This window comes from Colwellia sp. E150_009 (assembly GCF_053543955.1).
The window spans coordinates 1-115,343 of the sequence record NZ_JBHFOM010000003.1; the positions used below are offsets into that span (position 1 = coordinate 1).

General features: G+C 36.5%; 106 protein-coding genes and 2 pseudogenes (1 of these 108 running past the window's edge). 79 read left to right on the forward strand and 29 right to left on the reverse strand.

What is annotated here, in order from left to right; translation table 11 throughout:
* Positions 1 to 216: 216 nt before the first annotated feature.
* The 17 genes and pseudogenes from ACE1OF_RS02040 (at position 217) to ACE1OF_RS02120 (ending at position 21,320) form a co-directional block, all read left to right on the forward strand.
* A complete protein-coding gene (locus ACE1OF_RS02040) occupies positions 217 to 990 on the forward strand; it encodes a flagellar basal body rod protein FlgF (RefSeq protein WP_448892356.1) in 774 nt (257 codons plus the stop codon).
* Positions 991 to 1,036: 46 nt separating this feature from the next.
* A complete protein-coding gene (gene flgG / locus ACE1OF_RS02045) occupies positions 1,037 to 1,825 on the forward strand; it encodes a flagellar basal-body rod protein FlgG (protein ID WP_448892357.1) in 789 nt (262 codons plus the stop codon).
* A 149-nt stretch (positions 1,826 to 1,974) separates the two neighbouring features.
* Positions 1,975 to 2,682 carry a flagellar basal body L-ring protein FlgH gene (gene flgH / locus ACE1OF_RS02050; RefSeq protein WP_448892358.1) on the forward strand — a complete coding sequence of 236 codons (708 nt, stop codon included), beginning with the start codon at positions 1,975 to 1,977 and terminating at the stop codon, positions 2,680 to 2,682.
* 74 nt (positions 2,683 to 2,756) lie between these two features.
* Positions 2,757 to 3,839 (forward strand): flagellar basal body P-ring protein FlgI, encoded by a 1,083-nt coding sequence (locus tag ACE1OF_RS02055; RefSeq protein ID WP_448892360.1) that lies wholly within the window; start codon positions 2,757 to 2,759, stop codon positions 3,837 to 3,839.
* Between the two features lie 25 nt (positions 3,840 to 3,864).
* Positions 3,865 to 4,953, forward strand: a complete 1,089-nt coding sequence (gene flgJ / locus ACE1OF_RS02060) for a flagellar assembly peptidoglycan hydrolase FlgJ (protein WP_448892361.1) — start codon at positions 3,865 to 3,867, stop codon at positions 4,951 to 4,953.
* A 42-nt stretch (positions 4,954 to 4,995) separates the two neighbouring features.
* Positions 4,996 to 6,990 (forward strand): flagellar hook-associated protein FlgK, encoded by a 1,995-nt coding sequence (gene flgK, locus ACE1OF_RS02065; protein WP_448892362.1) that lies wholly within the window; start codon positions 4,996 to 4,998, stop codon positions 6,988 to 6,990.
* An 11-nt stretch (positions 6,991 to 7,001) separates the two neighbouring features.
* Positions 7,002 to 8,210 carry a flagellar hook-associated protein FlgL gene (gene flgL / locus ACE1OF_RS02070; RefSeq protein ID WP_448892363.1) on the forward strand — a complete coding sequence of 403 codons (1,209 nt, stop codon included), beginning with the start codon at positions 7,002 to 7,004 and terminating at the stop codon, positions 8,208 to 8,210.
* 174 nt (positions 8,211 to 8,384) lie between these two features.
* Positions 8,385 to 8,795, forward strand: a pseudogene (locus ACE1OF_RS02075) (flagellin N-terminal helical domain-containing protein); the annotation flags it as partial.
* 507 nt (positions 8,796 to 9,302) lie between these two features.
* Entirely contained in the window at positions 9,303 to 9,824 is a 522-nt protein-coding gene (locus tag ACE1OF_RS02080; protein ID WP_448892599.1) for a flagellin, read from the forward strand.
* A 297-nt stretch (positions 9,825 to 10,121) separates the two neighbouring features.
* Positions 10,122 to 11,591 (forward strand): flagellin, encoded by a 1,470-nt coding sequence (locus ACE1OF_RS02085; RefSeq protein WP_448892364.1) that lies wholly within the window; start codon positions 10,122 to 10,124, stop codon positions 11,589 to 11,591.
* A gap of 388 nt (positions 11,592 to 11,979) precedes the next feature.
* Positions 11,980 to 13,422, forward strand: coding sequence for a flagellin N-terminal helical domain-containing protein (locus ACE1OF_RS02090; RefSeq protein ID WP_448892365.1), 1,443 nt, complete (start codon positions 11,980 to 11,982; stop codon positions 13,420 to 13,422).
* Positions 13,423 to 13,581: 159 nt separating this feature from the next.
* Positions 13,582 to 13,989, forward strand: a complete 408-nt coding sequence (locus ACE1OF_RS02095; RefSeq protein ID WP_448892366.1) for a flagellar protein FlaG — start codon at positions 13,582 to 13,584, stop codon at positions 13,987 to 13,989.
* A 67-nt stretch (positions 13,990 to 14,056) separates the two neighbouring features.
* Positions 14,057 to 16,141 carry a flagellar filament capping protein FliD gene (gene fliD / locus ACE1OF_RS02100; RefSeq protein WP_448892367.1) on the forward strand — a complete coding sequence of 695 codons (2,085 nt, stop codon included), beginning with the start codon at positions 14,057 to 14,059 and terminating at the stop codon, positions 16,139 to 16,141.
* Positions 16,142 to 16,516: 375 nt separating this feature from the next.
* Entirely contained in the window at positions 16,517 to 18,526 is a 2,010-nt protein-coding gene (locus tag ACE1OF_RS02105; RefSeq protein ID WP_448892368.1) for a motility associated factor glycosyltransferase family protein, read from the forward strand.
* Positions 18,527 to 18,667: 141 nt separating this feature from the next.
* Positions 18,668 to 19,387, forward strand: coding sequence for a hypothetical protein (locus tag ACE1OF_RS02110; protein ID WP_448892370.1), 720 nt, complete (start codon positions 18,668 to 18,670; stop codon positions 19,385 to 19,387).
* Complete coding sequence (locus ACE1OF_RS02115) at positions 19,387 to 20,289, forward strand: hypothetical protein (protein WP_448892371.1); 903 nt, start codon at positions 19,387 to 19,389, stop codon at positions 20,287 to 20,289. Before ACE1OF_RS02110 ends, ACE1OF_RS02115 begins: the two co-directional genes overlap by 1 nt.
* An 8-nt stretch (positions 20,290 to 20,297) precedes the next feature.
* Positions 20,298 to 21,320 (forward strand): hypothetical protein, encoded by a 1,023-nt coding sequence (locus ACE1OF_RS02120; RefSeq protein WP_448892372.1) that lies wholly within the window; start codon positions 20,298 to 20,300, stop codon positions 21,318 to 21,320.
* 72 nt (positions 21,321 to 21,392) lie between these two features.
* Here the strand turns inward: ACE1OF_RS02120 and ACE1OF_RS02125 are convergent, their stop codons facing one another.
* The 14 genes from ACE1OF_RS02125 to ACE1OF_RS02190 form a co-directional block, all read right to left on the reverse strand.
* Positions 21,393 to 22,547, reverse strand: coding sequence for a class I SAM-dependent methyltransferase (locus ACE1OF_RS02125; protein WP_448892374.1), 1,155 nt, complete (start codon positions 22,545 to 22,547; stop codon positions 21,393 to 21,395).
* 14 nt (positions 22,548 to 22,561) lie between these two features.
* Entirely contained in the window at positions 22,562 to 23,233 is a 672-nt protein-coding gene (locus ACE1OF_RS02130; RefSeq protein WP_448892376.1) for a PIG-L deacetylase family protein, read from the reverse strand.
* Positions 23,226 to 24,260: a pseudaminic acid synthase gene (pseI, locus tag ACE1OF_RS02135; protein WP_448892378.1), complete on the reverse strand. Its 1,035-nt coding sequence runs from the start codon at positions 24,258 to 24,260 to the stop codon at positions 23,226 to 23,228. Before pseI ends, ACE1OF_RS02130 begins: the two co-directional genes overlap by 8 nt.
* The gene (locus tag ACE1OF_RS02140) at positions 24,257 to 24,880 is read right to left on the reverse strand and encodes an HAD family hydrolase (RefSeq protein WP_448892379.1); all 624 of its coding nucleotides are present in this window, start codon (positions 24,878 to 24,880) and stop codon (positions 24,257 to 24,259) included. The genes pseI and ACE1OF_RS02140 overlap by 4 nt, the downstream gene beginning before the upstream one ends.
* Positions 24,874 to 25,776 (reverse strand): ATP-grasp domain-containing protein, encoded by a 903-nt coding sequence (locus tag ACE1OF_RS02145; protein ID WP_448892380.1) that lies wholly within the window; start codon positions 25,774 to 25,776, stop codon positions 24,874 to 24,876. Before ACE1OF_RS02145 ends, ACE1OF_RS02140 begins: the two co-directional genes overlap by 7 nt.
* A 21-nt stretch (positions 25,777 to 25,797) precedes the next feature.
* On the reverse strand, positions 25,798 to 27,486 hold the full coding sequence (gene pseG, locus ACE1OF_RS02150) for a UDP-2,4-diacetamido-2,4,6-trideoxy-beta-L-altropyranose hydrolase (RefSeq protein ID WP_448892382.1): 1,689 nt from the start codon (positions 27,484 to 27,486) through the stop codon (positions 25,798 to 25,800).
* Between the two features lie 74 nt (positions 27,487 to 27,560).
* A complete protein-coding gene (locus tag ACE1OF_RS02155; RefSeq protein ID WP_448892383.1) occupies positions 27,561 to 28,850 on the reverse strand; it encodes an aminotransferase class III-fold pyridoxal phosphate-dependent enzyme in 1,290 nt (429 codons plus the stop codon).
* Complete coding sequence (locus ACE1OF_RS02160) at positions 28,847 to 29,671, reverse strand: cytidylyltransferase domain-containing protein (RefSeq protein ID WP_448892384.1); 825 nt, start codon at positions 29,669 to 29,671, stop codon at positions 28,847 to 28,849. The genes ACE1OF_RS02155 and ACE1OF_RS02160 overlap by 4 nt, the downstream gene beginning before the upstream one ends.
* A gap of 45 nt (positions 29,672 to 29,716) precedes the next feature.
* Entirely contained in the window at positions 29,717 to 30,616 is a 900-nt protein-coding gene (locus ACE1OF_RS02165) for an aldo/keto reductase (RefSeq protein ID WP_448892386.1), read from the reverse strand.
* 2 nt (positions 30,617 to 30,618) lie between these two features.
* Positions 30,619 to 31,806, reverse strand: a complete 1,188-nt coding sequence (gene pseC, locus ACE1OF_RS02170) for a UDP-4-amino-4,6-dideoxy-N-acetyl-beta-L-altrosamine transaminase (protein ID WP_448892601.1) — start codon at positions 31,804 to 31,806, stop codon at positions 30,619 to 30,621.
* 8 nt (positions 31,807 to 31,814) lie between these two features.
* Positions 31,815 to 32,816, reverse strand: a complete 1,002-nt coding sequence (gene pseB / locus ACE1OF_RS02175) for a UDP-N-acetylglucosamine 4,6-dehydratase (inverting) (RefSeq protein ID WP_448892387.1) — start codon at positions 32,814 to 32,816, stop codon at positions 31,815 to 31,817.
* Positions 32,817 to 33,122: 306 nt separating this feature from the next.
* On the reverse strand, positions 33,123 to 33,503 hold the full coding sequence (locus ACE1OF_RS02180; RefSeq protein WP_448892389.1) for a hypothetical protein: 381 nt from the start codon (positions 33,501 to 33,503) through the stop codon (positions 33,123 to 33,125).
* Entirely contained in the window at positions 33,503 to 33,901 is a 399-nt protein-coding gene (gene fliS / locus ACE1OF_RS02185) for a flagellar export chaperone FliS (protein ID WP_448892390.1), read from the reverse strand. The genes ACE1OF_RS02180 and fliS overlap by 1 nt, the downstream gene beginning before the upstream one ends.
* 111 nt (positions 33,902 to 34,012) lie before the next feature.
* Positions 34,013 to 34,303, reverse strand: coding sequence for a hypothetical protein (locus tag ACE1OF_RS02190; RefSeq protein WP_448892392.1), 291 nt, complete (start codon positions 34,301 to 34,303; stop codon positions 34,013 to 34,015).
* A gap of 366 nt (positions 34,304 to 34,669) precedes the next feature.
* Between ACE1OF_RS02190 and ACE1OF_RS02195 the strand changes: the two genes are divergently transcribed.
* From ACE1OF_RS02195 to thiI, 21 genes are all read left to right on the forward strand, one after another.
* The gene (locus ACE1OF_RS02195; RefSeq protein ID WP_448892393.1) at positions 34,670 to 36,181 is read left to right on the forward strand and encodes a sigma-54 dependent transcriptional regulator; all 1,512 of its coding nucleotides are present in this window, start codon (positions 34,670 to 34,672) and stop codon (positions 36,179 to 36,181) included.
* A 191-nt stretch (positions 36,182 to 36,372) separates the two neighbouring features.
* Positions 36,373 to 37,638, forward strand: coding sequence for a sensor histidine kinase (locus tag ACE1OF_RS02200; RefSeq protein WP_448892394.1), 1,266 nt, complete (start codon positions 36,373 to 36,375; stop codon positions 37,636 to 37,638).
* The gene (locus ACE1OF_RS02205; protein ID WP_448892396.1) at positions 37,625 to 38,965 is read left to right on the forward strand and encodes a sigma-54-dependent transcriptional regulator; all 1,341 of its coding nucleotides are present in this window, start codon (positions 37,625 to 37,627) and stop codon (positions 38,963 to 38,965) included. Before ACE1OF_RS02200 ends, ACE1OF_RS02205 begins: the two co-directional genes overlap by 14 nt.
* 231 nt (positions 38,966 to 39,196) lie before the next feature.
* Positions 39,197 to 39,559 (forward strand): flagellar hook-basal body complex protein FliE, encoded by a 363-nt coding sequence (gene fliE / locus ACE1OF_RS02210; RefSeq protein WP_448892398.1) that lies wholly within the window; start codon positions 39,197 to 39,199, stop codon positions 39,557 to 39,559.
* Positions 39,560 to 39,709: 150 nt separating this feature from the next.
* A complete protein-coding gene (fliF, locus tag ACE1OF_RS02215; RefSeq protein ID WP_448892399.1) occupies positions 39,710 to 41,470 on the forward strand; it encodes a flagellar basal-body MS-ring/collar protein FliF in 1,761 nt (586 codons plus the stop codon).
* Entirely contained in the window at positions 41,463 to 42,518 is a 1,056-nt protein-coding gene (fliG, locus tag ACE1OF_RS02220) for a flagellar motor switch protein FliG (protein WP_448892401.1), read from the forward strand. Before fliF ends, fliG begins: the two co-directional genes overlap by 8 nt.
* 43 nt (positions 42,519 to 42,561) lie before the next feature.
* Complete coding sequence (fliH, locus tag ACE1OF_RS02225; RefSeq protein WP_448892403.1) at positions 42,562 to 43,347, forward strand: flagellar assembly protein FliH; 786 nt, start codon at positions 42,562 to 42,564, stop codon at positions 43,345 to 43,347.
* Positions 43,348 to 43,405: 58 nt separating this feature from the next.
* Complete coding sequence (gene fliI, locus ACE1OF_RS02230) at positions 43,406 to 44,770, forward strand: flagellar protein export ATPase FliI (RefSeq protein ID WP_448892405.1); 1,365 nt, start codon at positions 43,406 to 43,408, stop codon at positions 44,768 to 44,770.
* 49 nt (positions 44,771 to 44,819) lie between these two features.
* Positions 44,820 to 45,272 (forward strand): flagellar export protein FliJ, encoded by a 453-nt coding sequence (fliJ, locus tag ACE1OF_RS02235; RefSeq protein WP_448892406.1) that lies wholly within the window; start codon positions 44,820 to 44,822, stop codon positions 45,270 to 45,272.
* A gap of 188 nt (positions 45,273 to 45,460) precedes the next feature.
* On the forward strand, positions 45,461 to 47,428 hold the full coding sequence (locus ACE1OF_RS02240; RefSeq protein ID WP_448892407.1) for a flagellar hook-length control protein FliK: 1,968 nt from the start codon (positions 45,461 to 45,463) through the stop codon (positions 47,426 to 47,428).
* A 142-nt stretch (positions 47,429 to 47,570) separates the two neighbouring features.
* Positions 47,571 to 48,131 (forward strand): flagellar basal body-associated protein FliL, encoded by a 561-nt coding sequence (fliL, locus tag ACE1OF_RS02245; protein WP_448892408.1) that lies wholly within the window; start codon positions 47,571 to 47,573, stop codon positions 48,129 to 48,131.
* Between the two features lie 168 nt (positions 48,132 to 48,299).
* A complete protein-coding gene (fliM, locus tag ACE1OF_RS02250; protein ID WP_448892409.1) occupies positions 48,300 to 49,364 on the forward strand; it encodes a flagellar motor switch protein FliM in 1,065 nt (354 codons plus the stop codon).
* Positions 49,365 to 49,419: 55 nt separating this feature from the next.
* On the forward strand, positions 49,420 to 49,845 hold the full coding sequence (gene fliN, locus ACE1OF_RS02255; RefSeq protein WP_448892410.1) for a flagellar motor switch protein FliN: 426 nt from the start codon (positions 49,420 to 49,422) through the stop codon (positions 49,843 to 49,845).
* On the forward strand, positions 49,845 to 50,351 hold the full coding sequence (gene fliO, locus ACE1OF_RS02260; protein ID WP_448892411.1) for a flagellar biosynthetic protein FliO: 507 nt from the start codon (positions 49,845 to 49,847) through the stop codon (positions 50,349 to 50,351). Before fliN ends, fliO begins: the two co-directional genes overlap by 1 nt.
* On the forward strand, positions 50,352 to 51,119 hold the full coding sequence (gene fliP, locus ACE1OF_RS02265) for a flagellar type III secretion system pore protein FliP (protein ID WP_448892413.1): 768 nt from the start codon (positions 50,352 to 50,354) through the stop codon (positions 51,117 to 51,119).
* 39 nt (positions 51,120 to 51,158) lie between these two features.
* Positions 51,159 to 51,428, forward strand: a complete 270-nt coding sequence (fliQ, locus tag ACE1OF_RS02270; protein ID WP_448892414.1) for a flagellar biosynthesis protein FliQ — start codon at positions 51,159 to 51,161, stop codon at positions 51,426 to 51,428.
* On the forward strand, positions 51,428 to 52,210 hold the full coding sequence (fliR, locus tag ACE1OF_RS02275) for a flagellar biosynthetic protein FliR (protein ID WP_448892415.1): 783 nt from the start codon (positions 51,428 to 51,430) through the stop codon (positions 52,208 to 52,210). Before fliQ ends, fliR begins: the two co-directional genes overlap by 1 nt.
* Positions 52,211 to 52,246: 36 nt before the next feature.
* Positions 52,247 to 53,377, forward strand: a complete 1,131-nt coding sequence (flhB, locus tag ACE1OF_RS02280) for a flagellar biosynthesis protein FlhB (RefSeq protein ID WP_448892417.1) — start codon at positions 52,247 to 52,249, stop codon at positions 53,375 to 53,377.
* A gap of 133 nt (positions 53,378 to 53,510) precedes the next feature.
* Complete coding sequence (locus ACE1OF_RS02285; protein ID WP_448892418.1) at positions 53,511 to 55,571, forward strand: TonB-dependent receptor plug domain-containing protein; 2,061 nt, start codon at positions 53,511 to 53,513, stop codon at positions 55,569 to 55,571.
* 47 nt (positions 55,572 to 55,618) lie between these two features.
* A complete protein-coding gene (locus tag ACE1OF_RS02290; RefSeq protein WP_448892420.1) occupies positions 55,619 to 56,080 on the forward strand; it encodes a c-type cytochrome biogenesis protein CcmI/CycH in 462 nt (153 codons plus the stop codon).
* A gap of 154 nt (positions 56,081 to 56,234) precedes the next feature.
* Positions 56,235 to 57,689: a tRNA uracil 4-sulfurtransferase ThiI gene (gene thiI / locus ACE1OF_RS02295; RefSeq protein ID WP_448892421.1), complete on the forward strand. Its 1,455-nt coding sequence runs from the start codon at positions 56,235 to 56,237 to the stop codon at positions 57,687 to 57,689.
* A 43-nt stretch (positions 57,690 to 57,732) separates the two neighbouring features.
* Here the strand turns inward: thiI and ACE1OF_RS02300 are convergent, their stop codons facing one another.
* A complete protein-coding gene (locus ACE1OF_RS02300; protein ID WP_448892423.1) occupies positions 57,733 to 58,716 on the reverse strand; it encodes a ketopantoate reductase family protein in 984 nt (327 codons plus the stop codon).
* Positions 58,716 to 59,024: a VanZ family protein gene (locus ACE1OF_RS02305; protein ID WP_448892603.1), complete on the reverse strand. Its 309-nt coding sequence runs from the start codon at positions 59,022 to 59,024 to the stop codon at positions 58,716 to 58,718. The genes ACE1OF_RS02300 and ACE1OF_RS02305 overlap by 1 nt, the downstream gene beginning before the upstream one ends.
* Between ACE1OF_RS02305 and ACE1OF_RS02310 the strand changes: the two genes are divergently transcribed.
* Together ACE1OF_RS02310 and ACE1OF_RS02315 are read left to right on the forward strand one after the other, a co-directional pair.
* The gene (locus ACE1OF_RS02310) at positions 58,924 to 59,139 is read left to right on the forward strand and encodes a hypothetical protein (RefSeq protein ID WP_448892613.1); all 216 of its coding nucleotides are present in this window, start codon (positions 58,924 to 58,926) and stop codon (positions 59,137 to 59,139) included. The two genes, ACE1OF_RS02305 and ACE1OF_RS02310, sit on opposite strands and share 101 nt — an antisense overlap.
* A gap of 137 nt (positions 59,140 to 59,276) precedes the next feature.
* Positions 59,277 to 59,759, forward strand: coding sequence for a YajQ family cyclic di-GMP-binding protein (locus ACE1OF_RS02315; protein WP_448892424.1), 483 nt, complete (start codon positions 59,277 to 59,279; stop codon positions 59,757 to 59,759).
* Positions 59,760 to 59,847: 88 nt separating this feature from the next.
* Here ACE1OF_RS02315 and ACE1OF_RS02320 read toward each other — a convergent pair.
* Positions 59,848 to 59,931: pseudogene (locus tag ACE1OF_RS02320) on the reverse strand (50S ribosomal protein L36); the annotation flags it as partial.
* A gap of 37 nt (positions 59,932 to 59,968) precedes the next feature.
* Between ACE1OF_RS02320 and ACE1OF_RS02325 the strand changes: the two are divergent.
* On the forward strand, positions 59,969 to 60,115 hold the full coding sequence (locus ACE1OF_RS02325; RefSeq protein WP_448892425.1) for a hypothetical protein: 147 nt from the start codon (positions 59,969 to 59,971) through the stop codon (positions 60,113 to 60,115).
* An 83-nt stretch (positions 60,116 to 60,198) separates the two neighbouring features.
* Positions 60,199 to 60,549: a VOC family protein gene (locus ACE1OF_RS02330; RefSeq protein ID WP_448892427.1), complete on the forward strand. Its 351-nt coding sequence runs from the start codon at positions 60,199 to 60,201 to the stop codon at positions 60,547 to 60,549.
* Positions 60,550 to 60,643: 94 nt separating this feature from the next.
* Here ACE1OF_RS02330 and ACE1OF_RS02335 read toward each other — a convergent pair whose 3' ends face one another.
* Both ACE1OF_RS02335 and ACE1OF_RS02340 read right to left on the reverse strand, forming a co-directional pair.
* Positions 60,644 to 60,790: a hypothetical protein gene (locus tag ACE1OF_RS02335; protein WP_448892429.1), complete on the reverse strand. Its 147-nt coding sequence runs from the start codon at positions 60,788 to 60,790 to the stop codon at positions 60,644 to 60,646.
* 103 nt (positions 60,791 to 60,893) lie between these two features.
* Positions 60,894 to 61,802: a LysR substrate-binding domain-containing protein gene (locus tag ACE1OF_RS02340; RefSeq protein WP_448892431.1), complete on the reverse strand. Its 909-nt coding sequence runs from the start codon at positions 61,800 to 61,802 to the stop codon at positions 60,894 to 60,896.
* A gap of 509 nt (positions 61,803 to 62,311) precedes the next feature.
* Between ACE1OF_RS02340 and ahpC the strand changes: the two genes are divergently transcribed.
* Together ahpC and ahpF are read left to right on the forward strand one after the other, a co-directional pair.
* Positions 62,312 to 62,875, forward strand: coding sequence for an alkyl hydroperoxide reductase subunit C (ahpC, locus tag ACE1OF_RS02345; RefSeq protein WP_448892433.1), 564 nt, complete (start codon positions 62,312 to 62,314; stop codon positions 62,873 to 62,875).
* 207 nt (positions 62,876 to 63,082) lie between these two features.
* Positions 63,083 to 64,645, forward strand: coding sequence for an alkyl hydroperoxide reductase subunit F (gene ahpF, locus ACE1OF_RS02350; RefSeq protein ID WP_448892435.1), 1,563 nt, complete (start codon positions 63,083 to 63,085; stop codon positions 64,643 to 64,645).
* Positions 64,646 to 64,847: 202 nt separating this feature from the next.
* Here the strand turns inward: ahpF and ACE1OF_RS02355 are convergent, their stop codons facing one another.
* Together ACE1OF_RS02355 and ygfZ are read right to left on the reverse strand one after the other, a co-directional pair.
* Positions 64,848 to 65,414, reverse strand: a complete 567-nt coding sequence (locus tag ACE1OF_RS02355; RefSeq protein WP_448892437.1) for an FKBP-type peptidyl-prolyl cis-trans isomerase — start codon at positions 65,412 to 65,414, stop codon at positions 64,848 to 64,850.
* Positions 65,415 to 65,438: 24 nt separating this feature from the next.
* Positions 65,439 to 66,416, reverse strand: a complete 978-nt coding sequence (ygfZ, locus tag ACE1OF_RS02360) for a tRNA-modifying protein YgfZ (protein WP_448892439.1) — start codon at positions 66,414 to 66,416, stop codon at positions 65,439 to 65,441.
* Positions 66,417 to 66,588: 172 nt separating this feature from the next.
* Here ygfZ and ACE1OF_RS02365 point away from each other — a divergent pair, with 172 nt between their 5' ends.
* The gene (locus ACE1OF_RS02365; RefSeq protein WP_448892441.1) at positions 66,589 to 66,873 is read left to right on the forward strand and encodes an FAD assembly factor SdhE; all 285 of its coding nucleotides are present in this window, start codon (positions 66,589 to 66,591) and stop codon (positions 66,871 to 66,873) included.
* 398 nt (positions 66,874 to 67,271) lie between these two features.
* Here the strand turns inward: ACE1OF_RS02365 and nadB are convergent, their stop codons facing one another.
* Positions 67,272 to 68,921 (reverse strand): L-aspartate oxidase, encoded by a 1,650-nt coding sequence (gene nadB, locus ACE1OF_RS02370; RefSeq protein ID WP_448892443.1) that lies wholly within the window; start codon positions 68,919 to 68,921, stop codon positions 67,272 to 67,274.
* A gap of 230 nt (positions 68,922 to 69,151) precedes the next feature.
* Between nadB and rpoE the strand changes: the two genes are divergently transcribed.
* The 12 genes from rpoE to ACE1OF_RS02430 all read left to right on the forward strand — a co-directional run bounded on the left by rpoE (position 69,152) and on the right by ACE1OF_RS02430 (position 79,174).
* Positions 69,152 to 69,730 carry an RNA polymerase sigma factor RpoE gene (rpoE, locus tag ACE1OF_RS02375; protein ID WP_448892445.1) on the forward strand — a complete coding sequence of 193 codons (579 nt, stop codon included), beginning with the start codon at positions 69,152 to 69,154 and terminating at the stop codon, positions 69,728 to 69,730.
* Between the two features lie 90 nt (positions 69,731 to 69,820).
* Positions 69,821 to 70,450, forward strand: coding sequence for a sigma-E factor negative regulatory protein (locus ACE1OF_RS02380; protein WP_448892447.1), 630 nt, complete (start codon positions 69,821 to 69,823; stop codon positions 70,448 to 70,450).
* A 126-nt stretch (positions 70,451 to 70,576) separates the two neighbouring features.
* The gene (locus ACE1OF_RS02385) at positions 70,577 to 71,596 is read left to right on the forward strand and encodes a MucB/RseB C-terminal domain-containing protein (protein ID WP_448892449.1); all 1,020 of its coding nucleotides are present in this window, start codon (positions 70,577 to 70,579) and stop codon (positions 71,594 to 71,596) included.
* On the forward strand, positions 71,596 to 72,087 hold the full coding sequence (locus tag ACE1OF_RS02390) for a SoxR reducing system RseC family protein (protein ID WP_448892451.1): 492 nt from the start codon (positions 71,596 to 71,598) through the stop codon (positions 72,085 to 72,087). The genes ACE1OF_RS02385 and ACE1OF_RS02390 overlap by 1 nt, the downstream gene beginning before the upstream one ends.
* Positions 72,088 to 72,189: 102 nt before the next feature.
* Positions 72,190 to 73,980, forward strand: a complete 1,791-nt coding sequence (gene lepA / locus ACE1OF_RS02395) for a translation elongation factor 4 (protein ID WP_448892453.1) — start codon at positions 72,190 to 72,192, stop codon at positions 73,978 to 73,980.
* Positions 73,981 to 74,078: 98 nt separating this feature from the next.
* Complete coding sequence (gene lepB, locus ACE1OF_RS02400) at positions 74,079 to 75,011, forward strand: signal peptidase I (RefSeq protein ID WP_448892455.1); 933 nt, start codon at positions 74,079 to 74,081, stop codon at positions 75,009 to 75,011.
* On the forward strand, positions 75,011 to 75,736 hold the full coding sequence (gene rnc / locus ACE1OF_RS02405) for a ribonuclease III (RefSeq protein ID WP_448892457.1): 726 nt from the start codon (positions 75,011 to 75,013) through the stop codon (positions 75,734 to 75,736). The genes lepB and rnc overlap by 1 nt, the downstream gene beginning before the upstream one ends.
* A 4-nt stretch (positions 75,737 to 75,740) precedes the next feature.
* Complete coding sequence (gene era / locus ACE1OF_RS02410; protein ID WP_448892459.1) at positions 75,741 to 76,652, forward strand: GTPase Era; 912 nt, start codon at positions 75,741 to 75,743, stop codon at positions 76,650 to 76,652.
* 70 nt (positions 76,653 to 76,722) lie between these two features.
* Positions 76,723 to 77,454 carry a DNA repair protein RecO gene (recO, locus tag ACE1OF_RS02415; protein ID WP_448892461.1) on the forward strand — a complete coding sequence of 244 codons (732 nt, stop codon included), beginning with the start codon at positions 76,723 to 76,725 and terminating at the stop codon, positions 77,452 to 77,454.
* A gap of 65 nt (positions 77,455 to 77,519) precedes the next feature.
* Entirely contained in the window at positions 77,520 to 78,251 is a 732-nt protein-coding gene (pdxJ, locus tag ACE1OF_RS02420; protein WP_448892463.1) for a pyridoxine 5'-phosphate synthase, read from the forward strand.
* A 90-nt stretch (positions 78,252 to 78,341) separates the two neighbouring features.
* Entirely contained in the window at positions 78,342 to 78,743 is a 402-nt protein-coding gene (gene acpS / locus ACE1OF_RS02425; protein WP_448892465.1) for a holo-ACP synthase, read from the forward strand.
* Positions 78,744 to 78,925: 182 nt separating this feature from the next.
* Complete coding sequence (locus ACE1OF_RS02430) at positions 78,926 to 79,174, forward strand: hypothetical protein (protein WP_448892466.1); 249 nt, start codon at positions 78,926 to 78,928, stop codon at positions 79,172 to 79,174.
* A 35-nt stretch (positions 79,175 to 79,209) separates the two neighbouring features.
* Here ACE1OF_RS02430 and barA read toward each other — a convergent pair whose 3' ends face one another.
* A complete protein-coding gene (gene barA / locus ACE1OF_RS02435) occupies positions 79,210 to 82,038 on the reverse strand; it encodes a two-component sensor histidine kinase BarA (RefSeq protein ID WP_448892468.1) in 2,829 nt (942 codons plus the stop codon).
* A 207-nt stretch (positions 82,039 to 82,245) separates the two neighbouring features.
* Here barA and rlmD point away from each other — a divergent pair, with 207 nt between their 5' ends.
* The 5 genes from rlmD (at position 82,246) to ACE1OF_RS02460 (ending at position 87,884) form a co-directional block, all read left to right on the forward strand.
* Entirely contained in the window at positions 82,246 to 83,664 is a 1,419-nt protein-coding gene (gene rlmD, locus ACE1OF_RS02440; protein WP_448892470.1) for a 23S rRNA (uracil(1939)-C(5))-methyltransferase RlmD, read from the forward strand.
* 79 nt (positions 83,665 to 83,743) lie between these two features.
* Positions 83,744 to 85,936 (forward strand): GTP diphosphokinase, encoded by a 2,193-nt coding sequence (gene relA / locus ACE1OF_RS02445; RefSeq protein ID WP_448892472.1) that lies wholly within the window; start codon positions 83,744 to 83,746, stop codon positions 85,934 to 85,936.
* Between the two features lie 42 nt (positions 85,937 to 85,978).
* Positions 85,979 to 86,791, forward strand: a complete 813-nt coding sequence (gene mazG / locus ACE1OF_RS02450; RefSeq protein WP_448892474.1) for a nucleoside triphosphate pyrophosphohydrolase — start codon at positions 85,979 to 85,981, stop codon at positions 86,789 to 86,791.
* A gap of 44 nt (positions 86,792 to 86,835) precedes the next feature.
* A complete protein-coding gene (locus tag ACE1OF_RS02455; protein WP_448892605.1) occupies positions 86,836 to 87,417 on the forward strand; it encodes an RNA methyltransferase in 582 nt (193 codons plus the stop codon).
* A gap of 11 nt (positions 87,418 to 87,428) precedes the next feature.
* Positions 87,429 to 87,884, forward strand: a complete 456-nt coding sequence (locus tag ACE1OF_RS02460) for a YbaN family protein (protein ID WP_448892476.1) — start codon at positions 87,429 to 87,431, stop codon at positions 87,882 to 87,884.
* A gap of 154 nt (positions 87,885 to 88,038) precedes the next feature.
* On the opposite strand, the gene ACE1OF_RS02465 is transcribed toward ACE1OF_RS02460, so the two are convergent.
* A complete protein-coding gene (locus tag ACE1OF_RS02465; protein ID WP_448892478.1) occupies positions 88,039 to 88,650 on the reverse strand; it encodes a DUF4202 domain-containing protein in 612 nt (203 codons plus the stop codon).
* Positions 88,651 to 88,928: 278 nt separating this feature from the next.
* Between ACE1OF_RS02465 and ACE1OF_RS02470 the strand changes: the two genes are divergently transcribed.
* From ACE1OF_RS02470 to rpoS, 12 genes are all read left to right on the forward strand, one after another.
* Positions 88,929 to 90,566, forward strand: coding sequence for a CTP synthase (locus ACE1OF_RS02470; RefSeq protein ID WP_448892480.1), 1,638 nt, complete (start codon positions 88,929 to 88,931; stop codon positions 90,564 to 90,566).
* 66 nt (positions 90,567 to 90,632) lie between these two features.
* A complete protein-coding gene (gene eno / locus ACE1OF_RS02475) occupies positions 90,633 to 91,931 on the forward strand; it encodes a phosphopyruvate hydratase (RefSeq protein ID WP_448892482.1) in 1,299 nt (432 codons plus the stop codon).
* 162 nt (positions 91,932 to 92,093) lie between these two features.
* Entirely contained in the window at positions 92,094 to 92,774 is a 681-nt protein-coding gene (locus tag ACE1OF_RS02480; protein WP_448892483.1) for a hypothetical protein, read from the forward strand.
* 69 nt (positions 92,775 to 92,843) lie between these two features.
* On the forward strand, positions 92,844 to 93,158 hold the full coding sequence (ftsB, locus tag ACE1OF_RS02485; protein WP_448892485.1) for a cell division protein FtsB: 315 nt from the start codon (positions 92,844 to 92,846) through the stop codon (positions 93,156 to 93,158).
* Positions 93,159 to 93,160: 2 nt separating this feature from the next.
* Positions 93,161 to 93,937 carry a 2-C-methyl-D-erythritol 4-phosphate cytidylyltransferase gene (gene ispD, locus ACE1OF_RS02490; protein WP_448892487.1) on the forward strand — a complete coding sequence of 259 codons (777 nt, stop codon included), beginning with the start codon at positions 93,161 to 93,163 and terminating at the stop codon, positions 93,935 to 93,937.
* Positions 93,938 to 93,947: 10 nt separating this feature from the next.
* Entirely contained in the window at positions 93,948 to 94,427 is a 480-nt protein-coding gene (gene ispF / locus ACE1OF_RS02495) for a 2-C-methyl-D-erythritol 2,4-cyclodiphosphate synthase (RefSeq protein WP_448892489.1), read from the forward strand.
* Positions 94,428 to 94,509: 82 nt separating this feature from the next.
* Positions 94,510 to 95,613, forward strand: a complete 1,104-nt coding sequence (gene truD / locus ACE1OF_RS02500) for a tRNA pseudouridine(13) synthase TruD (protein WP_448892491.1) — start codon at positions 94,510 to 94,512, stop codon at positions 95,611 to 95,613.
* Between the two features lie 13 nt (positions 95,614 to 95,626).
* Positions 95,627 to 96,379 (forward strand): 5'/3'-nucleotidase SurE, encoded by a 753-nt coding sequence (surE, locus tag ACE1OF_RS02505; RefSeq protein ID WP_448892493.1) that lies wholly within the window; start codon positions 95,627 to 95,629, stop codon positions 96,377 to 96,379.
* Positions 96,379 to 97,041 carry a protein-L-isoaspartate(D-aspartate) O-methyltransferase gene (locus ACE1OF_RS02510; protein ID WP_448892607.1) on the forward strand — a complete coding sequence of 221 codons (663 nt, stop codon included), beginning with the start codon at positions 96,379 to 96,381 and terminating at the stop codon, positions 97,039 to 97,041. Before surE ends, ACE1OF_RS02510 begins: the two co-directional genes overlap by 1 nt.
* Positions 97,041 to 97,619, forward strand: coding sequence for a YqaA family protein (locus ACE1OF_RS02515; protein WP_448892495.1), 579 nt, complete (start codon positions 97,041 to 97,043; stop codon positions 97,617 to 97,619). The genes ACE1OF_RS02510 and ACE1OF_RS02515 overlap by 1 nt, the downstream gene beginning before the upstream one ends.
* 19 nt (positions 97,620 to 97,638) lie before the next feature.
* Positions 97,639 to 98,529 carry a peptidoglycan DD-metalloendopeptidase family protein gene (locus ACE1OF_RS02520; protein WP_448892496.1) on the forward strand — a complete coding sequence of 297 codons (891 nt, stop codon included), beginning with the start codon at positions 97,639 to 97,641 and terminating at the stop codon, positions 98,527 to 98,529.
* Positions 98,530 to 98,657: 128 nt separating this feature from the next.
* Positions 98,658 to 99,551, forward strand: coding sequence for an RNA polymerase sigma factor RpoS (rpoS, locus tag ACE1OF_RS02525; RefSeq protein ID WP_448892498.1), 894 nt, complete (start codon positions 98,658 to 98,660; stop codon positions 99,549 to 99,551).
* Positions 99,552 to 99,727: 176 nt separating this feature from the next.
* Here rpoS and mutS read toward each other — a convergent pair whose 3' ends face one another.
* The gene (gene mutS / locus ACE1OF_RS02530) at positions 99,728 to 102,316 is read right to left on the reverse strand and encodes a DNA mismatch repair protein MutS (RefSeq protein WP_448892499.1); all 2,589 of its coding nucleotides are present in this window, start codon (positions 102,314 to 102,316) and stop codon (positions 99,728 to 99,730) included.
* A gap of 256 nt (positions 102,317 to 102,572) precedes the next feature.
* Here mutS and ACE1OF_RS02535 point away from each other — a divergent pair, with 256 nt between their 5' ends.
* The gene (locus ACE1OF_RS02535; RefSeq protein WP_448892500.1) at positions 102,573 to 103,289 is read left to right on the forward strand and encodes a PEP-CTERM sorting domain-containing protein; all 717 of its coding nucleotides are present in this window, start codon (positions 102,573 to 102,575) and stop codon (positions 103,287 to 103,289) included.
* A gap of 295 nt (positions 103,290 to 103,584) precedes the next feature.
* On the forward strand, positions 103,585 to 104,628 hold the full coding sequence (gene recA, locus ACE1OF_RS02540) for a recombinase RecA (RefSeq protein ID WP_448892501.1): 1,044 nt from the start codon (positions 103,585 to 103,587) through the stop codon (positions 104,626 to 104,628).
* Between the two features lie 356 nt (positions 104,629 to 104,984).
* Here the strand turns inward: recA and ACE1OF_RS02545 are convergent, their stop codons facing one another.
* From ACE1OF_RS02545 to ACE1OF_RS02560, 4 genes are all read right to left on the reverse strand, one after another.
* Positions 104,985 to 107,318: a TonB-dependent receptor gene (locus ACE1OF_RS02545; RefSeq protein ID WP_448892502.1), complete on the reverse strand. Its 2,334-nt coding sequence runs from the start codon at positions 107,316 to 107,318 to the stop codon at positions 104,985 to 104,987.
* Positions 107,319 to 107,460: 142 nt separating this feature from the next.
* Positions 107,461 to 108,654 (reverse strand): MFS transporter, encoded by a 1,194-nt coding sequence (locus ACE1OF_RS02550; RefSeq protein WP_448892504.1) that lies wholly within the window; start codon positions 108,652 to 108,654, stop codon positions 107,461 to 107,463.
* Positions 108,655 to 108,792: 138 nt separating this feature from the next.
* Positions 108,793 to 109,980, reverse strand: a complete 1,188-nt coding sequence (locus tag ACE1OF_RS02555) for an acetyl-CoA C-acyltransferase (protein ID WP_448892505.1) — start codon at positions 109,978 to 109,980, stop codon at positions 108,793 to 108,795.
* Positions 109,981 to 110,023: 43 nt separating this feature from the next.
* Positions 110,024 to 112,117, reverse strand: a complete 2,094-nt coding sequence (locus ACE1OF_RS02560) for a 3-hydroxyacyl-CoA dehydrogenase NAD-binding domain-containing protein (RefSeq protein WP_448892507.1) — start codon at positions 112,115 to 112,117, stop codon at positions 110,024 to 110,026.
* Between the two features lie 236 nt (positions 112,118 to 112,353).
* Between ACE1OF_RS02560 and ACE1OF_RS02565 the strand changes: the two genes are divergently transcribed.
* The 3 genes in view from ACE1OF_RS02565 to ACE1OF_RS02575 are tightly spaced (at most 57 nt apart) and all read left to right on the forward strand, a layout consistent with a single transcriptional unit that may run on beyond the window.
* Positions 112,354 to 114,156 (forward strand): acyl-CoA dehydrogenase, encoded by a 1,803-nt coding sequence (locus tag ACE1OF_RS02565; RefSeq protein WP_448892508.1) that lies wholly within the window; start codon positions 112,354 to 112,356, stop codon positions 114,154 to 114,156.
* A 57-nt stretch (positions 114,157 to 114,213) separates the two neighbouring features.
* Positions 114,214 to 115,275: an alcohol dehydrogenase gene (locus tag ACE1OF_RS02570; protein ID WP_448892509.1), complete on the forward strand. Its 1,062-nt coding sequence runs from the start codon at positions 114,214 to 114,216 to the stop codon at positions 115,273 to 115,275.
* A gap of 36 nt (positions 115,276 to 115,311) precedes the next feature.
* Positions 115,312 to 115,343, forward strand: the start of a protein-coding gene (locus ACE1OF_RS02575; protein ID WP_448892510.1) for an NADPH:quinone oxidoreductase family protein. Its footprint extends 946 nt past the window's final position; the window shows 32 of its 978 coding nt (coding positions 1–32); the start codon lies at positions 115,312 to 115,314; its stop codon lies off the right edge, out of view.

A 115,343-nucleotide genomic window follows, 5' to 3' on the forward strand; every position in this document is an offset into this window, starting at 1 on the left:
TTATTGATTTTGACAAGGGAATGACCATTCTCTTCAATCAATGCCTTGCCTCTAAGCCTTTTAATTCTCGCTGAGTGGGAAAGAACTTAATCAACTTGGTATTATTTCCTCTCTTTTTTACCAGAATACCAAACAACGCATCATATACGTCTAGTCAACTTTTGGCATTTTACTTGCATTCAATAAAGTAACGATTTTTATTTTATGGAAACCATTATGGATAAGATGCTTTATGTCGCCATGAGCGGTGCCAAACAAAATATGCAGGCGCTAGCGATTAACGCTAATAACCTCGCCAATGCCAAAACAACTGGTTTTAAGGCTGATTTAGCACAGGCGCGTACTATGCAAGCATTTGGTGAAGGTCAACCTACACGTGTTTTTGCCATGACCGAACGTGCAAGCCAAAATTTTGACTCGGGTTCTTTATTAACAACTGGGCGTTCTCTTGACATCGCTGTGAAAGGTGATGGTTGGTTTGCTGTGCAAACACCTGAATTATTTAATGCCGATACTTTAGGTTTTGGTCAAGGTGAAGCATACAGCAGACAAGGGCATTTGCGTTTAACAGAAGATGGCACATTAGAAACATCCAATGGCGAACTGGTACTAGGTGACAATGGACCGATTATTTTGCCTTTACCTGTAAGTAATATTCAAATTTCTCCTGACGGCACAATTATGGTTCAACCTGAAGGAGCACCAAATAATGCCCTAGAAGAAGTTGGCCGTATTAAATTAGTTAACCCTGATGTTCGCCTAATTGAAAAGGGTGAAGATGGCTTATTTAGACGCAAAGATGGTCAAGTAGAGCTTAGTGATGTGAGCGTGAAAATACAAGGTGGCGCGCTTGAATCAAGCAATGTTAACCCTTTGTCTGAAATGACAGACATGATTGCGTTGCAAAGACAATTTGAAATGCATTTGAAACTGATGAAAACCGCAGAAGAAATTGATGCAAGTAGCTCTTCATTATTAAGGGCATTCTAATGTTTACTTATAGTGACGAAAGCAATCTAAAATTTAGAGGTGATGTATGAACCCAGCATTATGGATCAGTAAAACAGGCTTAGATGCACAAACCAAAGACATTGCAGTTATTTCAAATAATCTCGCGAATGCTAGTACGGTTGGCTTTAAGAAAAGTAGAGCTGTTTTTGAAGATTTACTGTACCAAAACATTAACCAGCCAGGTGGACGTACCGCAGATGATAGTGAAGCACCGTCAGGTTTGATGCTAGGTGCAGGTACAAAAGTTGTTGCCACGCAAAAAATTCATACGCAAGGGGATATGTTAACAACAGATAACTCTCTTGATTTGATGATTCAAGGTGAGGGTTTTTTTGAAATTCTAATGCCAGACGGAACGTCAGCGTACAGTCGCAATGGTCAATTCACTACAGATGATGAAGGAAACATTGTTACACCAGGTGCGGGTTATTTATTACAACCCCAAGTCACTATACCTGAAGATGCTATAAGTATTGTTGTGTCACAAGACGGTGAAGTTTCTGTAACGGTTCAAGGGCAAGCAGAACCTGCTGTTATTGGACAAATTAATACCGTTAACTTTGTTAACCCAACAGGACTTGAACCCATTGGACAAAATTTATTCACTGAAACTGGTGTAAGTGGTGCGCCTCAAGAAGGCGTTCCAGGTTTAGAAGGCTATGGCATGATAGTGCAAGGGGCTTTAGAAACGTCGAATGTTAATACCACAGAAGAATTGGTTAACTTAATTGAGTCTCAACGGGTATATGAGATGAATTCAAAAGTGATTTCAGCTGTTGATGAAATGTTAAGTTATATCAATCAACAATTATAATTAATGCTTATATAAATAGTACAAAATTGGCCGTTTGTGTTTTAAAACTAAGCACTTAATCAGTTAGTTAGATTGTACTTGATTCAGGTAAAAGGCAGTGAATTGCCTGAATAACAGATTAAATAAAAGCATAAAGGTTGGAGGCAATTATGAAAAATACGTGGAATAAAATTAGTTTAAATTTAGTTGTAGTTTTATTTGTTGCTCAACTTAGTGCGTGTAGTAATACGGTTGAATTAAGTAAGGCATTGCCTAACGATCCTGACTTTGCTCCGATTTTACCTGAAGTTGAAGAAGCGTCGATTATTCCAACAGGCTCTTTATTTAAAGAGAACTATGTCAATAATATTTATTCAGACTCAAAAGCACACCGAACTGGCGATATTATTTCCGTTATATTGAGTGAAAGCACTCAAGCAAATAAAAATGCAAAAACTGAGTTGAAAAAAGAAAATAATGCGGTTTTAGACCCTATTATTGGTTTGGGTGGAGTTCCTGCATCCATAAGTGGTAAGTCGTTACAGTTTGGTGTTAATCAAAATAATAGCTTCAAAGGAGATTCAAAGTCCGATCAAGGTAACAGCTTAAGTGGTGACATATCTGTGCATGTATTGAAAGTACTCCCTAACGGTAATTTAATGATCCGAGGTGAAAAATGGATCACATTAAATAATGGTGATGAATATATTCGTTTAACAGGCATTATTCGTCCAAAAGATATTAATTCAAATAACACCATTTTATCAACAAAAGTTGCTAACGCGCGTATTCAATATTCGGGAACGGGAAGCTTTGCTGATGCGAACGAGCAAGGTTGGCTAACTAAATTTTTCAGTAGTTCGTGGTGGCCATTATAGGTTTTGGTTTTTATAGCTAATACGTATTATTTTCAAACACACAAATACAAATTTCGCCTATACAGAGTAATATTATGAAAGCAGTCTTAGCAATTATCTTTATTTTACTGACCTTTAACAGTCAGGCTCAGCGTATCAAAGACTTAACTGATGTGGCAGGGGTGCGTTCAAACCAGTTGATTGGTTATGGTCTTGTTGTTGGTTTACCTGGAACAGGTGAGCAAAGTCCGTTTACCGAGCAAAGCTTTAAAACCATGTTAAGTAACTTTGGTATTACCATGCCTGAGAATTTAAAACCTAAAATTAAAAATGTAGCTGCTGTTGCTGTGCATGCAGAGTTAAATGCTTTTGCAAAACCTGGGCAAACAATTGATGTTACTGTATCTAGCATGGGTAGTGCACAAAGCTTACGTGGTGGTACCTTGTTACAAACTATGTTGATAGGCCTTGATGGCAATGTTTATGCTGTTGCACAGGGTAGTTTAGTGGTTAGTGGTTTAGGCGCGGGGGGGCTTGATGGCTCTAAAATACTTGTAAATACGCCTACGGTAGGACGCATTGCCAATGGCGCTACTGTTGAACGTGAAATTAAGTCTCCTTTTTCACTGGGCGACTCTATCACATTTAACTTACACAATTCTGATTTTACCACAGCAAAACGTTTAGCAGACACGATTAACAGCCTTATTGCTGGTTCGGCTAAAGCAATTGACGCAACGTCAGTAAAAGTAACGGCACCAAGAGATATTAATGACCGTGTTGGCTTTTTATCAGTATTAGAAAACTTAGAGTTTGAACCCGCATTACCTTCTGCAAAAATCATTGTTAACTCGCGTACTGGTACCATTGTTATTGGTTCAGAAGTACAACTACTTGCTGCTGCAATTACACACGGTGGTATTACGGTAACCATAAATGAAACTCAAAAAGTGTCTCAGCCAGGTGCTTTTGCCGAAGGTGAAACCGTGGTGACCAATGAATCTAGCGTTAATATGACACAAGAAGATGCGCGTATGTTTGTGTTTGAACCAGGCGTATCTTTAGACACACTTGTCAGAGCCATTAACGAAGTAGGTGCTGGCCCAGGTGATGTAATGGCTATTTTAGAAGCACTCGATCAGGCGGGTGCAATTCGTGGCGAATTGATTGTTATTTAGAGTAAAAATTTAACGGTATAAACTGATGGCTGATAATTTACTTAACACCTCAAATTTTGAACAAGCACGTAATTCATTAGAATTAACGGGGTTGAATTCTATTCGCCAACAATCTAAAGAATCGGATGGTGAAAGTAAAAAAGCAGCATTACAAGAAGCTGCGCAGCAGTTTGAAGCTATTTTTATGCAAATGCTATTAAAAAGCATGCGTAAAGCCGAAGATGTATTAGAGTCAGATAGTCCATTTAATTCAGAATCAACCAAATTTTATCGTGATATGCATGATCAACAAATGGCGATTGAATTATCTTCTAATGGCTCATTAGGTTTAACTGATCTTATTGTCAGGCAACTTGGTGGTGACAGTGACAACTTTACCCCAAGTTCAGTGCTACGAAGTGATGGAAACATTGGCAAAATAAATAATAAACCTTCAGGCGTTAGCTCGAATCAAGAAACATTATCGCCAGATAACAGTCAGATTACTCCATCTAATCCATTTGCCGTTTTTTCAAAAACTACTACTGCATCAGCGTCAAGTCAACGAGATGAAACGTTTACGCAAATTCCTTTTGTACCGCCAAGGAAAGCAACATTAGAAACAGATGCTAATAAACAGGGTGTCAATTTTTCAGCGCCGTCATTTGCTGAACCAAAAGACTTTGTTAGTGCGCTTACTGAGCCTGCAAAAGTTGTTCAAGAAAAAATAGGGGTTCCCTTTCAAGTTGTTATCGCACAAGCCGCACTAGAAACAGGGTGGGGAGCAAAAATAATTAAAGATAAACAAGGTACTAGTTCGCATAATTTGTTCAATATAAAAGCTGATAATCGCTGGGAAGGCGAGCATATTCAAAAGGATACCCTAGAATTTGAACAAGGAGCAATGGTAAAAAAATCAGCACCATTTCGTGCTTATCAATCATTAGACGAAAGTTTTAATGACTACGTTAACTTTCTTACTGATAACGACAGGTATCAAGACGCACTTCAAAATTCTGATAATGTGGAGCGATTTTTGCAAGGTTTACAAAAAGCAGGCTATGCGACCGATCCACAATATGCCGACAAAATAATGGCAACACTTCGTACAGTCTCAAATTTAATCATTAAATAAAACAAATCGTAGCATGCTGCGATAAATGTTGAGGCAATCATTATGTCAGTAAGTTTATACCAAAGCGGCGTGAGTGGCTTGTTAGCAGCGCAACAACAGTTGGCTACTACTGGTAATAACATTGCCAATGTTAATACTGAAGGTTACAACCGACAACGTGCAGAACAAAATGCATCAATGGGGTTAACCAGTGGTAATAATTTCATTGGCTCTGGTACTTACATTCAAGACATTACACGAATATATGATGAATTTTCATATAAAGAGCAAACACTCAGTCAAAGTAATTTAGGCAATGCGGATTTATTAGATACCCGCTTATCACAGCTTGATCAAATCATGAGCACTGCAGGTGGTGCGGTTGTGAATTCTTTAGAGAATTTTTATCAAGCCGTCAATAGTATTGCAGACAACCCCAATGATTCAGGCTTACGTAGCATAGTGCTTAATCAAGCAAATATTTTAAGTAGTGACTTTAATGAGTTAACCAATTCTTTTGGCCAAATGACTGACGCCGTAAACGGTGAAATTACCCAAGTAGCCACGAGAATTTCTGAAATTTCGATTGAATTAGCAAAGTTGAATGAAACAATTTCACATTCTCAAGGCTTAACCGTATCAGGTCAACCTAATGATTTACTTGATAAACGAGATCAACTAATTACTGAGCTAAGTGGTTATACGCGAGTGACTACGGTGGAAGATCAACACGGTGTTCAAACGGTCATGATAGGTCAAGGCACCACGTTAGTGGCAGGAATTACCCCCCTTACCCTGCAAGTTAATGCCGGTGACCCCGATGCAAAAAAGACACAGTTAAGTTTAGTTAGTGGTAGCAGCAGTGTTGCAATTAAAGGGGAAGACTTAGGCGGATCTTTAGGTGCCAATTTTCAATTTAGAGATGATGATTTAAAACAAATACGTACAGAGATTGATCGCTTAGCAATGGCAATTTCGTCAACATTGAATGACACGCAAGCGAGTGGTTTAGATCTCAACGGTTTACAAGGTGCTAATATTTTTACTGATATAAATACTAATCAGTTACAACAAGGTAGGGTGTCATCTCTTTCTGATAATACTGGCACAACGAGTGCTCAAGTTACTATTAATGATGTGTCATTAGTGCCTACAGATGAATTTGAAGTACGTTTCGATGGTACTGATTTTACACTATACAATTTAACGACAGGCAGTAACGAAAACTTAGGTCCTCCAGGTGGCGGCTCTCCTGCAGGTACACATACACCTACTAATCCAGATTATGGTTTCTCATTTGTTGAAACAGGGGTTCCTGCTAATGGAGACAGGTTTATAGTAGAGCCTACAAAGAACAGTGCTGCATTAATGAAAACAACATTAACTGATGGTAACGCCATTGCTGCTAGCACGGCTATTGCTGTCACACCAAGTACAAGTAATGTTAGCGATGGCACAATAAATGTTACTAATGTGATTGATCCTGAAGCGGCCAGAACTTATGACATAACGGTTGATGTATATGAAAGTGTTCCAGGTACTTTTAGTTATCGGGTATATAACAGCACTACACCACCACCTGCGCCGACTATTGCGTCAGGTACTTATGCTGCTGGGGCTAGTGCCACTATTGACATTCCTGCTGGCTCACCCGATTTTCAAATTGAAATTGCAGGAGATCTGGCTGGTGAAGGTGCTAATGCGCGTGAAACATTTACGCTAAATGATGCCTTTGGTGTTGGTAACGGTAACCATGCGGTGGTGATGGCCAAAACACAAGAAAAAGGGGTTACTGACGGAGGTGAAAAAACATTTAGCCAAAGTTTAGCCACTTCAACTGCCGTTGTTGGTGCTAAAGCGAGTAATGCATCATTAGTGGCAGACACAGCTCAGGCCTTATATACACAAGCTTATAACCGAAACCAAGCAACATCTGGCGTTAACCTTGATGAAGAAGCTGCCAATCTTTTGAAATTTCAACAAGCTTATCAAGCGGCATCACAAATAATTTCTACGGCAAATACTATTTTTGACACTATTTTAGCTGCCGTAAGGTAAGGAGTTTTTTCATGCGCGTATCAACAGCTCAATTTTACTTTCAAAGTGCTCAAATGATGAGTAATAAATCGTCAGATGTTAATGACCAAATGGCGCATATATCAAGTGGTTTGCGCATACATACGGCTAAAGATGATGCGGTTTCTTATGGCACTTTATCAGGTTTGAAAGATGATTTAGCCAATATTGAGAAATATAAACGCAATATTACTATGGCTGAAAGTGATAACAATTTACAAGAAGTTGTGTTTGCTGATGCGGAACTGGTTTTAAACCGTATTACAGAAGATTTATTGCAAGCCAATAATGGTCGTATGTCTACGGAAGATTTGCAAACGCTAGCAAATCAAGTGAGAGACAGTTTTGACCAATTACTTGATATTTCTAACACGCAAAATGAAAATGGTGATTATATTTTTGCTGGTTTTCAAACTAATTTGCAGCCATTTAGCCAAAAAACTGACGGTTCAGTTGTTTACAGTGGCGATACAGGCATTAACCAATTGCAAATTTCTAAAAACATTACCATACCTACCAACCAAACAGGTGATGCGGCTTTTTTAAAGGTTGACAATGCAATTGGTGATTTTGTCGCTGATTATACAACTAATACTTCTGGGGTCGCGGTTGAAAGTGCCAAAGTTGCTGATCGTAATGTATACAATACAGCGGTTACACCGCATGAATATACCTTCTCATTTGACGCAGTGACTAATGACTTAACCGTAACCGATAGTGGTGGTGGTATTGTTTTTCCTGCTGCTCCTTATACAGTGGGGCAAACAATTACCTTTGACGGTGTTGATGTAACCTTAAGCGGCAATCCGCTGCCGGGTGACAGCTTTGTTATCAGTGAAAAAGAAGAAATTAGTATTTTTGAAACAGTGAGTAGTGCCATTGAATGGATGGAACGCGGCGTTGTGTCAGTTGATCAAGAGCAACATCAAGTAGATTACAGCACCATACTTACTCAGCTTAAATCCTCTTTAAATCATGTCACCTCTAGACGAGTAGATGCAGGTGTTCGTTTGCAAGTTCTTGAAACACAAAAGAATAGACATTTAGATACTGAATTGGCGACAACGACAAACCGTGGACAAATAGAAGATTTAGATTACGCCAAAGCAATATCAGAATTTGAACAGTCTCAAATAGCGCTACAAGCTTCGCAACAAACCTTTACCAAGGTACAGGGTTTAACTTTATTCAATTATATTTAAAAAAATGGTGTCATTCATAAAAATGGCATTGTTTATGCTTTTCAATAACAAGTAATACAGGATAACAAATAATTGTCGGCACATTAATAACCGCTGTTATTTGTTATCAGTACAAGTAAAGAGGCTTGCAGCACAAGCTTCTAATAAATAATATTAAAACATTAGGAGTTTATTATGGCTTTATCAGTAGTAACCAATACTGCGTCAATAAATGCACAGCGTAATTTAACGAAATCTGGTGACGGCTTAGCTACGTCAATGCAACGTTTATCTTCCGGTATGCGTATTAACAGCGCTAAAGATGATGCGGCAGGTATGCAAATTGCCAACCGGTTAACCTCACAAGTGAATGGTTTAGGGGTAGCACAACGAAATGCTAATGATGGTATTTCAATGGCACAAACCGCTGAAGGTGCAATGCAAGAATCTTCTGCTATTTTACAACGTATGCGTGATTTATCATTGCAATCAGCTAACGGTTCAAATGGCGCTGATGATAGAGCAGCACTACAAAAAGAAATGGGTGCTTTACAGCAAGAGCTAACCCGTATTTCTGAAACCACTAAGTTTGGTGCTACCAGTTTACTTGACGGTACTTTTGGTACTAAGCAATTTCAGGTGGGTGCTAATGCGAATGAAACCATTAATGTTAGCTTGGGTAATATGGCAGCAGATGCTATTGGTGTTCATGAAATAAAAGGTGCGGGGAACGCATCAAATAACTTAGGTGATGTTCAAACGGTTGCACTAGCAACTAATATGGCGATAGATAGTGATGTTATTAATATTAACGGTGGCGATGTTACCGTTGGTGCAGGACATGGTGCTGCAACTATTGCTGACAGTATTAATGCTGAAGCGTTAGGGGTTGTTGCAGAGGCAAAATTATCTACAACAATTTCAGGTATTGGCGCTGATAGTATTTCAACTCTGAATATTTCAAAAGGTGGTTCTGTTGTTGATTCTTACAATTTATCAACCTTTGGTGGTGACTCAGAGCGTTTAGCAGAAGAAATGCAAGCTGATGGTTATGATGCTGTTTATGATGAAAGTACTGATACTATTACCTTTAAGGCCACAGATGTTGATGGAATGGAAGCAACAGGTGCTAACGATACAAGTGGCTTTACTATTGGTGGTCAGGCTGTAGCTAGTACAACGGGTTCATTAAGTGTTTCGTCTGAGCTTAATTTATCATCAGCAAACAAAATAGGGGTTAGTGGTACTACGGCTAATCAAATTTTTGGCACGGGAACTGCTGCTATTGCTTCTACAGGTGGGGCTAGCGCATTAACCAGTATTGAATCACTTGATATTTCAGGTGTAGACTCATCGGGTGCGCAAGATGCTATTAAAGCAATTGATGCGGCACTTGCTCAAATAGACTCGTCTCGAGCGTCTTTGGGTGCTGTTCAAAATCGTTTTTCTCATACAATTAGCAATTTAGCTAACGTTCAAGAGAATGTGTCAGCATCACGTAGTCGAATTCAAGATACTGACTTTGCGGCCGAAACAGCAACTATGACCAAAAACCAAATACTACAGCAAGCAGGTACTACAATATTGTCACAGGCAAACCAAATACCTCAAGCAGCCGTGAGCTTATTAGGTTAGTTTATTTCGTCATCATCATGAACAACTAATTCTGTTCAGCGATAATAAAAAAGGAAACCCGAAAAGGTTTCCTTTTTTTATGTTTTTCTATTGCGCCAATCCTTTGACTAAAAAAGTAAATCACATAAAAACTAGCTTTAATGCTGACTTGTTTACCATGAATTTACATAGCGTCTTTGGTTTAACTTATTGTTTTTTATAATTATTTTAGTTTTGGCTTGTTTCTTGATTATAAAATACTCAAGAGGGGCTTCTTTATGTTAATAAGCTTCTAAAGATAACTATTAGGAGATTATTATGGCTTTATCAGTAGTAACTAACATTTCATCGCTTAACGCTCAACGAAATTTAACAAAATCTGGTGATGGTTTAGCAACATCTATGCAACGTTTATCGTCAGGTATGCGTATTAACAGCGCGAAAGACGATGCTGCTGGTATGCAAATAGCCAACCGTTTAACCTCACAAGTAAATGGTTTAGGTGTGGCGCAACGAAATGCTAATGATGGTATTTCAATGGCGCAAACCGCTGAAGGTGCGATGCAAGAATCGTCAAATATATTGCAACGTATGCGTGACTTAGCATTGCAATCAGCGAATGGATCAAATTCTGCTGATGATAGGGAGTCACTACAAAAAGAAATTGGGGCTTTACAGCAAGAGTTGACCCGTATTGCGGAGACCACAAAATTTGGCGCGACTAGTTTGCTTGATGGTAGCTTTGGTACTAAGCAATTTCAAGTAGGGGCTAATGCAAACGAAACCATTAATGTTACTTTAGGTAATATGGCAGCAGATGCCATTGGTGCTCATCAAATTAAGGGCGCGGGTACTGCAGCTGCAGCCAATAGTGTTGGCGATATTGAAGCGTCGCTGTTAGCTGCTAATATGGGAACAACGGGAGATACCTGGAATATAAACGGTACCGATGTTACTTTTTCAAGTGGTAGTGGTGCTTCTCAAATAGCGGCCAATATCAATGATGAGTCTACAGGTGTCACTGCTGAGGCCGTACTAACTACACGTATACAGGGTTTATCAGCTTCTGATGCAGGAATTTTTAATATTTATAAAGAAGGCAGTATTGAAGATACTTTCGACCTTGCTTCTTACGGTGGCGATATGGAGCGCTTAACTGAAGATCTACAAGCAGCAGGGTATAATGCCGTTTTTGATCAAGATTTAAACTCAGGTGCGGGTGGTATAGATGTTACTGCAACGGATATTGATGGTTTTGAAGTAACAGCTTCTGCTGCGGGTACTATACAAATGGGGCCAGCTGGAGGGTTACTCACTTCGGGCGCAGGTGCTTTGTCTCATTCAGCAGAGTTACATTTATCTTCAGCAGAAAAAGTTGGTATTTCAGGTAACACTGTTAATGAAATATTAGGACAAGGTTTTAACGGCAATAATATTGCTTCTGCTGGTGGCACAAGTGCTTTAAACTCTGTTGAAGATATTGATATATCAGGTGTTACAGCGGCTAACTCGCAAGCTGCTATTGAAGTTATAGATGCGGCGTTATCACAAATAGACGAGAATCGTGCCGATTTAGGTGCAGTGCAAAATCGATTTACGCATACCATAAGTAATTTAGCCAACGTACAAGAAAATGTATCGGCCTCTAGAAGCCGAATTCAAGACACTGATTTTGCAAAAGAAACTGCTGAAATGACAAAAAATCAAATTCTACAGCAAGCAGGAACCAGCATATTGTCGCAAGCGAACCAGATACCACAAGCCGCTATCAGCTTATTGGGCGGATAATTTAGATAAATTTAACCATTGTCATGTTTTATTGGGCTAATCTGTTATGGTTTAGCCCTTTTTTGTGCCTAGTGATATTGTCTTGAGCTTGTATGATCGGCATCTTTTATTTGTATTTAGAAATAAAAATAAATTTATTAAGAGTAACCTGTAATTTTATTTTTATGATAAATACTTATTAAACAATGAGTTCTGTTGCTTGTTGTTCGAGAAAGGTGTTTTTTTTAATCTTTTTTATAAAAAAGATTAAAGTTAATTTTTAAGCTGCCGTTAAGGTGTTTAGTGCAGGGCTGCTTTGATTAATTTGTTGGAAATATTATCGATTAATTAACGGCTTCTGGTTAAAACAGCTAACTAAATAATTACATTACGTAATCAGGAGTTTACCATGGCTTTATCAGTAATAACTAATACCTCATCAATTAATGCGCAACGCAACTTAGGCAAATCAAGCGAAGGGTTACAAACGTCAATGCAACGCTTATCTTCTGGTATGCGTATTAACAGTGCAAAAGATGATGCTGCGGGTATGCAAATTGCTAACCGTTTGTCTTCACAAATCAATGGTTTAGGCGTAGCACAACGAAATGCTAATGACGGTATTTCAATGGCACAAACTGCTGAGGGTGCTATGCAAGAATCGTCAGCTATCTTACAACGTATGCGTGATTTAGCATTACAATCAGCTAACGGTTCAAATGGTGCAGACGACCGTGCAGCTCTTCAAAAAGAAGTAGGTGCTTTGCAACAAGAGCTAACCCGTATTTCTGAAACTACAAAGTTTGGTGCTACAGCATTACTTGATGGCAGCTTTGGTACTAAACAATTCCAAATTGGTGCTAATGCTAATGAAACCATTAATGTGACTTTAGGTGATATGGCGGCTGATGCTATTGGCGTTAATGAAATCAAAGGTGAAGGTGCTTTATCATCTACAGGTATTGGTGATATGCAAACCGTCGCACTGGCAGCTAATATGGATACAACGGCAGATGTTTTAAATATTAATGGTAAGGATGTTACTGTTAATAATAAAGATGGCGCTGCAACAATCGCGGACAGTATTAATGCTGTTGCTGCAGGTGTTACTGCGGTAGCAAGCTTAGAGACAACTATTTCGGGAATTAAAGCGGCTAGTTCATCTACTATTGAAATATCTAAAGGTGGCGCAGCGGTTGACACCTATGACTTAGGTACTTTTGGTGGTGACTCTGCTCGTTTAGCTGAAGAAATGCAAGCTGATGGTTACGATGCCGTATATGATGAAGATACAGACACCATTACTTTTAAAGCAACTGATGTTGATGGTATTGAAGCAACAGGTGCTAACGATACAAGTGCTTTTACTATTGGTGGTCAAGCAGTTGCCTCTACAACAGGTTCACTAAGTGTTTCTGCAGAGCTTAACTTGTCATCGGCAGATAAAATTGGTGTGACAGGTGCTACAGTGAGTGAAATTCTAGGTACAGGGTCAGCCGCTATTGCTTCTACGGGTGGTTCAAGTGCATTAACAAGTATTGAGTCAATTGATATTTCAGGTGTAGATTCATCAGGCGCTCAAAGTGCAATTTTAGCGATTGATGCGGCATTGGCTCAAATCGATTCAAGCCGAGCTGATTTAGGTGCGGTACAAAACCGTTTTTCTCATACTATTAGTAACTTAGCTAACGTTCAAGAGAATGTGTCAGCATCGCGTAGTCGAATTGAAGATACTGATTTTGCTACAGAAACGGCACAAATGACTAAAAACCAAATATTGCAACAAGCAGGTACGTCAATTTTGGCGCAGTCTAACCAATTACCACAAGCTGCATTAAGCCTTATTGGTTAATACAGTATAGGTTCAGGTTCAACCTAAGTATGAAAAAGGAAGGAGCCAAAACTCCTTCCTTTTTGTGTTTTGATAAAGTAGCCACGATAATTTATACTGATTATTGGTGTATATATCTATTATAAAAGCCGTGGTGTAATGTAAAACAAGGAGCATGCAATGAATGTTATCCAAAATGTTAATGAGCTAGGGTCATCAGGCTTAGCGTCTGAATATAAGCGTACTAGTGATACCATTACACACAGTAATGCGGCTGATAACCAAGCTGAAGAAGTCATTACAGAAGATCAGCAAGTTAAAGTTATTCAAAGTTCAGCAGAAGGTGCAGCTGATCAACCATTAACAGCTGAACAGTTAGATAAAGTGGCGCAACAATTGCAGGATTTTGTTGGGGATTTAAATCGAAACATAGAGTTTTCAGTTGATGAAGATTCAGGTCGAGACGTTATTAAAGTAATAGACAAAGACTCGGGTGATTTACTTAAACAATATCCCTCAGAAGAAGTACTAACTTTAGTGTCTAAATTATCAGACATGGTTGGTGGTTTTATTGATGCGAAAGTCTAGTTTTTAGTGAAGTTTAACTATTAAATCCAGTACTTTATTAATGTTATAAATTAAAAGAGAGGTTAACATGGCAGGTATTTCATTTACAGGGATAGGCTCTGGCCTCGAAGTGTCTACAATAGTTGATGCCATTGTTAATTCTGAAAAAGTACCTTATGAATCTCGAATAGCTAGTTTACAAGGCGCGTATACTACAGATATTTCAGCTGTTGGTGCATTAAAATCAGCATTAGAAGCAGTTACTACTTCATTTGAAAGTCTTGGTGATATTGATAAATATCAAAATCGTACTGCAAGTGGTAGGGATGATTTTGTTAGCCTTAGTTCAGATAAAGATGCTGAAGTTGGTCAATATTCGGTTCAAGTTGAAGCGCTAGCGACCCAGCATAAATTAATGTCTTCTGCTATTGATGGCGATGAAGCGGTAGGAGAAGGTACGCTTTCTATAACCTCTGGTGATAATTCGTTTGATGTATTAGTGTCTGATACTGCAACGTTAAGTGATATTCGTGATGCGATAAACGACAGCGCAGAAAACTCTTCCGTTAGTGCCACTATTATTACCGATAGCTCAGGTCAACACTTAGTTTTAAATAGTAAAAATACAGGCCTAGATAACGCTATTACTATTACCGCTTCAGAAGAGAGTAATCAATTAAAGTCAACCGCAGGTTTTGCTTCATCAGACACGTTTGGCTCAGGTACGTTATCTTTTGGGTCTGATGGCAATAACTTTGACATTGCTATAGGTGCTACAGATACTTTGTCAGATATAGTAACGGCTATTAATGAAAGTGAAGATAATACCTCTGTTGTTGCCAGAGTAGTTACTGATGCTACAGGGCAGCATTTAGTTTTTAACTCTATTGAGCCAGGCAGTGCCAATGCTGTTACGGTTACTGCGGCTGATGACGATGGTAATAATGCCGATGCAGCAGGAATTTCTCAGTTTGCCTCTGCCAATATGGACACCCCGAGTGTAACTAACGATGATAATTCGGGCTTGTCTCGTTTGACCGCTGCAGCTAATAATAAGTTAACCTCTGTTAATGGTTTTACTTCAACCGACACCGTTGGCTCAGGCACATTATCATTTAGTTCTGATGGGAATAGCTTTGATGTAGCAATTGGTACGTATGATACGTTAAAAGATATTATGTCAGCGATTAATGAGAACAGTGAAAACACTTCTATTAAAGCTAGCATCGTCAATGATGCTTCAGGCGACCACTTGGTATTCAGTAGTAGGCAGTCAGGTGATGCTCATGCCATTACGGTAACCGCACTAGATGATGATGGTAATGATAATGATATGACGGGTATCTCACAGTTTAACTCTGTTAATCAAACCGCCACCACTAATATTGAAAACATGTCAGAAATTGACAAAGCTACCGATGCTAAAATTACAATTGATGGCACAATCTCTGTTACCAGTAGTTCTAATACGTTTGACTCTGTTATCGACGGTATCACTATTACAGCAAACAAAGTACATGATGTTGACGATGACATTAGTAATATAGCGATTAAAGAAGATAACAGTAATATAGCCGCAGGCATTAATACTTTTATTGAAAGTTTTAATGCGTTGGTTGATTTAAGTGCACAGCTCGGCAAGTCGGGGTTAAATGAGAATGGAGAATTTGAAAATGCAGGGGTTTTAGCTGGTGACTCTATGCTTCGTGGTGTTATGACTAAAATACGTAGCCAATTTAACAAAGCATTTGACTCAGGTAATGATACAACGTTAACGCTATCTCAGTTAGGTATTCGTACCGAACGTGACGGAAAGTTGTCTTTTGAAAAAGAAACCTTAAATGATTTATTGGAAGAATCACCCGATAGAGTGCAAACTTTTTTCCTAGGTGCCGATGGTGATAATGGTTTTGTTAATGACATGGATACTTTTGTCGGTTTTTATACTGATTCTGGTGGTGCAATTGATCAACGAATTACAGGTAAAAATAACCAAATAGACAACTTAACGAGCGATCTTGAAAGTTTTCAATTAAAAATGGCATCGCTAGAAGCTAGGTTACTTTCACAATACAATGCGATGGATCTTATGGTCTCTCAAATGAACTCAACCAGTTCATATTTGTTATCTCAGTTAGAGAATATGCCCGGTGTAGTGAAAAAAGATAGTTAATTTAATAAGCGATTAAAAAAATATGTTGCAGGGGCGAGTACAGCTTTATTTAAGAAGAATTGCACTCGCCCCTGTTTATTCTTAATTCCATAGAAATAGTCCCTCTATTTTTATTAATATGTTCTTCCTCATGAATAAAACCCTTATTAAGTTCAGTAGTGTAGCCCTGTGTAGCGAGTAAATAGAATAAAACTGTATTATACTTGGCGTTGTTATTGCTTGGTATATTATTTAGAACTATGTAAAACTGTCATATAAATTCTAACTCTCAGCAATAACTTGATTTTATTTTATTGTGGCGATCTATTCTCCCAATTATTGAGTCATTAAAAATAATAACTAGTAATGCTTGAAACTTATAAATTGGAGATGTTAATGGAAGACCAATTAATTACCATTCAAAAAATGCTAATGGAAGCAACGTTAGTTGCTAATCTTGATGCGTTAAAAGTGTATATACCTGAAATATATAAAGAATTTAAGGGTTATCAGCCAAAAAATGCAGGTGTCGCTATTGATGAAAATGGACAGATTAATTTATTTAATAATGACTCATTTGTTTACGATGATGCTAAGGAATTTGCAAAACAACAAGTTGATTTATTTATAAAAGACCCCGCTATGATGACTTATACTTTAGATCATCAAGAAGATAAGGATATATTGTTTGAACATGGTCATGTTTTAAAGAAAATATTACATAAACGGCAAAGTGACGTAAAAGAAACATTAAAAAGACCAATAGATGAAGATAAAATAGACTGTATTTGTATGATTGGTTCAGGTTTAGGGTTTCAAATAGAAGCGCTATTTAGTCAAAAAAATGTCATTAATTTCTTCCTTTGTGAGCCTTCTAAAGATGTTTTTTATGCCATGCTACATTGTATTGAACTAAGACCTATTATTGAAAAGTGTATTTCTCTTGGTGGCACGTTTACCGTTCGAGTTGGAGGTTCACCTGCTGGTATCGTTAATGCTATTTCTAATATGCTTCATCAACAAGGGCATTTTAACTTAAGTAGAATGTTCTTTTTTCGCCACTATTTAAGTGACACAACTGCTGACACGGTAAAACTTATTCGTAAAATAGGCCATCGTTGGGGAGCGGGTTGGGGGTTTATGGAAGATGAAATTATTAGCATTTCTCATACGCTCACTAATATTCAAGCAGGTTATAAAATTTGTAAAAAACAAGACTTAAATAATAATGAAATAGCCACAAGGCCTGTTTTTATTGTTGCCAATGGACCATCGTTTGATGAGTCTGTTGATTTTTTACAAAAAAACGCAGATAACATTATTATTGTTAGTTGTGGTACAGGGTTAAAAGCATTACTAAAAAATAATATTAAGCCTGATATTCATATTGAAATGGAGCGTACTGCTGCATTATTACCTTATATAGATGTTATTGAAAAGCAGCAAGAAAACTCAGATATAAAGTTGAAAGATATTCAGATTATTGCGCTTAATACCGTTTACACTGAATTATTAAATCGCTTTAAAAATCCCTTACTTTTAACCAAGCTAAATGATGCTGGTGGTAAACTTATTCAGCAATATGATAAGTTAAATATGTATGCAGCACCTGATTACAGTAATCCAACCGTGAGTAATACCGCGTTAGCGGTTGTTTCATCTCTTGGGTTTAAAAATGTTTATCTTGTTGGCGTTGATTTAGGCTACAAAAGCAGTGAACATCATCATTCAAAAGACAGTATTTATTATGATGAAGCATTTGATAACTTTAATGAGTCTGTGATTGCGAATGAAAATATGCAAGTTGAAGGTAATTTTTGTGAATCTGTTTATACCACCGACATTTTAGATATGTCTCGTGCTAATATTGAGATGCTGTTACAAAGTAATACTGACATAACTGTGTATAACTGTTCTGACGGAGCAAAAATTAAAGGATGCGCGCCTCAGCCTTTATCTGAGCTTAATGAGTTTTCTGACTTTGAAAATAAAGCGTTGGCATTAGAACCACTTTTAAACTCTTCTTTTGATAATAAACAATTTACAGTTAAAAAATTAGATCGCGCTATATCAACGTCATTTAAAGAAGTGAAGGTGATACTTGAACAGTTGATGAAATTTGTTAATGGAAAAATTGAGAACAGAAATGATTTATCAGAAGCTTTCCATTTACAAAATAAATTATTAATGACTCTTAAAGCGCGTGATGAATATAAAGTTAGTTATTGGTTGATGCAAGGTACCTTCAGGTATTTTCAAGCGTACATTATGACTAATTGTTATTATTATGATGATCCCACAGAGCAAAAAGACTTTATAACCTTTAGTTTGAAAGAGCTTCGCAGACACATTAATGCTTTATATCAAGAGTTGGTTTCTTCTTATAACAAACCTTCAAAGGCGTAATTTAAAAGTAGTTAACATAACCATATTATGATGAATTGTATTTTTATACTCTTCATCATAAGCCATTATTAAAGTGTTTTTATAAGCTTTTTGGTGTGATTCATCCCTTACATTTTTAACAAAAGTGAAATGATAAAAATTATGAAATATTTTGATTATTATAAAGAAAAAGCGACCGATGAGAGTTTAACAACAACAGAAAAATGTGGTCGTTATTTAAAACAAAGTGATGATGAGCTCAATATTTTTGATGATGTTTGTTCCAAGCTACCTGCGTTGACTCAAGAAGGTACTCTTATTATTGATATTGGTTGCGGTTGTTCTGACCCAGTAAAAAAGCTCATTAATAATAGTCATACTTACAAAAATAACTTGGTATTGGTTGATAGTTTAGAAATGCTATCGTTATTGCCCGATGCTGATAATATAACTAAAGTTGATATTAAATTTCCCGATAAGTCTTTTGTGGAAACATATCAAAGTAAAGCCGATGCGATTATTGTTTACAGTGTGTTTCATTGTGTGTATCTGGAAAATGATTTTATTATGTTTGTCGACTCTTTAGTCAAACTTTTAAAAAGTGGCGGTACCTTATTACTGGCAGATCTACCCAATGCGACGAAAAAGAAACGTTTTTTGTCGTCAGAGCAAGGAAAATCATTTCATCAAAATTGGAATGGTGGAGAGGAACTTCCCGAGGTTAATTGGAATCAATTTGAAGCAGGCTGTTTAGATGATTCTTTAGTGATGATGTTATTGATGCGTTATCGTCAAATGGGTTATGAAACCTATCTTGTACCACAAAATAAACAGTTGCCTTTTTCTAATACGCGTGAAGATATACTGGTTAGGAAGTGGTAATGAATGACGTTTGGATGTGGCCTAAAACTGAAATTAATAATACAACGGTTACAGATAACAATGCGGTATTAACAGAAATTGAACAATATTTTTCAGCTTTATATGCGCCTTATAAAGTCGTTTACTTTTCACGAGCGAGAGTTGCTATTATGGCTATATCTGCAGTTCGGGAATTATCAAGACCCCAGCTAACTTTTGTTCAACCATTTTCTTCTCATTGTGTACTTTCTGCCATATCCTACCAAAGCACGCCAACAACCGTTAGTTTGGAACAATCTACTCAGCAAGTTATTTATCATCAGTGGGGTAATAAAACGCAAATTAATCAGCAGGTTTACCAAAATGTATTAATTGAAGATATGGTAGATTCGTTAATTTTAACAAATGACAAGAGTGAGTTGTTTCCAAATGATGCGCCTTTTTGTGTTATTTCTTTACCTAAAATTTTACCTGTCTCTGTAGGTTCTATTGTTATTTGTCAACAGGATGATGATTATCAACAGCTAATCAAGCAACGGTTGATTATGGCGCAAGACATTGGCTCGTTTATAAGTCATATTGATATTTCAGCATTTAAAGAAGCTACACTACAAGCAAAGCCAACGCTAGTTCCCGTGATTGATACAGGTATTCAAACATTAGTTGAGAATACTTCAAATAAAATACAGTCAAACTTACTTAGTATTAAAATGATATTTCCAGAGCTATCAATAACGATTACTGATTCGGCAAAAAGGCTACCTTCTAACGTAATTATTTCAACATCAAAATATAAAGAAGAAGAGTTATATAAGCGAGCACCGTTTAATGTTATAGAAAAACAGCGAACCTATTATAATTATCAAGAACAATGTTGTGAAAAAGTTTGGTTATTACCTTGTCATTGCCAAGCTGGCTGGTAAGGATACTTATGTTGAATAATGCAACGTTATTTAAAAGTTTAGTTGGAAGTGTGTTTTCACAAGCGGCATATTTAGACGATAATATGGCAGATTGGCAACGAGTGCTTTCCTTAAGTGAAAACGCTTCTACAGAATATTTAACTTCAACAATTTCTTACCATACCGCTTACCTTGTAACGGCAGAAAATCACTCTTTTGTGATTTACGAAAATCAAGTACCTGTAGCAATTTGGCCTTTAACTTTATATCAAAGAGATAATATTGTTACTTTGCAAAGTTGTTGTAAAAATATTATTCCGCCATTATTTGTTGAAGGAACGAGTAAGAAAATAATTAAAAAGATCTATCAACAGTGTTTTCAATTATTAAAATCTTTTAGTTTGAACAGTCAGAACAATATAGCATTATCTTATAGTCCTATTGATGATATTTTATGGCAACGTATCTTTTCACCTGTTATCAAAGAAATTAATTATCAACAATATTTAATTGCAGATATTAGCGGTCAAATTACCGAGATTAAAAAAATGTTCAGAAAAAGTTACCGCTCGTTAATTAATAAAGGTGAGAAATTGTGGAATGCTCAACTTCATACAACCATGTCTGATAATTTATTAAATCAATTCAGAGCATTTCATATTAAAACTTCAGGTAAAGACACCCGACCATTAACTACTTGGAAAATTCAGCAAGCTATGGTGAATGATGGTGAAGCATTTTGTATTACGCTGCATGATAAAGATGATTATTTAGTTGGCATAGCACTATTTAATCTCAGTCCTTTACAAGCTTCATACAGTGTTGGCGTTTATGAGCGAAGTTTATTTGATTTGCCTCTGGGTCATGTAATTCAGTTTAAAGCTATTGAATATATGAAAGCACTTGGAATTACGCGATATTTCTTAGGTAATCGCCATCATTTATTTGATAAAAATAGGCCGACAGAAAAAGAAAATTCTATCGGTTTTTTTAAAGAGGGCTTTAGTAATAGTATTTATATTGAAGCTAATGCACGTTTGATTTTTAGTTGAATCATGTAAGTACCTACACTCAACAAAATAGAAGTGCTGCTTTTAGCCATTTTTGTATAAAATACTGGTTATTTAGAATATTTCAGGAATATATATTTCACCTCGCCAGCCTAGTTCGTGTAAATTAGCTTTTATTTCTTGATAAAATGAGGATGAAATAATGATTAACATATCTCTATCCTGATTATTCTTTACTAATTTTTTTATCACTGTCGGTGCAAATTCAACCGCTTTGTCAAAACCACAATAAAATTTTCCAGCTTTGTCTGCATTACCGTCTACAATATTTACTGGTTTTATTTTGGCGCTTGATATTAACGATATACCACAAGTGCCTGCACCCCATAAAATAGTTTTTTTCTGTTTGGTTATCGTATTAATATATTTAAATATCGTTTCGTTATTTTTTTGCATATCGGCCATGTTATTCGGTAAAGAAGGCTGTTCTGCGACATTTGAATACTTTGTAAATGCAGTTATTAAATTACCAGCACTGGTGGCAGTGCTTGCTTTTTTATGCCAACCGTACAGCTTTGCTAATTTTACTAAAGAGAATTCTGAAAAAACATGAATGTGTTCTATATGAAAAGCTATGGTTGAATTATTTTCTATGGCCCAATCTAAGCTGGGTGTTTCAATAATCAGTTGTGTTTTGTTAGAGCTGATTAAATTTGTTGCCTTAAAAAAATCTTCAAAATCAAATATATGCTCGATTACATGACGTGAATATATAAGATCGAATGTTTTATTGAATGATTCAATCGCATTAACAGTAAAAAACTCAGTATAAATGTTTAAGCCTTTATCTCTTGCTTCATTGGCAGCATCAATATTTGGTTCAAACCCGACGGCATTATTAACTGAAAACATATTTTTTAGAGCGGCTAACATTTCACCACTTGAAGAGCCCACTTCTAATATTGAAGAAGTGATTTGAGTAGTCAGCGTTAGTTGGTTAATAAAATGCAGGAAATCATCTCTAAAGGTTGTGCCAATATTACTGGGTGGCGGTGTGTAATAATGATGAGAATAGATGTTTTCTAATATACGTTGATTGTCTCCTAGCTGGTAAACATGCGAACAATCACTACACCTTTGGTAATATAAATCAACAGTATAAGGTGGTGGGATAATTGTCGGATCAGGTACAGGATGCTGGTAAATAGGACTATTTTCTAATGTTAAGCATGGTTTTGTATTTTTTGAATGACAAACAGGGCAATTCATAGGTAACCTTTAAATTAATTAAGTTCACGAATAAGCATAAATGCTTCAGCATAATTTACACCAACACTTGAGCCTCTAACTGCTGCTAATGCTGTTATGGCTTCTTTTGAACGTGAATGAGGATAAGGTCTCATTTCTTTAGCATATATATCGAGTAAATTATTTTTATCGACCATGTATTCCGTAATATCTATAAAACAGGAAGGTAAGAAGTAATTTGCTGAACTTTGTATGCCCCATTCAGTGCTTGAGTTTACTTCAAATGTGTAAATACTCGCAATATGACGATTAGGTTGTGGCCTATTCGCAGTCATAACGGCTTGATGAACAATTTGATGATCTATATTTAAATCGCCATAGTGATGAGTATAAATAATATCAGGGGATAATTGACTTAAGACTGATTCAATGGCTTGTACAATGTCAATTAGCGGAATTTTATCCATACTATTGTCAGGAAAGTTGAAAAAATATTGTTTGGCAGACAAATACTTGCCTGCTGCATGTGCCATTTTATTTCGCTCGTTTGCATCAATGTCCTCCGAGTTTTTTCTTGCCGAAACACCGTCAGTCATATAAATAATATGAATTTTATCATTGTCAGCTTTATGTTTTGCCAAGGTGCCCCCGCAACCTATTGCTTCATCATCAGGGTGTGCGACAATCACAAGTATATTTTTATTCATCAATATGCTCCCAGGCTAATGCCGTACCAAATTCAATATTGCAACGCACTTTTTTACCTAAAATTTCATTATAATAGTTTGGTGACAAACCAAAACCGGGTCTAATAATGCGGGTGTTTTTGTCAGATAAAATGTCACCAGCCTGCATGGCTTTTGTAACGTAAATAGATCTACCGTGATGTTTTCCAGGCCTGTTAACATTATTGAAAATATCTTTATTACCTAAGGCCAACCAAGTTGATTTAGTGTCGGCTACGAGTGAGCTTAACTCTTTCGGTATGAGTGAAAAGTCCGCATCAGGCCCACCTAATGCTCTGTCTAAGGTGAAGTGTTTTTCTATGATACTAGCGCCCATTGCTACTGCTGTAATAGCGGGGATGTTGGTTAAACTATGATCGGATAAGCCATAGGGTATACCAAGGGAAGCAAGCTCATTTATAGCTAATAAGTTCATTTGTTCGAAACTTGAAGGATAAGCGCTCACACAATGAAGAATAGCAATGTCAGTACTGCCATGCTCTTTTAAAAAAGCGATACTTTGCTTTATTTCATCTAATGTTGCAATACCTGTTGACATTATTACGGGTTTTTTCGTTTGTGCAACCGCTTTTAATAGAGCAAAATCTTGAATTTCAAAAGACGCTATTTTATATAGAGGGCAATTAAATGTTTCTAATAATTGCACTGATGTTTCATCAAATGGCGAGCTAAATATCATAATGTTATGTTTTTTAGCATGTTCAAATAGCATGCCTGTCCACTCTATGGGCATCGCAATATCTTTATACAATTGATAATAACTTTGTCCTTTCCATAACTCGTCTTGAATAATAAATTCTGGTTTATCACACTCAATTGTTAGTGAGTCAGCAGTATATGTTTGAATTTTTATAGCATCAGCGCCGCATTCTGCTGCTTTTTCAATTATTTTTTTAGCGATTGAAAGGTCACACAAGTGATTATTTGACATTTCGGCAATGATAAAAGGCTTTGTTTTCGATGAAATATTAATGTTATTTAAGTTCATTTGTGAGCGTGTCTTATATCAAAGTGAATAAAAGGTATATTAACCTTGTCGGCAAATAGGCCATCAGTTGTATGATCATCACCAACCATAACAGGTTTGCTACAAGGGTGTTGTTTAGTTATTTTATCAAAAGCATAACGATTAGGTTTTAATTGCTCAGGTATTTTCGATGAACAGATCACAAAAGTTACCCAATCAGGTAATCCTAAACGTTTAAGTTTAGTTGTTTGCACTTGCACTGGTCCATTGGTTACAACAAATACTTTTTTACTTTTTAAGTGTTTTTTTATCAAAGGTACTAAACTATCTGCTTGTTTTATATAGCGACCATCATGGGCAGAATAACTTGCTAACATAACAGGGAGTAAAGTGTTTGGTAACTGGTATTTTGCTAAAGCATCATTAAATAATTTGTTGTATTTATTACCTTTTATTTCTTTTAGATATGATAAATAATCTGCAAAACCAGTGATAGGTAATGAGCATTCTTCTTTTAATGCCGTGGTAATATCTTCAAAAGCACCACGATCAAAGTCTTGCTGTGAGTATATGGTGTTGTCTAAATCAAAAATAACTTCACTAAATGGAGTTAATTGTTCAAATAGTTGCTCTACTAACATGAGTAGTGTTGCCAATAGCGAATGAATTTTTTATTTGTTATAGCGTCAGGCTGTGGCAGCTTTATGGTTTCTTTTGCCCATGATTTTAGGGTTAAATCAATAATATCAAAACCTGCTAATGTTGAGAATATTAAGCTTCCTGAAAAACGAGGATTAATCTCTATTAGATGAGGTATGTTATTTGTGTCTAACATTATTTGGATATTAATAGCGCCTGTAAAGCTGAAAACTTCACAGCATTTTCTAGCCAGCGTTAGTACCGTTTTATTTTGATCTATTTCTCCTATGCGTGATACTCCTGCGGTTTCAAGTCGCTTTCTGGCTACCCCAAACAACCACTGTGATTTATTATCAGTGAGCACATCGACAGTATACTCTACTCCTTGAATCACTTTTTGTATTACCCCTTCTTTTCTAGAAAAATAAGGTATTAATTCATCATCTTCAATATAAAAAATTCCTTTGCTACCTCGACCATAATCAGGTTTAAATATTGCGGGGGCATGTTGAGTTAACGGTGCTACAGGAAGCCCGTTTTTTTGACAATAGTTTTGAAAATTTACTTTACTTGTACAAGTTACTATTGCTTCTTTTGGGCTCAATATAAGTTTATCAGCGACACTGTTGAGCAATTCAGCGTGTTGACATAACAATATTAATTCTTCATCTATAAAAGGAATATAGCAATCAAATTTATTATTGAGTTTATTAATAAAGGGAATGAATTCAATTGAATTGCAAAGCGGCGACAAATAAAATTCATCACAAACACTATTGGCGAGCGCATAACTATGTTCATTTGCATCGATGCCAATGACATAATGTCCTAAGCTTCTAATGTGTTTAATAATTTCGGTTGCTGCGGATGAACCGGCAGCACTTATTAATATTCTCATTTAATTTCTCACAGAATGTTTTTACTCATGCTTTATACAGGTATTAGTTGATGTTGCCTGAACAGGAAAGGATTGAAAATTTTGCACGTTTAATTGGTAAGTAGTCGCTGATGTTTTATGAAAACCTGCGAGTGAAAAAACTTTATGAGATGGAAAATTTTCAGTTGCTACCGTAGCTAAATAAAGTGCCGATTTTTTTAAGGTGCTTAGCTGTTTTAATGCGTTTACGGCATACCCAAACCCCTGACTTTTAGGCGCTATGAGAATAGATATTTCGTATGTATCTACACCGTCGTTAGTTTTGTTCATTTTATCGAGTCGTAATAAACCGACTGTTTGACCAATATTATTATCAAGTAAATATAACTTTCTATTTGAGTCAAGCATACAAGCTTTATACCACTGACTATGTTCTTCCCATGTCGGTGTGTTTGGGTTAATAAAATATTTTCTTATCTCTTTGTTTGACTGCCAATTATAGATTAATTGGCAGTCGTTACTTGTCGCTATTCTAAATGTTATAAGTGCAGTGTTGAGGCGGGACGTTGTTAAAAGATCTGCTACTATTTTATTAGCGATACGATTTGCTCCTTTAGCATCACACACGTTAATACAAGCATCTGACATTTTTTTATAAAGTTTTTTATCGTTAAGTAAAGCATGAAGCGCTGTGTTTATAACATCAATGGTAATCTTTTCATGCCAACCTAAGTTAATTATTGCGTTAGCCTTTGATAAATTATTCGCAATAACTTGCTGGTTGTGAGCATTTATTGTTGTTAAACAAGGTAAGCCTAAACAGCAACGCTCCCACGCCGTGCCGCCACAAGCACCAATTGCTATATCTGCAACTAACATTAAATCAGCCATGTTTTGGCTGTTGACAATTATATTTATCCAAGGACGTTGACGACAAAAGGTCGTTAGCAATGGTAAATGTTTGGATTGACCAGAAATAACAAGCGTTGCGGAAATATTTGGAGATATTACTTTTATTTGTTCAATGGCAAGAAGTGCTAATTGAGATAAATTATTAGGATCTGTGCCACCCATAGAAACAAGAATGTTGGTTTTATTGTTGGCTAATGTATTTATATATGCTTGTCGCTGTTGTAGTGCTTTTGATTGTAATATGGCGAATTCTTCTCTGAGTAGAATATACTTCTCCCCTAGAAATAAATGGCAGTTTGCAGGGACTAATAGGGTATAAGCTTGATGATTAATATTAAATGTTTGATCAAGTAAAAAGTCACAGACATGTTTACGGTTAGCTAGATCATCGATAACGAGGAGTTTTTGATAATAAGGTTTTAATAATTGTTGCCATTGATGATCTATGGCGTAGTGATCAATAACGAGTAGATCTATGTTCGGTAAATCCCTGAGGTGTTCAATACACCCCTGAGCGTCTTGTTCAAAGCTAGCACCTAACCATGTATTCGTTTGTTCAGTAACCAACGCTTGTTCAAGCATTGGTAAAATAAATAATTTAAAATTAGTTTCAGATATTAGGTGATTGATGTTTCCTTCGTGATCGCGACATAGAAAAGTGATTAGCAGGTGTTCATCATTTCTCGGCTTTACTTTAGATGATAACGAGCTTTGCTGTTTGGAATGTGCTTGCGCAAAAGCATGCGCTAAGGTTAAGCACCTCATCACATGACCATAACCAATAATCGTAGAGCTATCTACACGAAAGGCGATATGCATAAATTAACTTTTACTTTGTTTGTGGATTTTTTCATTTTAATTTTTAACTCTCAGCAGATTAACAGAAGTAATAATTAACGTACCTTAAATACAGGCTCTAATAATTCGCCTTTAAAAATAGAATCAAAATTTTTGTTGTTAATGGTGTTAGCTAACAAGGGGAGGACTTCTCCATAAGCTGATAATAATGCATCAATATCCGTTGATTTATGTGCATAGCTTAAATTATGCCCACCACCGATTAAAAACCCTCTTGCTGCCATTTCTTGTAAAAATAATGACTTTAACTGTATGGCGCTATAATCACCTTGTGCACCAATATTTAAGAATGACCAAGCTGCATGGCCAGACAAACTTAACCATGAATTAGCATTTAAGGTGCTTATTTGTTCTGCTAAACCCGTTTGCAGTTTTTCTCCCATGGCGGACAAGTGGGCAACAACATCATTTTGTTCCATAAATTCAATGGTTGCTTTGGCAGCGGCAAGAGATAAGGTTTCACCTGCAAAGGTGCCAGAAAAGAATATATCTTCCATTAGCATCATAATATCTTTGCGCCCAACAACTGCGGATATGGGGTAACCATTTGCCATACCTTTACCAAACGTGGCTAAATCAGGTGTAACACCAAATAATTTTTGTGCACCACCTAAGTGGTAACGAAAGCCTGTTATCGTTTCATCAAAAATTAATACAGCACCATTTTTTTTGCAGAGGGTTTGAACTTCAAGTAAAAAATTATGTTCGGGAAAATTAATATTCATGGGTTCTAGAATAACGGCCGCAACTTTATTACGTTGTTGTTCAAATATTTGCTTTAATGAGGCAATGTCATTGTATTTAAATGTATGGGTTAATGACTTAGTACTTTCTGGAACACCTAAGTCTCGAGTGGTTGAGCCAATATACCAATCTTGCCAGCCGTGATATCCGCATACAGCCACATGTTCTTTTTTAGTGTAGGCACGGGCAAGGCGAATAGCGGCTGAAGTGGCATCACTGCCATTTTTACCAAAGCGAACCATGTCGGCACAAGGGATTAATTCAACAAGCTTTTCTGCTACGTCCATTTCTAGTTTGTGTGGTAGAGAAAAGGTAACACCTGACTTTATTTGTTCAATCACAGCTTTATCTACTGCTGGATTACAATAACCTAAAGAAACCGATAATAACCCACTAACAAAATCAGTATATTGATTGTCGTCAGCATCCCATACTTGGCAACCTTGTCCGCGTTTAATAAATAAAGGAGAAACATGTTTGGGGTAAGCAATACGGCTTTTACTAAAGGTTTGGGAGCCTAAAGGTATTGTTTTTTCAGCACGTTTAAGCCATTGTGATGATTGATGATAAGAACGTGTCATAGTGTTTTTCCTACATGGCTTTGGTTATGGGGTGCTTGATTATCTATTTTTTGATCTGCCAACTCTGATTTTTTAAATCCTTCGTTACGCATAATGTGTTGATTTATTTCTGATAATTCAGGCTGTTTTGTTATTAAGGCTAATATGTCGGTTAGTGTAAAGTTTGAATTACTTGGATATAATGCTTGATATATTTTAGTGACAAAACTGAAGTCTTTTGGCTCATCTACCGTCCAACGGTAATGAGATAGGTCTGGTTGGTGAATATAGTTTGCTTGAGTAAATGAGTGCACGTTATTGCGAATATATGGAGTTACATGTTCACGTTCTGATGGTTTTCTTGCATTATGATGTGCAATTTCTAGAGCCGATAAGCTGAAAACTTCTACATCTAACCCGTCTGGTAATGTTGCTGGCGAGCAGTTTGAGCAATAATCGACTTGCTCTTTTAAATAAAGAGAAATGACGTTGTCGATGATATTAGCGTCAATCAGCGGACAGTCGCCAGTGACTCTTACAATGTGTTTAATTTTACCTTGTGTTTTAGTATTAGCATCCATAGCCGCGAAGTAATATCTAGCCAAAACATCATTGAGCGAACCTCGATAACAAGCAACGTTAAGTTGTTTGCATAGCAAGGCAATAGCCTCGTCATCTTTCTCGACACTTGTTGCAACAATTAATTGATGAGGCGTTTGAACTTGCGCTAATCGCTGTATTTGATGCTCAAGCATAGGTTTACCTAGTATCTTTTTTAATACTTTTCCTGGGAGTCTTGATGAAGATACCCGTGCTTGTAAAATAATTAAAATATCAATCATTATTTAACTTAACCTATGTTCATGCCTATTTTTATTGTTGGGGTATTAAACTGACCATAAGCTTGGATTAATAAAACCAAGGCGCGAATCAGCCAATGAAGATAACTCATTACGTGTTACCGTTAATTCTTTTGCTTGTTGATAAGCATTCACTATTTCTGTTAACTGTTGAACATTGCACACGCCAACGACTATTTTTTCAATAATAGGGCTATCTGTTTTTATTATATGAGGCAACTCTTGTGCCAATAATGCTAAGGCTAAAACCAGTTTAGAGCATGATAGATGCTGGGCTAAATCACTAAACGCGTGCAATTTTTCTTTATAGGGGGCAAAGTAGGAGGGTAAGTGTGCTTGTTCAATAAAAAGTAACCCTTGTAAAAATAGAGAACGCGCATGGATTTTTATTTTTTTATTCGTACAAAGCTGCAAAATATCGGTGGTGATAAATCGTTGGTCAAAAATATTAATAGGCACTTGAACTTTATCAATATCATAAGCTTTTGTAATAGCGATTAATTGCTCTGGATTATAGAGGGACACGCCTATATTGTTGACCAAGTGTTGCGCTTTTAATGATAATAACTGAGAAAAAAAATGCTTACTTTTATTGTGAGTAAGTAAATTGTCTACCTGATGAAATAATAAGGTATCTATGCTATTACATTGTAAATTAGCTAAACTTTGTTCAAAAAAAGGAATAATTGAGTCTTGGTCTTTGCTTAAAGCAGAAATTTTACTAATCAAAGAAAAATGTTCATTTGCCTGAAGTTCACCTAGTATTTGTTCACTGTTACCATAAGCACCAGCGCAGTCTAAGGTATCAATACCTAAAGCAGTGGCTTGCGTTAAAATATCTTTAACTTGGCTTTTAGAGACTTGACCTTGTTGATTACTGATACCGTAATTTAAACCAAATTGTACTGTGCCTAAAGCCAACTTCATTATTATTCACCTGTTAACGTCTGCTTATCATTTAATACATTAATCTCAGATAATAAGGTTTTAATAATATATTGTTGTTCTTTTGCGCTTAAATTTGGATATAACGGTAATGATATTGCCCGTTGATAATAGTTTTCTGCCATAGGAAAATCGTGATTTTTAAATCCTAAATTTTGATAATATGGCTGTAAATGAATGGGAATGTAATGCACATGCGCGTAAATATTTTGTGCTCTTAAGTTGCTTATAATATTTTTATGTGAATTTTTATGCTGCTCTGCTAGTAATACAATATATAAATGATAGCTTGAATAAACACTGCTGGGAGGCGTTAAACAGGTTAATGAACTATTTTCAAAGGCTTGGTCATATATGTGTGCTAGCGCATTTCTTTTAGTTACAAACGTTTCTAATCGGGTAATTTGACTAAGCCCTAATGCTGCTTGTAATTCTGTCATGCGGTAATTAAAACCTAATTCAATCTGTTGGTAGTACCAAGGGCCGTGAGACTTTTCAGTCATATTTTCTTGATCGGAAACTATGCCATGACTACGCAACTGCTGCATTGTTTTAGCTAAATTTTGGTTATTGGTGACAGCTATACCACCTTCAGCGGTAGTAATTATTTTTACTGGGTGAAAGCTAAAAATAGTAATGTCAGAGTATTGGCAACAACCCACAGGCGCGCCTTGATATTTCGCTCCAATTGCATGAGAGGCATCTTCAATTATTTTGAACTGATATTTGATTGATAAAGCATGAATTTCAGCCATGTCACATGACTGACCTGCCAAGTGAACAGGAATAACGACTTTAGGTAAACAATTATTTTTTTTGGCTAAAATGAGTTTTTTTTCTAGGGCGTTTACACACATATTTCCTGTAGATGAATTAATATCAACAAAATCAATGTTAGCGCCACAATAAAGAGCGCTGTTTGCTGTAGCAACAAAAGTAATAGGGCTTGTCCATACTGTGTCTTGTTTACCTACCCCTAAGGCTAAGTTGGCAATATGTAATGCCGATGTAGCACTGTTGACCGCAACCCCATATTTGGCTTGGCAGCAATGATTAATTGCCTGTTCGAATAAAGGAACTTTAGAACCTTGCGTTAAAAAATTTGACTGTAAAACCTCCACAACGGCATCAATATCATCTTGATTAATATCTTGTCTACCATAAGGGATCATTGAAGTCATTATTGTTCAGCGATTTTGTTAAAATTAAGTAGCTCTTGTATAGACAAAAAACATTCATTATTTAACGAGTTATACTCATAACCATGCGCTACTTGTTTTCCTGTTTCATTAAGTCCATTAATTGTAAAGTCGTTACTTCTACTTGAAAAAATTATAGCGGGCGCTATAACAAAATGATCATCATATTCAAATGTGTGGTACGAATCGTCAGAGGGGCACATTATTTCGTGCAATTTTTCACCTGGCCTAATACCGATAATTTTAATTGGAAGATCTGGTGCCATAGCTTTGGCTAAATCAACAATACGCATTGAAGGGATTTTAGGAACGAATATTTCACCACCAAGCATGCGTTCAAAGTTTTTTAAAACAAAATTAACCCCGTCTTGTAAGGTAATCCAAAACCGTGTCATGTCTTCATGAGTAACGGGGATTTCAGTTGCACCGTCATTGAGTATTTTTTTGAAAAAAGGGACAACCGAGCCTCTTGAACCAACAACATTGCCATAACGAACAACTGAAAATAATGTACGATGGCCGCCTGACATATTATTGGCAGCCACAAATAATTTGTCAGATACCAGCTTGGTTGCACCATAAAGGTTTACTGGGTTTGCTGCTTTATCGGTAGAAAGCGCAATAACCTTCTCAACGTTATTAGCAAGTGCGGCAGCAATAACATTTTCAGCACCTTTAATATTGGTTTTAATGCATTCTGTTGGGTTGTACTCAGCAGCGGGTACTTGTTTTAACGCAGCGGCATGAATGATGTAATCTACGCCATTCATTGCTTGAGTTAAACGTTCTTTGTCTCGTACATCGCCAATAAAATAACGCATACAAGGTAGATTAAAATCCTGTTGCATTTCAAATTGTTTTAATTCATCACGTGAGTAAATAATTATTTTTTTAGGAGAATAACGCTCAAGCAGTGTTTTGACATACTTTTGTCCAAAAGACCCCGTGCCACCAGTGATGAGAATGTTTTTATTGTTGAACATTACTTTAGATACCTTTCAGGGTTATTTTATAGTGTATTTACTACATCGTTTTTTGAAATAATTAATTTAGTTTAAATGTTTTTATTATCAGCCATTATTTTAGTTATATAGTTTTGCTTAACTGTATTTTTAAACATACTAAAATTGACCTATAGAATAGGCATATAATATACCAATTAACTTTTTAAGTGAATATAGCTTTTATGGATTACATTGTAAGTATATGAAAAATAATTAGGAAGGTAATACCAAGTTGATTAAGTTCTTTCCCACTCAGCGAGAATTAAAAGGCTTAGATGCATCGACCTAATATTTTTTATAAAGGTCTCTAACTTTATTACTATTTTTTAACTTACTCATTTGTTGAGCCAATACTTGCTTATTATTTTTTGATAATAAAGAAAGTTGCTCATCTAAGGTAACTATTTCATTAACCATAGTTAACTCAACACTGAGTTGTTTTTGTGAATAGGTTTCAAATAACTGGCTGATCAGAGAGTGACGAACATTTGACAAGCTAAGTAATTGTTCATCATTGAGTTGTTCTGTATTAATGGACAAATTATTGTTGTACACATTTTCATTGTTAGTCGCAATAGCGTTTGCCATTTTTATATCAAGTTGCGACAGTAACTGCCGCGATACTTTGATAATGGCTTCAAGATTTTTGGTGAGTTTACTGGGCACTAAAAGCTTACCTTGCCTTGCTCGGCTGGTGGAATTGAATCCCAGCCTGATTTGATTGGAATAATGATAAGTGCAATTTCATTAAGCAAGTCTATGTCATTATTGGCATTTGCCTCGAACAATTTTTGAGAGCAAAAACTATATAATGCCGATAGGTTATCTGAAATCTCTCCGCCTTTTTCATGATCTAAAGAGGCTTCTAATACACCCACAATAGCAATTGCATTTGATAATTGAGCCCCTTTTTTGGCATAATCTTTTTGAACAATAGCGCCTTTTGCCGTTGCAATATTATCTAATAATTTTTGAAATAATAGAGCAACTAATTGATAAGGAGAAGCTTCTCCAGCATTACTCAGCGTTGTTTGTTGATACTTTTTTAACGATAAATGAGCCATTACACCCTCCAAAAATAATAACACGGACAATGTGTTATAAAGTCAATGTATGTTTTTGTCATTTTAACCAAGATTTTTCACATGGTTCATACATTTTAGCGCTCATAAAAACTAGTTATTGTCCATTGCATTGTTGTTTATGACTACTGAAAGCCCTTCGCTTTGTGCTTTTTTGAAAGCTTCAATAAGCACAGCATGATTTATACCTTCAATATTCTCTATAAGACCATTATCGGTGATTTCAATATTATCCCAACCTCTATCAACCAGATATTTTTCTATGTCGGCTAGTTGTTCGTTTAAATCATCGTGCTTTACAAACATATTAAAGCCGTGTCTATTACCTTTTACTTGTTCGCCTTCAGTTAGCATGTATTCGGCGCTGCCATTTAATATTAGCATTTTTTTCCCCGTTTAGTTGGTAGATTTATAATGTAATATACATAAAATGTGCCATTATTTTTTGACATATATATTTTATCATCACTTTAATTTGTCACTTTTTGGCTAAGTGCCGCTTTATTTGTATTTAGTAAGGCAGCATAAATTGCTTTGTACACTAAACATTATAACTGTGCTGCTAAATAGGTAATTCATTTTATGTAATACCTATATCGACAGAGATTCTTTTTTCTTTATATTTTTACTTTATATTTTTATAGTAGCCAAAAAAATGACGATGTAGTGTCAATTTCTTGTTGCCTATTTCTAACTAATTGTTAGAATAATTAACAGCGTTAACCTAATGTATATAATTAACAGTTGCTTATGAAATCAACCTCGCATCTTCAAGGACATAAAAAAACACTTATTATTGATGATGATGCAAGTAGATCTCATCAAATGGCAACAGTGTTGTCATTTATTGGTGAATATTTTTTACAATCTTCACAAACGCAAGCAGCAAGTAGTATAAATGAAAGTGAGCATATACTAACTATTATTCTTTCAGGAATTCTATCACCTGAAACCGTCGCGTTAGTTGAAAAATACCCAAAAATTCCTTTTCTTTTGCATGACGTAGCAGATGCTAACATTTTAGATGGATATGTTAATGTTATTGGGAGTTTAACTACGCCTTTGAATTATGCGCAGTTAACAGAACTTATTCACCATTGTCATCAATATCACAATAAGTTGCCTCGTACTGGGCAATATCTTAATTCTAGTACATTATTTCGTTCGTTAGTGGGTACAAGTAAATTAATGAATGATGTGCGCTTTTTAATTGAGCAAGTAGCAAAAAATCCTGCCAGTGTGTTAGTGCTTGGTGAATCGGGCACAGGTAAAGAAGTGGTTGCCCGAAATATTCATAACTTATCTGATCGTGCAGAATGTGCTTTTGTGCCTGTTAATTGTGGTGCTATTCCCGCAGAATTACTTGAAAGTGAGTTGTTTGGTCATGAGAAAGGAGCTTTTACAGGTGCTATTTCAGCACGCAAAGGGCGATTTGAATTAGCAGAGGGCGGCACTTTATTTTTAGATGAAATTGGTGATATGCCACAGCCCATGCAAGTTAAGTTGTTACGCGTGTTACAAGAGCGTACTTTTGAGCGAGTGGGTGGTAGTAAAAGCTTAAAGGCTGATGTACGTATTATTGCGGCAACTCATCAAAACTTAGAAGATATGATTAAAACAGGGGATTTTCGTGAAGATTTATTTTATCGCCTAAATGTTTTTCCGATTGAGACACCAGCATTGCGAGAGCGAAAAGAAGATATCCCGTTATTATTAAAAGAGCTGCTCTCTCGTTTTGAATACGAACAAAAGAGAACCGTTCGTTTTACAGATAAAGCAGTAGAGTCATTGATGGAACATTCATGGCAAGGTAATGTTCGTGAATTATCTAACCTAATAGAGCGCATGTTAATTATGTATGGAGATCAAATTGTTGACGTAGCCGAATTACCGCATAAATATCAGCATATTGAAGTAGAAGAATATACACCGCAATACCCAGAAGAGTTACAAGAAAAAGAAGCTATTAATGAATTGTTTGGTGGTTTTGATTTTGATGATGATGACAATGATGACAGCACAGACGATGTTCAAAACGACGATAATAACCATGAAATAAGTACTGCTTCAAATAATGCCAATGTTTTACCCGCAGGTGGATTAAATTTGAAAGAGTATTTGGCAGAGTTAGAAGTATCTCTTATTACTCAATCATTAACTAAACATGACTATGTCGTTGCTAGGGCTGCAGAAACACTTGGTATGCGTAGAACCACGTTAGTTGAGAAAATGCGTAAATATAACTTACAAAAACCTGGATAAACTTAAGCAAAGTTATTGTTTACGTAACGAAAGTCAGTAAATTAGTACTTGGTTTGTTGGCTCTATGCCAATAGTTTGACAGCAAAACCCCTGCTTTAAATGCTTTAACTATTTGAAATTTAAATATAAAAACCATGGCATGTAAAATGCATTAATCAGCATGAACTAAATTTTATTTGGATGTTGGTTTTATGGCACTTGCACAGCACTTTATCGCTAATAATGGTTTTAACCCTGTAAACTTACCTTTAGCTAACAATGTATTAGCAGAAGATACATTGTTAGAAAAAGAAGCCTTTCCTGGTGAGCTGGCGTCATTGCGTGCGCAGCTGTCTAAAAGTCACGTAACACAGCAAAAGTTGTTTGATGCTAATCTTCAACACGAACAAAACCAACAGGCAAAAGATACACAAATGGCTGATCAGCTAATAGAAATGATGCCTACAGGTCTGGTTATGCTTGATGGTAATGGCGTTGTTGTTAAAATCAATAAAGTGGCGAGCGCTTTACTCGATGAACCTATTTTAGGGCAAGCTTGGTTTGATGTGATAGCACGTTCATTTAAACCCAGAGCAGATGATTGGCATGAAGTTTCGTTAAAAGATGGTCGCCGGGTGAAGTTAGAAATAGCAAGTTTAGGTACGCAACCAGGCCAATTGATCATGATTACCGATCTAACAGAAACAAGATTACTACAAGATAAAGTAGGTCAAATGCAACGACTTTCATCGTTGGGTCGTATGGTGTCAACATTAGCACATCAAATTCGTACGCCACTGTCTGCAGCTATGTTATATAGCGCCAACTTATCAAATAGAAATTTATCTGACGTTGCACGAAGTAACTTTCAAGAAAAGCTAAGTTCAAGGTTACGTGATCTAGAGCAGCAAGTGAATGATATGTTGCTGTTCTCTAAAAGTGGTCATGAGCAAGTCGTTAGATCATTATCAGTGAATGAATTAATTAATGAGAGTGTTCAAGCAATGGATGCGTTAATTAGCAAAGCAAATGCACGTGTTAATATACATTTATCAAATAAAGATCATTATATTCTAGCCAATAAAAATGCGCTAACAGGTGCATTACAAAATATATTACATAATGCCTTACAGGCAACTGACAGTAACCTAATTAACGCGGTTATTAATATTCAGGTCTATAGTCAATCGGATGCCGTTTTTATAAGCGTTAAAGATAATGGTCCAGGTATTGTAAACAAAAACATTGATAAAATATTTGAACCTTTTTACACCTCGAGCAGCAAAGGTACAGGGCTTGGCCTAGCGGTTGTTAAATCGGTTGTTGAAGCACATCAAGGTATAGTGAAGTATTTAAGTAAACCCGGAGAGGGCGCACATTTTTGCCTAAAATTACCTCTGTTGGTATCAGACAACTTCACACCATCAAATGCAAGCCACAACATCAATAAACAGGAGAAGTCACATGAGTCATCATAAAGTACTGGTTGTTGAAGATGATGCTGGTTTACGAGAGGCCTTAATTGATACGCTTTCGTTGGCAAATTATCAATGTGTTGAAGCTGACTCTGGCGAAAACGCCATAATGTTATTAAAAAACCACAGTGTTGATATTGTGGTGAGTGATGTGCAAATGGGCGGTATGTCAGGGCTGTCTTTATTAAAAAACATTAAAAACCTTTATCCTAATTTACCCGTATTATTGATGACCGCTTACGGTACAATTGATGATGCTGTACAGGCTATGCAAGATGGAGCATGTAATTATATTGCCAAGCCTTTTTCTCCTGAAGTATTGTTGAATACGGTTAGTCAATATATCCCTCTGTCAAACGTTAATAATAATACGCCGATAGTGGCAGATAAAAACAGCATTGAATTATTGAGTTTAGCACGTAAAGTTGCAACAACTGAAGCCTCTGTTATGGTGCTTGGCCCGAGTGGTTCTGGTAAAGAAGTATTAGCGCAGTATGTTCACAATAATTCTCCAAGAGCACAACAACCTTTTATTGCCATTAACTGTGCTGCAATTCCCGAAAATATGCTTGAAGCAACCCTATTCGGCTATGAAAAAGGCGCATTTACGGGCGCAATTCAAGCTTGCCCTGGGAAATTTGAACAAGCACAAGGAGGTACTATTTTACTTGATGAAATAACTGAAATGGATTTGGGGTTACAGGCCAAAATTTTACGAGTATTACAAGAGCGCGAAGTAGAGCGTTTAGGTGGACGAAAAACCATTAAACTAGATGTACGCGTTATTGCAACCAGCAACCGTAATCTTAAAGAAGCGGTGAGCAAAGGTGATTTTAGGGAAGATCTTTATTATCGCTTAAATGTGTTTCCATTAACTTGGCTCCCTTTAGCTGAACGCCCTGATGATATTTTGCCATTAGCACAACACATGGTGGCGAGTTATTGTCAAAAAAATGGTGACCAAGTTGCAACCTTTAATCCCGCAGCACGTAGTAAACTTAACGCATACCACTGGCCAGGTAATGTTCGTGAACTAGATAATGTGATTCAGAGAGCTTTGATACTGCATACGAATCAAGTTATTGATGCGGCTGATTTGATGATTGAAAATTTTGAAACGGCTAAGGTGAATGACACTGAGAAAGTTGCTACCCCAGACGATAAATTAGGCAGTGAGTTAAAACTGCAAGAACATCAAATAATACTTGATACGTTACAAGCGTGCCATGGTAGTAGAAAAGCAGTGGCTGAACGTTTAGGTATTAGTCCACGTACATTACGGTATAAAATTGCAAGAATGCGTGATTCAGGCATTAAAATACCAGCCTAGAAGTACACAACCTAAAGGTGGGCGACAATCTATTCATACCGTTTGTTAGTGTGATTAGATTCCGTTCACTAATTTTTCTTTTTCTTTGTAATTCTAATTTTTTCTTACCCGAGACCTCATTACTCGACACTTCCACTATTCTAAACTTTCTTGGCACCATGCTTGCAGTATCAATAAATAGAGATATTTTTCATTGCTTAATAGCAAAAAATTGACACGAGTGAGAAGACTATGGATATCAAAACAAATTCATTATTTGCCCAAATGCAGAGTATGTCATTACAAGCATCAGGTAATAAATTACCTGCCGTAGGTGGTGATATGCAGGGAATGTCAGGTGTTAATGCCATTAATAGCACTAACTCATCTAGTAGTAATTTTGGCAATTTATTAACGGATGCATTAAAAACGGTTAATGAACTTCAACAAGATACAGGTGCTAAAAAAACAGCATTTGAAATGGGTGATCCTAATGTAACGTTAGGCGAAGTAATGATTGCATCATCTAAGTCGGGTGTTGCCTTAGATGCAACAGTGCAAGTGCGTAATAAATTTGTTGAAGCATATAAAGAAATAATGAGTATGCCTGTCTAGTTTATATAACCTAAATTTATTTTAACATCGTTGCCTTTTATTGTGATGGGCATGTTATTCCTCGATAAGCGTCTTGTTAAAATGATTTATTCTTATCTAAACGTGCGTTGTTAATTAAAAGACACATTAAGTTGTAAGCGGAGAAGTTCAGTGGCAGATACAAATTCAATGGTAGCAGCAGATGGTGGTAATTCAATGATTGCCAGTGACTCTGATGACGATAATGCTATAGAAGAAAAAAAGTCAGGCTTTGCTGCTGCTTTAGGTAATGCAGAGACCTTACGCCAAATAACCTTAGTTGTGGCTTTGTCAATTTGTTTGGCTATTGCTATCTTCGTTATTATTCTTGCTAATGAACCAGAATATCGATTTTTAGCTAAACAGCCTACCGAACAACTGATTAAAACAATGGATTTTCTTGACGCAAACAAAGTGGATTACCGTCAAGAAAATAACACCTTGTCTGTCCCTGTTGACGAATATCAAACAATAAAGTTATTGTTAGCACGTGAAGGGTTATCAACTGAGCCTTCGCAAGGTGAAGACATGGTCATGAAAGACATGGGCTTTGGTGTAAGTCAGCGTGTAGAGCGTGAACGCTTAAAATATGGCAGAGAACAACGTATTGCAAAAACTATTGAGCAATTACAAAGCATTTCACGCGCTAAGGTTTTACTTGCCATTCCTCCAGAAAATATTTTTGCTCGTAGAGAAAAAAATCCTTCAGCAACTATAGTGCTGACTCTGCAACGTGGACGATTACTTTCTGCTGAAGAGGTGGATGCTGTTGTTGATATCGTTGCATCTGCTGTACAAGGAATGAGTCCAAATCGTGTCACAGTTACTGATCAAAATGGGCGACTATTGAACTCAGGCAGCCAAAACTCAATTTCTGCCCGTTCACGTAATGAGCTTGATATTGAACAAAAGCGTGAACAAGAATACATGGATAAAATTGATAATATTCTTATTCCTGTTGTTGGTTTAGGAAATTACACAGCACAAGTTGATGTAACGATGGATTTTACCAATGTAGAAGAAACAGCGCGTCGTTATAATTCAGATTTACCTGCACTACGCAGTGAAATGAAAGTAGAAAATAGTAGCATTGGTGGTGCGTTAGGCGGTATTCCAGGTGCATTAACTAATCAACCACCGCTTGAGTCTAGCATTCCAGAAGATGCATTAGGACAACAACAAAAGGCCATACCCAGTAGAAAGCATAGCGAATCAACTAAAAACTATGAACTTGATGAAGCAATTAGTCATACCAAGCAGCAAGCAGGCGTTATTCGAAGAATTAGTGTTTCTGTGGCGCTTGACTATGTTGATGGTGCAGCGCCAACACCTGTGACCCCATCTGACGCTGAGTCAACAGAAGAAACTCAAACGGCAATGGCAGCTAAAGAGCCTAGAAGTGTTGCTGAAATAGCTTCTATTCGTCGTTTACTACAAGGTAGTATTGGTTTTGATTTACAGCGAGGCGATGTATTAGAAGTTATTACAATACCTTTTAATCGTGCGGATCTTGGTATAGATGATACGGTACCAATATGGGAACAACTATGGTTCTTAAAGATGTTAAAGCTTGTTATGGCGGCATTAGTTATTATTGTATTAATTATGGCTGTAGTTCGTCCTATGTTAAAACGTTTAATCTATCCAGATAGTACGCCACAAGATTACGGTGATAAATCACTTGATAGTCATATAGATTTGGGCGATGAAACGATGGATATGTTAACGTCAGAATTTGATGCAGGCAATGTAGGTTTTGCACCTGATGGTAGTTTACAATTACCTGATCTTCACCGAGATGAAGATATATTAAAAGCGGTTCGCGCGTTAGTCGCAAATGAACCAGAATTATCGTCGCAAGTAGTTAAAAGTTGGTTGAACGAAGATGAGTGATGAAACACAAGTAAGCGGAGAACTTGCCGCAACGTCAGCAGGCTTTGATGTTAACAAACTAGAAGGGGCAGAAAAGGCCGCTATTCTACTGTTAAGTTTATCTGAAGAAGATGCCGCACAAATATTAAAACACTTAGAACCAAAACAAGTACAGCAAGTCGGTACTGTAATGGCAGCGATGGAAGATTTTACTCAAGAAAAAATTACCGCTGTTCATAAATTATTTATCCATGAGATACAAAATTTCTCAACTATTGGTTTTCAAAGTGAAGATTTTGTTCGTAAAGCCTTAACCGCTGCTTTAGGTGAAGATAAAGCTGGCAATTTAATCGACCAAATTGTAATGGGGGGCGCTTCAAAAGGATTAGACTCGTTGAAGTGGATGGACTCTAAACAAGTTGCCAATATTATTCGAAATGAGCATCCACAAATTCAAACTATCGTTCTTTCTTATTTAGCACCAGAACAATCGGCTGAAATCATGAGCCAATTTACGGACAAAACGCGTTTAGATCTAATGATGCGTATTGCAAACTTAGAAGAAGTACAACCAGCCGCATTGCAAGAATTAAATGAAATAATGGAAAAACAATTTGCAGGACAAGCTGGAGCTCAAGCAGCTAAAATGGGGGGCTTGAAAGCTGCTGCCGACATCATGAACTACTTTGATACTAATGTTGAAGGTATATTGATGGACTCTATGCGTGAAAGTGATGAGGAAATGAGTCAGCAAATTCAAGACTTAATGTTTGTGTTTGAAAACTTAGTTGATGTTGATGACCGTGGTATGCAATCGATTCTGCGCGAAGTTGAACAAGACGCACTAATGAAAGCAATAAAAGGGGCTGACGAAGCACTTAAAGATAAATTCTTAAGTAATATGTCTAAACGTGCAGCAGATATGTTGATAGATGATCTTGAAGCCATGGGGCCTGTGCGAGTGAGTGAAGTAGAAACCGCACAAAAAGAAATTCTTGCCGTTGCCCGTCGATTATCTGACGCGGGTGAAATTATGCTTGGCGGTGGCGGTGGCGATGAGTTCTTATAATTTGTCATAACATTTAAGCAAACGGGTTAAGCAAGGTAAACATATGAGTCAAACACCCTCACATATTATAAAAGCAAACCAAACAGAAGACTTAGATGTTTGGTCGCTGCCGAATGTGCAAGAGAGTACAAATAAGGAACAAGAGAACCAAACCAATGCCTATGGTAAAAAGCGCACTTGGCAATACGAACCGCCAGAAGAAGAGGTCGTAGAACCTGAGCCACTTACTGCACAAGAAATTGAAGAAATAAGACAAGCAGCTCACGAGGAAGGCTTTAGCCAAGGTAAAGAAGAAGGTTTTGCAAAAGGCTATGAAGAAGGCAAAGCGCAAGGTGTAGAAGAAGGTACCGCCCAAGGAATTAAAGACGGCACTGAGCAAGGTTTAGCACAAGGTAAAGAAGCGGTTGATGCGTTAAGTGAAAGTTGGCAGCAGTTAATTGAGCAACTTAACAACCCCTTAGCAAGTATTGAAAAAAACGTTGAAGAACAGTTATTGAATTTGGTTGTACAATTGACCGAAGCTGTTGTGCTGCAAGAAGCAAAAACCAATCCTGATATTTTAATGGCGGCTATTAATGCTGGTATTAAAGCGTTACCGAGTAATGAGCCGACGACTCAAATTTATCTACATCCTGATGATATTAAGCTAGTCGAAGATCAATTTGGTGAACAGCATATTAAAGAGAGTGGTTGGAAATTATTACCAGCACCACAATTAACGGTTGGTAGCTGCCAAATTGAAAACAGCACTTCTAATATTGATTTGCAAATGAAATCACGATTAAAACAAGTTTTGGAGTCTTTCTTGCAAGATGCATTACATCAGTGATTTTTTTGACTTTTAGGCGGAAATTTATTTCACGCTTTATTTAATGTGTAGGGCAGAAATGGTCGATAGCAAGCGTATTAGCGATAGATTAAAGAAAAGCCAAGACTTTATTCACCCCTTTAAAGAGCCTGTTGCTGGGCGTTTAGTGCGTGTAGTAGGATTAACGCTTGAAGCTGTTGGCGTTAAAGCACACATTGGTAGCCAATGTTTAGTCGAAACCAATCAAGGCGACTTACTTGCAGAGGTTGTTGGTTTTTCTCAGGAAGTAACGTATTTAATGCCTGAAGAAAGTTTGCGCGGCGTATTACCTGGCGCACGAGTTATGCCCATTTCAACTAAATTACATTTACCTTTATCTATGGGGCTACTTGGGCGAGTCATTAACGGCGTTGGTAAACCGTTAGACGGTAAAGGGCCAATTAAAACAGATGAAAACTACAAAATAAATAGCAGCCCAATAAATCCATTGTCGCGTAGAGCGATAACCGAGCCGTTAGATGTAGGCGTTCGTTCAATTAATAGTTTTAACACCGTGGGTAAAGGCCAACGCATGGGACTATTTGCTGGTTCAGGTGTAGGGAAAAGTGTTCTTATGGGCATGATGACTCGAGGCACAACTGCCGATGTTATTGTGGTTGGCTTAGTAGGGGAACGTGGGCGAGAAGTAAAAGAGTTTATTGAAGAAATTTTAGGAGAAGAAGGGCGAGCTCGCTCTGTTGTTGTTGCCGCGCCTGCTGATAATTCACCTTTAATGCGTTTAAAAGGGTGTGAAACCGCAGTACAGATCAGCGAATATTTTCGTGACCAAGGCTTGGACGTATTACTGTTACTTGACTCATTAACTCGCTATGCGCAAGCACAACGAGAAATAGCACTAGCGGTAGGTGAACCACCAGCAACAAAAGGTTATCCACCGTCAGTGTTCTCTAAATTACCACAATTGGTTGAACGTGCTGGTAACGGTGGAGAGGGACAGGGATCGATTACCGCTTTTTATACCGTACTTACAGAGGGAGATGATCTACAAGATCCTATTGCTGATGCGTCACGGGCTATTCTAGATGGGCACATTGTATTATCACGAGAACTTGCCGATGCTGGGCATTATCCAGCGGTTGATATTGAAGGGTCAATTTCAAGGGTTATGCCAATGGTAACCAGCATGGAACATCAAACACTTGCTCGACAATTAAAACAAATATATTCACTTTATCAACAAAATAAAGACCTCATTGCAATTGGTGCTTACACCAAAGGCAATGATCCTAGAATTGATCAAGCAATCAATGTGCACCCAGTTATTAATTTCTTTTTACAACAGCAAATTCAAGAAGTTATACCTTATGAACAAAGTATTCAACAAATGCAAGAAATTATTGCTGCGGCGACAGCCCATAGTCAAAATCAAGCCGCTTCAGCATAGAAAACTAGAAGATTGTCAGAACGGGTAAGTACATTAAGGAAATATTATTATGGCTGCTAATCATAACAACCAGCTTGAAACGTTATTAAAGTTTGAACAAAAAAAAGAAGAACAAGCAGAAAATATGCTACGAAATGCTGAAAATGATTATCAGCAGAATATTACTCGTTTGCAAAGTGTTGCAGATTATCGTCTTGAATACATGAACAGGTTAAGCCAACGATCTCTTCAAGGTGTTGATAGCGCCACATATAATCATTATCACGCGTTTATTAAAAAACTTGATTATGCATCAGAACAAGTAAAAATTGCGATGCATCAGGCCAAAGCTTTAGTTGAACAGAGTAAACAACGTTGGATAAAGCAAAGACAGAAGGTGCAAGCGGTAGAAATGCTAACAGCTAAACGCAATAGTGTTTTAATAAAAAAAGAAAGTAAGAAAGAGCAAAGCATGTTTGATGAAATATCTACACAACAATTTTTACGACGAAGATCACAATAGCCACCGTTTGTTATCACCATTTATTTTTTAAGGTGAAGATTTCGTATTTTTGTATATATACAGGTTATTAAACTGAAAACGGAATGATTATTGCAGTACTGTTGTGCTTTAGTACGTTAAGTACAAGAGAAGAATATTCTTCACAGTTATATTTATACTATTATTTATTTTTGGCGATTGGGATTATTATGCAACAACTCAATATTTTACCTATTAATACTGGAAAACATGTCGATACTAAAGATAATGTTTCGGCTATATCTTCTTTGTCAAACGATGATTTTTCACAACATATAGAGTCGCAACTAGCTAAAAACAAAGATATTAGTAATAAAACATCCGAAGAGGAAGTTAGTAACGCTGATACTAAAAAAGATGAAACCCAAACAGAATACAAAACCAATGTAGCTGATCAACCAATTCAAACTGAAGAATCTGTCAGTATAGAGAATGCCTCAACTGGTGAACAAAACTTGGCAACTGATACGCAAGAAGTTGCCGCTATCGGCAATAGTAGCGAAATAAAGTCAAATAAAACTAAAACCGATGAAGTAACTCAGAGTATTGATGATCCAGAGTCATTGATGTCTTTTTTGACCAAGGCAGATAATACATTAGTTGATAAAGGGTCAGTTGATAAAAATACGGTTGATAGCGAAGTTGTTAAAATAAATTCAGGAAATACAACTAATACAGCAAAGCTTAATGAGTTATCGGAAGAACAAAGAATAAAAAATGAGATGCAGCAATTATTGAAAGCTAACAACTTAACATCTGACTTATCGGGTGTGGCAAAGGCAATAGCATCAAGCTCAGAAACTGAATCAGAATACCTGTTTGAGCAAGAAAAATCAGAAAATGTAACGGAAGAATCTTTTAAAGAAAGAAAAGAAGGGAAAGAAAGCACCGATACTAATCAACCCCTAACAACTAAATCAGTTGTTGATGCTAATAGCTTGTCTACAACGACTTTAGATGAAAAATCTATTAATAATAGTAAAAATGGGGAACAAGCGTCGATTGAGCAGGCTAAAACTAAAGCTGCTGCATCTGCAGGTAGTCAAGAGATAATAACCAACGCACCTACGCCTATAGAAGCTAATGATGAAAACGTGATTAGTCAGCAAAAATTTACGTCAGAGAATGTTGATATTGACGCCAATGATAATCAGGATGCCGTAAAATCATTAAAAGGGAATAAAGAAAAAACTCAAACAGATGTAACTCAAACAAGTGGTAACGATAAAAATGCACTTGAAAATGAATCGGTTATTGATGAGCAAGTAGCATTAATGCAACAAAATGAAAACGTTCAGCGTGATAAGGGTGTAACTAAAGTAGTAGACAATACAATCTCGGTTAATGCTCGTGGGCAGCAGCCTAGTGCTCAATCACCAATATTCAAAGATACCCCTAAAAACACCTCATCAGAAAGTTTAGAGCAATCCACGTCAGAATCTGACATTGATTCCCAATTAAGTAGTAAAGCATCTGAACAGTTTGTTAGACACAGTGAAGAGGGAATAACAGGGGGCAATAAAGAGGCGAGTGCAAAAGTTATCGCTAAACCCAACACCGATTTTTCGTATAATGCGAATGCAGCAGAGGCAATAAACAGAGAAGCACAGGCTTCATATGATAGAATAGATGAACACGCTATAGAAATAGTTAACCCAACGGGGAGCGTGGAAGTATCACAAAGTCAAAAAACGAATATACAATTGCATCATGAAACCATTTCTATTTTCAGAAAAGATTTCTCTGATGCTGTAAAAGATAAAGTGATGTTGATTATCTCACAAAAATTACAACAATTTGATATTACGCTTGATCCCCCAGAATTAGGCAACATGCAAGTGAGAGTTAACTTGCAAGGAGAGCAAGCATCAGTTAATTTTATTGTACAAAATCAGCAAGCTAAAGAGGCGCTTGATCAAAACATGAATAAACTAAAAGACATGTTAGCAGAGCAAGGTGTTGATGTTGGTGATACAAATGTTGAACAGCAGTCTCAGCAATCTGATAACAGTTCAACGAACGATGATAAAAATCATCATATAAATACTAATACTGCTGATGCAGGTGATGTAGTGGAGCATAATTTGTCAGTAAAAATAAATGACACTTCAACACAAGGTGTCGATTATTATGCTTAGAAAAAGACAGAAATAAAAATATACTGGGCAAATTGCAGATAAATTAAGCTAAATACTATTTAGTTGATGAAAACACATTGGCTAGTGTGCTATTCAAGGATATAGTTTAGAAATATTTTTCAAGATAAATATAAGGAAACTCATGGCAGACGAAAAGGGTAAAGCGGCAGGAAATGGTGCTGACCTAGAATTAGAAGCTGGCAACAAAAAGAAAAAAATGCTCATTATTATTATCGCTATTGTTGTTTTACTTGCTGGCGGCGGCGGTGCATATTTTTTCTTGATGGGAGATGACAGTAGCACAACTGCAGAACAAACATCTGTCGATGGTGCTTCTGCTGAACAAAGCAATGAAGACGGAGAAGAAGAAAAAGCGAAAGTAGGCTCAGCACTATATGTACCAATGCCTAGACCGTTTCGTTTTAATGTGCCAGGGGCTGCTCGTGATCGTTTTGTCGAAATTCGTGTACAATTATTAGTACGTGGAGGCGACAACGAAGAAAACGCTAAGATGAATATACCGTTAATTGAAAGCACATTGTTAAATATTTTTTCACAGGCTAATGCGGATGATTTATCAACAAGTGTTGGTAAAGAAGCATTGAAGCAGCAATCTTTGACAGCAGTACAATTAGTAATGAAAGAGCTTGAAGGCAATGATACTGTTGAAAAAGTATTGTTCACAGGCTTTGTAATGCAATAAACTTTTTATAAATAGCTATGTATAGACTAACTATGTATAGAATACGAGTAAATAGTTTCAAAAATTGTAAGCAGTGTAAATGAGCTTTGGAACAGTTTAAGTCAAGTTAAATTAACTCAGGCTAGACTAAAAGATTCAAATAAAATTAAGCTATAAAGAGAATAATGCGTGAGTGATTTATTATCCCAAGACGAAATTGACGCGCTTTTGCATGGCGTTGATGATGTTGAAGAAGAAGAAATAGTTGAGAATACTTCCGAATCAAAGGACGGTAGTGCTGATTATGATTTTTCTTCACAAGATCGTATCGTCCGTGGCCGTATGCCAACCTTGGAGATGGTAAACGAACGATTTGCTCGGCATATGCGTATCAGCTTATTTAATATGATGCGTAGAACCGCCGAAGTATCAATAAACGGTATTCAAATGATCAAATTTGGTGAATATATTCATACCTTATTTGTTCCAACTAGCTTGAATATGGTGCGCTTTAGACCATTAAAAGGCACTGGCCTTATTACTATGGAAGCGCGTTTGGTCTTCATTTTAGTTGATAACTTCTTTGGTGGTGATGGGCGATACCATGCCAAAATAGAAGGTAGAGAATTTACACCAACAGAACGTCGAATTATTCAAATGTTGTTAAAGTTAATATTTGAAGACTATAAAGAGTCTTGGTCTCCCGTTATGGATGTTTCATTTGAATACCTAGATTCTGAAGTGAACCCATCGATGGCTAATATTGTTAGTCCAACGGAAGTGGTTGTTATTAGCTCTTTTCACATAGAGCTTGATGGAGGTGGTGGTGATTTTCATATCGCCTTACCTTATTCAATGTTAGAGCCTATTCGCGAGTTACTTGATGCAGGTGTCCAAAGTGACAAAGAAGATACTGATATGCGCTGGTCTAAGGCGCTTCGCGATGAAATTATGGACGTATCAGTTTCACTTAATACCAAGTTTTTAGATGTGCAATTACCGTTAAGTCAGGTAATGGAACTACAGGCAGGAGATATTATACCAATTGAAATGCCTGAACACATTACAGTATTAATTGAAGATTTACCTACTTTTAGAGCAAAACTAGGGCGTAGTAGAGAAAATGTAGCATTGAAAATTCAAGAAAAAATCAAGCGTCCAGAATCCGTAAAATCAGAACTAACTATTTTAACTAAAGGCGGTAAGCGTCTTGATAATGACACAGAGCTTGAGTTGTTAGAAGACGACTTATAACACCTAACGACTATAAAACATTAATCGTAAAGAATTGAAAATTGAGGCAAGCGGTATGAGTAATGACAATGATGAAGATTTAAGCATGTGGGATGAGGCACTAGATGAACAAGCTGAAGCCTCAGCCGAGGGTGCTAGTAAGGATGAAGGTGCTAGTAAAGCTGAAGCCGTTGAATTAGAGGAGCTAACAGAAGATGATGCGCCTATTACGGGAGAAGAAAAACGTAAACTAGATGCAATATTAGATATTCCCGTTACCATCTCAATGGAGGTAGGTCGTAGTAATATTAGCATAAGAAATTTATTGCAACTTAATCAAGGATCCGTTGTTGAATTGGATCGTGTTGCGGGTGAAGCATTAGATGTTTTAGTTAATGGCACACTTATCGCCCATGGTGAAGTAGTGGTAGTTAATGATAAATTTGGTATTCGCTTAACCGATGTTATTAGTCAAATTGAACGAATTAAAAAATTAAAATAATGGCTAAAATTTCCGCGTTTATCGCCTGTTGTTTTTTTGGTTTATTAATGCCGTATGGGGTTGCTCAATCAAGTCATACTTTAGTAACAGAGCAAACGCCACAAGTAACAGAGCAAGCCCCGCAAGTAGGCAAGCACGTTATGGCAAATATGAATGCCAGTAGTATGATTTTGTCTTTATTGATGGTATTAGGGTTAATTATTATTTGTGCACTAGTACTAAAACGCTTCAATTTTACTCAGCAAAACTCAGCTCAATTAAAAGTCATTGCTAGTTTATCTTTAGGTGCAAAAGAGCGTATTATTGTTGTACAGGTAGGTGAAGAACAATTGGTTTTAGGTGTAAGCCCACAAAAAATTTCGTTATTGAAAAACTTAGAAACACCTATTGATGTTCAATTAGATAAGCCAATGGCATTATCAAAAAATGTGTTATCTTTTTTGCAGAAAAATAGTAAAACCCAAATAGATAACAACACAACAAGTAAAACAACAAAAAATACATAAATGACTATGAAAAAAATTCTCTGGTTGGTTTTATTCACACTGTTTGCCTCGGTTATGAGTGCAGGAGTTTTTGCTGCTGACGACCTGTCAATGTCGGCATTAAAATTGACCACAAATCCTGATGGCTCGCAAGAGTATTCAGTAACATTACAAATTTTAATGTTCATGACAGCGCTCAGTTTCATACCTGCCGCTGTGATAATGATGACCTCTTTTACTCGTATAGTTGTCGTTATGGCCATATTGCGCCAAGCTTTTGGTTTGCAGCAAACCCCTTCAAATCAGGTCATCATTGGTTTAACCCTTTTTATGACCTTGTTTATTATGACACCCGTTTATAATCAAATTAATGAAGTGGCTATTCAGCCTTACTTATCTGATCAATTAACCTCAGTAGAAGCTTTTGATAAAGGTAAAGTACCATTACGTGCATTTATGCTTGAGCAAACGAGGTTAAAAGACCTAGACACTTTAGCTGCAATGGCCGATCTTGACGCAGTTGATAAACCAACAGATCTACCCATGACTGTTATTATACCTGCTTTCATTATTAGTGAATTAAAAACGGCTTTTCAAATTGGCTTTATATTATTTATTCCTTTTTTAATTATTGATTTAGTTGTGGCGAGTATTTTAATGGCAATGGGGATGATGATGTTATCACCGATGATTGTTTCGCTACCCTTTAAGCTCATGTTATTTGTATTGGTTGATGGTTGGAACTTGGTCATAGGTACTATTGCCACGAGTTATGGTTTAGGTACTTAGCTTTTTACTCACTTAAAAAAGTAAACAAGAGAACGTAAGATGGGACCAGAAGTTTTTGTAGACATACTAAGAGATGCATTACTACTAGTAATTCTGCTAGTGAGTGCCGTTATCTTACCGAGTTTATTTGTTGGCTTGCTTGTTGCCATTTTTCAGGCGGCAACGTCAATTAATGAGCAAACCTTAAGCTTCTTACCCCGCCTTATTGTTACGTTACTGGCGCTTGTTTATGGTGGACATTGGGGGGTGCAAAAACTAATGGATTACACTTTTAGGTTAGTTGCTAGTATTCCGAGTGTTGTTAGCTAATGGAATTTACCGAGTCAGTTGTAAATCAGTACCTAGCTGATTTTATGCTGCCCTTTACCCGTATTTCTGCATTAATAATGACCATGATAGGGTTTGGCGCGCGGACTATTCCTACACGTATTAAACTTTTTCTATGTGTTACCTTAACATTGGCTATTATGCCAGCCATTCCGCCAACAAGTGTTGAACAATTATTCTCTTTTACTACCTTTTTAATGATTGCTCAGCAAACATTAATTGGTATTAGCTTAGGTTTTATTACCGTGATGGTGATTAATACTTTCACTCTAGCTGGTCAAATTATTGCCATGCAATCGGGGTTAGGTTTTGCTTCATTAGTTGACCCCGCAAGTGGCATGAATGTGCCCGCAGTAGGACAGTTTTTCTTAATATTATCTACTTTGCTTTTTTGGACAATGGATGGTCATTTAGCATACATTCAGTTTGTTGTTGCCAGTTTTGATACGTTACCTGTTGGTAATGAACAGTTTGCTAGTATTAAGTACAAAGATATTGTTTTATGGGGAAGCTGGATGTTTGCAACGGCTTTGTCACTTGCTTTAGCTCCTTTAACGGCGATGTTATTAATTAATTTTTCTTTTGGTGTGATGACAAGAGCAGCACCACAACTTAATATATTTGCGATAGGCTTTCCTATTACGATGATGGCTGGTTTATTAATTATGTGGCTAACTTTTGGAAACTTTCTAACTCACTTTGAACTACAGTGGCAACGAGCGCTTGATTTTAGTTGTTATTTAATTGATTGCGCAGCAACTTAACGTAGTTTTAGCATAACGTTTTAAAGGAAATTATTGATGGCTGAGTCAGACAGTGGTGAAAAAACAGAAGAACCCACGGCAAAAAAACTCTCTGACGCCCGTAAAAAAGGGCAAATAGCGCGCTCTAAAGACTTAGGCACTATGTTTGTTCTCGTAGGCAGTGCTTTTGCTATGATGGTTATGGGTAATGCTTTAGTCAATGCAATGTCGACTACAATGAAACGCATGTTTTCAATAAGTAGAAAAGAGGCTATGGATGTGCATGCACTTGTAAACGTTATTTCTAGCGGCATAGGGCATGTTGTATTTCCGATGTTAGCAATTTTTTTTATTATTCTAATTGCCGCTTTTATTGGTAACACTATGTTAGGGGGAATGGCTTTCTCTTGGGAAGCTATGGCGCCAAAAGCAAGTCGATTGTCGCCACTTGCAGGTTTTAAACGAATGTTTGGAGTGCAAGCGGCTGTAGAGTTATTAAAATCAATTTTAAAGTTTTTTGTTGTTTTTATTGTCGCGTTTTTATTGCTTAATGGACTTTTTGATCAAATTTTAGGGTTAAGCTTGGAAGCGATCCCCTTAAACTTTGATCATGCAGTTAACATGTTATTATGGATGTTTTTAGCGTTAGCATTATCAATTGGTATTATTGTAGCAATTGATGCGCCATACCAAGTATGGAATCACACGCGTCAGTTAAAAATGACCAAGCAAGAAATTAAAGATGAATTTAAAAGTACTGAAGGTAACCCTGAAATTAAAGGGCGTATAAAGCAAACACAATATGAAATGTCTCAACGACGAATGATGGGCGAAGTGCCTAATTCGGATGTGGTGATTACCAACCCTACTCATTATAGTATTGCGTTAAAATATGATCCAAATGTTGGTGGTGCGCCAATACTTGTTGCAAAAGGTATTGATGAAATGGCGATACATATTCGTACCATTGCCAAAGAACATAACGTAGAAATTATTCAATCGCCAGCATTAGCACGGTCACTATATTATACCGCAGAGGTTGACCAAGACATTCCAGAAGAATTATATGCTGCAGTAGCACAGGTTCTCGCTTTTATTTTTCAACTTAATGAGCACAGAAAAGGGCGTGCGAAAAAACCTATTCCTGTTGCAAAAAACTTACCTATTCCTGAAGAATTTAAATATTAAGATCAACAGTTCCTGTATTTTAACCAATAGAAAGAAAGTTACTTTTAAAATGATGATCTAGATCATATAAGATATAAATAATAACCATTATCATTCGCATTAATAAGTAGGTATAACTATTGCGAGTATCAGTATGTACAATCGATCTATAATCACCACTCTTATCAGCAGTATGTTGTTATCAACGACATTGCATGCTGAAATTAATACTGTAGATGAAAAAATTACAGTAACTGCCACTAAAACATCGCGTTATCTAATAGAGAGCCCCGCATCGATAGCGATAGTAAATGCTAAAGATATTCAGCGATCGTCTGCTGACTCTATTGCAAGTACTTTAAAAGATATACCAGGTATACAGGTTGCAGATGCGGCAACATCAGGAATGAAACGCATTACTTTACGTGGAGAAAGTTCTTTAAGGGTTGCAATATTAATAGATGGTCAAGAAATTACAGATCACTCAACCTATGGTGCACCTTTATTGCTTGATACGTCTATGGTTGAGCGAATAGAAGTTATTCGTGGAACAAGCTCCGTATTGTACGGCGGTAAGGCACTTGGTGGGGTTGTTAATATTATTACGAAAAAGGGAGGTTCAGAGCCAATACAAGCAAGTTTTTCTGCAGGTTTTAACTCAGCTACAAAGGGGAAACAATATGCTGCAACGCTTTTTGGTCATGTCGAAGGTTTTGATTATCGACTAGCCGTTTCTGATAATGATCATGATAATCGTTATACACCAAAGGGAGCTCTTGACGAGACTCGTTTTTCAAATAATAGTCAAATGCTATATTTAGCAAAGGAAGTTGATGATCATTTAATCGGGGTTAATTATGAAAATTATGAACTTAGTAGTGAAATTGCTACAGGAATGCCTAATTTTTCATTAAATATGCCTCAACGAGATAGAGAAAAGTTTTCAGTTTTTTATCAATATGATAGTGATAATAACTATTTTAAGAAATTTAACTTAAATGCGTATAGCCAAACCGTTGACCGAAATTTTACCCAAAATATTAGTACCTCTGTTACTCAACCTCCTATGTCTATTGAGGTAATAGTAGATACTAATATTCAAGAACAACTCGATACTATGGGTATAAATAGTCAACTAGATTTTTCACTTTCAGATAACCACTATACTATTTTAGGTATGCAATTTGCCGAAGATGATCTTAATAAAGCCACGGATAATTCTACGTCAAAAACAATTATCATGCCTAATATGCCAGCCACACCAGTGTTAACAAGCAATAATAGTGTAGAAGCGGCAACGTTAAAGACCAAAGCTGTCTATATTCAAGACGAATGGCGAGTGTCTGATAAGTTAATTGTTACAGCTGGGGCTAGACACTATTGGGTTGATGCAAACCTGAATGAAACTAGTCGTGAGGGGTTAACACCAACTAAAAATGAAGATACAAAAGTAATAGCTTCTTTGGCTGCTAATTATGCACTAGGGAAAGAGAGTAATTTACGTATGGCTTTTAGTCAAGGTTATCACTATCCTACATTATTACAGGTTGCTACTGGCGCAACTGCGGCAGGTAGTTTTATTAACCCTAACCCTGAATTAAAAGCTGAAACATCTGATAATATTGAGCTTGGTTATAGAATGTTTACAAAACAGTGGCAAATAGATACAACAGTATTTTATACGGATGCCGCGCACTATATTACCACAAGAGACTGCCAAGAAAATGGCGTGTATTGTATTACGCCGCCTGAGGATAAAGTGTTTATTAACGCAGATACAGCTAAAACCAAAGGGATTGAATTAAGCACTACTTATCATTTTAATGAGCAAGTTTCACCTTACTTAAATATTACTTGGTTATCACGCGAAGAAGTTTATGGTACTTTTAAAACAGAAGATACAGGTACCCCAGCTGTGTATGGACGCATTGGTATTAAATATGAAGATGAAGGCAATATTTTTAAATCTTATTATTTGGATAGCTTTGTGCGAGCATCATCAAGTGCAAAGGTTGCTTATGAGAGTGGTACCAGCGAAAATTATGATAGTTGGAAAACATTTAATGTTGCATTTGGCAGTTCATTTGGACAGCAAAGTAACTACCAGCTAAACATTGAATTGAGTAATTTATTTAATGAATCGTATACTCCAGCAACAGACTCTTTGATGGCACCAGGCCGTTCAGCGATGATAAAGTTAACCGCTAATTTTTAAATGAGTAGTTTTAATATTCATTAGATACTATAAATGAAGGATTTTATATGAAAAAAATGATTACGTTTTGTCTTTTTCTTTTACCGCTTTTATCTGTTACAGCAAATACAGTAACTAAGGCTAAAGCAGAGGCTCATAATGAGCGTAAAATTACCGTGGAAGTAAAGATAGCTGAAGACTTTGTACCTAAAAACATTGAAGAGTGGACTTTGTATGTTTATGCCGCTATGCCTAACAGTAGAGTACCTCTTGCAAATTTTAAGGGTAAACTGTCTGAGTTACCTAAAAAAGTAGAGTTACTAGAAAGCATGTATTTACTACCTCATATGACATTACAACAAGCAGATAAAGTGGTTGTTATTGCCAAGGCAACAACCAGTACTGACCCACATAAAAAATTAGCTGAAGATATTATTGGTTATTCACAACCCATTAACTTTAGTACTGGGGCTCACCAAAAAAGTCAGGTGATAATTTCTCAATTTGATTTAGCCAAAAGTGATAAATAAGCAATAATTTCAGATTGAGCTTTATTTTAGCTTAATAAGTTATGGGGATTTTGGCGTATTATACGTCTATTTTGTTAACCATAACTTTTCCACTATTTGTTATAAAACCTGCTATAATCCGCGCCATTATTTTTGTATGTTAGGTCTATTATCGATGAAATTTATCGTAAAGCTGCAAGCTGAAATCACCATTAAATCTCGCCCTGTTCGTAAACGTTTCACGAAAATTTTAGAGTCGAACATTAAAAACGTATTACGACGTGTGGATGAACAAGTTACCACACGCATGAATTGGGATAATGTTGAAGTTAATACCAAAGATAATAGCCCTGAAAATTGTGAGCGTTTGGTAGAAGCACTTAAGTGTATTCCTGGTGTACCAATGTTTTTAGAAGTTCAACAAAGTGAGTTTGTTGATGTGCATGATATTTATGAAAAAACGTTAGCCGTTCATGCAAAAACCATTGAAAATAAAACTTTTTGTGTGCGTACAAAACGCACAGGAACACATGACTTTAATTCGTTAAAAGTAGAGCAATATGTTGGTGGTGGCTTAAATCAAGCAGTAGAAAGTGCCAAAGTTAAGTTAAGCAAGCCCGATGTCACTATTCGCTTAGAAATTAAAAACAAAGACCTCTTTATTGTGACTCAGCGCCATATTGGGTTAGGTGGTTTTCCAATAGCTACGCAAGAAGATGTATTATCACTTATGTCTGGTGGTTTTGATTCAGGTGTTGCTAGCTATCAAATGATCAAAAAAGGTGCTCGTACTCATTATTGTTTCTTTAATTTGGGCGGTTCGGCACATGAAGTTGGCGTAAAGCAAGTTAGTTATTACTTATGGAATAAATTTGGTGCCTCTCATAAAGTAAAATTCTTTGCCGTTGATTTTGAACCAGTCGTTGCTGAAATTTTAGAACAGGTTGAGAATAGCCAGATGGGGGTGGTGCTTAAACGTATGATGATGCGTGCTGCCACTAAAATTGCTGAAAAAGGTAAAATTCAAGCGCTAGTCACTGGTGAAAGTTTAGGGCAAGTATCAAGTCAAACGTTAACTAACTTAAATGTGATTAATCGCGTAACAGATACGCTGATTTTACGTCCGTTAGCGGCTTATGATAAACAAGATATTATTGATATTGCTCGTAAAATTGGCACGGAAGATTTTGCCAAAACAATTCCTGAATATTGTGGCGTTATTTCTAAAAAGCCTACGGTTAAAGCCGTGTTATCTAAAGTTGAAGAAGAAGAAAGCAACTTTAATTTTGATATTTTAGATAAAGTTGTTAGCGAAACCCGTGTTTTTGATATTCGTGATATAGGCAAAGAAACAGAAGAAGAAATTCATGCGGTAGATCTTGTTGAAAATATTCCTGCTAATGCGGTTGTCGTTGATATACGTAGCCCAGAAGAGGAAGAGGATAAACCATTAGCACTTGATAACGTAGAAGTGAAGCATATTCCATTTTATAAATTAGCGACGCAATTTGGCGATTTAGATAGGAGTAAAGAATATTTACTTTACTGTGACCATGGTGTAATGAGTAAGCTGCAAGCGTTGTATTTAATCGACAATGGCTTTAACAATGTGAAAGTTTACCGACCATAACTTAACTAACTAATACAGCTAACTTTAAGGTTACAGCCTAGTTTCAATTTTTGTATTCTAGGTTTGTTACGGTTTGCCACATTTTAGTGTTTTCTGGTGTGGCAATATTATGCTTTGTTCCTAAGCGATATATAAAACCATTAATGTAATCAATTTCTGTTCTACGCTTTGCTAATACATCACAACGCATAGAAGAACAGTTTTTAGCGGTTGCATAAGCAACATCTTCTACTGTTTTTTTGAGTTCTTGTAAATCAAATTGCACCCCTTCAGCACTTGCCACAGCAATAATCTCTTTTAATAAAATATTAATACTGTCTTGATATGCTGTGTGGTTTATTTGGCCATTATCAACATTATTTATTGCGGTTAGAGGATTAATTACACAGTTAATAGCCAACTTTAACCATTGTTTCTGTTTGATTTGTTTGTGGTAATTTACGTGGGGCAATGCAGCATTTAATAATTGCGTAAGAGATTGTTGTTGTGTTGAATTGTTCTCACCTAAAAGTAACCCTATGTCTGAAGAACCAACACCAGTATGAGTTATACAAAAGGGGGCAGAGCGTAAACATCCATGGGTCGTTAGTAAAGTATATATAGCGTGATTTTTTTCTATTCCTGTGGGTAATTCGGATAATATTCCCATACCGTTGTGTGCAAGAATAATAGCGCTATTATTTTTTAAGTTATCAACAATTTTAATCAAAGCTGATAATATTTGAAATGACTTTACGCAGAAAAAAATAACATCAGCTTGTTCAATATCTTCCGCCTTTGCAAAATATATATTATCGTTATATGTATTGTTTCTATGATCGGTAAAACAATATTGCTGTATTGTGTCGTCTGCCTCAGTACTATTTACCGCTTGATGTGTAACAGGTAAATTGGTTGAAAGGGAATGTGTAGATGATAAAAGGTGCAGTTGCGACTTATTGTAGGCAACATCACTTTTTATGTGTTGTAAAATATGATGATACCAAAGTAATCCTATTGCACCTTGACCAACGATAATAATGTTCATTAAGTTGCCTGTACTTTTGCCGACTCTCTTATTTTCAATAGTCGTTTCAATGTGAACAATTTATATAAGGAATAACTATATTTAAGTAAAAGGTAACAACTAATGCCAGCAACATCGGCACCAAAGTCACTAAATTCACCGTTGCGAAACCCTAAATAGTATTGTCCTAATTCACTCAATGCAGCGTAAAAGCAGAGAGAATAAAAAGTGTTTGATAGAGAAAAATGTAATATTGAGGAAACTAAGCAAGTTAATACAAAAAAACCAATAAAATGGCCAATACTATCAATTTCAGGAGATCGGAATATTAATTTTTTAACTGACTCTGGTAATAATAGTTCACTAGAAAAAAACAGCAGGCAAGCCCCACATAGAATTAATATAAAAAAAGTTAAATGGTGGTGTGCTTTCACAAGTATTTAAATGTTAAAAGATGATGTGTAGATATTATCATGCATAGGCAGCTTTTGAAGTAAAAATTCTGCCACAGCTAACTTGTTTGGCACTTTTTGCTAGGTATAATAGTCAGTATTAACCTATTTTTAAAAAAGAGAAGAATTATGCCATCAATGGATATCGTTTCTGAAACGAATTTAGAAGAAGTACGAAACGCGGTAGAAAACGCCAATCGTGAAATTTCTACTCGCTTTGATTTTCGAGGTGTAGAAGCTAGTTTTGAGTGGAAAAAACCTGTAGTCACCGTAAGAGCAGAAGGCGATTTTCAATTAAAGCAACTTTGTGACATGTTACGTAGTCAATTAACTAAACGTAATGTTGATGCTAAAGCAATGACTATTGGCAATGCTTCTGCTACAGGAAAAAACTGGAGTCAGCAAGTTACCTTTAAAGAAGGTATTGAACAAGACGTAGCTAAGCAAGTTGTTAAATTAATTAAAGCCGAAAAGCTTAAAGTACAAGCCGCTATTCAAGGCGAACAAGTACGGGTAACAGGAAAAAAACGTGATGATTTACAAGCGGTAATGCGTTTAGTACGAGAGTCAGATCTAGAGCAATCTTTCCAATTTACTAATTTTAAAGATTAATAGACTGAAAAGCAGTAAACCTAGCATTGCGAAGACGGTCTTAATTGACCAGTACTTTGCAATGCTCAGTTAATTAATGAATCTGGTATTATTTTTTCTTTTTTCCTCGTACTGCTTTGAACCTCGGGTTTGATTTACAAATTACATAAGTACGACCACGGCGCTTTACAATATAAGTCTATTTAGCAATAATGTTGCTGTAAAGTAGTATGGAATTTGAACAGTTCATACCGTTGGATAAAGTTAAATTACGTTCAGAAATAGTTACCAAAGAATGTTCAACACTACCTAATGTTTCTGAAGGCGAATATCTAGCTATTCAATTTCAAAATAAGAAACCTGCTACTGAACATTAACGCTTAGTAAAAGTAGTGGGTATTGGCTTCTACTTGGTTACTTGTTGAATGACTTAGGTGAAATTAAGGATAGAAGCATCGAGATGACTAAAAATAACAAAATTAATTATATTGAAATCCCAGCGAAAAATATTGAAGCCACTAAAGCCTTCTTTAGTGATGTTTTCGACTGGTCTTTTGTAGACTACGGACCAGATTACTGTAGCTTTTTTGCTCAAGGTGTCGATGGAGGCTTTTTTAAATCAGATTTAGTTGTTTCCACAAAAGAAGGAAGCCCATTAATAGTTCTGTACAGTAGTTTATTAGAGACTATACAGGAAAAAATTGAGGCATTTGGTGGAAAAATAATTAAACCTATTTTCTCATTTCCTGGTGGAAGAAGGTTTCATTTTAGCGATCCTAATGGAAACGAATTTGCAGTTTGGTCAGAGTGATAACAAACAAATAAAAATAGGTGTCGTGAAGCCGACACCTATTTTTATTGCGATAAGTTTACCTTAAACCTCCATGGTAATGCTTAATCAATACTCAATTAATGTTTTTGTCGTTTAAACAATGCTGTGGTTGGCAATATTGATCACCATAATAGTTATCTGAATAGTTGCAGCTTAATTGCTCTGTGCTTTGAGTTTCAATGTGTAAAATTGATTTTATAGTTTCTATAAGTTTTTTCATGGTATTCACCTTGTTTGTTTAAGATGATTCCATTTTTATCTAAAAATGAATCAGGGTAAATTTCATTAAATAGATAACATTATTCGATAAAACAAATTAAAGATTAAGTATTCGCTAAACTCAAAGAGAGTTGCTCAGTAAAAATCTTTTTTAGTAATGTTAATTCATTAGTTCTTACATAGTTTGGTCTGATCACTAATGCGATGGTTCTATGTGGGCCAGGTTCATTTAAATGAATAGCACGTAGTTCTGAGGCATTATGTATCAATTGATCTAGCGCCATCTGTGGCACTAACGTTGTACCTAACTTACCAGCAACCATTTGAACTAAGGTATGCAAGCTAGCTGAGTCGAAATCTGAATCTTCTTTTTGCTTTTGTAACTTACAAGCAGCTAAAGCGTGTTCTTTTAAGCAGTGCCCATCTTTTAACAGCATTAACTTTTCAATTTCTAATTCGGCACTGGTTATTTCTTGTACCTTATTAGGTGATTCATCTTTATGGCAGACCCAATAAAAATCTTCTTGCCAAAAGTCAAAGCTCATTAAGCCGTCTATAGGAAAGGGTAAGGCAAGAATAGCGGCATCGATATCGCCTATTCTAACTTTATCAACTAACACATGGGATTGTTCTTCAATAATTTTTAATTTAAACGCAGGGTATTGTTTTCTTACTTCAGGTAACACTTTTGGTAAAAGGTAAGGGCCTATGGTGGGAATAACGCCAATCGTCATGGGGGATGAAAAAGGCTGCTGATTTGCCTGTGATATTTGCATCAGTTCATCTACTTCAAGTTTAATTTTTTTTGCTTTGTCGAGTATCTTTTTGCCATTGTTCGTGACCAACACTTGTTTATTGTTACGTTCAAAAATAAGTGTACCTAGGTGTTTTTCTAGCTCGTTAATAGCTGTGCTTAATGCTGACTGAGATACATTACAAAGCTCGGCTGCTTTTTTAAAATGCAGTGTTTTTTCAACGGCTAATGCATAGTGAAGTTGCTTTAATGAAATCATATTTTTGTTATTAATTATATAGAACGTTATCTCTATTTTAATTGATTATATAAAATTATCTACAACTTATTACTTAACCTGAGCTCGGTTTAAGATATTGTTAACCTGTTGAAAAATAGATATTAAATTTTTGGTTCACTTCTAGCTTGATAGTTTTACTTAATTCAAGGCAAATTTACGCGTCAATAGCTGGCCTATTGCAAGTGAATTTAACGCCGAAGTTAGTAAAAATAGCTGCTAGAAGAACATTTATTAAGCCGAGCTCCGGTTACTTAACCATAATCATCTTAAACTAAGCTCGTATGTATATATGATCGAAGTGTCTTTAAATTTTCTTAGTGTGTTTTAATATTTATGTTCTAAAAAATGGAATATAAAAATCAATTTATTCAATTATATTAATTAATCTCTCTAATCTATTATTACTACATCGAAAGCAAACATGCTTTTTGAATTAAACGAAAACAAATTTTAATTTACCATTTTATAAGATAAGCGAGGAAATACTCATGGCTCAAATAGGCAAATCAATTCCAGAATTTAACGCACAAGCATTCCATAATGGCGAGTTTGTAGAAGTATCAACCGAAAACGTAAAAGGTAAGTGGGCAATCTTTTTATTCTACCCAGCAGATTTTACTTTTGTTTGTCCAACAGAACTTGAAGATATGGCAAACCAATATGAAGAGTTACAAAAATTAGGTGTTGAAGTTTATGCTGTATCAACAGACACACATTTCTCACATAAAGCATGGCACGACTCTTCAGATGCCATTGGTAAAATTAATTTTCCAATGATTGGTGACCAAACGGGCAATATTACCCGCGGATTTGACGTAATGATTGAGGAAGATCACATGGCACACCGTGGAACCTTTTTAGTAGACCCAGACGGCATTATACAAGTTGCTCACATTCATGCTGGTGGTATTGGCCGAAGTGCAAAAGATATGGTTCGTAACGTAAAAGCGGCACAGTATGTTCGTGAAAATGATGGTGAAGTATGTCCTGCAGCGTGGGAGCAAGGTCAAGCAACGCTAACACCTAGCTTGGATTTAGTTGGAAAAATCTAACGTTTTCTCAAGCTAAGCTGAAAAATAAGTTGTTTAATAAACACTCTTAAAGCTTATTTTTAAAAATACACTTATTGGCGGATATTGTTTTAAAACGTTCCGCCATTTTTATACCCAGTGAGCCGTTATTTAGCTCATTAGCTCATTAGCTCATTAGCTCATTAGCTCATTAGCTCATCATTAATTCGTAATATTTAAGGTAGTATCATGTTAAGTAAAGATATTTTAAACGCAGTAAAAACGTATACTGCAAATATGAAAAAAAGCGTGTCATTTGTTTTACAAACAGGGGAACACGAAAAGCGCTCAGAATTAAAAGAGTTTTTGAGCCAATTGGCATCCGTGTCTGAAAATTTAACGTTAGTTGAACGCGATGAAAACTTAAGAAGTCCAATTACATTTTATTTAGAGGTTGAAGGAAAAAATAACGGCATCTATTTCTCAGGTATTCCCAGTGGTCACGAGTTTAATTCACTTATTTTAGCAGTGTTACACTCCTCAGGTACTGAGCATAAACTTGATAAAACTTTAACGACAATGGTTAAGAAAATTAACGAACCATTACACTTTGAAGTGTTCATTTCCTTAAGTTGTCACAACTGTCCTGATGTAGTGCAGTCACTTAATCAATTTGCGTTAATTAATAATAACATTAACACCGAAATGATTGATGGTGGCTTATATCCATCATTAATTGAAGATCGCAATATTCAGGGTGTACCAAGTGTTTACTTAAATGGTGAGCTATTTGCCAATGGTAAAATTGACACGGCGCAATTGGTCGATAAATTAATTGAACGCTTTCCATATATTGTTGGCGTTGATGATGATACGCAATTGCCTTTACAAGACGTTACCGTCATTGGGGCTGGTCCCGCGGGTGTGGCGTCAGCGATTTATGCTGCACGAAAAGGCTTAAATGTTACCCTGATAGCAGATCGCATTGGTGGACAAGTAAAAGACACCGTTGGTATTGAAAATTTAATCTCAGTACCAAAAACAACTGGCACAGAATTAACAGGGAACATGCAAGCACATTTAAGTGACTATGATATTAATATTAAAGAATTTTTACGTGTTGATAAGATTGAAAGCAATACCACCGATTCACCTTGGAAAACACTATACTTATCTAGCGGTGAAGTGATTGAGTCTAAAACTGTTATTGTAGCCACTGGCGCCAAATGGAGGGAGTTAGGTGTACCAGGTGAAAAAGAAAACGTTGGTTCAGGCGTTGCTTATTGTCCGCACTGTGACGGACCTTTCTTTAAAGGCAAAGATGTAGCTGTAGTTGGTGGTGGTAATTCTGGTATTGAGGCCGCATTAGATTTAGCGGGTATGGTGAATCATGTAACAGTATTTGAATTTTTACCCGAATTAAAGGCAGATAAAGTATTAGTAGACAAAGCTGAAGCAAGCGACAAAATTACTATCATTAAAAACGTAGCAACAAAAGAAGTTGTTGCGGAAGGAGGCAAAGTTGTTGCTTTAACCTATGAAGACAGAATAACTGGCGAAGTCAAACAACAAGCTTTAGCAGGCGTTTTTGTGCAAATTGGGTTAGTTCCTAACAGTGCTTTCTTAGACGGTGTTGTTGACAGAACTAAACATGGCGAAGTGGTTATTGATGAGCGATGTAACACAAGTGAACCTGGTATCTTTGCAGCAGGAGACGTATCAACTGTTCCTTATAAGCAAATAGTGATTGCTATGGGCGAAGGCGCAAAAGCATCGTTGTCAGCCTTTGATTATATTATTAGAGAAAGTTGATAGTAAACAAGGGCGAGACTAACGGGTACATTAAAATGTTAATTAACTTTTTATCAGCGCAGTGTTATAAATAATCGCTTTAGTGTTAGTCAAAATTAAAGGCAGTCATTGGTTTATTAGTGGCTGCCATATCTGGTATTAATTACTTAAGTTTACAAGTTTTAGTTCAAGTTGTACTTCAAAACACGATGCTAAAACCACTTTAGTGGCTTGAGCTACAGTTACCGCCTCCGCAGCAATCTGACTTTTCTTCACTTGTTTGTTGAGTTTCATCATCGTCATGAGCGCCACCGCAAGATTCACCTTCACCATGAATATGGCCATGGGCTAGTTCTTCTTCTGTTGCTTCACGTACTTCTAAAATTTCCACATCAAAACTTAAATCAATACCTGCTAATGGATGATTACCATCAACGGTTACTTCATCGTCAGTGACATCAATAACAATCACGGTTTGTTCACCATCATCAGTCGTTGCACGAAGTTGTGTACCAACGGTTAGATCTTCAACGCCTTGCAATACTTCCTTAGGTACCGTTTGAACATATTCGTCATGACGATCACCGTAAGCTTCTGCTGCGCTTACTGCCACTTCAAATTTATCACCCGTTTTATGGTCGATTAAAGCGTCTTCAAGGCCTTGAATTAAATAGCCCGATCCTTGAATAATAGCCATAGGTTTATGATCATAAGAGCTATCAATTAACGTACCTTCGCTATCTGATACCGCGTAGTGCATTACTACGACTGAGTTGTTGGTAATTTTCATTTGGTTATCCATTTTATATTTAAGTTATTCGGTTATTAAAGTGTAAGGTAAATCTTCAATTAACACGGTAGATTCTGGGTGTGATTTCATTCGTAACTGGGTTGAGCTATCTAAATCATTGGCTAGTACTGCTTGAATATAGCAGGTACCGTTATTGGCTTGATAAACACTTAAAATGTCGCCAGCTTTACGCCAGTTTTCACCTAATTGTTTTTCGATAATGTCATCACTTTGTAAAGGTTGTTGCAGTGTTGTTGTTAATGAGAACAAGGCTTTTTTATTTTTACCTAAATATTGCATACGGGCGACAGTTTCTTGCCCTAAGTAGCAACCTTTAGTAAAGCTAATACCGTTAATTGCCTGTAAGTTAAGCATTTGTGGAACATATTCACCACTACTTTCATCAGACAGTTGTACAAAACCTTCTTTGATTTCTAGTAAATCCCATATGGCGTTATTGTATATAGGTAGATTAATGTTAAGCACAATACGTTCAATCATTTCAGCAGTATCAATAATCAAATAACGTGCTTGTTTACCTGCAATGTATACTAATGTTGTTGTGTCTGATTGCACAACAGGGTTTAGGCTATCAGGCGTACGCGAAAATTGGCTATTCAAAATACTGACAGCATTTTCTCCAACGAGTGCAATAAATTGTAATTCATCTGTTGGTGAAATTTCAACTTTAGCAAAAACACCATACTTCTTCAGTTCAGCAATAGAAGGCGCAATACTCGCTTTAGGTTGTACTAAAAGGTGTGCTGAGTTTCGGTTTAACAAACGAAATACACTAAAAACTTTACCTTTGGCATTGCAATGAGCACCTACAAGTAAATTATGTTCTGAACTTGTGGTTACGTCACAGGTAACCTGTCCCTGTAGATATTTACTTTGTTCTTCTCCACATAAGGCAATGGCGCTGTAATGGGATAATGACACCAAGTAAGTAGCAGGTAATTGTGTTAAGTCGGGTAAATTTGCTTCAATATTTATTGGCATGAGGAAAAGTCACAAAGTGAATATTAAAAGATAAATAGGGGCAAAGTCATAAAAATCAAGCTTAGTTGTAAAAAAATGCACAATTAATTAGCGAAAAAACGGGTGTTATTGTTACAATATGTAGTAGATAAAAAAACTCTTTTATTTTTTAGGTGTATTTGGGTATATGACTATGTCAACAGCAGTAAATTCTCATGAAGATAATTCTCAAGTTATGGTCAATAAAGCGAGATTAAAGTGGGCGTGTCGCCGTGGTATGTTAGAATTAGACATACTTTTTATCCCTTTTGTTGATGAAGCATATGATAATTTAGCAGCAAAAGACCAACGCATATTTGAGCGTTTACTTACTGAGCAAGACCCTGATTTATTTGCATGGTTTATGGGGCATAAAATTTGTGAAGACCACGAACTTAACACCATGGTGCAATTTATTCTCAACCGCGTCAAAGTATAGTATAGAGGTTAAAAAATCTCGTTATAAGCTATTGATTTATTCGAGTGTGGTTGTTTTTTTGATAGCATCAATACTTGTTTTTTTTACCTATGCTTATTATGCTGCTTTAGTGATTACCGTATGCAGTTTTTTATTTTTTGGGATACTGCTTGCTAATAAGGATAATCCTGCCGTTGTGGTAAGATTTGAGCTTGATAATAAAGGGCTATGTTCTTTTGACGGTGTGCACTACTATCAATTACTTATCAATAGTCGGTTCAGTTTTTTTGGGTGTTGGTTAAATTTGCAGTACTGCAGTGATAAGACGCATTATAAAACGAACAATAACGATACAATAAAACGCGTATTTATTTTTAGAGATAGTCTTTGCGAAGGTGACTTCTCCCGAATATCAAATATTATTTCTCAATTAAATCATCTTGATTAGGCACTAAGTTGTTTTTTGAGTTTTTTGATGGATAAAGTATCGTTGGTTTAGCTTCTGCCAGCGTATTAGGATAGTCTAAGGTGTAATGTAAGCCTCTGCTTTCCTTCCTTTCAAGAGCGCAATGAATGATTAATTCGGCTACTTGCACTAAATTTCTTAACTCAAGTAGATTATTGCTTACTTTGAAATTTCGATAATAATCTTCTATCTCTTGTTGTAATAATTCAACACGATGTAAGGCACGTTCAAGCCTTTTAGTTGTTCTAACAATACCAACAAAATCCCACATAAATAAACGTAATTCGTGCCAGTTATGTTGAATAACCACTTCTTCGTCAGAGTCAGTTACGCGGCTTTCATCCCAAAGTGGTAATGTTCTAAAACCATTGTCATGATCTAAAGATTCACTAATTTCTAGCGCGGCAGCACGCGCATAAACTAAACATTCTAATAAAGAGTTGCTAGCTAAGCGGTTAGCACCATGTAAACCAGTATAAGACATTTCACCAATGGTATAAAGTTGATGAACATCTGTTCTGCCATGTTGATCAATCATTACGCCCCCACAAGTATAATGGGCTGCTGGTACAATTGGCATGGGTTGTTTAGTAATATCAATTCCCAACGCTTTGGTACGTTGGTATATTGTTGGGAAATGTTGTTGAATAAAATCACTCGATTTATGACTAATATCCAAATACATGCAGTCAACGCCTAAACGTTTCATTTCAAAGTCTATTGCGCGAGCGACTATATCGCGTGGGGCTAATTCAGCACGTTTATCAAAGGCTGGCATAAAGCGACTGCCATCGGGTCGTCTTAATTTAGCGCCTTCACCCCGTAGTGCTTCGGTTAATAAAAAGGTACCCGCATCAGGATGAAATAAACACGTAGGATGAAATTGATTAAACTCCATATTTGCTACACGACAACCAGCTCGCCATGCCATGGCAATACCATCACCACTGGCAACGTCAGGATTAGAGGTATATTGATATACTTTACTGGCACCGCCCGTGGCTAAAATTGTTTTTTGTGCATAAATACTTTCAACTTTTTCTGTATTTCTATTCCAAATATATGCACCAATACATTGTTTCTCTTTTTCATGAATAGTGGCTTTTTCACAAATAAGGTCAATAGCATTGTAACGCTCGAATACGCGAATACGGGAGTGTTGCTTAACGCGCTCTGCCAACGTTGTTTGAATCACTTTGCCTGTAGCGTCAGCAGCATGAAGAATACGACGATGACTATGGCCGCCTTCACGTGTTAAATGATATTGTTGTTCACCTTGTATGTTTTTTTCTTTATCAAAATCAACCCCTTGCTCTATTAACCAATCAAGACATGCTTTCGCATTTTCTGCGGTATATTGCACGGCACTTTCATCGCATAAACCTGCGCCAGCAATAAGCGTATCTGATACGTGCGACTGTATACTGTCATTTTCATCAAAAACAGCGGCTATACCTCCTTGAGCATAAAAAGTAGAGCCTTCATTTAATTGGCCTTTACTTAAAATAACGACATCAGCATTTTTTGCTAAGTGTAAAGCAAGGGTTAAACCAGCGGCACCGCTACCAATTATTAATACATCACAATTGTTTTGTTGATTCATATATACGAATGTTAAGTAAAATCAGTTATTATAGTGTGATATTACCGCTTATTAATGTTTGATAATAGAGTTAACAAGCGTTAATAAGGTTAAAATATGAAAAAAGTAAAATTAAAAAGAACTTTTGTTAAAATGTGTAGTCTTAATTAATGCGTTTGTTATGAGCCAAATGTGTAAAGTGTTTTTTTACTCTGAAATTTTACAGGGTATACTTAGGAGAAATGGCTCAAATGAGCGAACAGAACGTCGACCAAAACTTGGTTGAGCGGGTACAGCAAGGCGATAAAAGTGCCTTCAACCTGTTAGTAACGAAATATCAACATAAAGTGGCTAATTTAGTGTCGCGTTATGTCAGTAATCACAGTGATGTGCCTGACATAGTACAAGAGACATTTATAAAAGCGTATCGAGCTTTACCCAATTTTAGAGGGGAAAGCGCGTTTTACACTTGGCTATACCGTATTGCGGTAAACTGTGCAAAAAATCACAGTGTAGCTTTAGGACGTAAACCACCGAGTAATGATGTTGAAGTGGAAGATGCAGAATTTTATGATGGCGGCGATGCATTAAGAGAAAATGCTTCTCCAGAAAAAATACTGCTAACCCAAGAAATTAAAAAAGTTGTTTTTGATACAATAGCGCAATTGCCAGATGATTTGAGGATTGCCATAAACTTTCGAGAAATCGAAGGGTTAAGTTACGAAGAAATAGCCGTTATTATGGAATGTCCTGTAGGAACAGTACGTTCGCGAATTTTTAGAGCTCGTGATGCCATAGATAAAAAAATTACGCCTTTACTAATGAAATAGTTAACATATTATTACTAGTAAAGACGAAGCGTTAAACGTAAGTTTGTCGATGTTAAGTACTAAGTAAAGTACAAATTAAAAGGTTAAAGTATGAGTGAAAGTAAGTTTGAGACAATTTCTTCGATGGTTGATAATTATCGTATTTCCGATCAAACATCAGAACAAACTATTGAAGACATGCTTAAGGATGAAAACTTAGCAAATACATGGCAGAACTACCATTTGATTGGTGATGTTATGCGTAATGAAATACCACAAACGTTACAATTAGATTTATCGACAGAAATTGCTGACGCTATTGCAAATGAACCTACCATACTTGCCCCAAGTACAGCTAAACGTAAAGTTTCTGGTGCTTTTAAAGCCAAAGTTATTCAGTTGATGAAACCCGTCGGACAATTAGCTATTGCCGCCTCTGCCGCGGGTTTAATGATTGTTGGTGTACAACAAAATACCGCTGATACCGATGAAATAATTACTCCTAGTCAAATAGTACAAACGACACCATTAGGTGGTTTTGCTAATCCCGTTAGTTTTAATTATCAACAAAATACCCAATCACAACAACAAGCAGCATTAGAGCAAAGAATTGAACAACAAAGACGTTTTCAAGCATTGCTTTCAGACCACCAACAACAAGTTAAACTTAGCGCAGTAAAAAAAATTGATGAGCAAAAGTCACTTATGGAAACAGAGGTAGAGTCAGAAAAATCAAACTAATTAAATTTTTCCAAACTGAACAACCATGACTTATTTATGCTTCGTAAACTTACCTACTATATGAAAAGCAAATAACTTAAGTATAATAAGTTATTTGCTTTTCAAAGCTTATACTTTCGAGTCAATATGAAATCAATTGCATCATCCCGTTTTGCTAGTATCTTTATTTGTATCGCAAGCTTTTTCATTAGCTTTTCGGCCTTTTCCGCTGATCCCGAAGAGGCAAAGCAACTATTAGAACGATTATCTAAATCGCTGCGCCAAGTAAACTTTAATACATCATTTGTTGTTGTTAAAAACAATCAAGCAGAGCCTTATCATTGGCTTCATGGTATTGTTGAAGAACAAGTTAGCGCAGATGGAAAATTAACGGAAAATATAGAACTTGAAATATTAGCCTTACTTAATGGACCTCGTAGAGATATTTTGCGTATTAATAATACTGTGAGTTATATAGAGCCAGAATATGCCCCTTATTCTATTAGTTCAGAACAGATTAGTGGCCCAATACCCTCTGTTTTTGGTCAAGATATCAGTATATTAGAAAATAATTATCATTTTGTATCGGTAGGAAAAAACAGAATACTAGGACGAGCGGCTCAACTCATTCGTATTGTTCCCAAAGACAGCCATCGTTATGGGTATTGGCTTTGGTTGGACCAAGAAAGTAGTTTACTGCTTAAGCTGGCAGTAATCACGCGAGAAGGTAAACTCCTTGAACAAATTCAATTTACGCACTTAGATATTACAGACACTATATCTGAAAATTTAAAACAACTGCAATTGGCTGAGTTACCACAAATAATTGATGTTACATCACAACAGGAATACACAGATTTAATGTGGCAGGTTAATTGGCTACCTAACGGTTTTGAACCTGTAAAATCGGATAGACATAGAATTAACAACAGTAAACAAGCGGTTGAATTTATGTTGTTTAACGATGGATTAGTTGATATTTCTGTTTATGTGAATCCAAGTAAAGAAAAGCAAAGAGCAATAGAATTTGCCAGTGATGGTGCAACAATAGTGTTAAGTCAGGTTATCAGTAATATTGAAGTCAGTGTTGTTGGTAAAATTCCATTAGAAACGGCTGAAAAAATTGTTAACTCTGTAACTTTTAATCGTAAGCTTTCTGTGCACTAATGGAAGAATTAGCAACAGTCACAGCTATTGATAATGAAAACATTACAATGGTTAGCAAAATAAAATCAACATGTAATAGCTGCTCACAGGTTGATACTTGTGCTAGTGGGCAAGTTGCTAAAGCCATTCCCAAAAAAACATTATCTTTTACACTAACAAAACCTAAGTTGATGGAAAGTACAACTATCAATATAGGTGATTGTGTTGTTTTAACTGTGCCTGACGGCAATGTTTTGCATAGTGCATGGCAAGTTTACTTATTACCTGTGTTTGGACTTTTTTCTTTTTCAGCATTAGGTCAGTGGTTATTACAAGAAAGTATACTGTCTCATGAACTCGTTGGGGTTGCTTTAGGGCTTGTTGGTGGTTACTTAGGTTATCGGGTAGCCAAACGCTTACAAAGCAATTCAAGTAAACAAAACAGCCTACAACCTGAAATTTTAAAGGTATTGGCTAAACCTATTGATGTAAATACTCTAAGCTCAGACTAGATGCTATTTTTAAAAGTATCAACAAAAGATAGCCCCAAGGCGCTAAATTCGTTAAAATCACGCCACTTTTGAATTAATCACTTTTACTCTGAATAGTCCTTTATGAAAAACATACGTAACTTCTCAATCATTGCTCACATCGATCACGGTAAATCTACGCTTTCAGATCGTCTAATTCAACATTGTGGAGGTTTGCAAGAACGTGAAATGGAGGCGCAAGTACTTGATTCAATGGATCTTGAGCGTGAGCGTGGTATTACCATTAAATCACAAAGTGTTACCTTAGACTATCAAGCAAAAGATGGTGAAATTTATCAATTAAATTTTATTGATACACCTGGCCATGTAGATTTTTCTTATGAGGTGTCTCGTTCTTTAGCCTCGTGCGAAGGCGCTTTACTTGTTGTAGATGCGGGACAAGGGGTTGAAGCCCAAACCGTTGCCAACTGTTATACTGCGATAGAAATGGATTTAGAAGTTCTACCTATTTTGAATAAAATAGATTTACCGCAAGCTGATCCTATCCGTGTTAGTGAAGAAATTGAAAACATTATTGGTATTGATGCTACTGACGCAGTTACCTGTTCAGCAAAAACAGGTGTTGGTATTGAAGATGTTTTAGAAACCATTGTTAAAAATATTCCTGCACCTAAAGGGGAATATGACGCCCCGTTACAAGCCCTAATTGTTGATTCATGGTTTGATAATTACCAAGGTGTGGTTTCTTTGGTAAGGTTAATTAATGGGGAAATTAAAAAAGGCGATAAGATGTTGGTGATGTCTACCGGACAGGTTCACCAAGTTGATAAAGTTGGAATATTTACCCCTAAGCAAATTGAAACAAAAGTGTTAAGAGCAGGTGAAGTAGGGTTTGTTATTGCAGGCATTAAAGAAATTCATGGTGCTCCTGTTGGCGATACCATCACAATCAGTAAAAAAGAAACGTCATCTCCGTTACCTGGCTTTAAAAAAGCTCAACCACAAGTGTATGCTGGTATTTTTCCTATTAGCTCAGATGAGTATGAAAATTTTCGTGATGCGCTTAATAAATTAAGTCTTAACGATGCGTCGTTGTTTTTCGAACCTGAAAACTCGTCAGCTTTGGGCTTTGGCTTCCGTATAGGCTTCCTTGGCATGTTGCACATGGAAATTATTCAAGAGCGTTTAGCACGTGAATATGACCTTGATTTAATTACAACGGCACCAACGGTAAATTATGAAATAGCTTGTACCAATGGCGATATTTTGTCTATTGATAATCCGTCGGACTTACCCGCGATTAATAATATAGATGAAATTCGAGAGCCTATTGTGCAAGCGAATATTTTAGTTCCTCAAGAATATTTAGGGAGCGTTATTACGTTATGTATTGAAAAACGTGGTGTGCAAAAAGATATTATTTATCATGGAAATCAAGTTGCCGTAACATATGAATTGCCTATGGCCGAAGTCGTTATGGACTTTTTTGATAAATTAAAATCAACCAGCCGTGGTTACGCTTCACTTGATTATCATTTTGTGCGTTTTGAGGCAGCAGATATGGTACGTGTTGATGTTATGATTAATGGTGATAGAGTAGACGCTTTAGCCATGATCACCCATAGAGCAAATTCAGTGGCTCGTGGAAGACTATTAGTGGATAAACTAAAAGAACTCATTCATCGTCAAATGTTTGATATTGCTATTCAAGCGGCTATTGGCAATAACGTTATTGCAAGAACAACAGTAAAACAATTACGTAAAAACGTAACGGCTAAATGTTATGGTGGTGATGTTAGTCGTAAGAAAAAATTACTACAGAAGCAAAAAGAAGGTAAAAAACGTATGAAACAAGTAGGTAATGTAGAAGTACCTCAAGAAGCGTTTTTAGCAGTACTTAAATTAGATAAATAATAAAGAAAATAAAAGGTATAAACATTAAATTAAAGTTAGCTAACCTTTATATAACTTGATTTTATCTTTATACAATACTCATTAAGAATAGGAATCCTATGGCTGTTTATTTTTCAATTATCTTAGTTGCGATTACTGTTATTACAGGCATTGTATGGTTTGCTGATAAGTTTTATTTAGCACCACAACGTAGATTAAAAGTTATCGAAGCACAAACCACAGCAAAAGAAAAAAGTGGTATTGAATTACCCGCAGAAACTATTACAGCCTTGATGGAACCAGCACCTTTAGTTGATACCTCAGTGCAGATTTTTCCGGTTATCGCTTTTGTTTTAGTTTTACGTTCTTTTCTCTATGAACCTTTCCAAATACCTTCAGGCTCAATGATGCCAACATTGCTTGATGGTGATTTTATTTTAGTGAATAAATACAATTATGGTTTACGTGATCCCGTTGCTCGAAAAAAGTTTTTTGAAGTCGCTTCACCTGAACGTGGTGATGTCGTTGTATTTAAATACCCTCAAGATCCACGCGTGGATTATATTAAACGGGTTATTGGCTTACCAGGTGATCGTATTATTTACCGAAATAAATCGTTGTATATTAAGCAAGCATGTAAAGAATCTGACGCCCAATGTCCCGATTTTGTACAAATTGTGAATACCTTTACTAATAAATATGAAGGTCCTGACGCACAAGATGGCATGAATCAATTTGAAGCGGTTATGTTTAATAAAACGCATAATATTTTGAATGATCAAAATACGTTGCCAAGAACACGTCATTATTTTCAACAGTCGGGTACAGCGCAAGATGAATTTTTAGTGCCTGCAGGACATTATTTTGTGATGGGAGATAATCGAGATAATTCATTAGATGGACGTTTCTGGGGATTTGTTCCTGAAGAAAACTTAGTAGGGCAAGCTGTTGCTATTTGGATGAGTTTTGATTTTGACCGTACAGAAGATAGTATGTTACCCCATTGGATTCCAACAAATGTTCGCTTTGAGCGCATTGGTGCAATCAACTAATGGCTAATAAAAGTCAAGTTAATCCTATTACTGTTAACCGCTTATCAAAAAAGATAGGTTATAGTTTTGAGCAACCTGAATTATTGATTCAAGCGTTAACACACCGTAGTGCAAAAGGGCAACACAATGAACGACTAGAGTTTTTAGGTGATTCTATTTTAGGTTTTGTGATTGCAGAAGCTTTGTTTGAAAAATTTCCTAAGCACGACGAAGGTGATTTAACTCGAATGCGCTCTAGCTTAGTGAAAGGGGTAACGTTAGCAGAAATAGGTCGAGATTTTAATTTGGGTGAATACCTTATTTTAGGGCCTGGCGAACTGAAAAGCGGCGGGCATAGGCGAGAATCTATTTTAGAAGATGCTATCGAAGCTATTATTGGCGCTGTTTACCTAGATTCTAATATAACTCAATGTAAAGAGTTGATTTTAAAATGGTTTGCCAAAAGACTGAGTTCTATTAAGCCCGGACATGAGCAAAAAGATCCTAAAACACGTTTACAAGAATACTTACAAGGACGGAAAATTCCGTTACCAGTTTATGATGTTATTGATACTAGTGGTCAGTCACATAACCAACAGTTTACAGTAAGTTGTGTAACAGAGGTTGTTGACACCGAGATAGTCGCTAAAGGCACTAGTCGAAGAAAAGCAGAGCAGGCCGCTGCGCATCAGGTGTTAATGGAATTAGAACAAGCTAATACTAAGCAAAAAACTAAGGTAAAATAAGTCAATGAATCATATATCTACCCATGCAGGGTTAATAGCCATTGTTGGCCGCCCTAATGTGGGTAAGTCAACATTACTTAATGCTTTACTCGGTCAAAAAATTAGTATCACGTCACGCAAGCCACAAACAACTCGTCATCGTATTTTAGGCATTCTTACGCATGAAAATAAACAGGCTATTTTAGTTGATACACCAGGCTTACATTCGGAAGAAAAAAGAGCAATTAACCGTTTAATGAATCGCGCTGCTACAAGTTCTATTGCTGAAGTTGAGTTAATTGTGTTTTTGGTCGAGGGAACTCATTGGACACCTGATGATGAGCTAGTACTTAATAAAATCAAAAAAAGTGGCTCTCCTTGTATTTTAGTGGTTAACAAAATAGATAATATTACCGATAAAGATGATTTATTGCCGCAACTACAAAAACTTGGTGCAATGTATGATTTTACTGACATTGTTCCTATTTCTGCCAGTAAAGGTCAGGGTGTAGATACCATAAGAAAACTTTGTTTAGAAAGTTTACCAGAAAGTGATTTCTGGTTTCCTGAAGATCATATTACCGATAGATCAAGTCGTTTTATGGCGTCTGAAATTATAAGAGAAAAACTGATTCGCTTTACTGGGGATGAATTACCCTATTCAACTACGGTTGAAATTGAACAGTTTAAAATGGATGATAAAGGTGTTATTCATATTAATGCCTTGATACTTGTTGAACGTGATAGCCAAAAACGTATGGTAATTGGTAATAAGGGTGAACGTTTGAAAACCATTGGACAAGAAGCAAGGCGTGATATGGAAAACTTGTTTGACAGTAAAGTGTTTTTAGAAACCTGGGTAAAAGTTAAATCAGGTTGGGCTGATGACGAACGCGCATTACGCAGTCTTGGTTATGGTGATGATTACTCTGGTTAATCAAACGATACGATCTTTTATGCTAGCTAATATACAATATTAAGTTACACATAAATATAACAGACAAACTATGTCAAATATTTTGGTAGAACAACATGCTTTTGTCCTTCATTCTCGTCCATTTAAAGAGAACCAGCAACTGGTTGAACTTTTAACCGAAGACGAAGGAAAAGTTTTAGCGCTAGTTTATGTAGGGCAATCGAAACGTTCAATTAAAAAGGGAATGATTCAACCCTTTTTACCCTTAAAGTTGATGTATAAGGGGAATGATTCTGGCTTAAAAAGAATCACGGTAATTGAGTCGACTGGTAACTCCTACCCTTTAAGTAAAAACAGACTATATTGTGGCTTTTATATAAACGAACTTTTGGTGCGTTTATTAACTAATGATATTGTTTGTGATGGGTTGTTTAAACAATATCAGCTAACACTTGCTTCATTAGCTAAGGATTTACCGATAGCACCTCAGTTAAGGCAGTTTGAACTATCCCTACTAGCTGAATTGGGGTTATCTTTTGATTTTAGTCCAGTATTAAACAGAGGCAATGATAATATTATTGGCTTTTACTATATCGCAGATGAAGGCTTTATACCTGCTTATAATTATTCGGTTTCAAATATTACAACCCCTTGGTTTAAAGTAGCGCACTTGCAAGATATAGCGCATTATATTCACCATGGTAAAGCGTTAATAGAAAATGAGGCTGAGCAAACATTTAAATTATTAATGCGAAATGTACTCAATCACCTCCTTGACGGAAAACCCTTGCATAGTCGTAAACTCTTTGAAAAAAGCTCATGATTAAAAGCGTTAATCGGTCAAATCATAGTCGGGTTAAACAGTTACAAAGAATAAGAGAGAACAAAATGAATGAATTACTATTGGGTGTAAATGTTGATCACATTGCAACATTACGCCAAGCTAGAGGCACAAATTTTCCTGATCCTGTTTATGCTGCAAGTGTTGCAGAGCACGCTGGTGCTGATGGTATTACGGTGCACTTACGTGAAGATAGACGTCATATACAAGATCGCGATATTCACGTATTAAAACAGACCTTGCATACCCGTATGAATTTTGAAATGGCTGTTACCGACGAGATGATTGCTATTGCGTGCGAGGTTAAGCCAGCCTTTTGTTGTTTAGTTCCAGAAAAAAGAGAAGAGCTAACCACTGAAGGGGGCCTAGATGTAGCAGGGCAACTCAGTAAAGTTACAGCTGCAGTTAAGAAAATTGCCGCAGTAGGAACACAAGTGAGTTTATTTATTGATGCAGACAAAAATCAAATTGATGCTGCTTTAGCAAGTGGTGCACCTTATATTGAAATACATACAGGCCAATATGCTGATGCAACTAATGAGTCGACTCAGCAGGCTGAATTAGCACGCTTAATTGAAGGTATTCAATATGCACATAGCCTAGGGTTAAAAGTGAATGCGGGTCACGGTTTGAATTACTTTAATGTTAAACCCATTGCGGCAATTAAAGAGATTATTGAATTAAATATTGGCCACGCAATTATTGCACGAGCTGCTATTGACGGACTTGATAAAGCCGTGAGAGATATGAAGGCATTGATGAGAGAAGCAAGGCAGTAAATCTCATTAGTTGTATTAGTTGTATTAGTTATACTCAAGCCATCTTGTTGATTGATATGGTTTGGGTATTCTCATCTTAAAAGGTTTTGTATGTCCATTGTTGGTATTGGCACAGATATTATTGAAATAGATCGTATTATAGTTATGCCCGACAACACGCGGGAACGCTTGGCTGTGCGTGTGTTGACGTCAGATGAATACCAACATTATGTTGTACTTAAAGCAAAAGCGGAACACAATGCTGTGCGTTACCTTGCTAAACGTTGGGCAGGCAAAGAAGCCACATCTAAAGCATTAGGTACTGGTATTGCGGCAGGGGTTTCGTTTCAGCATATTGAGATTAAAAACCTTGAATCTGGTCAACCAACTTTAACATTGTCAGGTAAAGCTTTAGCACTTGCGCAAGCACAAAAAGCAAACCAATGGCATATATCACTTGCAGATGAAAGACGTTATGCAACGGCTTTTGTAACGCTTTCAAAAGCAGATTAAAAAAGATCGTTTTTTTCTTGATTGTTTAATTTTTGTACTATACTTGTTGTGTACGAATAATTGTGTAATAGTATTAGCGATGCTCTGTGCTTTAGTTGTAGTCATTTAAGCTAAAATTGGTGAATTTTTAGTTTTTTATTTTGATTATTTGTTGTATTAAAGATGTTTAATAAGGAATTGTCATGCAAGCAGAAGAAAACCCTATGCTCGAAAGGCGCCAAAGCTTACCCGAACAGTCTGTGTGGTGGAATAAGCTTTCGTTAGCGCAAAAATTTTCAGCAAGTAGTCTAGGTAAGTTTGGTTATGAGGTAGCGTTTGTTCGTAATGAAGAAGGACATAGCTTAGCTGTACTTACTTGTAGCTCAGGTGTTGCTGTTATTACGGAAGACGGCGATATTAATACATCCCCTAATATCAAAATTCGCAATTAATAGCCGTTATTAATATTTAAGACGAATATTTTTATCTATGTCTTATTATTATTTAGCGTTTCAAGTATTGTAGGAGCTTGCGCTAAAACTAGCGTAACTTGTTCAAAAAACTCTAAAAATTCTGGTTCTAAATCCTTTATTGCTACATCTTTTTTTAATTGCGTTTCAATTTCTTGGCAAACGCTGGCTAAGTTTGGTACCCCAGTATAACAACACGCCCCATTTAATTTATGTATTAAGCGTTTTAATTCTACATTGTTTTGTTTTGTTAAGGCATGAGTAATACTGTCTTTGCTTTCAGGCAAGCTGTCTAACAAACCAACTAACATCTCTTTTGCTAAATCTTCTTTACCACCCGTTCTTTTTAACGCTAGTTGCCAATCAATCACGTTTATATTATTGGTGTTTTGATATGTTGCTTGAGGTGATTCAATCACAGTTTCTTGAGCAAGCATTGGTGAGGAATCTAATAACAAAGGAACATTTTGCTTAGCGTTATTGATAAAGTAATTTACATCACAATATTCATAAATAATATGGTTAAGCATAGTTTCATCGATAGGTTTGGTCATATATGCATTAAACCCTTGTTTTCGCATTTTTTCTTTTTCACCGCTTAATGCATGGGCGGTAACGGCAATAATAGGGGTATTTTCATTACATGAGTTTTTTCTTATCGCTTTAAGTGTGCTAACACCGTCCATTACTGGCATTTGTATATCCATAAAAATTAATGCAAAATTTTCATTTTGGCACAATGTTAAAGCGTTAGCTCCATCTTGAGCAAGTACTACTTCTCTTACTTGATCATGCAATAAAGCATTTATTAGTTTTAAATTGGCTTCATTGTCATCTACCGCAAGTACTTTTATGGGGAGTATTTTGCGGTTAGGTGTTGATAAATTTTCTGGCTCAGCCAATAAGGCGCTGTATAGTTTGTTTGCTGTAATTGGTTTACTTAGGCAACTTAAAGCACCACTGGCAATTAATGCTTCTTGTAAACTAGGTGAATTACTATTAACGGCTAAATGAATGTTGGCAATTTGCGGCTTTACCTTATCAACAATTTTTTTCAAATCACTCAGTGCCGTTGTTGCTCGGTCGTGGCCAATTAATGCAAAATCGAAGTGTAGGTCTTTATTGTTTTTTTCTTGCTCAAGTATTTTGTTTAATTGTTTGCTACTTTCGACTTGAGTCACCAGCATTTGCCAATTAATCAACATATCATAAGTGGCTGCTCTGCTATGAGGATGAGGTTCGTAATATAAAATAGATTTATTGGCTAAACGTAGATGTTCTAGCTCACCAACAAGTGGTAAGGTATTCATACCACATTCAAAATCAAACCAAAAGGTTGACCCCACATTTTCATTTGAATTGAACCCTATGTCACCTTTCATTTCATAAGCAAGGCGTTGGCAAATAATGAGGCCTAATCCTGTTCCGCCATGTAAACGTGTGATAGTTTGGTCTGCTTGAGCAAAAGCCTTGAAAATGGCTTGCTGTTGGGTATCATTCATTCCAATACCCGTATCAGCAATTGTTATTTTTACAGCGGCACGTTTAGCATTAATTATTTTAAATGTTACATCAATATTAACAGAACCACGCTGTGTAAATTTAATTGCATTACTAACCAAGTTACTCATAATTTGTTTGACGCGCATTGCATCGCCCAATAATGTTTCAGGGATGTCATGATCAATTTTCACAGACAATTCTAATTCTTTTTTATGGGCACTTGGGGCAAGTAAAATTAGACTTTCTTCAATTGATTCGCGTAATGAAAAAGGAATACTTTCTATTACCATTTTTCCCGCATCAAGCTTGGAAAAGTCAAGGATATCATTAATAATAGCTAATAAGTTGTTGGCCGATCTGTCAATGGTTTGCAAGTAATCTCGTTGTGAATTAGTTAGCGGTGTTTTCAGTACTTGACGAGTAAACCCGATCACACCATTTAATGGTGTGCGCAGTTCATGACTCATATTTGCTAAAAACTCTGATTTTATTTTATTAGCGTCTTGTGACTTTTTCTTGGCAATACTTAATTCAACGTTTTGTATCTCGTATTGTTCTAAACTTTCACGTAAATCGATGGTCGCTTGATCAATACTGCCCTGCATTTCATTTTGATAATTAGCAAGTGATTGTGCTATAGCGTTAATGCCTTTTTTTAAAAAGTTTAACTCTCCAACAATTAATCGACCACTAACACGGCTTTCAAGTTTTCCTTCACGAAGTCGATCAATAGCTTGCACCATAGAGTTAATGGGTTTACTAACATTTTGAATTAATTTAAGTGCAAATATACTGCTTAGTAGAACACAAAGAGAAGCAATGGAGAATGCAATAATATATTGATTTTGTTGTTTAAATTTAATTCTGCTTCTGTCAATGTAAAGAGCAACGTATCCTAGAATACTCGCTTCACTGCTTTTGCCTGATTTTTCATTCATAATTGGCGTGCGAAATATAATGAAGTTGTCTGATTGCTCAGATTGCGTAAAAACAGGAATGCTTGTATCAGGCCGAATACGCATTAAGTTAATATTGTCATTGTAGGCGCTAGTGACAAAAACTTGGTTTTCTAATGTGTAAATTGCAATACTTTTAATTATACTAGATTGGCTACGGTGTGCCGCACTTATAATGGTTCGCAGTTGTTCTCTATTATTGTTCATCAGCGCATCTTTGCTAGTTATGGCTAAAGGTTCAATAATACTTTGAGCTCTTAAATTTAAAAATTCATCTAATTCAATACTTCGGCTATAAGAAAAATAGCCCGCAATAACAAAGCTGATAATAGCGGTAGGTACAATAGTGAGTAGTATCACCCAATCTTTGAGGCTTATTTTATGCATTTTCAGTGGTACTTAATATTTGCTCGTTTTACCCTAAACTCGTATCTTAAGGTGGAACGAGTTTAAAACTAGTGTAAAATGATCGTCCTGATAAGCCTATAATGTCATATGCTCAGTTAAATTACACTTTTTAGTTAAATTCAACGTTAATGTTTGATATCAATCAAAAATAAACTTCCAAAACACCCAAATTCTAGGTATGCAATCATGGCAAACTTTTTTAAAGTTTCTACTAAAAAGTCAAATAAGATTCAAGAAAAAAAAGTACTTACAGTAAACATTGAAAAATTAGATTTAAATGGTTGTGGTGTTGCTTATTATAAGAAAAAACCTGTGTTTGTTAATGGTTCTTTACCGCAAGAAAATGTCGATGCTAAATTACTTGAACAAAAAAATAAGTATAGCATTGCAAAACTATTAATTATTAACAAAACTAGTCCAACTAGAGTCGCTCCTATGTGTCAGCATTTTATGGTATGTGGTGGTTGTGATTTACAACACCTTGATTACTCTGCACAGCTCAGTTTTAAACAAAGTAAAGTTATTGAGTTATTTTCTAGGGCTGGATTAACCGCTAACATACTTGATACATTACCTTGGCAATCGCCTATTTTGAGTTCCCCATGGCATTATCGTCGTAAAGCGAGAATAGGGGTGCAATTTGATAAGAATGCACAGGCAACTATTGGTTTTAGACAAAAATCGACGAATCAGTTAGTTGCTGTTAAATCTTGCCCAGTGCTAGTAGAACCAGCAGAGCATATTTTTCCATTATTAAAAGCACTTATCAATCAGCTAAGTGTTAAAAAGGCTGTAGGTCATATTGAAGTTATTTGTACTGATGCAGTTGATATTAATAAATCTTCACAAGAAGTTACATTGATAGTAAGGCAGCTACGAACACTGAATGATCATGACCGTGAGTTATGGCAAAATTATGCAAATAAGTATCAGTGGCATGTTCTTTTTCACGAGACTATAAACGAAAACAGCAGCAATGATAGTGATGTGAATACAAACACGCCTCTTAATTCGTTCTATATTCAAAATAACTTACATTATTGTTTGGTTGATAAAATTCAAATTAATTTTGAGTCTACTGATTTTATTCAGATTAACCAGCAGGTTAATTATTCTATGGTTGAGCAGGCAATGGCATGGTTAGCGCCTGAAAAAAATGATCTCGTTTTAGATTTATTTTGCGGTTTGGGGAATTTCAGTCTGCCATTGGCAAAAAAAGTTAGCGGTGTGATTGGTGTTGAAGGAGTACAGAGTATGGTAGATAAAGCTATTGCGAATGCTAGCTTTAATAACATTAACAACTGTCAATTTTTTCAAGCCGATTTAAATAGCGAGTGGTTGTCAAATACGTGGGCAAAGAATAAGTTCACTAAGGTTTTATTAGACCCAGCTAGAGCAGGAGCAGAGTTTGCTGTAAAACAAGTGATTGAGCTCGACATTGAAACTGTTCTATATGTGAGCTGCGAACCAACGACGTTAGCAAGGGATGGTCAAATATTACTCTCTCATGGGTATAAAATTGAAAAAATAGGGTTGATTGATATGTTTTCTCAAACAAAGCATGTGGAGACTATGGTATTGTTTACTAAGCAGTCTATAGCTTAAACAGTCTTATCGACTGTTGGATTGCTTTAAGTCTTAAAAATTTTTTATATTAGTCCATTGCTAAAACAAAGGAAATAACATGGTTTCGGTGCGGAAGTCTCATCAAGTTGTTAGTGTCGATTTTAAACATTGGTTAAAAGGACAACCTTTATCAGCGGCCAAACGACAAGCACTTGAGCATTTGTGGGAGCAGGTAGCACCGTTTTATCAACAGCATGAAATACATTTGCTCAAAGCAATGGAAATGGTTGAAATTCTTTCAAACTTAAATTTAGATGCTGATTCATTATCTGCAGCGTTTTTAACCCCTATACTCGAAGCTAATTTAACAACACAAGCGTTTGTCGAAGATCACTTTAGTAAAGATATTACCATGCTATGCCAAGGTGTAGAGAAAATGGCTGCCATTAAAGGCTTACGTCAACAAAGTAGTGCGGGTAATGTTGATAATATTCGCCGTATGTTGCTGGCGATGGTTGAAGATGTTCGTGCTGTTGTTATTAAGTTAGCTGAACGCTTATGTGATTTACGAGAGCAAAAAAATAATGATGAAGAAAGTCGTGTGTTGGCGGCGAAAGAAAGTGCGAATATTTACGCACCGTTAGCAAATAGATTAGGTATCGGACAATTAAAATGGGAATTAGAAGATATTTCTTTTCGCTATCTTCATCCACAAGTTTATAAAAAAATTGCCAAATTACTTGATGAAACTCGTCTTGAACGAGAGCAATACATGAATGATTTTGTTGATAATTTAAATCGACAGCTGCAAGAACTACACATAAACGGCACGGTATACGGTAGACCCAAACATATTTATAGTATTTGGAAGAAAATGCAGCAGAAATCGTTAGATTTTGAACAACTCTTTGATGTTCGTGCGGTACGTGTTGTTGTTGAAAAGGTGCAAGATTGTTACTCTGCTTTGGGTGTAGTGCATACGCAATGGAAGCATTTATCTAAAGAATTTTCAGATTATGTTGCAACACCTAAACCGAATGGTTATCAATCAATTCATACTGTTGTACTTGGTCCGCAAGGTAAATCCGTTGAAGTTCAAATAAGAACGCAACAAATGGATGATGATGCAGAATTAGGGGTGGCGGCACACTGGCGTTATAAAGAAGGTAATACGTCTGGAAAAAGTAACAGCTTTGATGACAAAATAGGTTGGTTACGAAAAATTTTACAATGGCAAGATGATGTGTCTGAAAGCGGAGAATTGTTAGATGAATTGCGTAGTCAGGTTTTTGAAGACCGCATTTATGTCTTTACGCCATCAGGAGATGTTATTGACTTACCCATGGGGTCAACCCCGTTAGATTTTGCTTATTATATTCATTCTAATGTAGGGCATTGCTGTATTGGTGCTAAAGTTTTTGGAAAAATAGTCCCTTTTACTCATAAATTGAAAACGGGTGATCAGGTTGAGGTTTTAACGAGTAAGCAACCTAACCCAAGTCGTGATTGGTTAAATCCCAATTTACATTATATTTATTCCTCTAGAGCTAGAGCCAAAGTACAGCACTTTTTTAAACTTGAAGATCGAGACAAGCATCTTGCGCAAGGTAAAGAATTACTTGACAGTGAATTAGCAAAATTAACTGATATAACAATTAGCCAAAGCCAGTTTAAAACTGCAGCAGCGCATTTTAATGTGAAAACTATTGACGATTTGTATGCAGCTATTGGCTCGGGTAATGCACGTTTACAACAAGTTGTTAACTATTTTAAACAGCTCGATGATAAATTTACCCCAACACCAGAGCTTGATCCGCAAAGTTTAGTGAGAGAACCTCAAGTCGGAAAAAACACATCAAGCGATGATAACGGTATTACCGTTTCAGGGGTTGGCAATTTATTAACCCATATGGCAAAGTGTTGCTCGCCTGTACCTGGTGATGATATTTCTGGGTTTATTACACAAGGAAGAGGTATTTCTGTTCACAGGCAAGACTGTGAACAATTAGCTAACTCATTGGATCATCAACCTGAACGCTTTGTCGAGGTACAGTGGGGGCTTGATGATAAGCAAAGTTATCAAGCTAGTACACTCATCATTGCAAGTGATCGCCAAGGGTTATTTCGTGATATTTCTACCATCATTGCTAATGAAAAAGTGAGTATTATTGGTATTGAAAGTCACTCTGACACAGCAAAACATAGCATGAGTATGAAAATAACCATGGAAGTGACTAGCAGTGAATTATTAATGAGAGTGCTGGAGAAAATTCGCCAACTTGATGATGTTGTTGAAGTGAAAAGACTATAGCAGCCTTGTTAGCGTCTTAAACAAAAAAAGAGAAAAGAAAGAATGTTAAATGCTAAACCTTCAATAGAAAAATTACGTTGGATTATGACGCAATTACGTGATCCTAACACGGGGTGCCCATGGGATTTAAAACAAAATTTTGCTTCAATTACAGCCCACACTATTGAAGAAGCTTATGAAGTGGTTGATGCCATAGAACAACATGATTTTGTTGAGCTCAATAAAGAATTAGGTGATTTATTGTTTCAAGTGATTTTTTATAGTCAACTGGGCCAAGAGCAGCAATTGTTTGATTTTGACTCTGTCGTTGAAGCGGTATGTGAAAAACTTATTCGTCGCCATCCTCATGTTTTTAATCATGCTGATTTTAGTAGCGATGCTCAAATTAAAGCTAACTGGGAAAATGAAAAAATCAAAGAGCGTCAAATAAAAAATAATCAAAATAATTTAAGTATTTTAGCTGATATTCCTAAAAATCTACCAGCCTTATCGCAAGCTGCAAAAATACAAAAACGCTGTTCTCATGTTGGTTTTGATTGGCACAATATGGCAGATGTTTTTGCTAAAATTGAAGAAGAAGTACTTGAAGTTAAGGATGAATTATATGCTCCAGAAATTAACGCTGATGCTTTAGGTGAAGAGTTAGGAGACTTAATGTTTGCTGTGGTCAATTTATGCCGACATGCTAAGCAAGACCCAGAAACCTTATTGCGTAAAGCGAACCAGAAGTTTACTAAACGTTTTCATGGTGTTGAAGCACAAGTGCTACAGTCTAAGCGTGACTTCTCACAGCATAGCCTTGAACAGCTAGAACAATATTGGCAGCAAGTAAAAGCACAAGAGAAACATTCATGAGTAAATTGTTATTATCAACAATGGCGATAGGTAAAGAATTACAAATGGAAAACAGCCATATAACTATTGGCTTAACAAACCCTAAAAGCCCGAGTAATGTTGGTGCAGTTATGCGGGCAGCAGGGTGTTATTGTGTTGATCAAGTGCTTTACACGGGTCAACGTTATGCCAATGCGGCTAAACATAATGGTGCTAAACATAGTACAGACACTAAAAATGCGCGAGATAAAATTCCGTTAAAACCCACGGATAATTTTGAAAATGTGCAAACCTTACGTGCTTTATTACCAGAACAGACTAAAATTATTTGTGTAGATTTAGTTGAAGGCGCAATACCATTACCGTACTTTCAGCACCCAGAAAAAGCACTGTATGTTTTTGGACCTGAAGACGGCACAATTAGTCAAAAAATGGTAGATTATGCTGATGAGGTGGTTTATGTACCAACTGTTGGTTGTATGAATTTAGCAGCATCAGTGAATGTGTTATTGTACGACAGACTCGCTAAATCATTGCTGAACACCCATGATGGTGAGAACAATAAACTTATTCAAAGTGATAATGTCTTGATTCGAAAGAGTAGAGATACAAACAATAAAGTTAAAGTGAACTTGACGCGCGAATAACGGGGTCAGTGGTGAATCAAAACCAAGAAACACAAAGGCAAGAGATGCTGACTAAATCTGATGTTGTAACAGGTAACTGCCCTGTACCTGTTTCTACCAGAGGCAAAATTAAAGTTTTTCTATGGAAAATTACGGGTATTTTTTGTGTTGGTTTAGCTATATTAGGCGCTATGTTACCCGTATTACCAACCACGGTGTTTTTGCTTATGGCAACGGCATGTTTTGCAAAATCATCACCTAGAATGCAACAAAAATTGTTGAACAATAAAACTTTTGGGCCATTAATTCATGAATGGCAACAAAACAGAAGTATCCCACGAAAAGCCAAAAGAGTTGCACTGTTAATGATTGTTCTTTCAGTTGTTTGGTCGTCCTATTTATTGCAAAACATTATGCTTACTTTGTTGGTTGTTGCACTTGTAATTGGCCCTTTTATTTTTTTATGGCGCTTACCTGTTAGCAAGTGATACGGGTTATATTACTATTTTTCTTTAATTTAAAGCTTTAGCTGGATTACTTTATTTCAAGTCGATTAAGTTTTTTTGATAACGAAGTAATCCATTTTAGGCATCTTTAATCAGACGTACCCAAAAACTCTTTATGCTTAATACAGCCAACTAATTAGGCTAGTGCTTTATTTACTAAATCAGCCAAATGTGAAGGCATAGACATTTGTAAAGCAATATTGTGAGCCTCCTCAGACATTTTTTTCCAAGTTAATTGTACAATTCGTATAATTTTAGCTTCGTTATCTTGTTTGAGGTAATTATCAGCAAAGGCGTCAAAGTAATGTTCAAGAAAAACTAAACAGGCAACATCTTCTAAGGTTTGGCTGTCCTTGTTAAGCTGACTTGATGCCTTATCTTTTAAATTTTCTTTACAGATGATAGAAGCTGTTTGTTTTGCTTGTTCATCATTATAACCTTGTTCGCGCATTAAATTAGCCGTTAGTTCTGCATGAAATTTACCCAGCGCAATACGCCATTGATAATACCCCGCTTTACCTTGAGCAAACTCGGTACGCTTTAAATGCCAACGTTTAATGTGTTGAGCACGAACAGCTATTTGTAATAATTCACTTGCTTGTGGCCAATGTTGCATTAAGCAAGCGGTCATGCGTTGTCCATAAAGTAATTCTTTAGGGTGCTCAGTATTATTTACTATAGTGACATTAGTATCTTGACGATTAATCTCGTCGATGGCTGTTAATACTTTTTCTAAATTATTATTCATAAAATGCTTACCTTGAAAATCAGAGTGTTATCATAACGAGTAACGCTATATAAAAAAATGCTTATTTTAACTTTCACTTAACAGTTGTTATTGTTGTTAGTCTCTATTTTAAGTATAATACTTTCCCGTCCTGCTTTATTTATTTTTAGCCTGTTTTTTAGTGCATTTTCAATGAAAATGGCCATTAAATCATGGTAACGTAACCACATTGTTAGTACTAGGTTAACGCTAAAAAATAGGCAAAAAAAATTCTGTATTTCCCTTACATCGGTGTAGACATGACAACTAGATATATTTTTGTTACTGGCGGCGTAGTTTCGTCTCTTGGTAAAGGCATTGCCGCTGCTTCATTAGCTGCTATTCTTGAAGCTCGCGGATTAAAAGTAACCATGCTGAAACTCGACCCTTATATTAATGTCGATCCTGGTACTATGAGTCCAATTCAACATGGTGAAGTATTTGTTACTGAAGATGGAGCAGAAACTGATTTAGATTTAGGTCATTATGAGCGTTTTATTCGTACTAAAATGACCAGACGAAATAACTTTACAACGGGTCGTATCTATCAAGATATTCTAGCGCGCGAACGTAAAGGTGAATTCTTAGGTGCTACTATTCAAGTTATTCCTCATATCACTAATGACATTAAGCGTCGTGTGATTGAAGGTGCTGAAGGTTACGATGTTGCTATGGTTGAAGTTGGGGGAACGGTAGGTGATATTGAGTCACAACCTTTCTTGGAAGCTATCCGTCAATTAGCTACAGAAGTAGGCCGTGAACGTGCTATGTTTATGCATTTAACGTTAGTACCTTATTTAGCTGCTTCAGGTGAGATTAAAACAAAACCAACTCAACATTCAGTAAAAGATTTACGTTCAATTGGTATTTTTCCAGACATTTTGGTATGTCGTTCTGATAGACCTATTCCAAATGGCGAACGTGCAAAAATAGCATTATTTTGTAATGTTGAAGAAAAAGCTGTTATTTCAATGCGTGATGTTGACAGTATTTATAAAATTCCAGCGTTATTAAAATCTCAAGGTGCTGATGAATTAGTGACTAAACGTTTTTGTATCGATGCGCCTGAAGCAGATTTAAGCGAATGGGAAGAAGTGCTTTATCATGAAGCAAACCCTAAAGGTGAAATTACAGTTGGTATGGTAGGAAAATACATCGAACTTCCTGATGCCTATAAATCGGTAAATGAAGCATTAAAACATGCGGGTTTGAAAAATCAAGTTACTGTGAATATTAAATATATTGATTCACAAGATGTTGAAGTTAAAGGTACTGAAATACTGAAAGACTTAGATGCTATTCTAGTTCCAGGCGGCTTCGGTGAACGTGGTGTAGAAGGTAAAATTTCAACAGCAGAATATGCACGTGTAAATAAAATACCTTATTTAGGTATTTGTTTAGGTATGCAAGTAGCTTTAATTGAGTTTGCGCGTAATGTTGCTGGTCTAACTAATGCCCACAGTACGGAGTTTAATGCCGAAACACCGCATCCAGTAGTAGGTTTGATCAGTGAATGGCTTGATGAAGAAGGTCAAGTAGAATATCGCAATGAAAAGTCAGATTTGGGCGGAACTATGCGTTTAGGTTCACAATTGTGCCACCTAGTGAAAGGAACCAAAGTATGTGACGTATATGGTAGTGAAACAATTTATGAAAGACACCGTCACCGTTATGAGGTAAATAATAAGTACCGAGAACAGTTAAGCCAAGCAGGTTTGATTTTTTCGGGATTATCAACTGATAAAAGTTTAGTTGAGGTGATTGAAATAGCTGATCATCCATGGTTTGTTGCTGGGCAGTTCCATCCAGAGTTTAATTCAACTCCGCGTGACGGACACCCATTATTTGAAAGCTTTATTGCTGCGTCTTTTGAACATCAAAAAAAGCAGTTAAGTTAGTTTTAAGTCATTTCAAACCGTAGCCCTGTGCTGCGGTTTTGTTTTTTAGTTCTTGAAGGAAATATAATGTCAAATATTAGTAAAATTTTAGCACGCGAAATTATGGACTCACGTGGGAACCCAACCGTTGAAGCTGATGTTTATTTAGAATCAGGTGCTTGGGGGCGTGCTGCAGCACCATCAGGTGCATCAACAGGCTCTCGTGAAGCATTAGAATTACGTGATGGTGATAAAGCACGTTATTTAGGAAAAGGTGTTCTTAATGCCGTTGCTGCCATTAGAAATAATATCACTCCAGCGTTAATTGGCAAGAATGCGCTTGAACAAGCCGCGATTGACAAAATAATGATTGATTTAGATGGCACAGAAAATAAAGAAAAATTTGGTGCTAATGCTATTTTAGCGGTTTCTCTTGCTGTAGCAAAAGCTGCTGCCGCAGACAAAGGCGTGCAATTATTTGAACATATTGCCGATTTAAATGGCACACCAGGAGTTTATAGCTTACCAGTACCTATGATGAACATCATTAATGGTGGTGAACATGCCGACAATAATGTTGATATTCAAGAGTTTATGATTCAACCTGTAGGCGCTAAAAACTTTTCAGAAGCATTACGCATGGGCGCTGAAATATTTCATGCCCTGAAAAAAGTATTATCAGCTAAAGGGTTAAATACAGCCGTAGGTGATGAAGGTGGTTTTGCGCCAGATTTGGCTTCTAACGCTGATGCTTTAGCGGTAATTAAAGAAGCGGTTGCAGCAGCAGGCTATACGTTAGGCTCAGATGTAACATTAGCAATGGACTGTGCAGCGTCTGAATTCTATGATGCAGACAAAGGTATTTATGATCTTAAAGGTGAAGGCAAGCAATTTACCTCAAATGAATTTTCTGACTTTTTAGCTGAGCTTTGTAATCAGTACCCAATTGTTTCAATTGAAGATGGTTTAGATGAATCAGACTGGGATGGTTTTAAATATCAAACTGAATTATTAGGCGATAAAGTACAAATTGTTGGAGATGATTTATTTGTAACCAATACTAAAATATTAAAAGAGGGTATTGATAAAAATATCGCTAACTCAATTTTAATTAAGTTTAACCAAATTGGCTCATTAACTGAAACATTAGCAGCCATTAAGATGGCGAAAGATGCTGGTTATACCGCGGTTATCTCTCATCGCTCAGGTGAAACAGAAGATGCAACTATTGCTGATTTAGCAGTAGGTACTGCAGCTGGCCAAATTAAAACAGGATCTTTATGTCGCTCAGACCGTGTTTCTAAGTACAATCAATTATTACGTATTGAAGAATTCTTAGGTGACAAAGCGGTATATAATGGTTTGTCTGAAATTAAAGGTCAATAAGGCCTTATAGTAACAAGTAGTATGTTACTTGTTTAAATTATTACAAGTTAATAAATAAAATCGGGCCTTAAGGCCCGATTTTTGTTTATATGTCGTTGTATCTTTTATCTACAATCAAGTATGCTTAAACAATACGGGTATAATTACTTGATTTATTGATAGATGTCTCAAACTTCTTTTTGGCAAACAGATCTGCAAAGTAAGGACTTTGCCGAATTATGCAATGCGCTCTATGAGCGAGAATTGCGTATGCTTGCTAATACAGAAATAAGTCAAGTTGATAATTTACAAGGGCGTTTGAAGAGCCTACCGCATTATATAAATCGTACCGCTCATTTAATGATGCAGGTAAAAGCGCAAGGTAAAACTCCCTTAATATTAGATATTCAAAATGCAAGTTGGTCAGCTAAACAAGCGTCAAAACTAACGCTCGCCGGACAAACCTCCCATGAAATTTTTTCATGGTATTTAACTAACGAGTTAAGCCTTGGCTTAGTGGTTCCTATCCTCAATGAGCAACGAGTCGCTTTAGATTGCATCGATAGAATTGATATAGCCAATAAACGACTTAGAACAAATACCTCGGGATGGTTTACATTGAGTGAAGAGAATAAAAATGTACAGGGTGATTTGAACCAACACAAAACATTTAAATTGCTTAAGCCAAATAAAAAAGTGATGTTAGCAGCTTGTGCAGGTCATTGTTGGCAAGCGGTGTCTTATAGCAATACTCATATCAATGCTCAAAGTACTAAATTACAAACTATTCCCCCAAGTTTACGAGAATTGTTACTTTCTTGTGCTATTAACTGGAAAGACTTTAAACAACCATTAGCCTTATAAATAATAAGTCCATATAATAGTAATAATTTTTTATTACTCTGTGTTTTTTAGGCTTTTTATTAGGTACACATGCGCACATTTACAGCACTGTTATTTATTGTTTTGAGTTTATTGCAATACCGTCTTTGGTTCGGTAAAAACAGTGTGCCTGATTATATTGATTTACAAGAGGATGTCGCTCAACAAAAACTAGTTAATTTAAAGTTGCAACAGCGTAACAAATTATTATACGCAGATACTGATGACCTCAAGCTTGGTACTGAAGCAATAGAAGAACGAGCAAGGAATGAATTAGGTATGATTAAAGAAAATGAAACCTTCTTTCGCGTTATCCCTAATAAAACTTCGTCGATAAAAAACGATTCAGATAAGGGACTTTATTAGTTGTGAGTGCCCTTGTAGTGTCGAGTGATAAGCTGGAACAAAGAAACAAATCAAATGAAAATCAACAATTTACTGTTGTTGTCCCTGCTGCTGGCGTAGGTAAACGTATGTTAACTTCATGCCCTAAGCAATATTTAACAATTAATAATGAAACCATCTTAAGTCACACAGTCAACCGTTTACTCAGCCATAAAAGCATTTCGAAAGTCGTGTTGGTATTAAGTGACGATGATGATTATTTTGAGCAAACAGCTCTGGTAAATAATCCTAATATTATACGAGTGTCTGGCGGTAAAGAACGTGTTGACTCTGTGTTAAACGGTTTACAGCAAGTGAATGCGTTAGAATGGGTGCTTGTGCACGATGCAGCCCGCCCTTGTGTAACACATGACGATATAAGTAAATTAATTGACCACTGTCTCAACAATAATAATGGCGGTATTTTAGCGGCTCCAGTAGTTGATACTATGAAACTCGCTAATAATACGAGTCAACATGAGGCTATACAGGTGAATAAAACGATTGAACGTAACTTACTATGGCATGCATATACACCACAAATGTTCAAAGCAAATACATTAATAAAAGCGATAGAGCACGCACAACTAACAGGTTTGCCAATCACAGATGAAGCGTCAGCTATCGAATCGTTGAGCTTACCTTGTTCACTGGTTTCTGGTAGACGAGATAATATAAAAATAACCCGACCAGAAGATTTAACACTAGCAAGCTTCTATTTAGAACAACAACGTAAATTAACAACAAATCAAAAAATATAAAGGGTAAAACATGCGAATAGGTCATGGTTTTGATGTACACAAATTTGGCGGAAAAGGGCCTTTAATACTTGGTGGTGTTAGTGTTCCTTTTGAGCAAGGATTTATTGCTCATTCAGACGGAGACGTTGCTATTCATGCTTTATGTGATGCTATTTTAGGTGCCCTTTGTTTAGCTGATATTGGTAATCATTTCCCTGATACTGATGGCAAATATAAAAATATTTCTAGCCGTATATTGTTGCGTCATGTCGTGGGGTTAATGACAGAAAAAGGCTATGAAGTCGGTAATGGCGACATCACTATTGTTGCGCAAGCACCGAAAATGGCACCGCACTTATTAGCCATGCGAGAATGTTTATCAGAAGACTTAAATTGCAACGTAGCGCAAATTAATGTCAAGGCCACAACCACTGAAACTTTAGGGTATGCTGGGCGAAAAGAAGGGATTGCCGTGCATTGCGTCGTATTACTTAGATCGATTGTTAACTAAAACTAAAACTAACGTTAGCACCGTTACTATTTACTTGTACCGAAACTTAATGTGAATTGAAAATATAATATAGAGAATTAGCATGTTACCAGAACTCGCCTACTTACACGGTAAACCGAAATCAACAGGCTTAATAAAAGCAAACCCTCAAGATTTTTGCGTATTTGAGCAGTTACCATTTTTACCATGTGGAGAAGGAGAACACCTGTTTATTCACATAAAAAAAATTGGGACGAATACCGTTTTTGTTGCACGCGAACTAGCCAAATATTTTAAGGTGAAGGAACAACTCGTTTCTTATGCTGGGTTAAAAGATCGTTTTGCGGTGACAGAGCAGTGGTTTGGTGTTCATGTTCCAGGTAAGCAAGTGTATGATTTAGCGGATCTTACTATTGAAGGTGTTGAAATACTTAGCTATAAAAGACACAACAAAAAACTCCGCACAGGTGTTCTAACAGGTAATCGGTTTGAATTAGTTATTCGTAACGTTACTAATTTAAAGGATTTTTTTGAACGTTGGGAAAAAATAATTGCGCATGGTGTTCCTAATTATTTTGGTGAACAGCGTTTTGGTATTGACGGTGGTAATATTGATTGCGCACTAGCTCTATTTTCTGGCACTAAAGTGAAGGATAAGAAAAAACGAGGTATGTATTTATCTGCAGCACGCTCGGCTATTTTTAATGACATGATTAATGAACGTATTAAACAAAATATATTTGATAAATTATCCATCGGCGATGTCGTAATGCTAGCAGGTACTCAGTCGGTGTTTCGTTTGGAAGAGATTGATGATGTCATTAAACAGCGCTTAAGTGACAAGGATGTAGATATTACTGCTGCAATGTGGGGAGCGGGTGATTTAATGACAGAAGCACAGCCAAAAATATTTGAGCAAGAAGTGGCGGAAAAACATCATGAATTTGCTCAAGGTTTACCCCGTTTTGGTTTAAAACAAGAGCGTCGTCGTATTCGCTTAATTATTAATGACGCTGATCTTGAAGTATTACCTAAAGAAGCTGCTTCTAATAATATCAGTGAAAATAGTGATTTACCCGATGTAAAAGTATGCTTTTCGCTTACTGCAGGTTCATATGCAACTACTGTACTGCGTGAATTAATTGATTATCGAGATGGTACGCAGCGCGTTAACGTTAATGAAATGCAAAACCAGATCAAAATATAGAGTCAAATACCCAATGAAAATATTATTAAGTAACGATGATGGTGTTCATGCTTTAGGTATTAAAGTACTGCAGCAGGAATTAATTAAATATTTTGACGTAACAGTAGTTGCACCAGACAGAAATTGTAGTGGTGCAAGTAATTCGTTAACCTTACTGAACCCGTTGAGAGCACAAACATTAGAAAATGGTTTTATCTCGGTTAATGGAACACCTACGGATTCAGTTCATTTAGGCGTTAGCCAACTTGTTTCACCTACACCAAACTTAGTCGTAGCTGGTATTAATAAAGGTCCTAACTTAGGTGATGATACTTTGTATTCGGGTACTGTTGCTGCAGCCACAGAAGGTCGACATATGGGAATACCAGCAATAGCTGTATCATTACTTGGCAAGCATGAAAAGCACTACCAAACAGCGGCAATAATCACAGCGCAAATTATTAAACGCATTCATAAACACCCTTTACCCGCTGATCAAATTTTAAATATTAATGTACCCGATGTGCCCATTGAGCAAATACAAGGAATTAAAGTTACTCGACTAGGGCATAGGCACAAAGCCGAAATGATGAAAAAAATGCAAGACCCTTGGCAACGAGATATTTATTGGTATGGTACTTTAGGCAAAGAGCTTGATGGTGGTGAAGGCACTGATTTTGATGCCGTGGCTAACCATTATGTTTCAGTAACCCCGTTAACTGTTGATATGACAGCACATAACAGCATTGATAGTATGCGAGAATGGATGGATGAAGTAACGATATGATGAGTCAAAGAAAAAACTCTCGCACAGTTGGTAAATCGAAACGTAGTGGTGAGTTACTTGCCCAAAAGCTACAAGCCCAAGGTATTTCAAACCCGCTCGTTTTACAGGCTATTGCTAACTCGCCTCGTCATATATTTATTCCAGAAATACTGGCTCATAAAGCTTATGACAATACGGCCTTACCTATTGGGCAAGGACAAACGATTTCTCAGCCTTATATCGTGGCAAAAATGTCAGAGTTATTATTAAAAGATTTTCAGCCAAAGAGCATTCTAGAAATAGGAACTGGTTCAGGTTATCAAACTTCAATTTTAGCGCAACTTACAGAGAAAGTTTTCTCTGTTGAACGTATTAAATCACTGCAATTCCAAGCTAAACGTTGTTTACGCGCAATAGACTTACATAATATTTCATTGAAGCACGGTGATGGCTGGCAGGGATGGGCAAGCAAAGCACCATTTGACGCCATTATCGTCACTGCTGGCGCAGTGACCGTGCCACAAGCATTATTAGAACAACTTGTTGATGGCGGTCGTTTAGTTATCCCAGTTGGTGATAAAACACAAATATTAAAAATTATTACCCGACAAGGTAACAATTACAATGAAAAGCAAGTAGAAGCGGTGCGTTTTGTTCCTCTTGTTGCAGGGGCGTTAATGTAATGAAGCTATTTTCTGCCATTTATGAGTGGACGTTAAAATGGGCTGAGCATAAGTTTGCACCAAGGATACTGGCATTACTAACCTTTGCTGAATCTGTATTTTTTCCTATTCCACCTGATGTTTTACTTGCGCCTATGGTGCTTGCAAAGCCTGAAAAAGCATGGCGATTAGCAAGTATCACAACTATAGCCTCAATTGCGGGTGGGGTAGTAGGTTATTTACTTGGGTATTTAATGTTTGAACCTTGGATACAACCCTTAATAACTGAATTTGGTTACCAACCTCGCTTTGATACGGCAATGGAATGGTTCAGTAAATGGGGCGTATGGGTCGTTTTCATCGCAGGCTTTTCACCCATACCTTATAAATTATTTACAGTGAGTGCTGGCTTTTTACAAATGGCTTTTTTGCCTTTTTTAATTGCTTCAGCTGTTGGCAGAGGTATGCGGTTCTTTTTGGTTGCAGGCCTTATTCAATGGGGGGGGAGCGCGATGGAAAAAAACTTACGTAAATGGATTGATGTCTTGGGGTGGGGGCTTGTTGCCTTGATTATCATTACCTATTTCATTGTAAAATAAATAGCTTGTTGGTTGCATCATGAGAGATAAACAAGACAAAAATAATACAGTTTTTACTTTTAAGGCATTATGTAAACTATTTTGTTGTACTTTTTTTATTCTTAACCTCTTGGCTTGCTCTTCTCGTCAATCCCCCGCGCCTGTTGTAACTGTTTATGGTAGTACACCGTTAAACCAACAAACTCAAAACACGATTAACGCAAGAGAATACACGGTACAACCAGGTGAAACCCTGTATTCAATTGCATGGCGGGCTAATTCGGATGTGCGACAAATAGCTAAATTGAATAATATTTCACCTCCTTATAATATTTTTCCAAATCAAAAATTAATTTTAGTTGCTAATAATCAAAGAAAAAGTTCGCAAGCTAGTAAGAATGTGCACTCCAGTACAAAGCAGACTAAAAGCTCTAATCCGACCAGTATTCAAGTAGTTAAAAAGCCTATTGCATCTTCAAAAAAGCAAGCGTATGGTGAAAATGTAAGTAAGAAGAAAGTTGAGAAAGAGCCGTTATCAAAATCAGATTTTTCTCAAAAAATTAGTCGATGGAAATGGCCTGTTAAAGGCAAAATTATTGATTGGTTTTCTTCCAAAGCACAAGGTAATAAAGGAATAGATATCGCTGGCCGCCGTGGAACTAATATTAGAGCAACGGCAAGTGGTAAAGTAGTTTACGCAGGTAGCGCATTAAGAGGCTATGGCAAGTTAGTTATTATAAAACATAATGATGATTATCTAAGTGCTTATGCCCATAATGATAAAATCTTAGTAAAAGAGCAACAGTTTGTAAAAGCTGGAGATATCGTAGCAAAAATGGGTGACACCGACGCGCAAAGAGTCATGCTTCATTTTGAAGTTCGCTTTCGCGGAAAATCAGTTGATCCTTTGAAGTATTTACCCAAAAAATAAGTACATATAATTATAATCGTGTATTTCTGTTAAATTTAACGCATAGAAAATACCTACCGACAAAAAATAACTGGAGTTAGTGTGAATAAATAATACTAAATGCAAGTTTGCTATAATTGGAGTGCAGCATGGGAAAAGAAACAAACCAAACCACAGTACTAAAAAGTAAAGAAGATAAAGCATCAAATGTTGATGCCACTCAACTTTATTTAAGTGAAATAGGATTTTCACCGTTACTAAGTGCAGAAGAAGAGATATATTTCTCGCGTCTTTCTCTTAAAGGTGATAAAGCATCTCGTCAACGTATGATCGAAAGTAATTTACGTTTAGTGGTTAAAATTTCCAGACGATATAATAATCGCGGTTTGCCGTTACTTGATTTAATTGAAGAAGGTAATTTAGGCTTGATTCGTGCCGTTGAAAAATTTGATCCAGAACGGGGATTTCGTTTTTCAACGTACGCTACTTGGTGGATTCGCCAAACTATTGAACGCGCTATAATGAATCAAACGCGCACTATTCGTTTACCAATTCATGTTGTTAAAGAATTAAATATTTATTTACGTGCCTCCCGTGAGCTTGTTCAACAATTAGATCATGAACCCACAGCAGAAGATATAGCAAATTCATTAGGTAAACCTGTTGAAGATGTTACAAAAATGCTGCGTTTGAATGAACGTATAGCCTCAGTAGATACTCCTTTTTCAGGAGATACAGAGAAGGTTTTGCTTGATGTGATTGCTGATGAAGACTGCGGAGGACCCGAAGCAGACTTACAATCAGAAGATATGAGCAATAATATTATTCACTGGCTTAACGAGTTAAACCCTAAACAAAAAGAAGTATTAGCTCGACGTTTTGGCTTATTAGGCTATGAGGCTGAAACATTAGAAAATGTTGGCCTTGAAATTGGATTGACTCGTGAACGTGTTCGTCAAATTCAAGTTGAAGGCCTTAAGCGACTTCGTGACATATTAAGCCAACAAAACCTGTCTATAGAAGCTTTATTCGAAGTTCAGTAGTATATTTTCTAATATATTTGGGGGGATTTAAAGGCTGTAAAGTAACACTTACAGCCTTTTTACGTTAATTGGGCTGGGACAACTTTTAAAAATATTTTAAATCAAGTTATATCAATTTGATTAAATTTCTTTTCAACTCAGAGCTATGTGCAATAACAAGGTGAATTTGTTTCGATCTACAGCAATTCTTTTAATTCAAACAATAAATCTAACGCTTGTTTAGGCGATAAATTATTAACATCAATATCACGTAACGTATCAATTGCTGGATGATCTTCAGCTACTAACGACAACTGCTGAAAATTTTCAGATTGAGCTGGTAAAATAGAAGGCGCTTGTTTGTTTTCTAATTCGGTTAATCGTTGTTTGGCGCGGTTAATCACTGCTTTAGGCACACCAGCAAGTTGGGCAACTTGTAAGCCAAAGCTCTTACTTGCAGCACCTTCTTGTACTGCATGCATAAATACTATGTTGTCATCATGTTCCATGGCATCTAAGTGCACATTGGCTAAAGTTAAAATTTCTTGTGCTAGTAATGTTAACTCAAAGTAATGAGTGGCAAATAAAGTAAACGCCTTTGTTTTAAGTGCTAGCATTTCTGCACATGCCCAAGCGAGAGAAAGACCATCGTAAGTACTTGTGCCACGGCCAATTTCATCAAGTAACACTAAACTCTTATCTGTTGCATTATGAAGAATATTAGCTGTTTCGGTCATTTCTACCATAAATGTTGAACGACCGCTGGCGAGATCATCTGAGGCACCTATACGGGTAAATATTCTATCAACTAACCCTATTTGAGCATTATCAGCAGGAACAAAACAACCAATATGTGCAAGTAAAACTATTAAAGCGGTTTGGCGCATATAAGTTGATTTACCCCCCATATTGGGGCCAGTTATAATCAACATTTTTCGTTGCTGGGTTAAAACAACAGGGTTTGGAATAAAAGCTTCATGGGTCATTTGCTCTACAACGGGGTGTCTACCTGCATTAATATTAATGCCTGATTGTTCACTTAATTGTGGTTTTACATAGTGTAAGGTTATTGCTCTTTCGGCAAAGTTGGCAAGCACATCCAGTTCAGCAATTGCTTGGCTAAGGCTTTGTAATCTCGCTATTTCTGGCAATATTTTATCAAATAATTCTTGGTATAAACGTTTTTCGAGGGCTAAAAACTGGCTTTGGGCACTGAGAACTTTATGCTCGTGCTCTTTTAATTCTTCGGTAATAAAACGTTCGTTGTTTTTTAAAGTTTGACGGCGAATATAATTGTCAGGTACATCATTTGCTGCGGTTCTACTCATTTCAATGAAAAAACCATGGACTTTGTTATAACCCACTTTTAATGAATGAATCCCCGTGCGCTCTTTTTCTTTTTGTTCTAATTGCGTTAAAAAATCAGTAGCACCATCACTTAAATCACGAAGTATATCGAGTTCAGTGTTATAGCCAGCAGCAATAACACCACCATCGCGAATAAGTACAGGAGGGTTTTCAACAATGGCTTGTTCGAGCAAATTCTGTATTTCTGGGATAGGTAACAATAATTTTGAAAGTGCATGAACATAGCCAGTGTTGCATGGTGATAGTGTTTGTTGTAATTCAGGCAAAACTTGTAGCGCATTACGTAAACGAGCGAAATCACGCGGCCTTGCAGAGCCTAAAGCAATACGTGAAACAATTCGTTCAATATCTCCCAAACCTTTAAGCACTGGTTGCACGTCTAGATGTAAATCAGTGGTAATAATTTGTTCTATTGCATCTTGTCTATTTTTTAAAACGCTTAAATCTCGTAACGGAAAATGCAGCCAGCGCTTTAATAAACGCGAGCCCATCGGAGTCGAAGATTTATCCAATATCGCGGCTAATGTATTATCCCCCCCCCCTTGAAGATTTTGTGTTAACTCTAAATTACGCCTAGTTGCGGCATCAAGTACTACACCCGAGCTTGCTGATTCACAAACTATTGCCCGTATATGGGGTAGTGCCGTACGTTGAGTGTCTTTTACATACTGAAATAAACACCCCGCAGCAGATAAACCTAAAAATTTATCCGCAACGCCAAAGCCAGTAAGCTCTTTTGTGCCAAATTGGTTATTCAGTAAGGCAAGGGCTGTTTCAAGATCAAATTCCCATTCAGGGCGTCGACGTAAGCCTTTATATTGTTTAATGTCTAGCGTATTTGAAAGTGTTTCTGGATATAGCAGTTCAGCAGGAGAAAGGCGCTGTAACTCTGCTTGTAATTGCTCATTGGTTTGTGGCTCTGTTATTACAAAACGACCACTGGTCATATCAAGATAAGCTAGACCAAAGCAGGGATCTGAGGATTTCTTAGAACGAGAATTATTTTCAACGATGGCAACAATTAAATTGTCTTGTTTGTCTGATAATAGCGCTTCATCACTGACCGTACCTGGCGTTATAATTCTCACCACTTTTCGCTCAACAGGGCCTTTGCTTGTTGCAGGATCACCAATTTGTTCGCAAATAGCAACAGACTCACCTAATTGCACTAATTTAGCTAAATAATTCTCTACTGCATGGTAAGGAACCCCGGCCATAGGAATAGCATTACCCCCTGTTTTACCTCGGGCTGTTAAAGATATATCTAATAAATCAGACGCTTTTTTCGCATCATCAAAAAATAGCTCATAAAAATCGCCCATACGATAAAAAATTAAAATATTAGGAAATTCAGCCTTAATGGTAAGGTACTGGCGCATCATAGGGGTGTGTTGTGATAAATCTTGGCTGGTAGTCATTGGTAAAAGGTACTATTTGGAAGGTTGTTTATTTCATTTAATATTATATTGTTAATGTTTGATTATATACCTATTTTTAATATGAGGTGATAAACAGTAATGTCAGTTTATTTTACACCTAATATAACGCAAATGAATATTTAAAAATAAAAATATTTGTTTTCAGTTGGTTAAGTTTGCTTTTTGTTTTGGAATACTTTTTGCTTATCTTTGAGTAGGCGATTAATAAACAACAATACTAACAGGGCATTATTTTATGATAAACAAAGCAATTAAAACATTCTCTATTTCCTTATTTTTTATAGCGAGCGCTTCACAAGCCACCATTATTGATTACTACGACACAATTACTAATGGTCAAAGTCAGTTTTTATCAACGGTTACTAATGCTGGTGGTTCAGTAAGCTCAACAACACTAACAGGCATATCTTCTGGTAGTTCTTGGGTACAACCAGATTTTACTATCACGACATCAGATGGTAATTCAGCAGGTGTTTATAGTTCTAGTTATAGTAACTCTACAGGTCAAATGATAAAAATAGACCCTGAGGATAATGGAGACGGTACTGGTGCAGGCTCTGGGTTAACTTTTACTTTTAATAGTGCAATAAATGCATTAGGTTTTGAAGTAGGTGATTGGGCAACTTGTTGTTTTACATCTGAGTTATTTATTAGTTTTGATGGTGGAGCAGCAATTAAAGTTGCCAGTGCTACTCAAGCTTCTGATAACCCTGCAACGGCAGCTGGTGGAGCAAATGGGGCTGCATTCTTTGTGGGGGCGATTGATGATTCAGCTACCTTTACTTCAGTAACCTTCTTCGGTAACGGTTTTGGTGAAATTTTAACAGCAGGTGGCACTATACAATATTCAGCATTAAAAGTGGGCTCTGTTTCTGTACCTGAACCCTCATCAATAGCTATTTTAGCTCTATCATTAATTGGTTTGTCTCTATCTAGAAAAAAGCATAACTAATATAGTAACTACAAAAAATATATAAATATAGCAACTACAGAAAATATATAAAGCGCTTTACAGAAATGTTCAGCGCTTTTTTTGTCATTATTATTCTCGTTATAACTTTTTGATAGAAAATTTTAAAAAGTTATAAAATGCTATAAAATTTATTATTATCAGTAACTTAAAGTTATCATCATTTGATTTTTAATTAATAAAAAAAATAAATTGTAAAAAAACTTGATACTGTACGACCATACAGTATACTTGCTATATCAAAACGACATTACTGACGTTGTCAGCGGAGTAAAACATGAAAGAAGATAAAGAAAAAGCACTAGCAGCAGCCTTAAGCCAAATTGAAAGACAGTTCGGTAAAGGTTCAATAATGAAGCTTGGCGATAATACTACAATGGATGTTGAAACTATTTCTACGGGGTCTCTAGGATTAGATATTGCGCTGGGTGCAGGTGGTTTACCCTTTGGTCGTGTCGTGGAAATTTACGGACCTGAGTCTAGCGGTAAAACAACATTAACATTAGAAGTAATAGCGCAAGCGCAACGTGAAGGTAAAGTGTGTGCTTTTGTTGATGCTGAACATGCACTTGATCCTGTTTATGCGGGGAAGCTTGGTGTTAATATTGATGAATTACTTGTATCTCAGCCTGATACGGGTGAACAAGCCCTTGAAATTTGTGATATGTTAACGCGTTCTGGTGCTATTGATATCATTGTTGTCGATTCAGTCGCCGCATTAACGCCAAAAGCTGAAATTGAAGGTGATATGGGAGACTCTCATATGGGGCTGCAAGCACGTATGTTATCACAAGCAATGCGTAAGCTTACGGCAAACTTAAAAAAATCTAATACCATGCTAATATTCATCAACCAAATTCGTATGAAAATTGGTGTAATGTTTGGCAGTCCTGAAACAACAACAGGTGGTAATGCTTTGAAGTTTTATGCCTCTGTTCGTTTAGATATTAGGCGAATTGGTGCGGTTAAAAATGGTGATGAAATTGTAGGTAATGAAACGCGCGTCAAAGTGGTTAAAAATAAAATAGCGCCACCTTTTAAACAAGCTGAATTTCAAATTCTTTATGGACAAGGTATTAACAGCTTAGGTGAATTAATTGATTTAGGTGTTCAAAATGGCTTTGTGGAAAAAGCGGGCGCTTGGTATAGCTGTAATGGTGAACGTATTGGTCAAGGTAAAGCAAATGCCACTAAATATTTAGAAGAACACTCAGAAATGGCTAAAGATATTGATGTTAAATTAAGAGAAATGTTTTTAAGTAAGGTTGTTAAAACAGAAGATAAAGAAGCTAAACCAAAAGTGGCTGAAGCAGCAGAATAATATTGCTATGCTTTATCTTTATCAAGCATCTGTTAGTTATTTAGTAATTTGATGGCTCGGGTGTATATTAATTTAATTACTGAACATTTTATATTTAACTTTTTTAAAAAATCTGAATAATATCCTTAACCTTTTTGATTTGAAGTGAACAAGCATATCAATTGAATGATCGTAGTCATGGTATGATTTAACAATATCAATCGAATTTAGAAGTAAGTAAGGTGTAACTCTTTTAAAAACTCCTACATAATAGGCCATAACTTGCATTGTGACCTATTATGTACATTCTAAAGAGCGTTCAATTAGCTTAAACGTTCGACATTACTCTATTGGTTTGGAAGCTGATCCTATATTATTTATTCCATAAAATAAGTTACTTCAAGTCCTATTATCCTTCCTTTTGATAGTGGAGAGAAAGTACCGAAAGAAAGTTGCGTATCACTACCGTGTTTAACTTCATTAGTTAAATTTTTACCAAAAACAGAAAACACCCACTGTTCATCATTTGTGTGTAAATCTAAGCCGGCATTAATAATATCTTGCTCGTCTATAAACCCTAAGTTATTATCAGTATAGAAAGATTTATCGCGATGTGAATAATTGATACGAGAAGATAAATATCCCCAACTACCTATATCCATATCATGGTTTAAACCTATGCTGTATGTGGTTTTAGGTACACGAGGAATATCAAGCTCAGTATCTTGATTATCAACAATGCCATCACCATTAAGATCATATATTATTTTGTCATATTCAGCATTGATAATACCAAAGTTAAATGTAGCAATTAAAGAATCTGTTAACAATATAACACCATCTATTTCAAAGCCTAACATACTGGCTTCGGCGGTATTTTTGATTACTTGTATTACTGAACCATCTGGCGCTGGTAAGTTTACTTCTCGTTGCATATCATCAATTGATGTGTAGAAAGTAGCAGCGTTTAATTGTCCCCAATCGCGCGTTAGTTTATAACCTACTTCAAAACTGCTAACTTCTTCTTGATCAAAAGGTCCAGGACCGTTTGCTTTTTCTAATTCAGGTGTACTGATGTCAGCGGTATTTCGCAAATTATATCCGCCAGAGCGGAAGCCTTTTGTCCAATGACCATAAACTAAATCACTGTTTTTGAAGGTGTAAGTCAAACCTAATTTTGGTGATAAACTAGTCCACTCATCATCATCTGAAAAGTCAAAATTACAATCATTATTCAAAATAATATTACAGCCAGGCCCTTGAGGTAAGTAAGGCCCATCTTCAATAGCTGATACATTTTTACTCAGAGAAACAATATCAACGTCTTTTTTCTCTTTAGTATAACGTGCTCCTGCTATTGCGGATAATTGTTCTGATATTTTAAAATCTATTGCGGCAAAGGCACTAATATTTGATGCATCATGTAAACCACCGCCATCTTGATATATTCCTCCTGGAATTGAAGATAAAGGCAGTACACGTCTTTCATGATATTCTAAATCATTAGCATATTGATATATGCCAAAAGTGATATTAGATTGGTTCTCAAGCTCTTTATTGAAGCGAAGTTCATGGCTAAACTGCTCGCTTTCTGTCCATGAATATGAATGGAATAAGGTAAAAGGCTGTGCATCAATATCACCTAAAGTAGAGCTTGAATAATTTCGATAGCCAAAAATATAAGTTGCTGTGCCGCCAGCAATATTCCAATCAACATTTAATGTCGCCATATCTATATCTAAACTTTGAAAGCCTTTTTCATTTATAGATAAATCATGAGTGTCTCTATCAAAGGTCACTGCGTACGGATTTAGAGGATGTGGGGCAGGGAAAGCTAATTCAGGGCCAACGCCACTACCATTAGTATGGTTCTGAGCAGAAGGGCCATCCCCTTCTGAGCTAACGGTTTCATATTTAAACAGAATACTCAAATCATCAGACGGTTCCCATAAGGTGGTTGAACGAATCATAGATTGCTTATAAGCTCCATGATCACTGTTGTCATAAAGGTTGGTAAAACTACCATCATCATTACTATAATATCCTGATAATTTTGTAGATAAATTTTCTATAATAGGAACATTTACAACAGCTTGTAATGTTTTATTTTTACCACCATCTTCGCCACCAGTAATAGAAGCTTTAGATTTAAATTCAAAGTAATCACTAGGCTTTTTGGTATGAATCAATAGTGCACCACCAGTAACGTTGCGTCCAAATAAAATACCTTGCGGACCTCTAAGTACCTCTATGCGTTCAAGATCAAACATATCCATGACGACACCGCCATTTGTACCTAAGAAAACGCCGTCAACAAAAACACCCACTGTAGGGTCAATGGAAGGGATAGAGCTGTTAATTCCAAGGCCACGAATTGAAAAATTTGCATTGCCCCGTGCAGTGCCAACATCCTCTAACGTTACATTAGCCATACCATCAGAGAGATCATTAAAATCTCGTACTTTCAAAGTATTTAATTGATCTTCACCAAAAGCTGTCAAAGCTATAGGTGTTTCTTGAATAGTTTCAGTACGTTTTCTTGCAGTAACCTCTATTCTTTCGACTAAAATATCAGCAGATTTTTTTTTCTTTTTAGTTTCTACTTCAGTATCGCCCTGTGCATGCACTGGAAAAATGATGGCACTTATAAATATGGATAAGGTCGTTAGCTTAAATTTTCTTTTAAGTGTGTTTTGTAATGTTTTACTCATATACGTTCCCCAAATGTTATTTTATTTTTAATCGAATACGGTATTTCAAGTAGCAATAAAACATCATGCTATCTTAGAAACAAGGTAACACTAGGTGGTTTTATAGTCAACTATTATGAAAGGTTATTTCGTATAGCGAAATTTAATTATGTTTTTCTCTAAGTTGGAGGCTTGATATAAATACAATTATCATTAATGATGTGGCTGCAAAGAATGGAAAGTTTATATTTTTTTGATATAAAAAGGCGGCAATTAAAGGACCAGAAATAAACCCTATGGCTGGGGCTGCGCTAATTAACCCTACAGCGGTTTGTTGTTGATCTATAGAGCATCGGCCTGTTGCCATACTTGCCGCTGTAGGGTAACTAAACCCCATTCCGAATCCAAGCAGTGCCATGCCAAGATATATTTCATTAATATCATGACAGGTTGCAATGGTTAAGTGCCCTATAATCAAAGTAAATAGACCTATTTTAAGTAATGTCAGTTGATTGGCCTTTATACGTTGTAGCAAAAATAATTGCGTAATTAAAGAGCAGACTGCAACTATCATGGCACCAATACCTAGCATACTTGCAGCATTGATAGCATTTTGTTTTAATGCATCGATTATGAAAAAGCCTAAGCTCTGTTGCATCATAGCCATAGCACAAAATAAGGAAGCAGCGATGGCAGCAAAAGGAATAAAGCTATTAGTAGACTCATTTTTTTCAATTGGTATAAACTGATTAGGTTTTTCTATGTTATTGCTTGCTGTAATGGGCTTGTCAACAGGCAGAAACCGCCAAACGAGTAGTAATGCTAATATAGTGAAAATGGTAATTGTATATAAGGGGATTAACAGCCCGAAAATAACGAGAAAACCGACTAGCATTGGGCCTAGCATTTGCCCTAAATTGTTAGCCGAAGTTAAACGACTGATAGTGGGTAATATTTGTGCTGTTGAACAAGTCGATATGGCATAAGATAATGCTGATGTTGGTGTCGCAGACATTATACAAGATTGTAGAATTCTAGCAGTGAATAATAAAACATAGAAAAGATCTGGCGCTATTTGCTTGTTTATACCTAAATAGAAAACGGAGGCAAAGACGAATGTGCCTATACTATAACCACTTAAGCCTATAATTAAGATATTCTTACGACCCCATTTTATTGCGCGCTTTCCCCAAAATGTGCTACCTAGCGCAAAAACAAGCGCTGAAAAAGAGATGATACTAGCGATTTGTAGTTCAGTTAACCCTGACTCTCGCCCTAATGCAGGCATTAAAGCAAAAACAACACTTTGTCCCATTGCGGTTGCTAATAGGCTAAAAAATAAAATCCAATTATTCATAGTACCCTAAAACTTTCACCATCAAGTGAAATGGATGGCTATAAATTGTGTTGATGTTTTAAAATATTTTACTTTATTAAAGCAAAAGTAGCGACTGATCTTTATAGTCGCTACGATTAGGTAAAGTGATCAAAATAATTAGTTATTCACTTCAAACAGTGCTGCCATGCCCATGCCACCACCAATACACATTGTGGTAACTACATATCTAGCTCTGCGTCGTTGACCTTCAATTAAAGCATGGCCTACCATTCTAGCGCCACTCATGCCATAAGGGTGACCAATAGAGATAGCACCGCCGTTAACGTTGAGTTTGTTACTATCTATTTGTAGTTTTTCTTGGCAGTAAAGGACTTGCACAGCAAAAGCTTCATTTAACTCCCACAGATCAATATCATTAATTGATAAACCATGACGCTTTAATAATTTAGGCACAGCAAACACGGGACCAATTCCCATCTCATCGGGTTCACACCCGCTTACTACCATGCCTCGGTATGTACCTAATGGTGATAAACCGCGTTGTTCGGCGAGTTTACTATCCATTAATACACAGGCAGATGCACCATCGGATAACTGACTTGCATTGCCAGCTGTAACAAATGCATCTTCTCCCATAACAGGTGATAAGCTAGCTAAACCTTCTAATGTAGTTGTAGGGCGATTACATTCATCTTTAGATAAAGTGACATCTTGATAAGAATAGCTCTTTGTTTCTTTATTAAAGATTGCTTGATTAACATTTATTGGGGCTAACTCAGTATCAAATCTTCCTGCTTCCTGTGCAGCGGCAGTTCTTTGTTGGCTCTGCAAGGCATAATTGTCCATCGCTTCTCGCTTTATATTATAGCGCTTTGCAACAAGATCCGCAGTTTCAATCATCGGCATATAAATACCAGGATAAGCTGCTTTTAATGATTCACTTTGTGTTCTAAAGCGGTTCGTGTTTTCATTTTGCACTAAGCTGATTGAATCTAATCCTCCAGCAACAGCAACAGGAACTTGGTCGACAATGATACGTTGAGCTGCCATAGAAATTGCCTGTAAACCTGATGAACAAAATCTGTTTACGGTAACGCCACTACTTGTGATAGGTAAACCAGCACTTAATGCTGCTTGACGAGCAATATTTCCACCTGTCGCTCCTTCAGGTAAACCACAACCCATAATGACATCTTCAACTTCATTGATGTCTACACCTGAACGTTCAACTGCATGTTTTATAGCGTGACCCGCAAATTCTGCTCCATGAGTATTATTAAGTGCGCCACGGTATGCTTTTGCGATAGGCGTACGTGCTGTAGATACGATAACTGCTTCTCTCATTGTATTTTCTCCGAATTTTTATTTAATTATTTATATAAAGGGGTTATATGTCACTAAAGCGCTTACCTTCACTGACTAGTTTTTCAAGCAAAGGAGCGGGTTGCCAAATATCACCATATTTTTCTTGGTATAATTTCAAGTCATTCAGAATGTTTTCTAAGCCGATACTGTCGGCATAAAACATTGGTCCGCCTCTATAAACCGGGAATCCATAGCCATATACCCAAACAGCATTAACATCGCTAGCGCGCTGTGCAATACCTTCATCTAAAATTTGGGCGCCTTCATTAATCAGTGGGTAAATTAAACGTTTAACAATTTCCTCATCTGAAATTTCACGCTGCTCGAATCCTAACTTTTGCGCTGTTTCTTTAATGATTTTGTTTACTTCTTCATCAGGAATAGGGCTGTAGGAATTTTCTTCATAACGGTAATAACCTTTTCGGTTTTTTTGTCCCAAACGTCCATTTTCAACTAGTCTATCGCTAATAGCTCCATCAGTTTCAGGTACAAACACACCGCTTTCTCTGCGCTCTTTTCTAACTCGATAACCTACATCGAGTCCAGATAAATCTGCCATCGTCATTGGCCCCATTGCCATGCCAAATTGATAAACTGCATTATCTATTTGTGCAGGTGTAGCGCCTTCTAACAATAATGCGCCAGCTTCACGGCCATACCCTTTGAGCATACGATTACCGATAAAACCATCACAAACACCTGAAACTACTGGTATTTTACCTATTTTACTTCCTAGTTTCATAGCTGTTGCTAAGACATCATCGGCGGTTTTCTCTGCACGAATGACTTCTAATAATTTCATTACTTGGGCGGGACTGAAAAAATGTAAACCAATAACATCTTGTGGACGTTTTGTAATAGAAGCTATTTCATCAACGTCTAAAGTTGAAGTGTTACTCGCTAAAATGCAGCCAGGTTTACATACTTCATCTAATTTTGAAAAGACTTGATGTTTTACTTCCATACTTTCAAATACCGCTTCTATAACGAGATCAACATCATTAAGATCATCATAAGATAAAGTGCCAGTAATTAAACCTTGTTGATATGCTGCTTTTTCATTGGTAATTCGTCCTTTAGCTGCCTGACCACGGTAATATTTTTCTATTGTATTAAGGCCACTTTGTAATACATTTTCATTAACCTCTAATAAAGTGACTGGAATATTAGCGTTGCTAAAGCTTAACGCAATACCTGACCCCATAGTACCTGCACCAATAATGGCAACGTTATTAATTTCTCTAGTCGGCGTTTTTTTATCTAAATCATCAATTACTGCTGCTTGTCGTTGAGCAAAAAACATATGACGTTGCGATGCTGATTGTGTTGATTTCATACATTCAAGAAACAAGCTTCTTTCTTTTTCAACACCTTTCAAAAATGGTAAGTCTATTGATGCTTCAACTGCTGATATACACGCTTGAGGAGCTTCAAAGCCACGGAATTTCTTTGCGATTTTTTTTCTGTAGTTATTGATAAGATCTTCAGCAACTAATGATTTATCTACTGTGATCTCAGATATGCGTTTAACAGGTAAATTTTGCTCCACTATATCATGAGCAAATTTAAGTGCGCCATCCACAACGTCGCCATCAATAATTTTGTCAATAATACCTAATGAAAGTGCTTCTGCTGCTTTTACTTGACGTCCAGAAACAATAACATCCAATGCTTTTTCAACACCTATTAATCTCGGTAAACGTTGAGTACCTCCAGCACCAGGTAGTAAACCTAAGTGTACTTCAGGTAAACCTACTTTAGTGCTGCTGTTGGCCACTCTATAATGGCATGTTAAGGCCACTTCAAGGCCTCCACCTAGCGCAGTGCCATGCAACGCGGTAATTATTGGTTTAGATACCGTATCAATGAATGATAATGCTTCTGGCAGGCTAGGTGATTGCATAGGTTTACCAAATTCAGTGATATCAGCACCTGCAAAATAAGTTCTACCAAGGCAATAGAGCACTATGGCTTTTACCTTAGTGTTTTCATCGGCCTGGGTAATGCAATCAATAAGCCCTTTTCTTACTAAGTAAGACAAAGCATTAACAGGTGGATTATTCACTTTTATTAATGCGATTGAGTCACGTAACTCTAAACTAACTATTTCACTCATTTTGGATCCTATTCTTGTCTGATGTTTATTCAATGTTGAGAATTAATTTTTGTAAGGTTGATAATACAAAAAAAACCACAAAAAGTAAAATCTTATTTCGCACAGCGATATTTGATAGGATGATTTAAAACAAAAGATAGCTAAATTATTTTGTTTTGTGTACTTTTGTTTCGCTATGCGGTAATATATTTCATGATTACTGGTTGGAATGTTTTGATATTAGGAAATAAACACAGATGAGTTCATCTTTAATTAACCGTACAGATATTGATTTTTTACTTTTTGATGTGTTTGAAACAGAAAGGTTAACGCACCTTGAGCATTTTTGTGACCATTCAAAAGAAACGTTTAGTGCCACAATAGACCTTGCTCACAATTTAGGTGTTGATTATTTTGAACCTCACGCCTCATTGGTTGATGAGAATGAGCCGCAGATGCTTAACCAAGAGGTTAAGATTGCTGATGAAGTTCATCAAGCGTTAGGTCAATATTATGCTGCTGGATTCGGCGCCGCGACACAAAGTTATGAGCTAGGCGGTATGCAATTGCCTTTTTCAATTTCAGTCGCGTGTAAAGCATTATTAAGCGCAGCAAATATTGCCACGTATGCATATTCCTCTTTAAGTCATGCCAATGCTAATGTTATTAAAAATTTTGCTAACGATAAACTTAAAAATCTCTATTTACCTAAGTTACTTGATGGTACATATATGGGGACTATGGCGCTTACTGAACCACAGGCTGGCTCTTCTTTAGCTGATATTCAAAGTAGTGCGGTCAAACAAGTTGATGGAAATTATTTACTCAGTGGTAATAAAATATTCATTTCAGCTGGCGACCATGATTTGAGTGAAAATATAGTGCATTTAGTTTTAGCTCGTATTAAAGGAGCACCTAAAGGTATTAAAGGATTATCACTCTTCATAGTTCCTAAATTTTTGGTTAATGATGATGGCACACTAGGAGAACGTAACGACGTTAACTTAGCAGGATTGATTCATAAAATGGGTTATCGCGGCACAACATCAACCATGCTCAGTTTTGGTGAAAAAACGGGGGCAAAAGCTTTCTTAATTGGCGAACCACAAAAAGGTTTGCAGTATATGTTTCAAATGATGAACGAAGCACGAATAGGTGTTGGTATTGGAGCCGTATCGCTTGGATATACAGCTTACTTAAAAGCAGTTAACTATGCTCGAGATAGAGCTCAAGGTCGTGATGCTAAACATAGAGTTCCAGATGGCCCTCAGCAAAGCATAATCCAACATGCTGATGTTAAGCGTATGTTGTTAAAGGCTAAGTCTTTTGTTGAAGGAGGTATGTGTTTATCTTTTTATGGCGCTCAATTAGTTGATAAAAAGACATGGTGTACTGACGCTCAAGCGCGAGAAAAATCTGCATTATTACTAGACATATTAACACCTATTCTTAAATCATGGCCATCAAAGTATTGCCTAGAAGCTAATTCAATCGCTATTCAAGTGCATGGTGGCTATGGTTATACTCGCGAATATCCTTTAGAACGTTTATATCGTGATAACCGATTAAACCCTATTCATGAAGGTACTGAAGGCATTCAGTCTCTAGATTTACTTGGTCGAAAAATTATGATGAATAATGGTGAGGCATTTAATTATTTGTCAAGCCAAGTGGAACAGACTATTGAGCACTCATTAGCAATAGCTGACACCAAACAGCTAGGACAAGCATTGCATGATGGTTGGCGGTGTTTAAAGCAGACAACTCATGCACTTATCGCGGTAGCTAAACAAGAAAGTGTCGAGAAAACCCTATCAAATTCGGTACTTTATTTACATTCATTTGGTCATACCGTAGTGGCATGGCTTTGGGTTAAACAAGCATTAGTGGCTAATGAAAAACTAAAAACAGCTTCAGATACAGAGCGTGATTTTTACTTAGGTAAAAAACATGCAGCGCAGTATTTTCTTAACTATGAGCTTCCAAAAGCAGCGGTAGACTGTCATATATTAGATAAAAATGATCAAACGTGTGTTGATATGGATGCTAACTGGTTTTGATATCAATTAGATAGCAATATCACGAATAAACTAAATATTTTAAATCGGAGAAAAATTTTGAAAAGCCAACAATTTGAAGATTATGGTAATGCATTAGTTTGTAACCAATATGATCGCCCAGAGCCTAAGGGTGATGAAGTGCTAATTAAAGTCAAAGCATGTGGCGTTTGCCACAGTGACGTTCATGTATGGGAAGGTCATTTTGATTTGGGTGGTGGCAACAAAGTAGATTTAAAAGGTAACCATAAATTACCTTTCACCTTAGGTCATGAAATAGCTGGCGAAGTGGTTGCAATGGGAGATACAGCATCTAATGCAACTGTGGGGCAGAATTATGTTGTTTATCCATGGATAGGTTGTGGTCAATGTGCGATTTGTGAAAAAGGGCAAGAGCATTTATGTAATCGACCACGTACTCTAGGGGTAGCAGTTGATGGTGGTTTTAGTGAATATGTAATCGTACCTTCAGGGCGTTATCTATATGATTTAGGTGATTTACCAGCAAGCTTGGCTTGTACTTATGCATGCTCTGGTGTCACAGCTTATAGTGCGGTGAACCAAGTCAAACAACAAGTTCAAGGGCGTGAGTTACTTATTATTGGTGCCGGGGGGGTTGGCCTGTCGGGTTTATCAATGGCTAAAGCGTTGCTCGATTGTAAAATTATTGTCTCCGATATTGACAAAGCTAAACGTGAACAAGCACTACAAGAAGGTGCAGATTCAGTTATTGATCCTACTGACAAAGAAGCGGTTTATGCCTTAATGAAAAGTACGCGAGGTGGTGTAGCGGCAGCGATTGATTTTGTTGGCTCAGATCGTTCGGCTGGCTTTGGTATTCAAATGCTTAATAAAGGTAGTACTTTGCTCGTCGTCGGGCTCTTTGGTGGCGCGTTACCTTTATCAATACCTATTCTACCACTTAAAGCTATTACGATTGCTGGCTCTTTTGTTGGTAGTACTCAAGATATGAAAGAAATGATGGAATTAGTACATGCAGGCAAAATAAATCCAATTAAAATTACAGAGCGATCATTATCGTGTGCACATCAAACCTTAGAAGATTTACAGCAAGGTAGTGTTGTTGGTCGCGTAGTTTTGACCCCAGAGAATAACCATTAAGGTTTAATAAATAAAAAAATAAATAGAGGATTGAAAATGAAAGCTATTGTTTGTAAAGCCTTTGCGCC

Bases quoted from the DNA above. Each gene is read 5' to 3' on its own strand.
- pseG (WP_448892382.1), bottom strand. From the start codon at position 27,486: ATGCATATCGCCTTTCGTGTAGATAGCTCTACGATTATTGGTTATGGT.
- ACE1OF_RS02190 (WP_448892392.1), bottom strand. From the start codon at position 34,303: ATGCTAATATTAAATGGCAGCGCCGAATACATGCTAACTGAAGGCGAA.
- barA (WP_448892468.1), bottom strand. From the start codon at position 82,038: ATGCATAAAATAAGCCTCAAAGATTGGGTGATACTACTCACTATTGTA.
- fliL (WP_448892408.1), top strand. From the start codon at position 47,571: ATGGCAGACGAAAAGGGTAAAGCGGCAGGAAATGGTGCTGACCTAGAA.
- fliO (WP_448892411.1), top strand. From the start codon at position 49,845: ATGGCTAAAATTTCCGCGTTTATCGCCTGTTGTTTTTTTGGTTTATTA.
- ACE1OF_RS02165 (WP_448892386.1), bottom strand. From the start codon at position 30,616: ATGAAGTTGGCTTTAGGCACAGTACAATTTGGTTTAAATTACGGTATC.
- ACE1OF_RS02085 (WP_448892364.1), top strand. From the start codon at position 10,122: ATGGCTTTATCAGTAGTAACTAACATTTCATCGCTTAACGCTCAACGA.
- recA (WP_448892501.1), top strand. From the start codon at position 103,585: ATGAAAGAAGATAAAGAAAAAGCACTAGCAGCAGCCTTAAGCCAAATT.
- fliJ (WP_448892406.1), top strand. From the start codon at position 44,820: ATGGCTGCTAATCATAACAACCAGCTTGAAACGTTATTAAAGTTTGAA.
- ACE1OF_RS02130 (WP_448892376.1), bottom strand. From the start codon at position 23,233: ATGAATAAAAATATACTTGTGATTGTCGCACACCCTGATGATGAAGCA.
- pdxJ (WP_448892463.1), top strand. From the start codon at position 77,520: ATGAATGAATTACTATTGGGTGTAAATGTTGATCACATTGCAACATTA.
- ACE1OF_RS02535 (WP_448892500.1), top strand. From the start codon at position 102,573: ATGATAAACAAAGCAATTAAAACATTCTCTATTTCCTTATTTTTTATA.
- ACE1OF_RS02300 (WP_448892423.1), bottom strand. From the start codon at position 58,716: ATGAACATTATTATCGTTGGTCAAGGTGCAATAGGATTACTTTGGTAT.
- flgH (WP_448892358.1), top strand. From the start codon at position 1,975: ATGAAAAATACGTGGAATAAAATTAGTTTAAATTTAGTTGTAGTTTTA.
- relA (WP_448892472.1), top strand. From the start codon at position 83,744: ATGGTTTCGGTGCGGAAGTCTCATCAAGTTGTTAGTGTCGATTTTAAA.
- fliH (WP_448892403.1), top strand. From the start codon at position 42,562: ATGAGTCAAACACCCTCACATATTATAAAAGCAAACCAAACAGAAGAC.
- ACE1OF_RS02565 (WP_448892508.1), top strand. From the start codon at position 112,354: ATGAGTTCATCTTTAATTAACCGTACAGATATTGATTTTTTACTTTTT.
- flgG (WP_448892357.1), top strand. From the start codon at position 1,037: ATGAACCCAGCATTATGGATCAGTAAAACAGGCTTAGATGCACAAACC.
- ACE1OF_RS02095 (WP_448892366.1), top strand. From the start codon at position 13,582: ATGAATGTTATCCAAAATGTTAATGAGCTAGGGTCATCAGGCTTAGCG.
- fliQ (WP_448892414.1), top strand. From the start codon at position 51,159: ATGGGACCAGAAGTTTTTGTAGACATACTAAGAGATGCATTACTACTA.
- pseB (WP_448892387.1), bottom strand. From the start codon at position 32,816: ATGTTCAACAATAAAAACATTCTCATCACTGGTGGCACGGGGTCTTTT.
- nadB (WP_448892443.1), bottom strand. From the start codon at position 68,921: ATGAATCAACAAAACAATTGTGATGTATTAATAATTGGTAGCGGTGCC.
- lepB (WP_448892455.1), top strand. From the start codon at position 74,079: ATGGCTGTTTATTTTTCAATTATCTTAGTTGCGATTACTGTTATTACA.
- ACE1OF_RS02110 (WP_448892370.1), top strand. From the start codon at position 18,668: ATGAAATATTTTGATTATTATAAAGAAAAAGCGACCGATGAGAGTTTA.
- flgK (WP_448892362.1), top strand. From the start codon at position 4,996: ATGTCAGTAAGTTTATACCAAAGCGGCGTGAGTGGCTTGTTAGCAGCG.
- ACE1OF_RS02155 (WP_448892383.1), bottom strand. From the start codon at position 28,850: ATGACACGTTCTTATCATCAATCATCACAATGGCTTAAACGTGCTGAA.
- ACE1OF_RS02195 (WP_448892393.1), top strand. From the start codon at position 34,670: ATGAAATCAACCTCGCATCTTCAAGGACATAAAAAAACACTTATTATT.
- ACE1OF_RS02480 (WP_448892483.1), top strand. From the start codon at position 92,094: ATGTCTCAAACTTCTTTTTGGCAAACAGATCTGCAAAGTAAGGACTTT.
- mazG (WP_448892474.1), top strand. From the start codon at position 85,979: ATGTTAAATGCTAAACCTTCAATAGAAAAATTACGTTGGATTATGACG.
- mutS (WP_448892499.1), bottom strand. From the start codon at position 102,316: ATGACTACCAGCCAAGATTTATCACAACACACCCCTATGATGCGCCAG.
- ACE1OF_RS02315 (WP_448892424.1), top strand. From the start codon at position 59,277: ATGCCATCAATGGATATCGTTTCTGAAACGAATTTAGAAGAAGTACGA.
- ACE1OF_RS02470 (WP_448892480.1), top strand. From the start codon at position 88,929: ATGACAACTAGATATATTTTTGTTACTGGCGGCGTAGTTTCGTCTCTT.
- ACE1OF_RS02380 (WP_448892447.1), top strand. From the start codon at position 69,821: ATGAGTGAAAGTAAGTTTGAGACAATTTCTTCGATGGTTGATAATTAT.
- ACE1OF_RS02520 (WP_448892496.1), top strand. From the start codon at position 97,639: ATGAGAGATAAACAAGACAAAAATAATACAGTTTTTACTTTTAAGGCA.
- ACE1OF_RS02290 (WP_448892420.1), top strand. From the start codon at position 55,619: ATGAAAAAAATGATTACGTTTTGTCTTTTTCTTTTACCGCTTTTATCT.
- ACE1OF_RS02455 (WP_448892605.1), top strand. From the start codon at position 86,836: ATGGAAAACAGCCATATAACTATTGGCTTAACAAACCCTAAAAGCCCG.
- fliN (WP_448892410.1), top strand. From the start codon at position 49,420: ATGAGTAATGACAATGATGAAGATTTAAGCATGTGGGATGAGGCACTA.
- ACE1OF_RS02140 (WP_448892379.1), bottom strand. From the start codon at position 24,880: ATGTTAGTAGAGCAACTATTTGAACAATTAACTCCATTTAGTGAAGTT.
- ACE1OF_RS02080 (WP_448892599.1), top strand. From the start codon at position 9,303: ATGGAAGCAACAGGTGCTAACGATACAAGTGGCTTTACTATTGGTGGT.
- ftsB (WP_448892485.1), top strand. From the start codon at position 92,844: ATGCGCACATTTACAGCACTGTTATTTATTGTTTTGAGTTTATTGCAA.
- ACE1OF_RS02055 (WP_448892360.1), top strand. From the start codon at position 2,757: ATGAAAGCAGTCTTAGCAATTATCTTTATTTTACTGACCTTTAACAGT.
- ACE1OF_RS02285 (WP_448892418.1), top strand. From the start codon at position 53,511: ATGTACAATCGATCTATAATCACCACTCTTATCAGCAGTATGTTGTTA.
- ACE1OF_RS02515 (WP_448892495.1), top strand. From the start codon at position 97,041: ATGAAGCTATTTTCTGCCATTTATGAGTGGACGTTAAAATGGGCTGAG.
- ACE1OF_RS02200 (WP_448892394.1), top strand. From the start codon at position 36,373: ATGGCACTTGCACAGCACTTTATCGCTAATAATGGTTTTAACCCTGTA.
- pseC (WP_448892601.1), bottom strand. From the start codon at position 31,806: ATGATCCCTTATGGTAGACAAGATATTAATCAAGATGATATTGATGCC.
- ACE1OF_RS02160 (WP_448892384.1), bottom strand. From the start codon at position 29,671: ATGATTGATATTTTAATTATTTTACAAGCACGGGTATCTTCATCAAGA.
- ACE1OF_RS02115 (WP_448892371.1), top strand. From the start codon at position 19,387: ATGAATGACGTTTGGATGTGGCCTAAAACTGAAATTAATAATACAACG.
- ACE1OF_RS02240 (WP_448892407.1), top strand. From the start codon at position 45,461: ATGCAACAACTCAATATTTTACCTATTAATACTGGAAAACATGTCGAT.
- ACE1OF_RS02325 (WP_448892425.1), top strand. From the start codon at position 59,969: ATGGAATTTGAACAGTTCATACCGTTGGATAAAGTTAAATTACGTTCA.
- fliI (WP_448892405.1), top strand. From the start codon at position 43,406: ATGGTCGATAGCAAGCGTATTAGCGATAGATTAAAGAAAAGCCAAGAC.
- fliD (WP_448892367.1), top strand. From the start codon at position 14,057: ATGGCAGGTATTTCATTTACAGGGATAGGCTCTGGCCTCGAAGTGTCT.
- ACE1OF_RS02145 (WP_448892380.1), bottom strand. From the start codon at position 25,776: ATGAGAATATTAATAAGTGCTGCCGGTTCATCCGCAGCAACCGAAATT.
- ACE1OF_RS02105 (WP_448892368.1), top strand. From the start codon at position 16,517: ATGGAAGACCAATTAATTACCATTCAAAAAATGCTAATGGAAGCAACG.
- ACE1OF_RS02555 (WP_448892505.1), bottom strand. From the start codon at position 109,980: ATGAGAGAAGCAGTTATCGTATCTACAGCACGTACGCCTATCGCAAAA.
- thiI (WP_448892421.1), top strand. From the start codon at position 56,235: ATGAAATTTATCGTAAAGCTGCAAGCTGAAATCACCATTAAATCTCGC.
- era (WP_448892459.1), top strand. From the start codon at position 75,741: ATGAATCATATATCTACCCATGCAGGGTTAATAGCCATTGTTGGCCGC.
- ACE1OF_RS02335 (WP_448892429.1), bottom strand. From the start codon at position 60,790: ATGAAAAAACTTATAGAAACTATAAAATCAATTTTACACATTGAAACT.
- fliE (WP_448892398.1), top strand. From the start codon at position 39,197: ATGGATATCAAAACAAATTCATTATTTGCCCAAATGCAGAGTATGTCA.
- lepA (WP_448892453.1), top strand. From the start codon at position 72,190: ATGAAAAACATACGTAACTTCTCAATCATTGCTCACATCGATCACGGT.
- ACE1OF_RS02040 (WP_448892356.1), top strand. From the start codon at position 217: ATGGATAAGATGCTTTATGTCGCCATGAGCGGTGCCAAACAAAATATG.
- ACE1OF_RS02090 (WP_448892365.1), top strand. From the start codon at position 11,980: ATGGCTTTATCAGTAATAACTAATACCTCATCAATTAATGCGCAACGC.
- ACE1OF_RS02390 (WP_448892451.1), top strand. From the start codon at position 71,596: ATGGAAGAATTAGCAACAGTCACAGCTATTGATAATGAAAACATTACA.
- ygfZ (WP_448892439.1), bottom strand. From the start codon at position 66,416: ATGCCAATAAATATTGAAGCAAATTTACCCGACTTAACACAATTACCT.
- flhB (WP_448892417.1), top strand. From the start codon at position 52,247: ATGGCTGAGTCAGACAGTGGTGAAAAAACAGAAGAACCCACGGCAAAA.
- ACE1OF_RS02545 (WP_448892502.1), bottom strand. From the start codon at position 107,318: ATGAGTAAAACATTACAAAACACACTTAAAAGAAAATTTAAGCTAACG.
- ACE1OF_RS02560 (WP_448892507.1), bottom strand. From the start codon at position 112,117: ATGAGTGAAATAGTTAGTTTAGAGTTACGTGACTCAATCGCATTAATA.
- truD (WP_448892491.1), top strand. From the start codon at position 94,510: ATGTTACCAGAACTCGCCTACTTACACGGTAAACCGAAATCAACAGGC.
- ispF (WP_448892489.1), top strand. From the start codon at position 93,948: ATGCGAATAGGTCATGGTTTTGATGTACACAAATTTGGCGGAAAAGGG.
- pseI (WP_448892378.1), bottom strand. From the start codon at position 24,260: ATGAACTTAAATAACATTAATATTTCATCGAAAACAAAGCCTTTTATC.
- ACE1OF_RS02120 (WP_448892372.1), top strand. From the start codon at position 20,298: ATGTTGAATAATGCAACGTTATTTAAAAGTTTAGTTGGAAGTGTGTTT.
- acpS (WP_448892465.1), top strand. From the start codon at position 78,342: ATGTCCATTGTTGGTATTGGCACAGATATTATTGAAATAGATCGTATT.
- fliG (WP_448892401.1), top strand. From the start codon at position 41,463: ATGAGTGATGAAACACAAGTAAGCGGAGAACTTGCCGCAACGTCAGCA.
- ACE1OF_RS02430 (WP_448892466.1), top strand. From the start codon at position 78,926: ATGCAAGCAGAAGAAAACCCTATGCTCGAAAGGCGCCAAAGCTTACCC.
- fliP (WP_448892413.1), top strand. From the start codon at position 50,352: ATGACTATGAAAAAAATTCTCTGGTTGGTTTTATTCACACTGTTTGCC.
- rnc (WP_448892457.1), top strand. From the start codon at position 75,011: ATGGCTAATAAAAGTCAAGTTAATCCTATTACTGTTAACCGCTTATCA.
- ACE1OF_RS02125 (WP_448892374.1), bottom strand. From the start codon at position 22,547: ATGAATTGCCCTGTTTGTCATTCAAAAAATACAAAACCATGCTTAACA.
- eno (WP_448892482.1), top strand. From the start codon at position 90,633: ATGTCAAATATTAGTAAAATTTTAGCACGCGAAATTATGGACTCACGT.
- ACE1OF_RS02550 (WP_448892504.1), bottom strand. From the start codon at position 108,654: ATGAATAATTGGATTTTATTTTTTAGCCTATTAGCAACCGCAATGGGA.
- ahpF (WP_448892435.1), top strand. From the start codon at position 63,083: ATGTTAAGTAAAGATATTTTAAACGCAGTAAAAACGTATACTGCAAAT.
- fliS (WP_448892390.1), bottom strand. From the start codon at position 33,901: ATGGCTCATTTATCGTTAAAAAAGTATCAACAAACAACGCTGAGTAAT.
- ACE1OF_RS02355 (WP_448892437.1), bottom strand. From the start codon at position 65,414: ATGAAAATTACCAACAACTCAGTCGTAGTAATGCACTACGCGGTATCA.
- surE (WP_448892493.1), top strand. From the start codon at position 95,627: ATGAAAATATTATTAAGTAACGATGATGGTGTTCATGCTTTAGGTATT.
- flgJ (WP_448892361.1), top strand. From the start codon at position 3,865: ATGGCTGATAATTTACTTAACACCTCAAATTTTGAACAAGCACGTAAT.
- ACE1OF_RS02330 (WP_448892427.1), top strand. From the start codon at position 60,199: ATGACTAAAAATAACAAAATTAATTATATTGAAATCCCAGCGAAAAAT.
- ACE1OF_RS02465 (WP_448892478.1), bottom strand. From the start codon at position 88,650: ATGAATAATAATTTAGAAAAAGTATTAACAGCCATCGACGAGATTAAT.
- ACE1OF_RS02205 (WP_448892396.1), top strand. From the start codon at position 37,625: ATGAGTCATCATAAAGTACTGGTTGTTGAAGATGATGCTGGTTTACGA.
- rlmD (WP_448892470.1), top strand. From the start codon at position 82,246: ATGGCAAACTTTTTTAAAGTTTCTACTAAAAAGTCAAATAAGATTCAA.
- recO (WP_448892461.1), top strand. From the start codon at position 76,723: ATGTCAAATATTTTGGTAGAACAACATGCTTTTGTCCTTCATTCTCGT.
- fliR (WP_448892415.1), top strand. From the start codon at position 51,428: ATGGAATTTACCGAGTCAGTTGTAAATCAGTACCTAGCTGATTTTATG.
- ACE1OF_RS02385 (WP_448892449.1), top strand. From the start codon at position 70,577: ATGAAATCAATTGCATCATCCCGTTTTGCTAGTATCTTTATTTGTATC.
- rpoS (WP_448892498.1), top strand. From the start codon at position 98,658: ATGGGAAAAGAAACAAACCAAACCACAGTACTAAAAAGTAAAGAAGAT.
- ACE1OF_RS02365 (WP_448892441.1), top strand. From the start codon at position 66,589: ATGTCAACAGCAGTAAATTCTCATGAAGATAATTCTCAAGTTATGGTC.
- flgL (WP_448892363.1), top strand. From the start codon at position 7,002: ATGCGCGTATCAACAGCTCAATTTTACTTTCAAAGTGCTCAAATGATG.
- ahpC (WP_448892433.1), top strand. From the start codon at position 62,312: ATGGCTCAAATAGGCAAATCAATTCCAGAATTTAACGCACAAGCATTC.
- rpoE (WP_448892445.1), top strand. From the start codon at position 69,152: ATGAGCGAACAGAACGTCGACCAAAACTTGGTTGAGCGGGTACAGCAA.
- ACE1OF_RS02510 (WP_448892607.1), top strand. From the start codon at position 96,379: ATGAGTCAAAGAAAAAACTCTCGCACAGTTGGTAAATCGAAACGTAGT.
- ACE1OF_RS02340 (WP_448892431.1), bottom strand. From the start codon at position 61,802: ATGATTTCATTAAAGCAACTTCACTATGCATTAGCCGTTGAAAAAACA.